General features: G+C 41.7%; 105 protein-coding genes, 1 tRNA gene and 2 pseudogenes (1 of these 108 running past the window's edge). 55 read left to right on the forward strand and 53 right to left on the reverse strand.

The features are described from left to right. Nucleotides 1-103: 103 nt before the first annotated feature. A complete protein-coding gene (locus DDV96_RS09675) occupies nucleotides 104-1630 on the reverse strand; it encodes a phage integrase SAM-like domain-containing protein (RefSeq protein WP_116694576.1) in 1527 nt (508 codons plus the stop codon). Nucleotides 1631-1769: 139 nt separating this feature from the next. On the opposite strand from DDV96_RS09675, the gene DDV96_RS09680 reads away from it, so the two are divergent. The 3 genes from DDV96_RS09680 to DDV96_RS09695 all read left to right on the forward strand — a co-directional run bounded on the left by DDV96_RS09680 (nucleotide 1770) and on the right by DDV96_RS09695 (nucleotide 4670). Further along, nucleotides 1770-1841: transfer RNA gene (locus DDV96_RS09680), tRNA-Arg, on the forward strand. 239 nt (nucleotides 1842-2080) lie between these two features. After that, nucleotides 2081-2302 (forward strand): hypothetical protein, encoded by a 222-nt coding sequence (locus DDV96_RS09685; protein WP_116694577.1) that lies wholly within the window; start codon nucleotides 2081-2083, stop codon nucleotides 2300-2302. A gap of 523 nt (nucleotides 2303-2825) precedes the next feature. Continuing rightward, nucleotides 2826-4670, forward strand: a complete 1845-nt coding sequence (locus tag DDV96_RS09695; protein ID WP_116694578.1) for a PLP-dependent aminotransferase family protein — start codon at nucleotides 2826-2828, stop codon at nucleotides 4668-4670. 68 nt (nucleotides 4671-4738) lie between these two features. Here the strand turns inward: DDV96_RS09695 and DDV96_RS09700 are convergent, their stop codons facing one another. Beyond that, on the reverse strand, nucleotides 4739-5689 hold the full coding sequence (locus tag DDV96_RS09700) for an NAD-dependent epimerase/dehydratase family protein (protein ID WP_116694579.1): 951 nt from the start codon (nucleotides 5687-5689) through the stop codon (nucleotides 4739-4741). Nucleotides 5690-5809: 120 nt separating this feature from the next. On the opposite strand from DDV96_RS09700, the gene DDV96_RS09705 reads away from it, so the two are divergent. Both DDV96_RS09705 and DDV96_RS09710 read left to right on the forward strand, forming a co-directional pair. Continuing rightward, nucleotides 5810-6403, forward strand: a complete 594-nt coding sequence (locus tag DDV96_RS09705) for a hypothetical protein (protein WP_116694580.1) — start codon at nucleotides 5810-5812, stop codon at nucleotides 6401-6403. 71 nt (nucleotides 6404-6474) lie between these two features. After that, on the forward strand, nucleotides 6475-8544 hold the full coding sequence (locus DDV96_RS09710) for a M13 family metallopeptidase (protein WP_116694581.1): 2070 nt from the start codon (nucleotides 6475-6477) through the stop codon (nucleotides 8542-8544). A gap of 276 nt (nucleotides 8545-8820) precedes the next feature. Here DDV96_RS09710 and DDV96_RS09715 read toward each other — a convergent pair whose 3' ends face one another. From DDV96_RS09715 to DDV96_RS09725, 3 genes are read right to left on the reverse strand one after another with little or no spacing between them, the layout of a single operon-like run. Further along, nucleotides 8821-9726 carry a DMT family transporter gene (locus DDV96_RS09715; protein WP_116694582.1) on the reverse strand — a complete coding sequence of 302 codons (906 nt, stop codon included), beginning with the start codon at nucleotides 9724-9726 and terminating at the stop codon, nucleotides 8821-8823. Continuing rightward, entirely contained in the window at nucleotides 9723-10082 is a 360-nt protein-coding gene (locus tag DDV96_RS09720) for an arsenate reductase family protein (RefSeq protein WP_116694583.1), read from the reverse strand. Before DDV96_RS09720 ends, DDV96_RS09715 begins: the two co-directional genes overlap by 4 nt. A 59-nt stretch (nucleotides 10083-10141) precedes the next feature. Then, nucleotides 10142-10903 (reverse strand): DUF3298 and DUF4163 domain-containing protein, encoded by a 762-nt coding sequence (locus tag DDV96_RS09725; protein ID WP_165805997.1) that lies wholly within the window; start codon nucleotides 10901-10903, stop codon nucleotides 10142-10144. Nucleotides 10904-11034: 131 nt separating this feature from the next. On the opposite strand from DDV96_RS09725, the gene DDV96_RS09730 reads away from it, so the two are divergent. Next, complete coding sequence (locus DDV96_RS09730; protein ID WP_116694585.1) at nucleotides 11035-12177, forward strand: trans-sulfuration enzyme family protein; 1143 nt, start codon at nucleotides 11035-11037, stop codon at nucleotides 12175-12177. A gap of 68 nt (nucleotides 12178-12245) precedes the next feature. Here DDV96_RS09730 and DDV96_RS09735 read toward each other — a convergent pair whose 3' ends face one another. Continuing rightward, nucleotides 12246-13046, reverse strand: a complete 801-nt coding sequence (locus DDV96_RS09735; RefSeq protein WP_165805998.1) for a THC0290_0291 family protein — start codon at nucleotides 13044-13046, stop codon at nucleotides 12246-12248. Between the two features lie 238 nt (nucleotides 13047-13284). On the opposite strand from DDV96_RS09735, the gene gdhA reads away from it, so the two are divergent. The 3 genes from gdhA (at nucleotide 13285) to recO (ending at nucleotide 17776) form a co-directional block, all read left to right on the forward strand. Continuing rightward, complete coding sequence (gdhA, locus tag DDV96_RS09740; RefSeq protein WP_116694586.1) at nucleotides 13285-14628, forward strand: NADP-specific glutamate dehydrogenase; 1344 nt, start codon at nucleotides 13285-13287, stop codon at nucleotides 14626-14628. Between the two features lie 131 nt (nucleotides 14629-14759). Continuing rightward, complete coding sequence (gene porZ, locus DDV96_RS09745; RefSeq protein ID WP_116694587.1) at nucleotides 14760-17057, forward strand: type IX secretion system anionic LPS delivery protein PorZ; 2298 nt, start codon at nucleotides 14760-14762, stop codon at nucleotides 17055-17057. Then, nucleotides 17057-17776, forward strand: coding sequence for a DNA repair protein RecO (gene recO / locus DDV96_RS09750; protein WP_116694588.1), 720 nt, complete (start codon nucleotides 17057-17059; stop codon nucleotides 17774-17776). Before porZ ends, recO begins: the two co-directional genes overlap by 1 nt. 71 nt (nucleotides 17777-17847) lie before the next feature. Here the strand turns inward: recO and DDV96_RS09755 are convergent, their stop codons facing one another. Both DDV96_RS09755 and DDV96_RS09760 read right to left on the reverse strand, forming a co-directional pair. Further along, on the reverse strand, nucleotides 17848-20070 hold the full coding sequence (locus DDV96_RS09755; protein WP_116694589.1) for a TonB-dependent receptor: 2223 nt from the start codon (nucleotides 20068-20070) through the stop codon (nucleotides 17848-17850). An 85-nt stretch (nucleotides 20071-20155) separates the two neighbouring features. Continuing rightward, nucleotides 20156-20575 (reverse strand): hypothetical protein, encoded by a 420-nt coding sequence (locus DDV96_RS09760; RefSeq protein WP_116694590.1) that lies wholly within the window; start codon nucleotides 20573-20575, stop codon nucleotides 20156-20158. Between the two features lie 134 nt (nucleotides 20576-20709). Between DDV96_RS09760 and uvrC the strand changes: the two are divergent. The 8 genes and pseudogenes from uvrC to DDV96_RS09805 form a co-directional block, all read left to right on the forward strand. Continuing rightward, a pseudogene (gene uvrC / locus DDV96_RS09765) lies at nucleotides 20710-22509 on the forward strand (excinuclease ABC subunit UvrC); the annotation flags it as partial. 334 nt (nucleotides 22510-22843) lie between these two features. After that, complete coding sequence (locus tag DDV96_RS09770) at nucleotides 22844-25078, forward strand: patatin-like phospholipase family protein (protein ID WP_116694592.1); 2235 nt, start codon at nucleotides 22844-22846, stop codon at nucleotides 25076-25078. Nucleotides 25079-25139: 61 nt separating this feature from the next. Further along, nucleotides 25140-26312 carry a homogentisate 1,2-dioxygenase gene (locus DDV96_RS09775; RefSeq protein ID WP_116694593.1) on the forward strand — a complete coding sequence of 391 codons (1173 nt, stop codon included), beginning with the start codon at nucleotides 25140-25142 and terminating at the stop codon, nucleotides 26310-26312. A 113-nt stretch (nucleotides 26313-26425) separates the two neighbouring features. Then, nucleotides 26426-27586 carry a 4-hydroxyphenylpyruvate dioxygenase gene (gene hppD, locus DDV96_RS09780; RefSeq protein ID WP_116694594.1) on the forward strand — a complete coding sequence of 387 codons (1161 nt, stop codon included), beginning with the start codon at nucleotides 26426-26428 and terminating at the stop codon, nucleotides 27584-27586. A gap of 100 nt (nucleotides 27587-27686) precedes the next feature. Beyond that, nucleotides 27687-28457, forward strand: a complete 771-nt coding sequence (locus DDV96_RS09785; protein WP_116694595.1) for a DUF3108 domain-containing protein — start codon at nucleotides 27687-27689, stop codon at nucleotides 28455-28457. A 278-nt stretch (nucleotides 28458-28735) separates the two neighbouring features. Beyond that, nucleotides 28736-29962, forward strand: a complete 1227-nt coding sequence (locus tag DDV96_RS09795; RefSeq protein ID WP_116694597.1) for a peptidoglycan DD-metalloendopeptidase family protein — start codon at nucleotides 28736-28738, stop codon at nucleotides 29960-29962. Nucleotides 29963-30149: 187 nt separating this feature from the next. Further along, a complete protein-coding gene (locus DDV96_RS09800; protein ID WP_116694598.1) occupies nucleotides 30150-32918 on the forward strand; it encodes a TonB-dependent receptor in 2769 nt (922 codons plus the stop codon). A 104-nt stretch (nucleotides 32919-33022) separates the two neighbouring features. Further along, the gene (locus tag DDV96_RS09805; protein WP_116694599.1) at nucleotides 33023-33463 is read left to right on the forward strand and encodes a COX15/CtaA family protein; all 441 of its coding nucleotides are present in this window, start codon (nucleotides 33023-33025) and stop codon (nucleotides 33461-33463) included. Between the two features lie 237 nt (nucleotides 33464-33700). Here the strand turns inward: DDV96_RS09805 and DDV96_RS09810 are convergent, their stop codons facing one another. Beyond that, on the reverse strand, nucleotides 33701-34759 hold the full coding sequence (locus DDV96_RS09810) for an endonuclease/exonuclease/phosphatase family protein (RefSeq protein ID WP_116694600.1): 1059 nt from the start codon (nucleotides 34757-34759) through the stop codon (nucleotides 33701-33703). 134 nt (nucleotides 34760-34893) lie between these two features. Between DDV96_RS09810 and DDV96_RS09815 the strand changes: the two genes are divergently transcribed. From DDV96_RS09815 to hflX, 3 genes are all read left to right on the forward strand, one after another. Further along, nucleotides 34894-37647, forward strand: a complete 2754-nt coding sequence (locus DDV96_RS09815; RefSeq protein WP_116694601.1) for a carboxypeptidase-like regulatory domain-containing protein — start codon at nucleotides 34894-34896, stop codon at nucleotides 37645-37647. 33 nt (nucleotides 37648-37680) lie between these two features. After that, nucleotides 37681-39075, forward strand: coding sequence for a DUF5689 domain-containing protein (locus tag DDV96_RS09820; protein ID WP_116694602.1), 1395 nt, complete (start codon nucleotides 37681-37683; stop codon nucleotides 39073-39075). Between the two features lie 171 nt (nucleotides 39076-39246). Continuing rightward, nucleotides 39247-40458, forward strand: coding sequence for a GTPase HflX (gene hflX, locus DDV96_RS09825; RefSeq protein WP_116694603.1), 1212 nt, complete (start codon nucleotides 39247-39249; stop codon nucleotides 40456-40458). Nucleotides 40459-40607: 149 nt separating this feature from the next. Here hflX and DDV96_RS09830 read toward each other — a convergent pair whose 3' ends face one another. From DDV96_RS09830 to DDV96_RS09900, 15 genes are all read right to left on the reverse strand, one after another. After that, on the reverse strand, nucleotides 40608-41519 hold the full coding sequence (locus DDV96_RS09830) for a DUF3078 domain-containing protein (protein WP_116694834.1): 912 nt from the start codon (nucleotides 41517-41519) through the stop codon (nucleotides 40608-40610). 111 nt (nucleotides 41520-41630) lie between these two features. Next, nucleotides 41631-42140 (reverse strand): DUF2480 family protein, encoded by a 510-nt coding sequence (locus DDV96_RS09835; protein ID WP_116694604.1) that lies wholly within the window; start codon nucleotides 42138-42140, stop codon nucleotides 41631-41633. Nucleotides 42141-42435: 295 nt separating this feature from the next. Next, nucleotides 42436-42762 carry an SUF system Fe-S cluster assembly protein gene (locus tag DDV96_RS09840; protein WP_116694605.1) on the reverse strand — a complete coding sequence of 109 codons (327 nt, stop codon included), beginning with the start codon at nucleotides 42760-42762 and terminating at the stop codon, nucleotides 42436-42438. A gap of 106 nt (nucleotides 42763-42868) precedes the next feature. Further along, the gene (locus tag DDV96_RS09845) at nucleotides 42869-43297 is read right to left on the reverse strand and encodes a SufE family protein (protein WP_116694606.1); all 429 of its coding nucleotides are present in this window, start codon (nucleotides 43295-43297) and stop codon (nucleotides 42869-42871) included. Continuing rightward, complete coding sequence (locus DDV96_RS09850) at nucleotides 43297-43734, reverse strand: META domain-containing protein (RefSeq protein ID WP_116694607.1); 438 nt, start codon at nucleotides 43732-43734, stop codon at nucleotides 43297-43299. The genes DDV96_RS09845 and DDV96_RS09850 overlap by 1 nt, the downstream gene beginning before the upstream one ends. A 12-nt stretch (nucleotides 43735-43746) precedes the next feature. Beyond that, entirely contained in the window at nucleotides 43747-44964 is a 1218-nt protein-coding gene (locus DDV96_RS09855) for an aminotransferase class V-fold PLP-dependent enzyme (RefSeq protein WP_116694608.1), read from the reverse strand. A gap of 23 nt (nucleotides 44965-44987) precedes the next feature. After that, a complete protein-coding gene (gene sufD, locus DDV96_RS09860) occupies nucleotides 44988-46307 on the reverse strand; it encodes a Fe-S cluster assembly protein SufD (protein WP_116694609.1) in 1320 nt (439 codons plus the stop codon). Between the two features lie 87 nt (nucleotides 46308-46394). Beyond that, nucleotides 46395-47144 (reverse strand): Fe-S cluster assembly ATPase SufC, encoded by a 750-nt coding sequence (gene sufC, locus DDV96_RS09865; protein WP_116694610.1) that lies wholly within the window; start codon nucleotides 47142-47144, stop codon nucleotides 46395-46397. Nucleotides 47145-47146: 2 nt separating this feature from the next. Next, nucleotides 47147-47560: a hypothetical protein gene (locus tag DDV96_RS09870; protein ID WP_116694611.1), complete on the reverse strand. Its 414-nt coding sequence runs from the start codon at nucleotides 47558-47560 to the stop codon at nucleotides 47147-47149. Nucleotides 47561-47594: 34 nt separating this feature from the next. After that, nucleotides 47595-49043, reverse strand: a complete 1449-nt coding sequence (sufB, locus tag DDV96_RS09875) for a Fe-S cluster assembly protein SufB (RefSeq protein ID WP_116694612.1) — start codon at nucleotides 49041-49043, stop codon at nucleotides 47595-47597. Between the two features lie 85 nt (nucleotides 49044-49128). Next, nucleotides 49129-49458: a HesB/IscA family protein gene (locus tag DDV96_RS09880; protein WP_116694613.1), complete on the reverse strand. Its 330-nt coding sequence runs from the start codon at nucleotides 49456-49458 to the stop codon at nucleotides 49129-49131. Between the two features lie 250 nt (nucleotides 49459-49708). Beyond that, nucleotides 49709-50812 (reverse strand): cytochrome-c peroxidase, encoded by a 1104-nt coding sequence (locus tag DDV96_RS09885; protein ID WP_240607702.1) that lies wholly within the window; start codon nucleotides 50810-50812, stop codon nucleotides 49709-49711. A 9-nt stretch (nucleotides 50813-50821) separates the two neighbouring features. After that, nucleotides 50822-51601: an MbnP family protein gene (locus tag DDV96_RS09890; RefSeq protein WP_116694614.1), complete on the reverse strand. Its 780-nt coding sequence runs from the start codon at nucleotides 51599-51601 to the stop codon at nucleotides 50822-50824. 18 nt (nucleotides 51602-51619) lie between these two features. After that, nucleotides 51620-53008, reverse strand: coding sequence for a hypothetical protein (locus DDV96_RS09895; RefSeq protein ID WP_116694615.1), 1389 nt, complete (start codon nucleotides 53006-53008; stop codon nucleotides 51620-51622). A gap of 327 nt (nucleotides 53009-53335) precedes the next feature. After that, nucleotides 53336-55252, reverse strand: coding sequence for a choice-of-anchor B family protein (locus DDV96_RS09900; RefSeq protein ID WP_116694616.1), 1917 nt, complete (start codon nucleotides 55250-55252; stop codon nucleotides 53336-53338). 210 nt (nucleotides 55253-55462) lie between these two features. Here DDV96_RS09900 and thiL point away from each other — a divergent pair, with 210 nt between their 5' ends. Then, nucleotides 55463-56515, forward strand: a complete 1053-nt coding sequence (thiL, locus tag DDV96_RS09905; RefSeq protein ID WP_116694836.1) for a thiamine-phosphate kinase — start codon at nucleotides 55463-55465, stop codon at nucleotides 56513-56515. On the opposite strand, the gene DDV96_RS09910 is transcribed toward thiL, so the two are convergent. The 3 genes from DDV96_RS09910 to DDV96_RS09920 form a co-directional block, all read right to left on the reverse strand. After that, nucleotides 56512-56754, reverse strand: coding sequence for a hypothetical protein (locus DDV96_RS09910; protein ID WP_116694617.1), 243 nt, complete (start codon nucleotides 56752-56754; stop codon nucleotides 56512-56514). The two genes, thiL and DDV96_RS09910, sit on opposite strands and share 4 nt — an antisense overlap. Before the next feature lie 63 nt (nucleotides 56755-56817). Beyond that, nucleotides 56818-57588 carry an alpha/beta fold hydrolase gene (locus tag DDV96_RS09915; protein WP_116694618.1) on the reverse strand — a complete coding sequence of 257 codons (771 nt, stop codon included), beginning with the start codon at nucleotides 57586-57588 and terminating at the stop codon, nucleotides 56818-56820. A 121-nt stretch (nucleotides 57589-57709) separates the two neighbouring features. Further along, entirely contained in the window at nucleotides 57710-59005 is a 1296-nt protein-coding gene (locus DDV96_RS09920) for an aminopeptidase P family protein (RefSeq protein WP_116694619.1), read from the reverse strand. Between the two features lie 122 nt (nucleotides 59006-59127). Between DDV96_RS09920 and DDV96_RS09925 the strand changes: the two genes are divergently transcribed. From DDV96_RS09925 to DDV96_RS09940, 4 genes are all read left to right on the forward strand, one after another. Then, nucleotides 59128-61968, forward strand: a complete 2841-nt coding sequence (locus tag DDV96_RS09925) for a WD40/YVTN/BNR-like repeat-containing protein (protein ID WP_116694620.1) — start codon at nucleotides 59128-59130, stop codon at nucleotides 61966-61968. 111 nt (nucleotides 61969-62079) lie between these two features. Further along, the gene (locus DDV96_RS09930) at nucleotides 62080-62748 is read left to right on the forward strand and encodes a succinate dehydrogenase cytochrome b subunit (RefSeq protein ID WP_116694621.1); all 669 of its coding nucleotides are present in this window, start codon (nucleotides 62080-62082) and stop codon (nucleotides 62746-62748) included. Between the two features lie 12 nt (nucleotides 62749-62760). Beyond that, nucleotides 62761-64764 (forward strand): fumarate reductase/succinate dehydrogenase flavoprotein subunit, encoded by a 2004-nt coding sequence (locus tag DDV96_RS09935; RefSeq protein ID WP_116694622.1) that lies wholly within the window; start codon nucleotides 62761-62763, stop codon nucleotides 64762-64764. A 126-nt stretch (nucleotides 64765-64890) separates the two neighbouring features. Continuing rightward, the gene (locus tag DDV96_RS09940; protein WP_116694623.1) at nucleotides 64891-65637 is read left to right on the forward strand and encodes a succinate dehydrogenase/fumarate reductase iron-sulfur subunit; all 747 of its coding nucleotides are present in this window, start codon (nucleotides 64891-64893) and stop codon (nucleotides 65635-65637) included. A gap of 432 nt (nucleotides 65638-66069) precedes the next feature. On the opposite strand, the gene DDV96_RS16100 is transcribed toward DDV96_RS09940, so the two are convergent. After that, entirely contained in the window at nucleotides 66070-66201 is a 132-nt protein-coding gene (locus tag DDV96_RS16100) for a hypothetical protein (protein ID WP_262497874.1), read from the reverse strand. 54 nt (nucleotides 66202-66255) lie between these two features. Between DDV96_RS16100 and DDV96_RS09950 the strand changes: the two genes are divergently transcribed. Next, nucleotides 66256-66726, forward strand: coding sequence for a very short patch repair endonuclease (locus DDV96_RS09950; RefSeq protein ID WP_206074018.1), 471 nt, complete (start codon nucleotides 66256-66258; stop codon nucleotides 66724-66726). A 19-nt stretch (nucleotides 66727-66745) separates the two neighbouring features. On the opposite strand, the gene DDV96_RS09955 is transcribed toward DDV96_RS09950, so the two are convergent. Next, nucleotides 66746-68983: a tetratricopeptide repeat-containing hybrid sensor histidine kinase/response regulator gene (locus tag DDV96_RS09955; protein WP_116694625.1), complete on the reverse strand. Its 2238-nt coding sequence runs from the start codon at nucleotides 68981-68983 to the stop codon at nucleotides 66746-66748. Between the two features lie 90 nt (nucleotides 68984-69073). Between DDV96_RS09955 and DDV96_RS09960 the strand changes: the two genes are divergently transcribed. Then, nucleotides 69074-70210: a methionine aminotransferase gene (locus DDV96_RS09960; RefSeq protein WP_116694626.1), complete on the forward strand. Its 1137-nt coding sequence runs from the start codon at nucleotides 69074-69076 to the stop codon at nucleotides 70208-70210. A 19-nt stretch (nucleotides 70211-70229) separates the two neighbouring features. Here the strand turns inward: DDV96_RS09960 and DDV96_RS09965 are convergent, their stop codons facing one another. Then, entirely contained in the window at nucleotides 70230-70424 is a 195-nt protein-coding gene (locus DDV96_RS09965; RefSeq protein WP_116694627.1) for a hypothetical protein, read from the reverse strand. A gap of 198 nt (nucleotides 70425-70622) precedes the next feature. On the opposite strand from DDV96_RS09965, the gene DDV96_RS09970 reads away from it, so the two are divergent. The 3 genes from DDV96_RS09970 to DDV96_RS09975 all read left to right on the forward strand — a co-directional run bounded on the left by DDV96_RS09970 (nucleotide 70623) and on the right by DDV96_RS09975 (nucleotide 72016). Further along, nucleotides 70623-70925 (forward strand): hypothetical protein, encoded by a 303-nt coding sequence (locus tag DDV96_RS09970; RefSeq protein WP_116694628.1) that lies wholly within the window; start codon nucleotides 70623-70625, stop codon nucleotides 70923-70925. A 64-nt stretch (nucleotides 70926-70989) separates the two neighbouring features. Continuing rightward, on the forward strand, nucleotides 70990-71160 hold the full coding sequence (locus DDV96_RS15850) for a hypothetical protein (RefSeq protein ID WP_165805999.1): 171 nt from the start codon (nucleotides 70990-70992) through the stop codon (nucleotides 71158-71160). Nucleotides 71161-71236: 76 nt separating this feature from the next. Further along, nucleotides 71237-72016, forward strand: coding sequence for an amidohydrolase (locus DDV96_RS09975; RefSeq protein ID WP_116694629.1), 780 nt, complete (start codon nucleotides 71237-71239; stop codon nucleotides 72014-72016). Here DDV96_RS09975 and DDV96_RS09980 read toward each other — a convergent pair. Continuing rightward, nucleotides 71961-73607: an Ig-like domain-containing protein gene (locus DDV96_RS09980; RefSeq protein ID WP_116694630.1), complete on the reverse strand. Its 1647-nt coding sequence runs from the start codon at nucleotides 73605-73607 to the stop codon at nucleotides 71961-71963. The genes DDV96_RS09975 and DDV96_RS09980 overlap by 56 nt on opposite strands. A gap of 111 nt (nucleotides 73608-73718) precedes the next feature. Next, complete coding sequence (locus DDV96_RS09985; RefSeq protein WP_116694631.1) at nucleotides 73719-74393, reverse strand: ComF family protein; 675 nt, start codon at nucleotides 74391-74393, stop codon at nucleotides 73719-73721. A 78-nt stretch (nucleotides 74394-74471) separates the two neighbouring features. Here DDV96_RS09985 and DDV96_RS09990 point away from each other — a divergent pair, with 78 nt between their 5' ends. Next, nucleotides 74472-75359 carry a hypothetical protein gene (locus DDV96_RS09990; protein ID WP_116694632.1) on the forward strand — a complete coding sequence of 296 codons (888 nt, stop codon included), beginning with the start codon at nucleotides 74472-74474 and terminating at the stop codon, nucleotides 75357-75359. A 62-nt stretch (nucleotides 75360-75421) separates the two neighbouring features. Continuing rightward, nucleotides 75422-76957: a glycine--tRNA ligase gene (locus DDV96_RS09995; protein WP_116694633.1), complete on the forward strand. Its 1536-nt coding sequence runs from the start codon at nucleotides 75422-75424 to the stop codon at nucleotides 76955-76957. Nucleotides 76958-77065: 108 nt separating this feature from the next. Here DDV96_RS09995 and DDV96_RS10000 read toward each other — a convergent pair whose 3' ends face one another. Beyond that, nucleotides 77066-77407, reverse strand: a complete 342-nt coding sequence (locus DDV96_RS10000) for a hypothetical protein (RefSeq protein ID WP_116694634.1) — start codon at nucleotides 77405-77407, stop codon at nucleotides 77066-77068. Continuing rightward, a complete protein-coding gene (locus DDV96_RS10005) occupies nucleotides 77404-78561 on the reverse strand; it encodes a sensor histidine kinase (protein WP_116694635.1) in 1158 nt (385 codons plus the stop codon). The genes DDV96_RS10000 and DDV96_RS10005 overlap by 4 nt, the downstream gene beginning before the upstream one ends. A gap of 136 nt (nucleotides 78562-78697) precedes the next feature. On the opposite strand from DDV96_RS10005, the gene DDV96_RS10010 reads away from it, so the two are divergent. Together DDV96_RS10010 and DDV96_RS10015 are read left to right on the forward strand one after the other, a co-directional pair. Next, complete coding sequence (locus DDV96_RS10010) at nucleotides 78698-79591, forward strand: flavin reductase family protein (RefSeq protein ID WP_116694636.1); 894 nt, start codon at nucleotides 78698-78700, stop codon at nucleotides 79589-79591. Between the two features lie 54 nt (nucleotides 79592-79645). Then, entirely contained in the window at nucleotides 79646-80020 is a 375-nt protein-coding gene (locus DDV96_RS10015; RefSeq protein ID WP_116694637.1) for a DUF3127 domain-containing protein, read from the forward strand. Nucleotides 80021-80075: 55 nt separating this feature from the next. On the opposite strand, the gene DDV96_RS10020 is transcribed toward DDV96_RS10015, so the two are convergent. Beyond that, nucleotides 80076-80378, reverse strand: a complete 303-nt coding sequence (locus tag DDV96_RS10020; RefSeq protein WP_165806000.1) for a DUF1493 family protein — start codon at nucleotides 80376-80378, stop codon at nucleotides 80076-80078. A gap of 81 nt (nucleotides 80379-80459) precedes the next feature. On the opposite strand from DDV96_RS10020, the pseudogene DDV96_RS10025 reads away from it, so the two are divergent. From DDV96_RS10025 to DDV96_RS10035, 3 genes and pseudogenes are all read left to right on the forward strand, one after another. Then, nucleotides 80460-81838: pseudogene (locus DDV96_RS10025) on the forward strand (short-chain fatty acid transporter). 31 nt (nucleotides 81839-81869) lie between these two features. Then, nucleotides 81870-82508 carry a leucyl/phenylalanyl-tRNA--protein transferase gene (aat, locus tag DDV96_RS10030; RefSeq protein ID WP_116694639.1) on the forward strand — a complete coding sequence of 213 codons (639 nt, stop codon included), beginning with the start codon at nucleotides 81870-81872 and terminating at the stop codon, nucleotides 82506-82508. A gap of 160 nt (nucleotides 82509-82668) precedes the next feature. Beyond that, nucleotides 82669-83028, forward strand: coding sequence for a hypothetical protein (locus tag DDV96_RS10035; RefSeq protein WP_116694640.1), 360 nt, complete (start codon nucleotides 82669-82671; stop codon nucleotides 83026-83028). Here DDV96_RS10035 and DDV96_RS10040 read toward each other — a convergent pair. From DDV96_RS10040 to DDV96_RS10075, 8 genes are read right to left on the reverse strand one after another with little or no spacing between them, the layout of a single operon-like run. After that, complete coding sequence (locus DDV96_RS10040) at nucleotides 83025-83603, reverse strand: DNA-3-methyladenine glycosylase I (RefSeq protein ID WP_116694641.1); 579 nt, start codon at nucleotides 83601-83603, stop codon at nucleotides 83025-83027. The genes DDV96_RS10035 and DDV96_RS10040 overlap by 4 nt on opposite strands. 39 nt (nucleotides 83604-83642) lie before the next feature. Next, nucleotides 83643-84359 (reverse strand): hypothetical protein, encoded by a 717-nt coding sequence (locus DDV96_RS10045; RefSeq protein ID WP_116694642.1) that lies wholly within the window; start codon nucleotides 84357-84359, stop codon nucleotides 83643-83645. A gap of 58 nt (nucleotides 84360-84417) precedes the next feature. Continuing rightward, nucleotides 84418-85131: a tRNA pseudouridine(55) synthase TruB gene (gene truB / locus DDV96_RS10050; RefSeq protein WP_116694643.1), complete on the reverse strand. Its 714-nt coding sequence runs from the start codon at nucleotides 85129-85131 to the stop codon at nucleotides 84418-84420. Continuing rightward, nucleotides 85118-85465: a HepT-like ribonuclease domain-containing protein gene (locus DDV96_RS10055; protein WP_116694644.1), complete on the reverse strand. Its 348-nt coding sequence runs from the start codon at nucleotides 85463-85465 to the stop codon at nucleotides 85118-85120. Before DDV96_RS10055 ends, truB begins: the two co-directional genes overlap by 14 nt. Next, nucleotides 85455-85760, reverse strand: a complete 306-nt coding sequence (locus tag DDV96_RS10060; RefSeq protein ID WP_165806001.1) for a nucleotidyltransferase family protein — start codon at nucleotides 85758-85760, stop codon at nucleotides 85455-85457. The genes DDV96_RS10055 and DDV96_RS10060 overlap by 11 nt, the downstream gene beginning before the upstream one ends. 11 nt (nucleotides 85761-85771) lie before the next feature. Next, a complete protein-coding gene (locus DDV96_RS10065; RefSeq protein WP_116694646.1) occupies nucleotides 85772-86566 on the reverse strand; it encodes an undecaprenyl-diphosphate phosphatase in 795 nt (264 codons plus the stop codon). A gap of 3 nt (nucleotides 86567-86569) precedes the next feature. Further along, nucleotides 86570-86830: a DUF3098 domain-containing protein gene (locus tag DDV96_RS10070; RefSeq protein ID WP_116694647.1), complete on the reverse strand. Its 261-nt coding sequence runs from the start codon at nucleotides 86828-86830 to the stop codon at nucleotides 86570-86572. A 40-nt stretch (nucleotides 86831-86870) separates the two neighbouring features. Beyond that, nucleotides 86871-87749: a cell division protein FtsX gene (locus DDV96_RS10075; protein WP_116694648.1), complete on the reverse strand. Its 879-nt coding sequence runs from the start codon at nucleotides 87747-87749 to the stop codon at nucleotides 86871-86873. Nucleotides 87750-87870: 121 nt separating this feature from the next. Between DDV96_RS10075 and DDV96_RS10080 the strand changes: the two genes are divergently transcribed. Then, nucleotides 87871-90915: a leucine--tRNA ligase gene (locus tag DDV96_RS10080; RefSeq protein WP_116694649.1), complete on the forward strand. Its 3045-nt coding sequence runs from the start codon at nucleotides 87871-87873 to the stop codon at nucleotides 90913-90915. A gap of 162 nt (nucleotides 90916-91077) precedes the next feature. Next, on the forward strand, nucleotides 91078-91776 hold the full coding sequence (locus DDV96_RS10085; protein ID WP_116694650.1) for a zinc metallopeptidase: 699 nt from the start codon (nucleotides 91078-91080) through the stop codon (nucleotides 91774-91776). 55 nt (nucleotides 91777-91831) lie between these two features. On the opposite strand, the gene DDV96_RS10090 is transcribed toward DDV96_RS10085, so the two are convergent. Further along, the gene (locus DDV96_RS10090) at nucleotides 91832-93205 is read right to left on the reverse strand and encodes a saccharopine dehydrogenase family protein (protein ID WP_116694651.1); all 1374 of its coding nucleotides are present in this window, start codon (nucleotides 93203-93205) and stop codon (nucleotides 91832-91834) included. An 84-nt stretch (nucleotides 93206-93289) separates the two neighbouring features. Between DDV96_RS10090 and DDV96_RS10095 the strand changes: the two genes are divergently transcribed. Beyond that, a complete protein-coding gene (locus DDV96_RS10095; protein WP_116694652.1) occupies nucleotides 93290-93682 on the forward strand; it encodes a DUF423 domain-containing protein in 393 nt (130 codons plus the stop codon). Nucleotides 93683-93760: 78 nt separating this feature from the next. Further along, nucleotides 93761-95362: a phosphoenolpyruvate carboxykinase (ATP) gene (gene pckA / locus DDV96_RS10100; RefSeq protein WP_116694653.1), complete on the forward strand. Its 1602-nt coding sequence runs from the start codon at nucleotides 93761-93763 to the stop codon at nucleotides 95360-95362. Nucleotides 95363-95454: 92 nt separating this feature from the next. On the opposite strand, the gene DDV96_RS10105 is transcribed toward pckA, so the two are convergent. Further along, entirely contained in the window at nucleotides 95455-96201 is a 747-nt protein-coding gene (locus DDV96_RS10105; RefSeq protein ID WP_116694654.1) for a uroporphyrinogen-III synthase, read from the reverse strand. Nucleotides 96202-96228: 27 nt separating this feature from the next. After that, nucleotides 96229-96852 (reverse strand): DUF4271 domain-containing protein, encoded by a 624-nt coding sequence (locus tag DDV96_RS10110; protein ID WP_116694655.1) that lies wholly within the window; start codon nucleotides 96850-96852, stop codon nucleotides 96229-96231. A gap of 148 nt (nucleotides 96853-97000) precedes the next feature. On the opposite strand from DDV96_RS10110, the gene DDV96_RS10115 reads away from it, so the two are divergent. From DDV96_RS10115 to DDV96_RS10125, 3 genes are read left to right on the forward strand one after another with little or no spacing between them, the layout of a single operon-like run. Continuing rightward, nucleotides 97001-97741, forward strand: coding sequence for a polyprenol monophosphomannose synthase (locus DDV96_RS10115; protein WP_116694656.1), 741 nt, complete (start codon nucleotides 97001-97003; stop codon nucleotides 97739-97741). Continuing rightward, nucleotides 97742-99082 (forward strand): dihydroorotase, encoded by a 1341-nt coding sequence (locus tag DDV96_RS10120; RefSeq protein WP_116694657.1) that lies wholly within the window; start codon nucleotides 97742-97744, stop codon nucleotides 99080-99082. Further along, on the forward strand, nucleotides 99082-99540 hold the full coding sequence (locus tag DDV96_RS10125; protein WP_116694658.1) for a DUF4296 domain-containing protein: 459 nt from the start codon (nucleotides 99082-99084) through the stop codon (nucleotides 99538-99540). Before DDV96_RS10120 ends, DDV96_RS10125 begins: the two co-directional genes overlap by 1 nt. On the opposite strand, the gene DDV96_RS10130 is transcribed toward DDV96_RS10125, so the two are convergent. Beyond that, a complete protein-coding gene (locus DDV96_RS10130; RefSeq protein WP_116694659.1) occupies nucleotides 99522-100535 on the reverse strand; it encodes an NAD-dependent epimerase/dehydratase family protein in 1014 nt (337 codons plus the stop codon). The two genes, DDV96_RS10125 and DDV96_RS10130, sit on opposite strands and share 19 nt — an antisense overlap. Before the next feature lie 91 nt (nucleotides 100536-100626). Here DDV96_RS10130 and tyrS point away from each other — a divergent pair, with 91 nt between their 5' ends. Next, the gene (gene tyrS / locus DDV96_RS10135) at nucleotides 100627-101919 is read left to right on the forward strand and encodes a tyrosine--tRNA ligase (RefSeq protein ID WP_116694660.1); all 1293 of its coding nucleotides are present in this window, start codon (nucleotides 100627-100629) and stop codon (nucleotides 101917-101919) included. 3 nt (nucleotides 101920-101922) lie between these two features. Further along, nucleotides 101923-102630, forward strand: coding sequence for a hypothetical protein (locus DDV96_RS10140; RefSeq protein WP_116694661.1), 708 nt, complete (start codon nucleotides 101923-101925; stop codon nucleotides 102628-102630). A gap of 174 nt (nucleotides 102631-102804) precedes the next feature. On the opposite strand, the gene DDV96_RS10145 is transcribed toward DDV96_RS10140, so the two are convergent. Together DDV96_RS10145 and DDV96_RS10150 are read right to left on the reverse strand one after the other, a co-directional pair. Further along, nucleotides 102805-103779 (reverse strand): LuxE/PaaK family acyltransferase, encoded by a 975-nt coding sequence (locus tag DDV96_RS10145; protein ID WP_116694837.1) that lies wholly within the window; start codon nucleotides 103777-103779, stop codon nucleotides 102805-102807. A 90-nt stretch (nucleotides 103780-103869) separates the two neighbouring features. Then, nucleotides 103870-104850, reverse strand: a complete 981-nt coding sequence (locus tag DDV96_RS10150; RefSeq protein ID WP_116694662.1) for a T9SS type A sorting domain-containing protein — start codon at nucleotides 104848-104850, stop codon at nucleotides 103870-103872. A 233-nt stretch (nucleotides 104851-105083) separates the two neighbouring features. Here DDV96_RS10150 and DDV96_RS10155 point away from each other — a divergent pair, with 233 nt between their 5' ends. Together DDV96_RS10155 and DDV96_RS10160 are read left to right on the forward strand one after the other, a co-directional pair. Further along, a complete protein-coding gene (locus tag DDV96_RS10155; RefSeq protein WP_116694663.1) occupies nucleotides 105084-105767 on the forward strand; it encodes a response regulator transcription factor in 684 nt (227 codons plus the stop codon). After that, complete coding sequence (locus DDV96_RS10160; protein WP_116694664.1) at nucleotides 105768-106811, forward strand: sensor histidine kinase; 1044 nt, start codon at nucleotides 105768-105770, stop codon at nucleotides 106809-106811. Here DDV96_RS10160 and DDV96_RS10165 read toward each other — a convergent pair. Then, complete coding sequence (locus DDV96_RS10165) at nucleotides 106776-107867, reverse strand: glycosyltransferase (RefSeq protein ID WP_116694665.1); 1092 nt, start codon at nucleotides 107865-107867, stop codon at nucleotides 106776-106778. The two genes, DDV96_RS10160 and DDV96_RS10165, sit on opposite strands and share 36 nt — an antisense overlap. 86 nt (nucleotides 107868-107953) lie before the next feature. Here DDV96_RS10165 and trmB point away from each other — a divergent pair, with 86 nt between their 5' ends. From trmB to DDV96_RS10200, 7 genes are all read left to right on the forward strand, one after another. Then, on the forward strand, nucleotides 107954-108652 hold the full coding sequence (trmB, locus tag DDV96_RS10170) for a tRNA (guanosine(46)-N7)-methyltransferase TrmB (protein WP_116694666.1): 699 nt from the start codon (nucleotides 107954-107956) through the stop codon (nucleotides 108650-108652). A gap of 34 nt (nucleotides 108653-108686) precedes the next feature. Beyond that, nucleotides 108687-109313, forward strand: a complete 627-nt coding sequence (locus DDV96_RS10175) for a lysine transporter LysE (protein WP_116694667.1) — start codon at nucleotides 108687-108689, stop codon at nucleotides 109311-109313. A 1-nt stretch (nucleotide 109314) separates the two neighbouring features. Next, complete coding sequence (locus DDV96_RS10180) at nucleotides 109315-109641, forward strand: MGMT family protein (protein ID WP_116694668.1); 327 nt, start codon at nucleotides 109315-109317, stop codon at nucleotides 109639-109641. Nucleotides 109642-109929: 288 nt separating this feature from the next. Continuing rightward, a complete protein-coding gene (locus DDV96_RS10185; protein ID WP_116694669.1) occupies nucleotides 109930-111069 on the forward strand; it encodes an Mrp/NBP35 family ATP-binding protein in 1140 nt (379 codons plus the stop codon). Nucleotide 111070: 1 nt separating this feature from the next. Continuing rightward, nucleotides 111071-111310, forward strand: coding sequence for a NifU family protein (locus tag DDV96_RS10190; RefSeq protein ID WP_116694670.1), 240 nt, complete (start codon nucleotides 111071-111073; stop codon nucleotides 111308-111310). 69 nt (nucleotides 111311-111379) lie between these two features. Continuing rightward, a complete protein-coding gene (locus DDV96_RS10195) occupies nucleotides 111380-112432 on the forward strand; it encodes an NAD(P)/FAD-dependent oxidoreductase (protein ID WP_116694671.1) in 1053 nt (350 codons plus the stop codon). Between the two features lie 67 nt (nucleotides 112433-112499). Continuing rightward, the gene (locus DDV96_RS10200; protein WP_116694672.1) at nucleotides 112500-112829 is read left to right on the forward strand and encodes a 2Fe-2S iron-sulfur cluster-binding family protein; all 330 of its coding nucleotides are present in this window, start codon (nucleotides 112500-112502) and stop codon (nucleotides 112827-112829) included. Between the two features lie 188 nt (nucleotides 112830-113017). Here the strand turns inward: DDV96_RS10200 and DDV96_RS10205 are convergent, their stop codons facing one another. From DDV96_RS10205 to DDV96_RS10215, 3 genes are all read right to left on the reverse strand, one after another. Beyond that, nucleotides 113018-113725: an SGNH/GDSL hydrolase family protein gene (locus tag DDV96_RS10205; protein WP_116694673.1), complete on the reverse strand. Its 708-nt coding sequence runs from the start codon at nucleotides 113723-113725 to the stop codon at nucleotides 113018-113020. Nucleotides 113726-113836: 111 nt separating this feature from the next. Beyond that, the gene (locus tag DDV96_RS10210; protein WP_116694674.1) at nucleotides 113837-114733 is read right to left on the reverse strand and encodes a metallophosphoesterase; all 897 of its coding nucleotides are present in this window, start codon (nucleotides 114731-114733) and stop codon (nucleotides 113837-113839) included. A 34-nt stretch (nucleotides 114734-114767) separates the two neighbouring features. Next, nucleotides 114768-115343 carry the 3' portion of a DUF3050 domain-containing protein gene (locus tag DDV96_RS10215; protein WP_116694675.1) on the reverse strand. Its footprint extends 204 nt past the window's final position, so the window shows 576 of its 780 coding nt (coding positions 205-780); its start codon lies off the right edge, out of view; it ends in the stop codon at nucleotides 114768-114770.

Raw genomic sequence — 115343 nt, forward strand, 5'->3', positions numbered from 1 at the left:
GACAATGCCTATAAGGAACTGGGGCATCATTTTAAATCAGTTCCTAACGATCTATGAAAAAAGGGTCAGACTTTAAAAAAGTCCAACCCCTGTTATTTTAAACTTACACACTTAGTGGGATAGTGTCGTTTTTTGAAATTCCCACTTCTTTTTGGAGTTTTTTCAGTTGCCTATTATAGACTATAGACTTTTTATTTATACGACTGTATTGCTTTTCGGAAATTCTTGAAAAATCGTTTTTTTGGCCAATATTGCTAAAATCTTCATTGGGTAAATAATCAAATAAAAATTGGTTTTTGGTGTGGGGGTTTGTTGCCAATTCTTCAAGTTCTTCTCGCTTCTTGTTAAAATATTTTTTTTCCAACTTATCAATTTTTGACTTTACATCCTTGATTACGTGCGGAAGGAATTTTTGAGTTTTAAAAAAAATTTCTTTGGAGATCTCGACTTTGGAATTATTTCCTATCTTACTATAGCCTCTTTCCCTTTTAAATGATTCGAGTTTTATTAGTTCATTTTTGATCTCTTCCAAATTCATGCTGCAAAGTATCTCTTGATACGAGTCGACATAATATTTGCCGTGTAAAACAGGTTTTATTTCTTCAAAAACTTCAATGTAAATTGGCGCATATTTTAAAGGATTGATTCTTTTAAAAAGCCTGTCCTGAGGCTTTCCATCCTCCCGAGGTGGGCTCCAGTCATTAAATTTATTCCTTATAGACTTATAACGTAATCTTTGCTTTTTTTCATAATTAAGGAAAACATCATCAACTTTTGTTTCAAAACATACAAATGGCTCTAATAATTCAAAATGTATGGGCAATAATTTCATAAACATACTATTTTTCGTTTTAAACATAGTATATTTCAAATGTCCGGATGTAAGATTATTGAATCGGAGTAATAGAAGATCTGAAACCCTCATGCCTTTCGAAAATAATTGAAATAAAAACATACTTCTAGTTTTTTCTATTTCCTTTTTAACTGTTTCAAAACTGATAATTTTTTGAATCTCATCTTTTGAAAGTACCTCTTTGATCTTGTTCAGTTGCTTCGGATATTTATAGTTGATAAAGTGATTTGGAACATTATAATAACCTTCTGTTTTTTGCGCCTTTCGGACAACTGAGTTAACAACTTTTAAATAATTTCGACAAGTATTTTGTTCTAGACCATTGTTTCTCATAAATTCAAAGAAAGAGCTAATCATAGCAACATTAAAGTCTTTGAACTTTATGTCACTGTAATTTTCCGAATCTCTAAAGGATTTTAACTTCTTTAGTATTGTGAAATATTTGCTTTTTGTTCCTGGATTTAAGGAAGTAGACTTTAAATAATGATTAAAAAAATGAACCAAAGAAGCTCTTTTACTAGGATCCAGGGGGCCGTGTGATGATTTTATTTCTTTTAATTTTGCTTCTATTTTATTGTTATATAATTTGTAATCAATCTGGTTTGATTTCCTTACTCTCTGAGTACTTTCATTCCAATATTTAATCTTTAATCGTGGTAATCTTAGCGATTCGTATGTCTTTTTCCTATTTTTAATTTTTCTTAAATGAATATGACCCTCATTGTTTATCTTTGAAGGTCTGATAATAAATTTGAAAGAAGTATCATTAAATTTCATTGTAGAACATTTGCAGAACAAATTAAGAAATATATTAGAAATCTAATGAAGTGGTAGTGATTTTATATAATATATTGATATTATGGCGCTGATAGCCTCTGTAAATATAGGTAATAGGCACTTAATTTAGTTGTAAATCGGCCTCGTAGTTCAATGGATAGAATAGAAGTTTCCTAAACTTTAGATCCAAGTTCGATTCTTGGCGAGGCTACGAGAAAAGAAGAGAAGTTTATGCTGAGCCTGTCGAAGTGATTCTTGGCGAGGCTACGAGAAAAGAAGAGAAGCGCTGTATTGAGCCGCTTACTTACGTTGAGCAAGCAGGTGTGGTCGAAATGTTTATGCGGAACACTTCGGGAAATTCCAAATAGGTTTAACTGTTCCCAACTATAACAGTCGGTAAAGAAATTTGTAGATAAAAAAGCTATCTTTGTTGTTATAAAAGTAGGAATTATGAATATAGAAGCCACAAAATTAGAATTAATGCATCTTTTACTGCAAACACAGAAAGAAAGCCTACTAAAAAAACTTAAAACAGTTTTTCAAGAAGAACAAGGGGATTGGTGGAATGAAATGTCTAAAAAAGAGCAAGAAGAAATCAAAACAGGTTTAAATCAAGCAGACAAAGAAGATTATATAGCTAATAAAACTGTGATGAAACGATTTGATAAATAGCACTAAAAATTGTTTGGACACCCCAAGCAGACGAAGGCTTAGATAAGGTTATTGATTTTTTAGAAGAAGAAGGACAGTAATGGAAATTCTAAATTTAGAACAGAATTTACAAGACCTTTTAAATCGTATTCGTAAATATCCAAAAATCTGTCCTCCCACCGGAAAATTTAAAAATGTCCACAAGGATTGATAGATAAAAACAATTATATAATCTACAGAATTCCACCTGAAAAGGAATTGATCGAAATAATTAATTTTAGAGGAACAAAACAAAAACCTCTGGAATAAAAATATTTAAGGTCGCTATAATTGATTTTTTCTTACTTACAAATTTCGATCTGTAAGGATTCTTATTTTTACGAATGTAGCCAAGCAAGTCCAATTTGTGTTTTTTGAATTTTGAGCTTAATCACTCAGCTAAACATAAACAAATACACACCAAACATTTTTCATTAAAAACCTACTACAACACTTTCAAAACAAAGCTAAATACCGTATGTTTCAGCTTATCTAAAAGAAAATTATGAAAGAGAATAAAATGCTACAGTATATAAAAGATGTCTTAGAAAATATGCCAACAGATTGGTTGAAACTCACCACCCATCGACTGGATATTTATAATGAAGAATTAGCTAAAACCCAGTTTTTAGAACAGTTTGAAGCCTTGTTTAATAACAATAATGCTGAAACCTCCAAACTCAGTGCATTACCCACTGCCTACGACTATATTCGGTTAGGGCATCCGTTATCGTGTATATTGGAATGGGCGATAGCCAATATGCATCAACTAAACCCAGAAAAGGTAATCAGTTTTCAATCCAAGACAATTCCTGTTTTGGCCATTCTACGGAAAAATTCATTGGATAATAAGCGTACTCAAATTGTTTACACAGGTAAATTACCTGAAGATTTTGATGCTGAGGTGATTCAGCAGGTTTACGAATATCAATTTGATTTAAGGAAGATAGAAAACGTTTCAGATATTTCAGAATACGATGGTAGTACCATTCTCATTTCAGAAGCTGATAAAATTTCTGCTGGCAACCTACCTTCACAAGTTGACTTTTCCATCAATCTGTATGGACATCTTGGAAGTATTCTTATGGTTAATGGATCGCAAAACGAAAATTACATTTCAGAAATACAGCATGTTCGGCGAAGGGAAACCATTGCCATGACACCAGATAACTGTTATGCTGCCTTACAGTCTTTAGTGGAAGACGCTTCGCTAAAACCTCAAAAAAACACGGTGGAAACCAATAAACGCAGTGTTGTGGAATCCATCCATAACATTGCCGGTACAACCACCAAGGCGCTGGTCGCTTCTTCGGGCTTGTCGATGCAGTATGCGATTATGATGGGGCTTGTGCACGATGCACTGGAAAACCATCAAGGAAAACCCATTAAATTTATTGTCCCTCCCAATTGTTATGGCGGCACAAACGATCAAGCAAGACGTGTAGCCGCCTGCCTTGATACTGTTGAGGTGGTGGATTTGCCGGTGGACGGCGATAACGATATGGTTAAAAGCCTGGATACGGTTTTAACTAAGGTCGCGAACGAAGATGCCGTGCCGTATATAATTGCAGAAATTCCTACAAACCCCAGGGTGGAGGTTCCCAACCTTCAAAAACTGAAAGACGTTTTAAATGCTGAACGCAAAACCGCAACAGGTAAAACGGCGATCGATCCCGTGTTTATTTTAGACCAAACTTTTTGCCCCAATGTTCATTTTCTGGGGAAAGGCGAAATACTCGCAACGGGACGGGCACTTTCGTATGTTAGCGGGTCGAAATTCCCGAGCGGCGGAAAATGTACAGCTGGGTATTGTGTAGGAAATACAAAAACTAATTCGCTATTAGATAAAATTGAAACACATCTAAACCTTTGTGATAACGAAGCTACCGATCTTCAATATGAAATACTCGCAAAACAAATGCCTTCCATGAACCAACGGATCAAGGATGCGTATAAAAACACCCGTGAGTTTGTAACCTTTATCCATGATGTTTTACCAAAAGCAAAGATCAACTTTGTTTCAGACGAACTAGCGCAAAAAGGATTTACACCATCGGTATTTTCGTTGGACCTCCCCACAAAAGGAAATACGGCTGAAGAAAAAGAAGCACATAAACGTGCCTTGAATTTGAAACTGATCAACTTAATGATTACCGAAATTCCTGATGAAAGCAAATTTTGCGTAAGCTACGGGCAGTTAAAAGGCTGTTATTGGACCATCCCCGCAACTTCCACGCAGGGAACGACCAAAGAAGGCGACAAGGATTATATTGTCCGGGTTTCCGTTTCCGGTAATTTAGACCTGGAACGGCATAAAAAGGTGTTTTTGGAGTTTGTTGAGCATATTTAAAGAAAAGATAGATGCAACGCAGCTGCCTTTTTATTTTACATAAAGTCCAATCTTAGATTTTGAATGCGTTACGCGTACTCCCCCTTCAAATTCTCCAACATCTCTTCCGTCATTTCATCTAAGGCGTATCGATGCTGCCAGCCCCAATCGTCGCGGGCTGCGCTGTCGTTGATGCTGCTGGGCCAAGAGTCGGCTATGTCTTGCCTAAAGTCGGGTTGGTAACTTATCTCAAAATTAGGGATGTGTTTTTTAATGCTTTCTGAAATCTCTTCAGGATTAAAGCTCATTGCAGCCAAATTGTAGGAGCTTCGTATTTTAATGTCTGCCTCATCGGCCTCCATAATGCCTACGGTAGCCCTAATGGCATCTTCCATATACATCATGGGCAATGTTGTTTCGGCATTTAAAAAACAGATGTAATTTTGGTGTTTTAAGGCTTTGTGAAAAATATCGATGGCATAATCGGTCGTGCCGCCGCCCGGAAGTGTTTTATAACTCACAATCCCGGGATACCGGATGCTCCGCACATCGACCCCAAAACGTTTGTTGTAGTATTCGCACCACCGTTCGCCGGTTTGTTTGCTAATGCCATATACGGTAGAAGGTTCCATCACGGTGCGTTGCGGGGTGTCTTGCTTTGGAGTGGTAGCGCCAAAAACCGCAATACTGGATGGCCAGAACACTTTATTTACTTTCCCTTCCTTGGCAAGGTTCAATATGTTGAAAAGCGAATCCATATTCAAGTTCCAGGCTTTCATCGGGAATTTCTCGGCAGTGGCCGAAAGCATGGCGGCCATGAGGTACACATCGGTAATTTCATAATTGATCACCACATCTTGCACGGCATCATAATCCATGGCATCCAGCACCTCAAAAGGGCCGCTTTCCATCAATTCGTCGTCTCCTTCGCGTATATCGCTGGCAATCACCTTGTGAGAGCCGTGTTTTTCTCGTAAAAAGTTGGTGAGTTCGGTTCCTATTTGTCCGCAAGCGCCAATAATGAGGATTCTTTTTTTCATACTGAAAAGTTAATGGAGTTTAAACGCTGCAAAGATACTCATTCTACAAAGGACTTCTTTTGCCCGAAACCAACTTAATTTCAACAGAACCCGTATCTTTGTCTCTTGTAGGTAATTGCAATGAATCGAATTTTATTTTTTTTAACAGCAGTTTCTTTAGGAGTGTTTCTGGTTAACTGCGGAAATGAAGAACCCCAAGAAGAACCGGATGTCTTGGAAGAACATGCCGATATCCGTTATGGGAATACCAACTATCCTTTTCCTCAACTTACCGAAAAAGCCCGCACCTTTACCAGCAAATGGGGCGGTTTCGAGGATTTTGAAACCCAAGTAAAATCCATTAACGGAGCCACGGTGGAAGCTTTAAAAAACAACAGCGAACGCTTGGTGGTTTATACCGATTCCATCGCAAAAAAATTACCCGATACCTTAGCCGTGCAGGCTATAGAATCACGGGTCATGGTCGCGAAGACCAGAGCCCATTTATTGGATCAATTGGTGCACCGAACGCGTATCGACTCGGCAACGCTTCAAACCTATATTACCGAGATGAACAATGCCGCCAGCAATTTAATGGTTCAAATCAATGATAAATTCAAAAAAGACGCCATAGACCAACAGCGCATCGATGCTGAGAAAAAAGAAATCGAAAAACAAAAAAAGATTCGCGACTCGATATTTCAGCAAGAATTAAAAGACAAAAACCAAAAATAAGTGTAACAAAACTAAATAGTTGCTACTTATACAATTCAAACTTTAAGAAGTACTAATTCAATAATCACACAATGAAAACAAATTTTGTAGCACCTGTTATTGCTATTGCTGCCCTTGCATTTGCGGTAAGCGCCTGCGATAACAAGGACAAGAAAATGGCTCAGGCCGAAGAAGAAGAGCACGGGATCATACTTGCAAATATGGATACCACCGTGGATCCTAAGGACAATTTTTACAATTACGTGAACGGCACGTGGATGAAAAACACCGAAATACCAGACGATCAAGTGCGTTGGGGCGGTTTTGGCGTGTTGAGAAAGAAAACCGACCACGATATGTTGGCCATTCTTGAAAAAGCCGAGAAAAGCGACAAATATGCCGATGATACCGACCAAGCAAAGGCCTTGATGATCTTTGAATCAAAACTGGATACGGTGGCTCGTAACGAATCTGGGGTAAAGCCATTACAGCCAGCATTAGATAAAATTGCAAGCATTTCTTCGGTAGAAGATTTGCAAAAAGTAATCACCGAAAACGCCACGCTGGTAAGCCAACCGTTTTTTGGCATTGCAGCATTTTCAAACCCAAGCAACAGCGCGATGAACGCAGCCTATATAACGCCGGGCGGGCTTGGTCTTCCAGATCGGGATTACTACACCAATACCGATGCCAAATCTGTTGAAATACGCGAAGAATATGTCAACCACATCACCCGTATGCTTCAATTTTTGGGTGATACCGAGGAAGAAGCACGCAAACAAGCTGAAACCATTTTGGCTTTCGAAACGAAACTGGCTGAACCAAGATTGGACAAGGTGGCGAGTCGTGATTTCAGAAATTTCAACAACCCGCGTTCTATGGAAGCAGTACAGAATATGGTGCCGGCCATTAACTGGGAACAGGCATTAGATGATCTAGGCGTAACCAAAGACGTTGATACTTTAATTGTGATGCAGCCTAAGTATATGGATGTGGTTCAAAAAACCCTTGCAAACGGCGATGTAGATACTTGGAAAACCCAATTACGCTGGGCAACATTAAACAACGCTGCAGGAATGCTCACTACTGAAATTGATAAGGCAAACTGGGACTTTTACAGCAAGTACCTTAACGGAAGCAAAAAGCAAAAACCCGCGGACGAACGGGCGTTGAAAACCGTAAACAATACCGTAGGTGAAGCCGTTGGTAAATTGTACGTAGATGAAATGTTCCCACCAGAAGCGAAGGAAAAAGCTGAAAACATGATAGATAATATCATTGTAGCCTTCAAAGACCGCATCAACAACTTAGAATGGATGAGCGACAGCACCAAAACCAAAGCCATTGAAAAACTGGATAAGTTTACTGTTAAAATCGCCTATCCCGACAAGTGGAAAGATTATTCGAGCATGGAAGTAAAACCGGGCAACAGCTATTATGAAAATATGACTGCTGTTGGCAAGTGGAACCTGGAAGACAACTTGAGTAAAATAAATGAACCTGTGGACCGTACCGAGTGGGGCATGTCGCCACAAACCGTGAACGCGTACTTCAATCCATTTAACAACGAAATCGTGTTCCCAGCGGCGATTTTACAACCACCTTTCTATGATTACAAAGCAGACGAAGCTGTAAATTACGGCGGAATTGGAGCGGTGATCGGTCACGAAATTTCCCATGCTTTTGATGATAGCGGCTCCCGTTTTGACGCCAACGGAAACTTGGTAAACTGGTGGACCGATAAAGACCTGGAAAATTTTACCGAAAGAGGAGATAAACTAGCCGAACAGTACAGCAATATCGAAGTATTGGACAGCGTATTTATCAACGGTAAGTTCACCTTGGGCGAAAACATTGGCGATTTAGGTGGCGTATTGGCTGCCTATGATGGTTTGCAGCGTTTTTACGAAAAGAACGGCCGTCCCGGGAAAATTGATGGCTTTACCCCAGAACAACGCTTTTTTATGAGCTGGGCCACCGTATGGCGCACAAAACAGCGGGAAGAGTCGTTGAGCGAGCAGGTAAAGACCGATCCGCACTCACCAGGACGTTACCGTGCCACACAGCCTTTACAAAATGTGGATGCTTTTTACGAAGCGTTTAATATTAAAGAAGGCGATTCTATGTGGTTAGCGCCAGAGGAGCGTGTGCGCATTTGGTAATTCACATTTTCATAATACAATATAAAAGAGCCTTTCGGGGCTCTTTTTTTTATAACTGTTGTTTACATTTTCAAATAAACACCAAGCCTATTCTCTTTCCGTGAGGAAGTGCTGTGCTCGCCTGACGGTTTGCCATGGGCGTACCCTATTTTGGCTTCTTCCCCTGTCAGGAGAACCTGCCTGAATGCACGGCAGGCAGGGGTGGCTCAAAACGGAGCGAACGGGTCGGAAGAGGTTTTAAGCCCAAAACCTTTCATTAAGTCCTTTACCCTAATTTTAAGCACGTATTTTTTTTCTCTTTTTAGGTTTCCTTGAAGATAGATAAACTCCTAAAAAGATCAATACCGCTGCCACAATTCTTATCGGTGTTAGGGTATCGGCCCCTAACAAAACAGCAAATAACACAGCGAGCACCGGCTGCAGGTAGATAAATGCACCAATGGTCGATGGGCTAAGCTGTTTTAAAGCATAAATATTGAACAAATAAGTTAAAAACGTCGTGCCCACCACTACAAAGGCCAATTTCCAAATGGCGTTAAAGGATAAATTAAACCAATCCACAGCTATAAACTCGGTAAAACCAATGGGAAGGTTGATTATGGTGGCAAGCAGGAAAAACAATTTCATCAAGGTTATGGAACTGTATTTGGCCACCAGCGGTTTCACCAATATCAAATAGACCGAATACGAAGTGGCATTTACAATAAACAACAGATTCCCCAATGGTATGTTGGGCGCATTGGGCTGTACCTTCACCCCAAAAAGAATGAGCACCAAGGCTCCAGCCAATCCCATGCCGATGCCCACGGCTTTACGCACGGTAATACGCTCCTTTAAAAACAAAGCAGAAAGGATAAGCAACAAAACCGGCGAAATAGTGATCACCACCGAGCTATTGATAGGCGTTGACAAGCTGAGGCCCTTAAAAAACATCAACATATTAATCACCATCCCAAAGCAGGCACAGGCAATAATGCGCAGCCAATCGCGCTTCGCTATTTTTTCCGAAGGATAAAAAATACTGATAGCCCAAAACAATACGGCAGCACCGCCCACCCGCAGCACGATAAACCCGTAAGGTTCAATTACGGTTGGCATCAAGCCTTTTGCAATGGTGTGGTTTAGTCCATAAATGGCACTGGCCGCGGTAGCCGCTAACAACGCCAATACCCTACTGTTCATGAGCTGCTGTGGATTGAATTTTTAGCTGCTTCTACCGTTTTTTTACTGTTGCCAATAAAGATTTCGTCATTGTTTACAATAACCGGCCGTTTTAAAAAGGTATAGTGTTCCAGCAACAGGTTTTTAAAGTCCTCTTCCAGCAGTTGCTGTTCTTTTAAATTGCGTTTTTTGTACAATTGCGCCCGCTTGCTGAACAACGCTTCATAACTACCGGCCAGATTATATAGTTCTTCCAGCTCTTTTTCGGTAAGTCCCTCCGTTTTTATGTCCTGAAGTTGAAATGATTGTGGAATTCCAATTTCATTCATAATGCGTTTGCACGTATCGCAACTGCTTAAATAATATATTTTTTTCATCGTTTCTTAAATTTAATTGATCCGCCTTTTTGGTGAACTATTGTTTTCTTCAGAATAACTTATTCAACGGAAAAATCTAAAAATTCCTTGGCTTTTTCCATCGGTATTTCCAGTTCAATAGGGCCGTCGGCATAGCTGGCAATATCGTACTGGTTATAGATTATAATCACGTTGTCTTTGGTGAACCCGATGTTTTCGGGCACGTAAAAAGTGTCGTTTTCAAACCAAAATCCCGTGGCGTTTATCGATTCGTTTTCTGAAATATTATGTTGTTTCCTAAATTCGTTTTCAGCAAATTCCTTAAAAGCTTGCCAATCTTTAAAAAGGTCTTTCTGCTGAAGCAACGCGCCGGTTTTTGGGTCAAAATTGTCAAAAGTGGTACTGCCATAACCGTGGGCGCCACCAGTAAAAGTGTACTGCTGTTCTTCGACCGATAGCAGTTGATCGTTTTCAAAAATGTTGCGCACGTTGATTTCCGAAACGTATTCCCCAACCATATCGGGGAATTGCTCCAAGTCCTTACGGTAAGTGGCCACAAAGTTTCTTGCAGCTTGCTTCATGCCTTTGGCGTTGGGGTCTTCATCGGTTGTTTTCAGCGATGCTATAATGAATTGTTCTATTTCAGCATTGATTTTTTCTGAAACACGTTCCTCGCCTTGTACCGTAAAATAATTGACGGTTATTTCAGGACAGTCGCCATTGTTGCATTCGGCAAGGTCTTTTTCAGTGAAACTTTCCGCAGAAAAAGAAAGTGGCTGTTCTTTTTCACAGCTTGCCAATACCAACAGGCAGAAACAAAAGCCTAAAAATTTGTTGTTCATAGGTTTAAATTTTAATGCATTCATCATCCCAAAGGGAAACTGCTATCTTTGTTTGTAAAAGTAGTAAGTTTTGGGGCGGATGGCACTAAAAATTATATTAAAAGAAAAAGAACAAACTTGAAATAAAGGATATGAAATTCAATACAAAAACAATACACGGGGGGCAAAAAAATACAGACCCGGCTTACGGAGCGGTCATGCCGCCAATCTATCAAACCACTACTTACGCTCAAAAATCGCCTGGCGACCACAAGGGCTTTGAATATTCTCGAAGCGGCAACCCAACGAGAAGTGCTTTGGAACGCGCCATTGCCAGCATAGAAAACGGGAATTACGGCATGGCTTTTGGCAGTGGCCTCGCTGCCATCGATGCCGTTTTGAAATTGCTAAAAGCGGGCGATGAGGTGATTTCCACCAACGACCTGTATGGAGGTTCCTACCGCTTGTTTACCTCTATTTTTGAAGATTTCGGCGTCAAATTCAAATTCATCGGGATGCAACAAGCCAATGCCATTGAAGACCATATAAACGATAAAACAAAACTCATCTGGGTAGAAAGTCCAACCAACCCTATGATGAACATTATCGATATACAAAAAGCAGCAGCGGTGGCAAAAAAGCACAATGTGCTCTTGGCGGTCGACAACACCTTTGCAACGCCATACTTACAGCGTCCGCTTGATTTAGGTGCCGATATCGTGATGCACAGCGCCACTAAATATTTGGGCGGCCACAGTGATGTGGTTTTAGGTGCTTTGGCCGTAAAAGATGAACAACTGGCCAAAAAATTATACTTCATTCAAAAGGCCAGTGGCGGTATTTGCGGGCCACAAGATAGCTTTTTGGTGCTGCGAGGCTTAAAAACATTGCATGTGCGTATGCAACGCCATTGTGAAAATGGCAAAAAAGTAGCCGAATACTTATACGATCATCCAAAAATAGAAAAAGTGTATTGGCCCGGGTTTAAAAACCATCCCAATTACGAGATAGCCAAAGCACAGATGAACGATTTCGGTGGAATGGTTTCGTTTACCACCAAAGGGAATGATTATGAAGAAGCCATTAAAATAGTGGAAAACTTAAAACTATTTACCTTGGCAGAAAGCTTGGGCGGAGTGGAAAGCCTAGCCGGTCACCCTGCAAGTATGACCCATGCCAGTATTCCAAAGAAAGAACGGGAAAAAACCGGGGTGGTCGATTCGTTGATACGGTTGAGCGTCGGCATTGAAGACGCGACCGACCTTATTGCCGATCTTAAACAGGCCATAGGTTGAAACTGTAGCACGAACATAAAAAAACCCGGAAACAGTCTCCGGGTTTTTTGTTGAAATTTTAAAAAGGGTTAATCCAAATAATAGATGTACCCAATGTTTATCCAGTAAATCCAGTCGTTGCTTTTATTTTCGGGTACCTGGCGCACTTCGTTTTGGTCAATGCCGGGATTAAGGCCATCTACCCAATCACTGAAATAGTACTGCCAACGGCTGTCGAGCATCAAGTCGCTCAACGGGCTCAATTTGTACCTTACCCCAACGCTTCCCACCACCGAAAAAGTGGAAGCTGCCTCTTGCTGAAAAGCATTGATGTATTTAACCGGTGTGGAAACAGGATCGTTCAAAGGTCCTAAACTGGATGTCGCTTCTGGGTTGAAATTTACATAATGCACGCCCAAGCTTACAAAAGGGGCAAGTTTAAATCCCCCAGCGGCAAAATCCCGTATGCTCAGTGGGAAATATTCAAGCTGCGAGCCAATATCAAAAACCGTTGTTGAACCTTTCATTGCGCGTAATTGCTGTGCAAATTCCGAATTGTCGTCGGGATCTACCCAACGGCCCATATGTTCCAAGTTGGTTTTGTGGTAATCTATTTCGTTGCGTATTTTAAAATGGTCGTTAAAATAGGTATCGCGGCTGTAACAATTACAGTCTGCTCTGTAAGAAAAGTTAATGTAATGTATTAAACCAATGCCAAAACCAACATTTCCTACATTGGTTTCAAAGTCGTTCCGTTGCCCATAATCGGAATAAAATGTAACGGGACCGGTAATTACACCTATTTCGTGAGAGAAGCCAAACTGGCTCAAAACATCCTGCTTAACAGAAATAAAGAGTAAAAATACCAACAGTAGGTTTCTGGTATTCATATGTCGATTGGGTTTGGTTTGAATGGTAACAAATATATAAAAACATATCTAACAGTGAAATATAATGTAGATATTTAGCTTATTTATAAAAAATTAACCTCCTTTTTTCTTATTACGTTTATATTTGTGAATAGATAACGTAAACTTATATTCTAAAGTATTCTTTAGAACCAATTAATTGCAAACAGGTTCCTTATCCTGTCAATACCATAAGGCACAACACAAAACCAGTTATACGATGAAACAAAGCATTCAGGATTTCATTTCTAAAGTTGAAGCGTCCAATCCCAATGAACCCGAATTTTTACAAGCGGTGACCGAAGTAGCCGAAACAGTGATTCCCTTCATTGAAAAAAATGAAAAATACCAAAACAAAATGCTACTGGAACGTATGGTCGAGCCAGAACGCACCATTCTTTTCAGGGTCCCGTGGGTGGACGACAACGGCGACATACACGTTAACAAAGGCTATAGGGTAGAGTTCAACTCGGCCATAGGCCCTTATAAGGGTGGTTTGCGCTTTCATCCTTCGGTAAATTTGAGCATCTTGAAATTTCTGGGTTTTGAGCAAGTGTTCAAAAACAGCTTGACCACGCTCCCTTTGGGCGGAGGGAAAGGCGGGTCCAATTTCAATCCAAAAGGAAAAAGCGATAATGAGATTATGAATTTCTGCCAAAGTTTTATGACGGAACTTGCCAAGCACATTGGCCCCAATACCGATGTCCCGGCAGGCGATATTGGCGTGGGTTCCCGCGAAATAGGCTTTATGTACGGTCAGTATAAGAGGCTCCGCAATGAATTTACAGGGGTGTTGACGGGCAAGGGCCTATCCTATGGAGGCTCTTTAATTAGACCGGAAGCCACAGGCTATGGGAATGTTTATTTTGCAAAAAACATGCTCGAAACCCAAGGCAAATCCTTTAAGGATAAAACAGTGGTACTATCTGGATCAGGAAACGTAGCACAATATGCCGCCCAAAAAACCATGCAATTTGGCGGTAAAGTGGTGACGTTTTCAGATTCTTCGGGTTTTATTTACGATGCTGAAGGAATAGACGAAGAAAAACTGGCCTTTGTCATGGAACTTAAAAACGAAAAACGCGGTCGCATTAAAGAATATGTAGAAAAATATGCTGCGGCCGAATATTACGAAGGAAAACGCCCTTGGGGAGTAAGTTGCGACATTGCTTTGCCGTGCGCCACCCAAAACGAATTGAACGCCGAAGAAGCCAAAACATTGGTCGATAACGGCTGTATTTGTGTGGGTGAGGGTGCCAATATGCCCTGTACGCCCGAAGCCATCGAGGTGTTTCAAAAAGCCAAGATACTGTTCTCGCCCGGAAAAGCCTCAAATGCCGGTGGCGTGGCAACCTCTGGTCTGGAAATGTCCCAAAACTCCTTGCGCTTAAGTTGGACAGAGGAAAAAGTGGACGAAAAACTGCACGGTATTATGAACGATATCCACGCTGCCTGCGTAAAATATGGAAAAGAAAGCGATGGATACGTAGATTACGTAAAAGGAGCCAATATTGCCGGATTTGTAAAAGTGGCCGATGCCATGATGGCTCAAGGTGTGGTTTAAAATAGCCATGAACACTCTTTAAATTATGCAAAGTAATGGGTAATGCCTTACTCTGTCTTTCCCTTTTTTCATTGAAATCCTGCAATAAATAGTATTTTAGCGTGTTATATTTTCTGAACAAAGCATCCCTTATGAAGTATGTTGTAACCACTGTTTTGGTTTTCTTTGCCCTTTGCAGCCGTGCCCAAACTTTTGAAGATTCCTGGACCGGGTATTTTTCATATACCGAAATCAAGGATATTTCCCAAGGGGATGATAAAATCTATGCGGCTTCAGAAAATGCGGTGTTCACTTACGATTTAAGCACCAACGAGCTACAGACTATTTCTACCATTGAAGGTCTTTCCGGAGAGTTTATTTCAACCATCCATTACAGCGAAAACCACAACCTATTGGTAATAGGATACCAAACAGGATTGATTGAGATTGTTCGTGAAGATGAAGACAAAGTGCTTACGGTGGTGGACATACTGGACAAACAGGTAATCCCGCCCAACCAGAAAAACATCAATCACTTTGATGAATATGAAGACCTGCTCTACATCGCAACCGAATATGGAATTTCCGTCTATAATTTGGCGACTTTGGAGTTTGGTGACACCTATTTTATAGGCAATGGCGGTTCGCAGATCAATATTACCCAAACCGAAATAGCCGAGCCATATATTTTTGCGGCAACAGCTTCCAACGGGATAAAAAGGGCTTTGCTGGAAAGCGATAACTTAATCGATTTTCAACAATGGACCACCGTACAAAACGGAAATTTTAAAGGCATTCAAAAATTGGGCACGGAACTTTACGTTGCCAATACCGCAAACACGGTTTTTAAACTGAATCCCAACGGTGGGATTACAACAGCCGGAAATTTTGGCAGTATGGTCGATTTCCAGGCCTTCAACGACGTATTGACCATCGCCACTTCAACTGCTATTTACGCGTACACCGAAGGGTTTCAGCAACAGGCATCGGTAACATCGGTGCCGGGGTTTGATTACCAATTGCTTTCTGGGTATGCCTTTAACGATATATTTTATATGGGGACAAAAGAAGATGGTATTTTGGCCGTTCCCTTCGCCAGCAACCAAGCCGAACAGATTTTGCCCGACGGCCCATTGTTCAATCAAAGTTTCAGCATCGATGCCTCTCCCGGTCAACTTTGGGTGAATTATGGCGAAATTACCGTTACCTTTAATCCATTTCCCCGTACATTTAGAGGCATTAGCAACTTAAGGGAAGGTACGTGGACCAATATTCCCTACGAGGACCTTGTTGCAAAATTTGGCAAAGACGTTAACGATTTGGTACAGGTAGAGATCAATCCGAATAATTTTGAAGAAGTGTTCATGACTTCTTTTGAAAGAGGACTCTTGCAAATAGAAAACCAACAACCTGTTGCGCTATACGATGAAACCAACAGCCCGTTGGAAATCGTTACCCTATCCAATGGCGACCTAGCCAACATCCGGCTGTTCGGGATGGATTATGACAACCAAGGCAATTTGTGGTTTACCCAGTCGCTCATCGACAACGGATTGATAAAACGCACCCCAGAAGGGCAGTTTCAACGAGTGGACGTGAGCTCTATCATTAACATAAACAGTCAATTGGCGTTGACCGATGTAAAAACCACCTCCCAAGGCTATGTGTTTTTCGGCAGTGCCTCCAGCGGATTGTTAGGCTACGACCCCAGCCGAAACAAGTTTAACAAGATAACCGAAGGCGAAGGCAACGGCAATTTGCCCAGCATATCGGTACGGGCTTTGGCAGTAGATAAGCAAAACAGGCTTTGGATAGGCACTTACGAAGGGCTTAGGGTGCTTTTCAACACTGGCAGTTTTTTTGAAGAAGATGCAAATGTGGAGGCCCGGGCAATAATCATTGTGGAAGACGGAGTGCCTCAAGAACTTCTTTTTGAACAAGCCATTACCCAAATCGTGGTCGATGGCTCCAACAACAAATGGATAGCAACGGGTAACTCGGGTGTTTTTTATGTGTCGTCCAACGGGCAGGAAACCCTCTTGCGTTTTACCAAAGACAACTCGCCCTTGCCCTCCAACAACATACAGGATATCGCCGTTGACAACTTTAGTGGGGAGGTATATTTTGCCACCAACAAAGGGTTGGTGTCGTACAATGGTACAGCCACGGCACCCCGTGAAAACTTGGACGAAGTTTATGCTTTTCCCAATCCCGTGCGACCAGGATTTAGTGGAAATGTTACCATCGATGGGCTTACGGCCAATGCAAACGTAAAAATTACCGATATCGAAGGCAACCTCGTTTTTGAAGAGACCAGCGAAGGCGGCAGCGTACTTTGGGACACCACGGCTTTTGGAAAATATAAAGTCGCTTCTGGGGTTTATTTGGTTTTGATAAGCACCGACGATGCCCTAGAAACCAAAGTAGCGAAAATCATGATCGTAAGGTAATGCTCGTTGCCACGAAAGCCCTCGTTATTTCTTCGTTGCGGTATTCCGAAGCCGATTTGATCGTGAGCTGTTATACCGAAACCGATGGCATGAAAAGCTACATGCTGCGAAATATTCTAAAATCTAAAAAAGGGAAGCTCCGCACCTCCTTGTTTCAACCTTTAACCCAGCTCGAGATGGTCGCCAATCACAAAAACAAAGGCGCGTTGGAATATGTTAGGGAAGCGAAAATCATCCATCCCTACCAAAGTCTGCACAGCGACGTGTACAAATCTTCGTTAGTGCTGTTTCTTTCTGAAATTTTAAAAAACACCATAAAAGAAGAAGAGGCCAATGCGCAACTGTTTCGGTTTTTAACGTATTCATTTCAGTGGTTGGATATTCATGAAACCTATGCCGATTTCCACATTCTATTCCTTCTTAAATTGTCTCGTTACTTAGGGTTTTATCCCGATGCGTCGCATGAGGAGCGACCATATTTTAATTTACAGGAGGGGACATTTCAAAATCATTTTGACAACCACTTTTCAGCAGAGGGAGATGAGGTAGAAGCCTTGAAGCGTTTTTTCAATAAAGATTTCAATAATTTAACTGAAATTAGACTCCCCAAAAAAACACGTACCGCAACATTGAATTTAATGCTTACCTATTACCAATACCATTCCCAAGGGTTTAAAACGCCTAAATCGTTGGCGGTATTACAGCAGCTTTTTAATTGATTAAAGGCGGAAATATTTAAACTTCACAGGTTTTGAAAACCTGTGAAGTTTGTTTATGCATGCAAAAATGGTTAGAAATTAACAGTAACTTTCCCGCGAATAAAAAAGGGTGTTCCCGGCGTAAAATGGATTTCCTCCACAGGTTCCACCTCATTGAACAACCGGCTTTCGGTAGCGAATTGCGTTTCGTTCCATTCGGTATCGAACAGGTTTTCGATAATTACCCCAAAAACCAGGTTTTTATAGGTGTAATTTATGTTGAAATCGGTTACAAAATAGCCTTCTGCAACGATACTGTTGTCTTCGTTTGCCGGACGGTCTTTAATGTAGCGGTAATTCAAGCCTCCGGAAAAATCGCCAATGTTGTCAAAAGCAATTCCTCCTGTTGAAGTTAAATCGGGCGCCAACGGTATATAATCTTCGCCTTCAGGTGCTTCCGTGCTTCTGGCGTAGGTGTAATTTACATCGCCAAAAAGGTACATCCAGTCGGTCGCTTCATAACGAAGTCCAAAATCAACGCCCATTCTTCGGGTTTTTCCACTGGGTTCCACAATCGCTGCATCGCCCACGTACACAAATTCTTGGTCTAAAAATAACGTCCAAAGCGCAGTGTTCACTATTAAATTGTCTGTCACCTTGTAGATTGCGCCTAAATCTGCTCCGTAAGCTGCGGGAAGGATGTCCTCACCGCTGTTTGCTGTTACCACACGGCTGTCGTTGGAGTGAAACCCAATCCCGGTTTTTGCGAACAATTGCAGTTGTCGGGTAGGGCTGTACACAAAGTTCAGCTTAGGGCTGGCAAATAGGTTGCTTTCACTTTTGTTGTCATAGGTTTCCGTCAAGAAATTTTCATAATCAAACTTAAAGTAATCCAAACGCAAGGCAGGATTGATTTTGAAATCACCAAAATCAAATTCGGTATTTACAAAACCGAAGGCGTTTATTTGATCTACATTTCCGAAGGCCAAACGCTCCAAGAGTTCGTCGCGGTTTTTGGTTCTGGAAAGTTGCACATCGTTCACATCGTCATAACGCACGCCACCACCGGCCGTGTATTCAAAATCGAAGGTATTGGCTTCCATTTTCTCTGTGTAGGCCGTTTTAAACCCGAACAGGTTCCGGTCTTCTTGTTGCATAATCTGGTCGGCATTTATCGGGTCTTCCAAAAAGAAGGTAAAGTTGGAGTACAGCTCAAAATCGTAATGTGTAACGTAAGCGGTGCTCTTCAGTTTTTGCGTTGGCGAGAGTATTTTGGTATGATTCAATATCAAGTTGGTACGGCTGGTATTGCCGCCCTCGGTATCGTCTATTGAGCCAAAACGGTCAATTAAGCCCGCATCCACGGCACGCTGCGGTATTTGCCCAGAGGCATCCCATTTGCTTTGCAGGTGCGAGGCACTTACCGATACGTGCTGATCTCCCGGAAGTTGAAAATTGAACTTCCCCATCACATTGTAGCGATTAAAATTCTGAGGCGATTCGTAAGGCCCGTCAAATGTGTTTAAAGAAGCCGCGATGTAAGCGTTGCTTTTTTCGGTTTCCAGCACCTTGAACATCCCAACGGTCCTAAACGAGCTGAAATCGCCATATTCCACCGAAATAGAACTGTTTTCCAAACGATCCTTGGTTTTAAAGTCCACATAGCCAGCCGTGGTAAAATCACCCTGCTCGGCATAATATGGGCCTTTTCCAAACTCGATGTTCTCAATGGTTTCCGGGATTAAAAAGTGCAGGTCGCTATAGCCTTGACCGTGGGCGTGCGACACCATATTGACGGGCATGCCATCTACCGAAAGGCTGATGTCGGTCCCGTGGTCAATATCGAAGCCGCGCAAAAAAATCTGTTCGGCTTTTCCGCCACCGGCGTGCTGGCCAATGATGAGCCCTGGGACCTTCCGCAGGATTTCTTGTGACGATTTTACGGGGTCGGTTTCCAAGTCCACATCTGCCATTTGGTTCAGGGCGTTCACTTGGGGCGTAATAACAATCTGCCCTAAACTTACCGAGGTTTCCTGCAAGGTAATGGTGATTTTTTCAGTAAAACTTTCAGCAGTAACGGGAATGATAGCGTTTTTATACCCCAAATGTGAAATATAAAGCATGTCGCCTTCCGTATTGCCGTTCAAGGTGAAATTTCCTTGGATATCGGTATGCGTATGCGTATTCGAATTTTTGTTGAAAACGTAAACATCTTCAAGCGGGGTGTTTTTTTGGGTAACTATTTTGCCGGTAATGCTTTGCGATTGCGCAACAACAGCGCATAATAGTAGTGCCCATAATAAAATAGGTTTCATAAATTTTAAGATTTTTGAATAAATAGTTGGTTTCAGACCTGCCCGATAGTAGGCGGGGTATTTTTCCTGAAACTTGAAAAACGGATTATGAAACCGGTGTTTTGGGAGGAGGTGTCTGTACGGAAAGCGGTGTGGAATAGGTTCCGTAGCGATACATAAAAATATGATTGATGCTCGTTGGAATTTCAGGTTTCAGCGTCAGGTATTCTTGCGTAAGGTGTTTGTCGTATTTAATTTCCTGAAACAGCACGTCTTGTTCGGTAGGGCTGTCTTTTGTAGAGAACAATTCAGAAAAAAAAGAAATCAGTTTATGTTCGTGGGTGTGGTCCCTTCCCAATTGGTGGTCTAAATCATGGTGGTGGTCGGCACTGGTGTTGGTTAGTGCATGTGATAATCTGTGAAAACCCTCGGACAACGACCGCTGCAAAGGGACCATAAGGTACAAAACAGCCAGCGATAGAATAAACCGCTTTTTTAAAACCGAAAGAAAGGCCGTGTTGAACATAGGGAAACGTTGGTTACAATAAAATACGTAAAGAAACGGAAGAATGGTTTTTTAAACCGGCCTGTTTAACCCTTTCTTAACAAAATTTCGTAGGTTGTAGGAAAGGGAAACAACAAAATACCTTATATCTTTGGTTTATGGCAGAAGCTTCGGTACAGTTACAGATTTCTACGCTCCCCAATTCGCCCGGGGTGTACCAATACTATGATAAAAATGAAAAATTGCTGTATGTAGGAAAGGCTAAAAACCTAAAAAAACGGGTGGCTTCCTATTTTACCAAACAACACGATAATGCCCGCATCCGGCTATTGGTAAAAAAAATAAAGACCGTTAAGCACATTGTGGTCGCCACCGAAACCGATGCACTGTTGCTGGAAAACAACCTCATTAAAAAATACCAGCCGCGCTATAATGTGCTGTTAAAAGACGATAAATCGTACCCGTGGATATGTATTAAAAACGAACGGTTTCCACGGGTATTTTCAACGCGGCGGTTGATAAAAGACGGCTCGGAATACTTTGGGCCATACACCAGTATGAAAACCGTACATACGTTGCTAGATTTAATTCGTGGATTGTATCAATTGCGTACGTGTAACTATGACCTAGCGGAAGAAAAAATACGCAACGACAAGTACAAAGTGTGCTTAGAATATCATTTGGGCAACTGTTTGGGCCCTTGCGAAGGCAAACAAACTGAAGCCGATTATAACGAAAACATTGAAGCGATTCGGAACATCATTAAAGGAAACTTTAAAGACTCGCTCAATCAGTTTAAAAACCAAATGAAACAATATGCGGCCGATTTAAAGTTTGAAGACGCCCAACGGGTAAAGGAAAAAATCGACGTGTTGGAAAACTACCAGGCAAAAAGTACGGTAGTAAATCCGAAAATCAATAATGTGGATGTGTTTTCCATTGTTTCAGATGAAAGTTATGGGTATGTTAATTTCCTTCAAATTTCCTTCGGAAGCATCATTCGTTCGCATACGTTGGAAATAAAAAAGAAACTGGACGAAAGCGATAAAGAGTTGTTAACGCTGGCGGTAATTGAATTGCGGCAACGGTTCAATTCGCAATCTAAAGAGCTGTATTTACCGTTTAAAATTGAAACCGAAGAAGGATTGAAAGTTCATATACCCAAAGCCGGCGATAAAAAGAAAATTCTCGACCTATCACTTCGCAACGCCAAATATTACCGGATGGAGCGGTTTAAACAAGCAAAAATAGTCGATCCCAACCGCCATGAAAACCGCATTATGGCACAGATGAAAAAAGACCTTCGGTTATCTGAAGAACCGCGGCACATAGAATGTTTTGACAACAGTAACATTCAAGGCACCAACCCGGTGGCCGCTTGCGTGGTGTTTAAAAACGGAAAACCCAGCAAGAAGGACTACCGTAAATTTAACATTAAAACCGTGGAAGGCCCGGACGATTTTGCCTCTATGGAAGAAGTGGTGTATCGAAGGTACAAAAGACTGAAAGAAGAGGAGCAACCTTTGCCGCAACTCATCATCATAGATGGAGGGAAGGGGCAGTTGTCTTCAGCTTTAAAAAGTCTCGAAAAACTGGACTTACGCGGCAAAATTGCCATTATTGGTATTGCAAAACGGCTGGAAGAACTGTTTTATCCCGATGATCCCATCCCGTTGTATTTGGACAAGAAAAGTGAAACCCTAAAAATAATCCAGCAATTGCGCAATGAAGCCCACCGGTTTGGCATTACCTTTCATCGCGATAAGCGAAGCAAAGAAGCCTTGGGGACAGTATTGGAAACCATTCCCGGCATTGGCGAAAAAACCGTTATTCAATTATTGAAACAATTTAAAAGCACCAAACGCATTAAAAAAGCCAGTTTTGACGAGTTGGCAGATGTAATAGGCACAAGCCGGGCGAAGAAAATAGTGACGCATTTACAAGAAGCAGAATGAAACTAATATAGAAGAAACTTTATTCCCTCTTTGAAGGGGGTTAGGGGGATGTTCAAAGAAGAATTTAGAAGGTATGGATTTTAATAAAAAACCAAATTAACGATGTTTGAGCCTGTCTGCCGTTCTTTAGGCAGGTGAGATTACAGACCTCATAGCGACTGTGATTTTGTATCGAAAACAAAGTGGAATGAAAAAAGCAATAAAAAATATAAACCTTCGCAGTGATTTAACCGAAATCACAGCAATGTTAGACGGATTGTACAAATCACAGCTAAAAAATTGATATATTCAATATTCATAAACTCATCGACTATTTCAAACTCATCAACATAAATTGAAAAACCTAATCTACATACTAACCCTGCTTCTTGTAACTTCAGCCTTTTCCCAAAACAAAGAACAAGAAGACTTGAAAGTCGGTCTTGTGCTCAGTGGTGGTGGCGCCAAAGGCTTGGCGCACATTGGAGCGTTGAAAGTAATTGAAGAAGCCGGTATTAGGGTAGATTATATTGGCGGCACCAGTATGGGAGCGATTATAGGCGCTTTATACGCCTCGGGTTACTCAGCAAAACAGTTGGATTCCATTTTTAATCAAGTTGAATTCAACAGTCTTATTCAAGATGATATCCCCCGCAGTTCCAAGACATTTTACGAAAAAGACGAATCGGAGAAATACGCCATTAGTTTACCGTTCGATGATTTTAAGGTGGGGTTTCCTTCGGGGCTTTCAAAAGGACAAAATGTATATAACTTATTGTCAAAACTAACCTTGCATGTGAGCGATATTGAAGATTTCAGCAAGCTTCCCATTCCTTTTTTCTGTGTTGCCACCGATGTGGAAACAGGAAAGGAAGTGATTTTGGACAAGGGTTATCTGCCTCGGGCCATTACTGCCAGTGGAGCCTTGCCATCGTTGTTTTCGCCAGTGGTAATCAACGATACGGTTTTGGTGGACGGTGGTGTAGTCAACAATTACCCAGTGGACGAAGTACGAAACAAAGGCGTTGATGTGGTAATAGGCGTAGATGTACAGGACAGCTTAAAGACCCGGAAAAAACTGAAATCGGCCTTTGATGTTTTGGTACAGATAAACAACTATCGCACCATTGAGGATATGGCCAAAAAAAGCAAGCGCACCGATATTTACATCAATCCCGACATCAAAGATTTCTCAGTGGTTTCGTTCAATGAAGGAAAAAAAATAATTGAGGCAGGCGAAGAGGAAGCGAACGAGCTAAGAAACCGCTTGGACAGTGTGGCCGCACGCCAAAAGCGACATAAAAGAAAGGAAGTGGATTTTTTCAGAAAAGATGCCATCTTTATCCAGTCAGTCGCTATCAATGGCAACGAAAATTATACCCGGGCGTACGTGTTGGGAAAACTGAAATTGAAAGTTCCTTCAAAAGTAACTTATGAACGTTTTAACGAAGGGGTGAATAACCTATCGGCAACGGGCAATTTTCAGGATATTAACTACCGGTTGGAAAAAAATGAGGAAAACACCTATGATTTGGTGTTCAATTTGCGGGAAAACGATTCGAAAATGCTGATGCGTCTGGGCGCGCATTACGACGATCTGTACGGTACCGCCGCCTTGATGAACGTAACCCGAAAGCGGCTGTTTACCAACAACGACATTGCGGCCTTCGATTTTATTGTGGGCGATAATTTACGGTACAATTTCAATTACTACATCGACAAGGGGTTTTATTGGAGCATTGGGTTCAACTCACGGTATCACTTTTTTGATAAAGATGTGGATATTGAATTTCTGTCCCCAGAATTACCTCCTGACCAAAATCCGCAACTAAACAAACTGGAACTGAAATACGGTGACTTCACCAATACAATTTACTTGGAAACCCTTTTTAGGAGAACCTTTTTATTGGGCGCGGGGATAGAACAAAAATGGCTGCGTTACCTTTCAGAAACCATTGGGATCGACGAAGACGGCGTGCCGCGAACGGTTTTTGAAAACACCAATTACGTTAGCACCTACGGTTATTTGCGTTATGACACCTTCGACAACAGTTTTTTTCCTAAAAATGGCGTGTTCTTCGATGGCGATTTTCACCTCTACCTCTTTGCCGAAGGGGATAACGAGAATTTTAAAAACTTTTCGATAGCCCAAGCCAAGGTAGGCTATGCCCATTCTTTTTCAACAAAATTTTCCGCAGTGATATCCACTGAGGGAGGGTTTAAAATTGGCGACAAAAACACCCATTCGTTGGACTTTTTCTTGGGCGGCTACGGTTATAAACCCATTAACAATATAAAACCATTTTATGGCTACGAAGGGTTGAGCCTGCGGGGCGATACGTACCTAAAATCCACCTTGACCTTCGATTATGAAATTTTCAGGAAAAACCACATCAATATAGCTGCCAATATTGCCAACGTGGGTGATGACCTTTTTACCCAAGGCAAATGGATAGATGGTATCGATTACAGTGGCTTTGCACTGGGTTATGGCATGGAAACGTTTCTCGGTCCCCTTGAAGTAAAATGGGCTTTTTCTCCAGAACGGGACGAAAGCGAATGGCATATTTCTGCGGGGTTTAGGTTTTAGCATAACCTTAAACCAAAAACCATGAATTTTTTCCGATATTTGTGTGCAAAACAAGCATATTATGCCATTCTATCATAAATTAGGAAAAATACCCCACAAGCGTCATACACAATTCCGCAAACCGGACGGCAGTCTGTATGCCGAGCAACTGTTTGGCACCATTGGTTTTGACGGCATGTACACCAACAGTTACCACGAACACCGCCCCACCCAAGTAAAGGAAATCAATAAACAATACAGCGTTGCCCCAAAAATTGCAAAACAGAACAATTTACAATCCTATAAGTTTAAAGGCCTCGACATACAACCTGAAAAAGACTATCTCGAAAGCCGCAAAACGGTATTAACCAACAGCGATTGCAGCATCATTCTCGCTGCGCCGCAAGAATCGCAAAAGGAGTATTTCTATAAAAACACCGATGCCGACGAGCTGATTTTCATTCACAAAGGCAGCGGAAAGTTACGAACCCACCTTGGAAACCTCGATTTTGAATATGGCGATTACTTGTTGGTGCCCCGCGGAATTATCTATAAAATGGATTTTGACACCAAAGACAATAGGTTGTTTATTGTAGAATCACGTCGTCCTATCTATACGCCAAAACGCTACCGCAACTGGTTTGGGCAATTATTGGAACATTCCCCGTATTGTGAACGCGATTTACGAAGGCCCCAAGAATTGGAAACCCACGACGAAAAAGGCGACTTTTTAATTAAAGTAAAAAAACAGGACGATATTTTTGAAATGACCTACGCCACCCACCCGTTTGATGTGGTAGGCTACGATGGGTATAATTACCCATATGCATTTTCCATTCACGATTTTGAACCCATTACAGGCCGCATACACCAACCGCCACCGGTACACCAAACTTTTGAAACCGATGCCTTTGTAGTATGTAGTTTTGTGCCACGGCTGTACGATTACCATCCAGAATCCATCCCGGCACCTTATAATCATAGCAATATTGACAGCGATGAGGTGTTATATTACGTAGATGGCGATTTCATGAGTCGAAACGATATTGATGCAGGTTACATATCATTGCACCCAGCGGGAATCCCCCACGGGCCGCATCCTGGAGCAACCGAGCGCAGTATCGGTAAAGTGAAAACCGATGAACTGGCCGTCATGGTCGATACCTTTAAACCGCTTCAGGTAACCGAAGACGCTTTAAAACTGGCCGATGGAACCTATTATCAATCTTGGTTAGAAGACCAACAAAAACATTAATTCTGTGAGAAAATTAGCAATTTCAGCTCAAATGCGAGCTATGTGGTAATTATTGAAGTTAAAACCTTAATCAATTACAATAAAACATAACCACATATAAAAAATATATCAAAATGAGTAAAGCAATAAAATCAGTCAATTACGGATTGGAAAAAATATTTGAAGGAGCACAAGACTTCCTTCCCCTATTAGGAACGGACTATGTGGAATTTTACGTAGGCAACGCCAAACAAGCGGCCCATTATTATAAATCGGCCTTCGGTTTTCAATCGTATGCCTACAAAGGCTTGGAAACAGGCAGCAAGAACAGCGTGTCGTACGTGCTTAAGCAGGACAAGATACGCTTGGTGTTGACCACGCCCTTAAGTTCCAAAAACCCTATAAACGACCATATTGTAAAACATGGCGATGGAGTAAAAGTGATTGCCCTTTGGGTAGAAGATGCCCGAAAAGCTTTTGAAGAAACCACCAAGCGTGGGGCAAAACCATTTATGGAGCCTACTGTTGAAGAGGATGAGCACGGCGAAATAGTTCGAGCAGGAATATATACCTACGGCGAAACCGTCCATATGTTCGTGGAGCGCAAAAACTACAACGGAACGTTTATGCCCGGCTTCAGGAAATGGAATCCAGAATACAGCCCAGAGCCAGTGGGCCTAAAATATATAGACCATATGGTTGGCAACGTAGGCTGGAACGAGATGAACACTTGGGTAAAATGGTACGAAGACGTCATGGGCTTCGTTAACTTCCTCTCGTTCGACGATAAACAAATACATACTGAATATTCGGCCTTGATGAGCAAGGTAATGAGCAACGGAAACGGAAGGATAAAATTTCCTATTAATGAACCAGCCGAAGGAAAGAAAAAATCGCAAATAGAAGAATACTTAGACTTTTATGAAGGTCCAGGAGTGCAGCACATTGCCGTAGCCACCGATGATATTATTTCAACAGTGTCAAAATTGCGCGAGCGTGGGGTCGAGTTCCTATCCACTCCTCCCGAAGAGTATTACAAAGCCGTACCCGCACGGTTGCAAAAATTTGAACATGAGCTAAAAGAAGATATCGATAGGTTAATGAAACTGGGTATCATGATCGATGCCGACGAAGAAGGCTATCTACTGCAAATTTTTACCAAACCTGTAGAAGACAGGCCTACATTGTTTTTCGAAATCATCCAGCGTATGGGTGCGAGAGGCTTTGGGGCAGGTAATTTTAAAGCCTTGTTTCAGGCCATAGAGCGCGAACAAGAATCCAGAGGCACATTGTAAAACCATGTAACATATATCAAACTCCATCGTTTCAAATGATGGAGTTTGTTTTTTTTGGAATAGAACTTGCAAAGGTTTTTATAGATTAAAACCCCAAATAATGAAACACTTAATTTTCCTCCTGTTTTTATGTACATCTTTTATGCTGTCTGCACAAAAAAAAGCCTATGGCAATGGCGAGTGGTTTAAATTCAGGGTGCATTACGGGTTTGTCACCGCAGGGTATGCAACTCTCGAGGTTGACCACGCAGTTTTGGATGGCAAACAGGTGCATCATGTAAAAGGGGAAGGCCGTACCGTGGGGCTTTCAAAATTGTTTTTCAATGTAGAAGATTATTATCAGTCTTATATTGACACAGAAAAAGATATTCCGTACCGTTTTATACGTAAAATCAATGAAGGTGGCCATACCAAGGACATTCAGATAGATTTTGACCATTCCACCGGAATTGCCCTGGTTAACAACAAAAAGCACAACAAAAAAGAAGCAGTGTCATTCCCAACAGATGCCCAGGATATGGTATCGGCTTTTTATTATCTGCGGAATAACCTGGATGTTTCCAAAATAAGAAAAGGTGAAACCATTGATATGAACATGTTTTTCGATAAGGAAAACTATAAATTCCGGTTGAAATTTCTGGGAAGGGAAATACTGGATACCAAATTTGGGCGGGTGCCTTGTTTAAAGTTTCGGCCTTATGTACAAGCTGGGCGTGTTTTCAAAGAAAAGGAAAGCTTGACCGTTTGGGTGACCGATGATGACAACAAAATGCCTATGCTCATTAAAGCAGATTTGGCGGTAGGTTCTCTAAAAGCTTCTCTTTCAGAATTCAAAGGGCTGCAACATTCGTTTAAAGTCTTGATGGATTAATGTTTGCTACGTTAATCTAGAAATAAAATTGGTTTGGTATAAGATTTTTAAAAGTTTTACGTTAACGCACTAAAAGAAATACGGATAAAAAATAAGCTTCCTTATCTTAACCAACACCTCTGTTTGTGTTATTTCTGTTAAAATAAGCCTGTTAACTTGTTTTTTTGAGAATTTAATTTCTAAAAGTTCTTTTTTTTCGTAATATTGAAACCAAATTAAAGCCCACTGTTTTGTCCCAAAAAAAGCAGTGTATGTAACCCCCAATAAAGCTACGAACATTGAAAAAAATACTTGTAATATGCTTGCCCGTCTTGCTTTTTATAGCTTGCAATTCTGGCAATAAAGACTTAGCCGAAGTTGTTGAAATAGAAACTGCCCCCGTACTCGTTAAAGAATACGGTTATATTTTAAATGATTACAATATAGTGAGGGACACTATTCGTCCAGGCGATACTTTTGGTGACATCCTTGATGCTCACGGAGTTTCGCAAGATAAAATTTTTAAGGTCGCCACGAAGTTCAGGGACAGTTTCGATGTTCGTAAAATGGTGGTAGGCAAGCCTTATGTTTTGCTAAACTCTAAAGATTCCTTAAACAGCACCCAGGTTTTTATTTACGAGAACAATAAAGTGGACTATTCGGTAGTCGATTTCAGGGATGAAATGACCAGTTATACAGGGGAAAGACCTGTAACCTATGTTGAAAAATCCGCCGGTGGCATCATTGAAAGCTCCTTGTCGCAGACCATGGAAGATCAAGAGTTGAGTCCGTATATGACCGACAGACTTTCCAATATCTATGCGTGGACCGTTAACTTTTTTCACCTTCAAAAAGGCGATCGCTTTAAGGTTATCTATACCGAAAAATATATCAACGATAGCATTCCAGCCGGTCTGGGCGAAATAAAAGCCGCTTATTTTGAACACCGCGGCACTCCGTTGTACGCTTTTAATTACGAAACGAAATTGGACAGCACCAGCGTAATGGATTTTTATGATGAAAACGCAGACAACTTGCGTCGCGCTTTCTTAAAGGCCCCGGTGAAATTCAGTAGGATTTCATCAAGGTACAATCTTAACCGAAGAATTGCGTATTATGGTTACAAATTACGCCCACATAAAGGGACCGATTTTGCAGCACCGTTGGGCACCCCTATTTTGGCCACCGCAGATGGTACGGTAATCAAATCTGAATACCGCGGCGGTAATGGCAACTACGTAAAAATTCGCCATAACAGCACTTATGATACCCAGTACCTGCACATGAAAAAACGAAACGTACGCGTGGGCGATTATGTGCGCCAAGGCGATGTAATAGGTTGGATTGGGATGACGGGGAACACTGGAGGCCCGCACGTGTGCTATCGTTTTTGGAAAAACGGCAAACAAGTAGATCCTTTTAAACAGGATTTACCCATGTCCAAACCCTTGGATGAGCAATACAAAGAAGAATACCTATCTTATATGACGCCTTTAAAGGCGCAATTGGATTGTATTGAATATTAAATTTCACAATTTTTTTCATTGTTGAAAACTTTGTTGTTAACTAACACACAGAAGTTCAAATCCTTAACGATTTCATTGTATTTTTATTGAAGTTAATTTTGTTAGCATTTTCTTAACCTTTGTATTCGATAAAAGGAAAAAGGAGGTGTATATTTGCAGAAATTTTTAAAAAACAAACTTCATTACAATGAAAAATCTATTTTTATTTACTTTCCTTTTGATAGGCTTTGCTGCCTTTTCGCAAGGGACTATTACCGGAAAAGTATTGGATGGAAATACCAATGAGCCGCTATTGGGCGCCAATGTTGTTGAAACCAACACCAACAATGGGACAACTACCGATTTTGACGGTAACTTCTCGTTGAGCGTTTCAGCAAACTCTGGAAGCGTGAACATTACGTATGTAGGGTACGATACGCAAAATATTTCGTACACCTTGAGCAATGGCACGGCTAACCTTAAAACGATTGTTTTAATGCCTGATGACAACGCACTCTCTGAAGTGGTGATTACTGCTGCCGGAGTTTTGGACATCGCAAAGGACCGAAAAACGCCTGTTGCTGTTTCCACCATTGGTGCAGAACAAATTCAAGAAAAATTAGGCTCTCAAGAGTTTCCTGAAATTTTAAGCAACACACCGTCTATATACGCCACCAAACAAGGAGGTGGATTTGGAGACGCTCGTATCAACATTCGTGGTTTTGACACACAAAACTCAGCGGTGATGATCAATGGGGTTCCGGTGAACGACATGGAAAATGGAAGCGTGTACTGGAGTAACTGGGCCGGATTGTCCGATGTTGCTTCGGCCATACAGGTACAACGTGGTTTAGGATCTTCAAAACTGGCCATTTCTTCGGTTGGAGGGACCATTAACGTGCTTACCAAATCTGCAGACCGTATGGAAGGCGGTTTCTTCTCAGGTTCTGTAGGGAACAATAATTATATAAAAAATGTAGCGTCGTACTCAACCGGTTTGAGCGAAAGTGGTTGGTCTGGTTCGTTTCTTTTCAGTAGAACAGCTGGTGACGGCTACATCAACGGTGGTAAATTTGAAGGCTACAACTATTTCGCCGCAATAGGCTATAAACCTTCCAATAACCATGCTTTGGAGTTTACCGTAACAGGAGCACCACAGTGGCACCACCAACGGTCTAGAGGTATTTCAATTGAAAACTACCTTAAATATGGAAATAATGGTGAGCCTAACATTAAATATAACGACCAATGGGGGTATAAAAATGGAAAAGAGTATTCCTTCAGAAGAAACTTCTATCACAAACCAGTGCTTAGCTTAACTTGGGATTGGGACATTAGCGAAGCAACCAAGTTAAACACCACAACCTACGCTTCTTTTGGCCGTGGCGGTGGAACCGGGGAAATAGGTGAAATAAACGGTAGAAGACAATTTCAATTGCCAACTACCGATAGGGGATTGATTCGTGTAGATGACATCGTACGCTACAACAGCGGTGGTTTTGTGCCTGACTTCAATGACCAGACAAGGGATAAAATAGATGGGCTGTATTTAAACAATAGCGACAAGAACGACAATGAAGAAAACACTAACGGAATAACCCGTAGGGCTTCCATAAACTCCCACAACTGGTACGGGATCATTGCTAACTTAAATACCGAACTGAACGAAAACCTTGTCTTAGATTTTGGTATCGATCTTAGAAATTATACTGGGTTCCACTACCGCAGGGTAAACGATCTTTTAGGCGGTGATGCGTACCAGCAGACCGATGACAGAAACAACCCGTTGGGCGAAGGCGAAACAAACATTTTTTACGAAACCTACGATGCCAACCAACCGTGGTGGGTATTTGGCGATATTGATGATGAAGAAAAAATAGATTACTACAACGTAGGTTATGTTAACTGGGCCGGTGTTTTTGGTCAGTTAGAATACACCATTGGAGACGACATCACGACCTTTGTTCAAGGATCTTTGGCCAACCAAGGATTTGCCCGGAAAGAATTTTTTGGCGAAACACCTCCAGAAAAAACCGACTACGAAAACATTTTGGGCGGAAACATTAAAGGGGGAATCAACTGGAACATAGATGAAAACCACAATGTGTTCGCAAATGGAGGTTATTACTCCAAGCAACCCTTGTTTGATGCTGTGTTCATTAACTTCTCCAATACCGTGAACCCAGATTTACAGAACGAAAAAGTAATTGGTATCGAAGCTGGATATGGCTTTAGAAGCAGAAAACTTAGAGCAAATGTAAATGTGTATCGTACCAGTTGGGCAGATAGGTTTGAGTCAGTCTCTGTTGACGTGACAGATGAAATAAGAGGAAATGCTAATCTCTATGGTATTACGCAGGTGCATATGGGGGTTGAAGCAGATTTCCGCTATAAATTGGCAAATTTCGTAACCTTGAGAGGAATGCTTTCGGTAGGCGATTGGACCTATCAAGACGATGTAACCGCTGCTTTATTTGATAATGATCAAGAGCCAATTATCGTTGACGGTCAACCACAAGTAACAACATTGGAGTTAGATGGTGTAAAAGTGGGCGATGCCGCTCAATTTACAGCCTCGCTTGGTGGTGATTTCCATATTTTGGATAACTTAAGCATAGATGCCAACTATAGATTTCACGACAATCTATATGCAGATTTTGAAGCTACATCCGTAGGACCTAAAGGAGCTTTGCAATTGCCTTCATACGGGTTGTTGGATGCAGGACTGTCTTTCGACTTTCCTTTCTTAAACGACGAACGCGTAGAGTTTAGGTTAAATATCAACAACGTGTTGGACGAAACCTATATTTCGGAATCTGATACCAATGTATTTGCAGATGATTTGATAAACTCAAGGGATCCTTCTCAGGGAACGTATGCAAGCAATGGAAAGCTATATGATGGCGTAGCAGATGGTAACCGTGTTTATTTCGGTTTTGGAAGAACATGGAATGCAAGCATTCGCTTTAACTTCTAAACCGCAAGGTTAAATTAAAAAGTCAAAAAAACCGCTTCAAAAATTTTGGAGCGGTTTTTTTATGGAATAATCGCTACCTTTGGCTTTCTAAAAAAAATGAAACTATGTACACTACTGTTCAGTTTGTCCATTCGTATTGGGCGTATCTTGTTTTAATTGTCCTTTTGGTGGCAACAGTCAATGCCTTAATTGGTTTTTTTGCCAATAAAGAATACAGTCCTCGAGATTTCAGGATCGCATTGTTTGCCTTGATCGTAACCCATATTCAGTTATTGATTGGCATCATCCTTTATTTTGTATCGCCTTTGGGCTTGCAATCCTTGACAAGCAGCGGTATGGGTACGGTCATGAAAGATTCTATGTTGCGTTTGTATGCTGTGGAACATCCGCTTATGATGATTCTTACCGTGGTTTTCGTAACAATAGGCTATTCCAAACATAAAAAGAAATTAGTTTCCAAGCCAAAATTCAAGATGTTGGCCATCTTTTATACCATTGGCTTAATTTTAATGTTAAGCCGCATTCCTTGGAGCCAGTGGTTTTAAAATAGACATTTCTATCCCGAACCTTCGGGAGAGAAATAACAATCTGCTTGTCCCGTTAAGTACTTAAAGCCTGTTCACTTTAAAGAAAATCGATTAGGCAATCCTATATTGTTCAACACAATATACTTATAGGTACGTCCGCCATATATTTTTCTGTAAGGCGGGAAACTGTCAGACAGGGTTTAAAAATCCCGAGAGACAATGTAAACACGGATTACAGCGCACTAACTACTGATTTTACTGATTTGAAACCTCTTTAATCAAATACACAAACACGGGGAAATGGTCGCTGTAACCGCCCGTAAACCCACCTACAAAACTACGGTAGGGATAGCCTTTATAGCGTCCACGCGGCGTTGCCAAATAGCTTTTGTTGAATACTCCGGCCTTGTAAAATCGATAAGAGGAGTATTCTTTTTTCAGGAATTCTTGCGAGAGAATCATTTGGTCAAATAAATTCCAGCTGTCCCTCCAGGCCAAGGTCCCTATGCCTTTGTTGTGCATGGCTTCCATAGGGTTGTACAGTTCTTTCAGTTTAACATCTTCCCTGTCTTCCTTTGCTTTTAATATTTCTTTTACGCTCGGGCTGGTGGGGTCGTCGTTAAAATCGCCCATGGTGATTATTTTTGCATACGGGTCCTCACTGAATAGCGAGTCGATAATCTGTTTGTTCAATTTTGCGGCTTTCATCCGTTTGGAACGGCTCCGGGCTTCCCCGCCACTTCGCGAAGGCCAGTGGTTCACGATAAAGTGCATTTTTTCGCCATCGAGCATTCCGCTCACCAAAAGCTGGTCTCTAGTATAAATACGTTTTGTACGGTCGTTGTTGTAGTATATTAAAAGTGGGTGCGCTTTGTAATTGGTTGGGGTAAATAGCTTTTTTTGATACAAGAGCGCTACATCGATTCCGCGCCTGTCTGGCGAATCGAACTGTACAATGCCATAATCTTTGTGCAACAAAGGTTCTTGGTTCAGCAGGTCTTCCAATACTTTTCTATTCTCAATTTCTGAAACCCCTACAATAGCAGGACTGGTACCGGTAACGTCTTTTCCTATTTCAGAAATCACTTTCGCCATATTGGCAAGTTTTTGTTTATAGACATCTTCCCTAAGGTCTTCACCCATTTCCATTATGGGGCTGGCTTCATCGTTTATGGTCGTGTCGTCCACTGGGTCGTACAGATTTTCCAGGTTATAGAATGCAATGGTATTTACTTTGTACTTTTTTTCTTCTTGTGCCCAAATGTTAAGTGCTGAAAACGTAAAGATTACGAGCAGGTAATGCTTGAATTTCATAGGAATAAATAAATTGTGTTTATGTAAATTTTTAATACAAATTCGAAGCCAAAAGTAGGTATTTCATTTAAAAAATGTAGTTTTGCTCGCAATAATATCATTAATTTAATTTTTTTAAACTAACTAACAACAGGATGAAACAGTTCATTATAACTTTATGGATTGGGTTGTTGGCCAGCTTTTCTTTAATGGCCCAAGACGCAATTGTAAAGGGAAGGGTTGTAGATACAAACTCCAGTGAGCCAATACCGGACGTGGAGGTAAGCATTCAATCCAGCAATTTCAGTGCTGAAACCACTGCTAAAGGAACCTTCAACATTGCCGCAAGCGATTTACCAGAAGGTGAACAAATACTTTTAGTGGCAAAGTCTGGTTACATTAACCAACAAATACCTATTAGCATTCAAAACGGAAAGACCGTAAACTTAGATCCCATTTTGCTCGAAGTGGACCTTACGGCAGTAGAAGCCGAAATAGGTATCATTAGCCTTTCAGACAACGAGCTGGACCAAGACGATGGCACCTCGTTCAACATTTCGGGGCTGTTGCAGGCATCCAGGGACGTGTTTCTCAATGCAGCTGCGTTCGATTTTAGTGCGACGTTTTTCCGTCCAAGGGGATTGGACAACGAAAACGGAAAAGTGCTCATTAACGGTATTGAAATGAACAAACAATACAACGGCCGGCCACAATGGAGCAATTGGGGCGGGCTCAACGATGTACAGCGAAACCGGGAGTTTTCTATGGGCATCGAAGCCAACGACTATCAATTTGGCGACCTAGCGGGTACAACCAATATTGTTATGCGTGCCTCACAATATCGTAAAGGCGGTCGTGTATCATACGCCATGGCAAACAGAAGTTATGTGGGCCGTGTAATGGGTTCATACAACAGCGGACTGTTGGAAAACGGTTGGTCTTATTCAGTATTGGCCTCAAGGCGTTTTGGGGACGAAGGCTTTAGGGAAGGAACCTTATATGATGCCAATTCGTTTTTTGGTTCAGTAGAAAAACAACTGGGGGATGACCACAGCTTAAACCTTACTGCGTTCTATACACCCAACCGAAGAGGAAAATCTTCAGCCAACACTCAAGAAGTGTACGATTTAAAAGGAATCGATTACAATTCATACTGGGGAAAACAAGATGGCGAGATACGAAACTCAAGAATTAAAGAAGTGGTAGAACCAGTGATTATGCTGAACCATTATTGGGATATTTCAGATAAAACAAGATTGAACACCAATGTTGGCTATCAATTTGGTAAAATGGGCAATAGCCGTTTAGGGTATGATAATGCACCTAACCCAGATCCTTCTTACTACCAAAAACTACCAAGTTATTTCTTGGCAGATCCTACCGGCCCTAACTTGGCAGGGGCCTATACCGCAATGACCAATTTTGTTGAAGACGGACAGATTGACTGGCAGGATATTTATGAAACCAATATTTTTTACGGCGGAACATCCCGTTATTATTTATATGAAGATAGGGTTGACGACAACCAGTTAATGGCCAATACCATTTTTAGCTCGATAATAAACGACAATATTACGCTAAATGCTTCCGTGAATTACAGAAACCTTAACTCTAAGAATTTTGCCAATATGATCGACCTATTGGGTGGTAACGGATACCTTGATGTGGACACCTTTAATACAGGTGATGAAGCACAGAGCGACCTGGACAACCCAAACCGAATTGTAGGCGAAGACGACACCTTTAAGTATAATTATGAGATAGACGCTTCTGTGTACAACGGGTTTGCACAGGCCCAGTTTAAATACAGCAGCGTAGATTTTTACTTAGCAGGAAAAATAGGACAAACCAGCTATCAAAGAACCGGGTTGTACCGAAACGGAAACTTTCCGGACAATTCAAAAGGGAAAAGCGAAAAACTGAATTTTACCACCTACGGCGCAAAAGGAGGGTTGACCTATAAAATCACAGGACGTCATTATTTAGGCGTAAATGGAGCCTATTTCGCAGATGCGCCCACCATTCGGAATTCATTTAGTAACTCACGACAAAACAACAACACGGTCACAGGGTTGACCGAAGAAAAAAGTGTGAGTGTTGATGGTAGCTACATTTACCGTTCACCCATCGTAAAAGCACGGCTCACCGGTTATTACACTAAAATTCAAGATGCGACCGATATTTCCTTTTATTACGCAGATGGAATTTCGGGGATTGGCCGTAACGTAACAACTGCTTTTGTGCAAGAGGTGCTAACAGGTCTCGACAAACGGCATGTAGGTGCCGAATTGGGCATTGAAGCACAGGTAACCCCAACCATTAAGTTAAAAGGTGCCGCTGCCTATGGACAATTTACCTATGACAACAACCCGAATTTATACCTAACATCAGATGATTTTGATGAAGAATTGAATTTTGGTGAAGCCTATTTAAAAGATTATAAAATTGCCGGTGGGCCGCAACAAGCCTATCAAATAGGATTTGAATACCGGGACCCCGATTTTTGGTGGTTTGGTGTTACTTCAAACTATTTTTCAAATGCATATATAGACATTTCACCGCTCACCAGAACCGAAAATTTCTATTTAGACACCGATGGGATTCCATTTAACGACTACGATCCAGAATTGGCAAGGGATTTATTAAAGCAAGAAAAATTCGATGATTATATCCTTGTAAATGCCGTGGGTGGAAAATCCTGGAAAATCGACGATTATTATGTTGGGTTTTTTGCCACCGTAAATAATATCTTCGATAAAGAATATAAAACAGGAGGGTTTGAACAAAGCCGAAGCGCCAACTTCCAAACGTTATCTGAAGACACCGCAAACGACAAACGGGTGTTTGGCCCTAAATACTGGTATGGATACGGCACTACCTATTACTTAAATGTATATTTTAGATTTTAAAACCGAAAAAAAGAAAGCAATAAAACTATAATTATGAAAGCGATAAAAAATTTAAGCTTACTGTTCTTGTTGGGGTTGATAGTCGTTTCTTGTGTAAAAGATGACGATTACGATATTCCAGAAATAAATGTTGATGAACCAGATGTAGATGTAAATTTTACAATTCAAAACGTTAAAGATGTATATAGAGGTTTTGAGCCGGTACTAATAGAAGCCGGAGAAGATTCAGAAACTCCTTTGTTTATTGAGGCATATGTGGTTTCAAGTGATGAATCTGGAAACTTTTACAAACAACTTATAATCCAAGATAGCCCTGAAAACCCAACAGCGGGGATATCGATTTCTACCCAAGCAACAGATTTGTACACCAAGTACGAACCGGGTAGAAAAATATATTTCCGTGTGGACGGCCTGTATAGCGGTGTTTATGCAGATTTGCCAACCTTAGGTACCCAAGACGGTGATGAAGTGGGCAGGATAGGCGTTGACGAGTTTAACAGCCGTATCTTCCGCTCTCAAGAAGTTGCAGATTTGGTACCTAAAGAGGTAAGTATTTCCCAAGCATCTTCTAGTTCTTCGTTGCTCAATACATTGGTGAAATTTTCTGAAGTTGAATTTGCAGATGAGGAATTAGGGGAGAGCTATGGAAATATCGATGATACATTTAGCGTAAACCGTTCGGTTGTTAACTGTGATAACGATGAAATTATCATGCGTACCAGTGGTTTTTCAGATTTTAAAAACCTATCCTTACCAGAAGGCAATGGCATGCTCACGGCCGTCCTTAGCACATTCAATGGAACCAATCAACTGTTTATCCGTAATCCAGACGATGTTATGTTCGACGGTGAACGTTGCGATGATGGTTCTGGCGGTGGCACTGGTGAAGGTTTTGAATGTACCACGCCAAGTGGCGGTGGAACAGCGTTTTTTAATGTAGATTTTGAAGAATTCAACGCCATAGAAGACTACGTAGATGCCGGGTGGACAAACGTAAACGTAGCCGGTGGCGGTACCGTTTGGGAAATAGGGAATTTTGAAAGCAACAACTATGCACAAATATCTGGTTTCAACTCTGGCGAAGATGAAATAGCATCTTGGTTGGTAACCCCAGAAATCGATATGGACAACACCACTGGCGAAGAATTGAGCTTTGATGTCCAAGCCAGTTTTGACAATGGTACCATCTTAAGCGTGGTGTTTTCCACCAACTTTACAGGTGATGTTACAACAGCAGATTGGCAAACCCTTAGTGCTGTAAACATCCCTACAGGTCCGGACGATGGTTTTGGCAATTTTCAATCCGTTGGTCCAGTCAATATATCGTGTATCGACGGTCCCATCCATATTGCGTTTTTATATGAAGGCTCAGACCCCGATGCGACTACACGCTATCACGTAGATAACATTAAAATTACCGGAAATTAATCCTAGAATCTTATTTTATAGGACAAAGGGCTTCATTTATTTGGAGCCCTTTTTTTATAACTGAATTTTTCCTGAAGGTTTTCACTGCTCTTTAACCACAGTCCGTTAAATGATTATAAATACAAAATTCTGAAGCAAAACCTTTTGTATCTTTGTTACATAACTAAATATATGATTGAACAAACCACAATAGAATACGAAAAAACCATACTCATTGGTTTAATAACCCAATATCAAGATGAAGATAAATCCAAGGAATATTTGGATGAGTTGGAATTCTTGGCTTATACCGCCGGGGGCGAAGTATCCAAACGTTTTACCCAAAAAATGGACGCTCCCAACCCAAAAACGTTCATTGGTTCGGGAAAAATGGATCAGGTACGCGAATATGTAGAAGAAAACGATATCGGCACCGCCATATTCGATGACGAGCTGTCGCCTGCCCAACAGAAAAACATTGAAAAAATACTGCGGTGCAAGATTATAGACCGTACCAACCTTATTCTCGATATATTCGCCCAACGCGCTAAAACCAGCTATGCCCGCACCCAAGTGGAATTGGCCCAATACGAATACCTATTGCCCCGGTTGGCGGGGATGTGGACCCACTTGGAGCGACAACGTGGAGGTATTGGCATGCGCGGTCCCGGGGAAACTGAAATCGAAACCGACCGCCGTATCGTGCGCGACCGCATTACGCTGTTAAAGAAGAAATTGGAAAAGATCGACAAGCAAATGGAGGTGCAGCGTGGCAACCGTGGTTCGTTGGTTCGGGTGGCTTTGGTTGGGTACACCAACGTAGGTAAATCCACCTTGATGAACAGCATAAGCAAAAGTGAAGTATTTGCCGAAAACAAACTCTTCGCAACCCTCGATACCACGGTGCGAAAGGTGGTAATTGGCAACCTTCCCTTTTTATTGACCGATACCGTAGGATTTATAAGAAAACTGCCCACGCAGTTGGTAGAATCGTTTAAAAGTACGTTAGATGAGGTTCGTGAAGCCGATTTATTGTTGCACGTGGTCGATATTTCGCACCCTTCTTTTGAAGATCACATCGCTTCGGTAAACAAAGTGTTGGACGAGATTGACAGTGCCGATAAACCCACTATCATGGTTTTTAATAAAATTGACCAGTACGAACCTGAAAAAATAGAAGAAGATGATCTGGAAACCGAAAAAACAACCGCACACTACACACTAAAAGACTGGAAACAAACTTGGATGAACCGAGAGGAAAACGCCATTTTCATTTCAGCACTGAACAAAGACAATTTTGAAGAGTTCAGGAAATTAGTCTATGAAAAAGTACGGGATATTCACGTCACTCGTTTCCCGTACAATAATTTCCTCTATCCAGAGAAGTATCTTTATGAAGAGTAAAAAAACCTGCTTTAAAATTGATTTTAACTGTCTGTTCGAGCGCAGTCGAGAACTATTAATTGATCTAAATCAATAAGGTTTCGACTGCGCTCAACCTGACAAAATTATTATTTTACTTTTAAAGCAGGATTTAAGTTATGTTTTGCTTACTAAAACTTATACCCAACACCTATACCAAGTGTTTCCCGTATTTGAAAAGCTTGTACGGCATTGTCGTCGTAAATGGCTTGAAAGGTGGCATTGGCCGTGATCCAGTCGTTTACTTTCATTACTAAGTTCATGGTATAATCTAAGTCCACATTTTGAGGGTCTTCCAAGTAATTGGAGTAAAGCCCCAGGATGTTTTCCATGGAGATGTTTTCCATTAAATCTACCTTGTAATAAGCATTCACAGAAGCACCAAATTCAAATCTGCTTGTCTCATTGGCTTCAACCCCAAAATAACCGCCGGCATCGTTAAAAGCTTCGGCTGCAGCAGGATCTACCGAGGTGAATTTTTCGTTCACGAAGATAAGACGGGCTGTTGCCGGGGCGATGTTTACTTTAAGGTTATCGCTTTTTTTCCACAGCATACCGGGACCAAATTGTAAATAACCGGGCGACATAAAACGGGTGGTTTCGGTGCGTATTTCGTTGCCATCACCGTCTTCGCCAAACTCATACCCTTTGGCAAATTGGGTTTTAAAATTCACAAAAAAGGAGTAATACCACTTGCTTTCTTGTATCTGGCGCCCCAAAACCGAATTCAGCTCCAAACGGTCGTTGGTTTTTCTCGTAAATTCATCGTCTTTGGTCTTGGTAATGCCGTAATCTGCCAGTATGCGGTTGTCCCAAGTCAATTTTCCTTGGCGGTAGTTAAAATCGTAAGTAAAATTCAGGTTGGCGGCGTAATTGGAAGTTCCGCCACCGGTCCATTCCTCGTTAAAGGCGGCTTGGTTAAATATCAAGGAAACATTGCCCGCTCGGGTCCAACCGTCTTTGGGCTTTTCTTTTTCTTCATTATCTTGGGCCGTAGCTAAAAACGGGGAAACCAACAGCACTGCTAATAGAATCTTTTTCATAGAATGTTTTTTAAGTTTTAGGCAAAGGTAGGTTTTCTGCCCCATTTTTTAAAAAAGGAACCTTTGGAATGCCCGCAAATTCGATATAAAGAAGATAAATTTCGGTAACCGTTACTTTTTTCGCTTAAATAATGGCACCGAAGAGCAGGCTTCGCCATACATCACACTCTTGGCCACTTCTTGAAGGCGTTGGGCAAGCAGCACATACGCATTTTCTGGAATGGGCTTATGGGCACAGCCTTTAATGATGATTGGTTTGTCTTTATATTCTGAAATATCTAGGGTGTGTAAAATTTCAGCAAACAAAATACTTTCCAATGTTTCTGAAGAGCCAACGACCGTCTTTTTGGCAAACGGCGCCAACTGAAGCGAAAGGAACGTATAGGCCCAAGCTGGGACAATGGCATCGGTAGAACAATAGAGGTTCACGAAACACCCTTCGTATTGCGACCAATCTTGTGCTTTAATGTCGTTGCGGAAGTCTTTTTCGCGCAAAACAATCCCTTCAAGCAACCATTGGGAAATATCAATGGAAACCCGTTTGCCCTCGGGATAAAAATCTTCAAGGTTAAAAGTTATTAGTTTACTGTTCGCTACGCGGTTTACTATTTGTTCTTCCATAAAGGCTTTTATTTCATTCAGGGGTTTCGATAAAATTTTTAAAATCTTGACGACTTTAAAAAATCACTCAACCACCTTAAGCTTCTTTGGGTTCATTTCCTCGGGGCTTGCCTCGTTTTATTTTTTGGGATTTGAATTTTTAATACCTCACGGGCTTATCTGCCGATAAAGACAGGCTCGCTCCAAGGTATTTTATTTTGGGCCAAAAGTAAGGTGGTTGAGTGATTTTTGAACAACGTAGTTGTCTCAAAAATCGTATCGAAACCACCGATTTACTACCAATTACCTTCTAAATCTAAAGCATCCCCAATTCCAGCTTCGCTTCTTCGCTCATCAGGTCTTGGCTCCACGGTGGGTCGAAGGTGATTTCCACTTCGGCGTCTTTAACCATTTTAATGGATTTTACTTTGTCTTCCACTTCTTGTGGCAGCGACTCGGCTACGGGGCAGTTGGGGGTCGTCAAGGTCATCAAGATTTTTACTTCGCGGTCTTCATTTACGAAAACATCGTAAATAAGTCCGAGCTCGTAAACATCTACAGGGATTTCAGGATCGTAAACGGTTTTGATCACTTTTACGATTTTATCGCCCAATTCGGTGGTGTTTATAGTTTCAGTACTCATAGTTTTGGTTATTTTCTACTTCGCGTGCCGCTTCGGCGGACGAGAAGGAATTAATGTTATAGTGCCTATAGATTTAAGGTAAAGAATAGACCTTACACTACATCTCTTAAGTGTCATTTAGTTGTGCTTGGTAGGCCACGGCATACAGTTTTAACTGTTTTACCATGGAGACCAGTCCATTTGCACGGGTAGGGGATAAATGTTCTTTTAAGCCAATTTCGTCTATAAATTGGGTGTCGGCTTCAATGATATCCTCCGGTTTTTGATTTGAAAACGCCCGTATCAATATGGCAATGATACCTTTGGTGATCACAGCATCGCTATCGGCTGTGAACACTACTTTGTCATCTTTTATTTCAGCGTTTAGCCAAACACGGGATTGGCATCCTTTAATCAGTTTGTCTTCGGTTTTTAGTTCTTCATCGATTAATGGCAGCGATTTTCCCAGTTCTATCATATATTCATAACGTTGCATCCAGTCGTCGAACATGGAGAACTCATCAATCAACTCGTTTTGAATTTCTTGTATGGTCATTACTCTTCTTCTTTGTCTTTTGTAGCGGTTATCAAGACGCTTTGGTCACTTTTTGCATATAAAGTTAACACATTGTCTTGAATGCGATAGCCGCCCACTTTGCTTAAAGTTTTTAAATAATTATCTTCAACTTCCATTACATCTTCTCCACACATTTTTTTGGTGGCGGCCAACTCGCCAAAAGTCAAGGCGTTGTTGTTAATGGTGTAATCGCCAAAATAGTTGTTGCAACCTGCATTCCCCGAAACCCTGCCGCTAAGGGCAGCAAAAGTAATGGTTGGCTGGATTGCAGTCATTGCAGTGCCTGGTACATTTGTTACGGTGTAATTGCCCGATAACTGTACGTTTCCGGCTACATCGATTACTTTTTTGGTTTCGTCACAGCTTGTAAAAACAAGAGCGAATACTAACAGGCTAAGGGTGGCAAGTGATTTCATGTTTAATAACGTTTAGGTTAACATTGTTTTTGCTTTTTTTACGGCTGCCACTAAGGCATCGACCTCTTCTTTGGTGTTGTAAAAAGCGAAAGAAGCACGAACCGTCCCGGGTATTTTATAATAATCCATAATGGGTTGCGCGCAATGATGCCCCGTACGGACCGCTATGCCCAATTTGTCAACAATAGTGCCAATATCGTACGGATGGATGCCTTCTATATTGAACGAAATCACCGATGTTTTATCAACACCTGTTCCGTAGATTTTCAAACCTTCGATTGCTGTTAACTGTTCGGTGGCGTACGTCAACAACTCGTGTTCGTGGGCTTCAATTTGGTCAAAACCGATGGTATTAAGGTAATCAATTGCAGCACCAAAAGCAATACCGCCTGCGATATTGGGTGTTCCAGCTTCAAATTTATGCGGCAGCCCGGCGTATGTTGTTTTTTCGAATGTTACTTCGGCAATCATCTCGCCTCCGCCTTGGTAGGGAGGCAGTTTGTTAAGCCACGTTTCTTTTCCGTAGAGCATGCCCACTCCTGTAGGGCCGCACATTTTATGGGCCGATGTTACATAAAAATCAACATCCAACGCTTGTAAATCAGGTTTTATGTGCGAACAGGCTTGGGCTCCGTCCACTAAAACGGCGGCACCTTGTTGATGGGCCATTTCAATAATCTTGGCAATGGGATTGATGGTTCCCAAAGCGTTCGAAATATGGTTGACGAACACCAGCTTTGTGTTTTCTGAAAGCAGCTTCTCGTATTCTGAGAGTACCAGCACCCCTTTTTCATCAATAGGGATTACTTTTAATTGGACCCCTGTGCGTTCACAGAGCATTTGCCAAGGTACGATGTTCGAATGGTGCTCTAATGCCGAAACGATAATCTCATCGCCTTCGCTTAAAAACCCAGTAAATCCATTGGCTACCAGGTTAATACCGTGAGTGGTTCCGGCAGTAAAAATAACCTCGTGGTCATGCTTTATGTTGAAATGTTCCTGAACGGATTTCCGGGCGGCCTCATAAGCATCGGTCGCTTCTTGCGAAAGCGTGTGCACGCCCCGATGGATATTGGCATTGTAGGTGGAATAATAGTCCACGATACAGTCAATAACAGCTTGCGGTTTTTGAGCCGTCGCTGCATTGTCGAGGTACACCAGGGGCTTACCATTTACTTCACGCTGAAGAATGGGGAAGTCATTTCTAATTTCCTGAACGTTGAAGGCCATGAAATTTGTTGTTTAAGGAATGATTACAACTGAAAACCCAGACTGACGCCAATTTTTTTGGCAATCAGTTTGTTGATGCGCTGTTTCAGTTCGGGAATTTTAACACTTTCCAAAACACTGTTGGCAAAAGCATACATCAACAACGCCCGTGCTTCTTTTTTGGCGATCCCGCGGGAACGCATATAGAACAATGCCTCCTCATCCAATTGTCCAATGGTACACCCGTGCGAGCATTTTACATCGTCTGCAAAAATTTCCAGTTGAGGCTTAGAGTTGATGGTAGCACGGTCGTCCACCAATATGTTGTTGTTCTGCTGAAAGGCATCGATTTTTTGGGCTATTTTATCGACCAAAACTTTTCCGTTGAAAACACCGGTCGATCGGTCTGCGTACACCCCTTTGTAATCTTGGTGGCTTTCACAGTTTGGTGCCGTGTGGTGAACCAGAGTGTTGTGGTCCACGTGCTGTTTGTCCTCAATAATGGTAATGCCGTTCAAGGTAGAATCACAACGCTCGCCGTACTGGTAAAAATGAAGGTTGTTGCGGGTCAATTTTCCACCAAACGAAAAGGTATGTACACGGCAGTGGCTTTCCTGTTGTTGTGAAACGTAGGTGCTATCTATTAAAGAGGCCGTAGGGTTATCGGTCTGTATTTTATAGTAATCCACATAAGCCCGTTTTTCGCCAAATATTTCGGTGACGCTGTTGGTGAACACCGCATTTTCCGAAAGGCTTTGGTGCCGCTCTATAATCTGTACGTGTGCATTTTCGCCCACCACGATTAAATTTCGGGGCTGTAGCATTACGGCGGCTTCGTTGCCCGTTGAGAAGTTAATGATCTCGATGGGTTTTTCCACTTCCTTGTTTTTCGGGATATGGATATACGCCCCTTCTTTGGCAAAAGCCGTGTTCAATGAGGTGATACTGTCTTTTTCGGCCACTTTGTTGAAATAAGCTTCGATTACCGGTTGGTATTTCGATTTGTTCAACGCTGCAGAAAGCAAGCACACATCAATGGAATCGTGGGTGGTTTCAGATAAAAACGAACTGTAAACACCATCGACAAACACAATTTTATAGGTGTCGATATCGTGCAAGAAATATTCCCGTACGTCTTTCAGTTCGATATGCTTTTCCTTTTGCTTCGGAAAAAGGCTATAATTGGTTTTTTCAAGGGATTTCAACGACGTGTATTTCCACGACTCTTCCTTTTTGGAAGGGAACCCTTGTTCTTCAAAAACCTTCATGGCATCGCTGCGAAGCTCATGAATAGGCGAGTCGTGCCCTAAATAATCTTCAAAAGCGATGTATGATGAAACTAACTTATCTTTTAAATTGCTCATTTTTTTTAATTCAGAATTCAAAATTCAGCATTCAACACCTAAGAAATATGAAAGGTCTTACATTTTGAAGCTTACCTTTTGAATTATTTAAACTAATTCTTCTTTAATCCAGTCGTAACCTTGTGCCTCTAGTTTATGGGCCAGTTCCTTTCCGCCAGATTTAACGATCTTACCGCCCATCAACACGTGTACGTGATCGGGTACAATGTAATCGAGCAACCGCTGGTAGTGCGTGATCACGATTACTGCATTGTCCTTGCTCTTTAGTTTGTTGACCCCATTGGCCACCACTTTTAAGGCATCGATATCCAAGCCGGAATCGGTTTCGTCCAATATGGCCAATTTGGGTTCCATCATGGCGAGCTGGAAAATCTCGTTGCGTTTTTTCTCACCTCCGGAAAAACCTTCATTTAAGGAGCGGGATAAAAACTTGCGGTCTATTTCAAGCATATCGGCCTTCTCTTTTATTTTTTTTAGCATGTCGCTGGCGGGCATATCGTCCAGCCCTTTTGCTTTTCGGGTTTCGTTGATGGCCGTTTTAATAAAGTTGGTCACCGAAACCCCTGGGATTTCTATGGGGTATTGGAAAGAAAGAAACAACCCTTTGTGGGCGCGTTCTTCAGGGTCGAGCTCAGAAATTTCAGCACCTTCAAAAACAATTTCACCTTGGTGCAGTTCAAACTCTTCTTTTCCTGCAATAACCGAAGCCAACGTACTTTTTCCGGAACCGTTTGGTCCCATAATGGCGTGGACTTCCCCGGCATTCACATCGAGGTCAATGCCTTTTAAAATATCTTTTCCTTCAACACCTGCGTGCAGATTTTTAATTTGTAGCATAATTAACTTTTCTTTTCTTCTAATTTTATATCGTTTTTAGCGGGTTTGTCGCTAACATGTAAAATATCCTTTATGGTAATTACTTCTTCCCAAACTTCTTCGGTTTCGGCTTTTGGGTTGGGTTTTACCTCGCCGCTTACAATTACCGGAACCATATCGTAAGGGTCCCTTTTTATGCTGGAAACCCTGTTGGCCAGTTCTTGGCTTTTTTCGTCTATGGTAACACCGTAGATAAAGTTGTTTCCTTTTAACACCGCTGCGTCGTCCGTGTAAATGAACTCCCCTCTATACGTTTTCACGTTTTCGTTGGCTGGGGAAACTGCTGCTTCTTCAGGATTTTTTTCAGTCTCTTTCTTTGTATTGTTACAGGAAAGAATTGTAGCCGAAAGCGCGAGCAGCAAAAGTATTTTTCTCATTATATACTGTTTTGGTTATCAATTTTTTGAAAAATTATCCTACGGATCCTTCCAAGGAAATTTCCAATAGTTTTTGTGCTTCTACGGCAAATTCCATCGGCAACTTGTTCAACACTTCTTTGCTGAAACCATTTACAATCAAGGCAATGGCTTTTTCAGTGTCGATACCGCGTTGGTTACAGTAAAAAATTTGATCTTCTCCAATTTTACTGGTGGTGGCTTCATGTTCCACTTGAGCCGTTTTGTTTTTGGCCTCAATGTAGGGGAAAGTATGCGCACCACATTCATTGCCCATCAACAACGAATCGCATTGCGAAAAGTTACGGGCGTTGGCTGCACGGCTATTGATCTGTACCAAACCACGGTAACTGTTTTGTGATTTCCCAGCCGAAATACCTTTGGAAATAATGGTGCTCTTGGTGTTTTTACCCAAGTGGATCATTTTGGTCCCGGTATCGGCCTGTTGATAGTTGTTGGTAACAGCAATAGAGTAAAACTCGCCAATGGAGTTGTCGCCCTTTAAAATGCAACTTGGATATTTCCAAGTAACGGCACTTCCGGTTTCAACTTGCGTCCACGAGATTTTGGCGTTTTTCTCGCAAAGCCCTCTTTTGGTCACAAAGTTGAATACCCCGCCTTTACCGTCTTTCCCGCCAGGGAACCAGTTTTGCACGGTGGAGTATTTAATCTCGGCACCATCCAAGGCAACCAATTCTACCACGGCGGCGTGCAATTGGTTTTCATCGCGCATGGGAGCGGTACAACCTTCTAAGTAACTCACATAGCTGTCTTCATCGGCAATGACCAATGTGCGTTCAAATTGTCCTGTTCCGGCTTGGTTGATACGGAAATAGGTAGAAAGCTCCATCGGGCAACGCACGCCCTTTGGAATGTAACAGAAAGATCCATCACTGAACACCGCACTGTTTAAGGCGGCATAAAAGTTGTCTTTTTGCGGTACTACCGAGCCAATGTATTTTTTTACCAACTCTGGATGTTCTTTTATCGCTTCGGAAATGGAACAGAAAATAATCCCTTTCTTTGCCAAAGTATCCTTAAAAGTGGTGGTTACCGAAACGGAGTCCATAACGATGTCCACGGCCACCCCAGCTAATTTTTTTTGTTCGTCCAGCGAGATGCCCAATTTGTTGAACGTATCCAACAACTCTGGGTCCACTTCGTCCAAGCTGTCGTATTTCGGTTTTTTGTTGGGAGCCGAATAATAGGAGATGTTCTGGAAATCGGGTTTGTTGTAATGAACGTTTGCCCATTCGGGCTCGATCATTTCTTTCCAGTAGCGGAAAGATTCCAAACGCCATTCGGTCATCCATTCAGGTTCTTCTTTTTTCTTCGAAATGGCACGAACAACGTCCTCGTTCAATCCCACAGGGAACGTATCAGATTCTATATCGGTATAAAACCCATATTCGTACTCTTTGGTTTCGAGCTCTTTCTTTAAATCGTCTTCGGTAAACTTAGCCATGTTTAGCTTCTATTTTTGTTTTGCCGTGTTTTGCTCGTTTCAGGAACAAAACAGGCAAATTGGTGTTATACTTAAATTAGTTGAGTTATAGCGAGAAACTTTCGCCACAACCGCAGGTACGGTTAGCATTGGGGTTGTTAAAGACAAACCCTTTGCCGTTCAATCCACCGCTGTACTCCAGCGTGGTCCCTACCAAATAGAGAAAACTTTTTTTGTCAATTGCTATCTTAACCTGTTCATCTTCAAAAAGCTTGTCGTTTTCCCCTATGGCATTGTCAAATTTCAGGTCATAAGAAAGGCCGGAGCACCCTCCGCTTTTAACGCCAACCCGAACAAAATCGTTTGCTATATTAAAGCCTTCTTCAGCCATCAACTGCTCCAGCTTTGATTTTGCGTTTGCACTTACTTTTATCATAAGATAGAATTATTCTAAATTAGGGTACAAATATAAGGTAAATACAACTGTTTACCATAGTAAGCCGTCAATTAAAACTTATGGCGTTATAGTTTTAGATAATAATTAACAAATTGGCTTGTAAAGGGTTAAAATTGAAGGAGGAAGCCGATGCTTAAGCTTCAAAACAATTTTTGAAATAAGACACAAAGACCTCCAAGGATTCCAAAATCTTTGGGGGCTGATTTTTTTCTGATTTATAGGCTTATGGCTATTTGTTTTGAAAGTCCGGGTTATTGATGAAGCTTTCGTCCGATAGTGCCAAGAGGAATGCTTTAAGGTCTTGTTTGTCCTGTTCTGAAAGTTGCACGCCACCTTCGCCCACGGCTTTCATAAGTGGATCGATGGTTTCGGAATAGACCAGACCTTCGCTGTAATGATCGATTACTTCTTCCAGCGTTTCAAAACGGCCATCGTGCATATAAGGAGCGGTATAGGCCAAGTTTCGAAGCGAAGGGGTTTTAAAAAGCCCAAACTCCCTAGGATCGCCGGTTATGGCGCCACGGCCTAAATCGTCAAAGGTTTTGTCCAAGCCATTGTTGTGAAAGTCATTATCGGTCCACAATAAGTTATTGGGCGGTGTGCCGTGGCAATGGAAGCAATCGCCCCGTTCTTCGTCTTTATAGACATTGAGTCCGTTCTGTTCGGCTTGGGTAAGCTCGATCTCACCCCGCAAGTATTGATCATATCGCGAATTGCCCGAAATAAGCGTGCGCACAAACTGTGCAATGGCTTTTGACACCAGGGTGGAATCGATGGTGGACGTGCCAAAGGCTTTCGCAAAAAGTTCGGGATATTCCGGTGCAGCTTGTAGGCTCGAAACCGCATTGGGCCAAGTGTTGTGCATTTCAACAGGGTCTATAACAGGTTCTAAGGCTTGGTTTTCAAGCGAAATGGCCCGCCCGTCCCAAAAAAAGGTTTCCTTATGGTTCCACGCCAAGTTAAAAAGCGGCATGGAGTTCCGTCTACCTTCAACGCCATCAATCCCCGGACTGAATTGCCGTGAATCTGAAAATCCCTCTTCCTGAATGTGGCAACCGGCACAGGCCAAAGTGTTGTTACCCGAAAGAATAGGATCGAAAAATAATTTTTTGCCCAAAGCCACTCCTTCTACGGTTTGGGGGTTATCTGCCGGGATGACCGGTGAATCTAATTTTTCCTGAAATAAAACAGGGGTTTGCAATGCCAATGGCGTGGGCTCGTAGCCCTCTTCTGCTTGTTCAGTTTTATTAGTTTCTTCTTTGGCACAAGAGCTTATTAACAGTGCGCATGCTACTGTTAAAACAAAGGTCGGTATGTTTTTGAAAACGGTCAAATGAATTGTTTATTCCTCTACAATGGTCGTTTCTCCCAAGCTAAAAACAGTGCGTCCATTTTCCGACATTTTGAGCTGGGCGCCAAAATTGCCCATTAAATTGCTGTTCAGTTCGTTCAAATCCCATTCGTTTGGGTTTTTGAACCATTCGGCCACGTCCATTTTAATTTCATAAACAACGCCTTCTTTAACCGTTACGGTGCCTAAATCTACTTCAAAAGAGGTGTCTTGCAGTTCCAAAGCATCATCGGTTTTGTTGGCTGCCCGTATGGTGTGGTACAAATATGGGGCGACTGTACCGGTATTGTCGATAAACGTACCTTCCAATTGCATAAAATGATACCCGCCGCCAAGGTCTTCGGGCACGTTCCAGTCGGCACTGGTTAAATCGGGGTATGCGCCGTCGATATTGTCTTCTTTTTCAAACCCAAAAGTAAAACTCAAGGTGTAGGTGCCTTCCTGTATTTTTTTGGCGGGTTTGTATTGGGTGTTGGTTGCTTCCCGGGCGTTAACCAAGTTATAGCCTTTTATAATGGTGCTGTCGCCGTTTTCATCGGTAAACGCGATGTCTGAAATCAAGTACCGTAACTTTGAAATAGTCATTGTTTCGCCGTGTGCATTGGTGTATTCGGTGGTTTGATAATCGGCGTTGGTAATTTCATCGCCCTCCCAGTTTTGGGTGAAGTTGAAGGTAACATTTCGGTTTGGGTTTAAAACCGCTGCTTCATCTACATCTTTACAGGCCACTAAAACGAGTGCCGCAACGACTAACAAAATATGCTTTTTCATATTAAAAATGATTTAGGGTTATTTAAGTTTTATCAATAATATATCTTCCACGCCACGGTTTTGCGGGATGTCTTTGTCATTGCTTTGAGTGCTTCCCACAATAACATAGGAGCTTTTTTCTGCTTCAACGGCGCTTTGGGCAAAATCGAATGTTGAACCGCCGATTGTTATTTGAAATTGCATGCTTTGCTTATCGTCAATAACCATTGCCAGCGCATCATTGTCTCCTTTATCTCCATTGAAATCACCGTCTGTACTTCTGGTGTTCCCGGTTATTATGAAGTTTCCGTTAGACAGTTGGGTGATGCCCCTGGCGCTTTCAAATTCACTGCCCCCATAGGATTGTTGTGACAACAGGGTCCCTTCGGCATCGATTTTCACGCCCCAAATGTCTGCTTTCCCAAAATTACCGCTAACATCTTCATCGTTACTGCGGGTATCGCCAAACATCATAAAGTTTCCGTCAGCAGTTGTTGTAGCGGCATATAAATTTTCTATTTGGGTGCCACCATAGTTTTTTCCCCATACCAATTCTCCATTTGCTGAAACCTTTACCACCCAAAAGTCGTAGGTGCCAATGTTTTCTGAAATGTCCACATCAAAGCTGTCTGACGTCCCAAAAACGAGGTATGACCCGTCAGCGGTTTGTTGAACATCGTAAGCAGTATCGGTAAACGTGCCGCCAAAATAGTTTCTCCATTGCAGTTCTCCTGTTGAAGAGAGCTTGATGGCCCAGTAATCACCTCCTGCATGTTGTGGAGACCTACTTGTTTTTCCTCCAGGCCGTTTGGAACCCAGCCCTCCTTCGCCATTGCTTGCTGAAACATCCAACACGCCTACCGCTATATAACCACCATCTTTTGTTTGTCTGGCTTTATAAGCTTTGTCGCTACCTGGAAAACCGAAACTTTTTTCCCATTGAAGATCGCCTGAAGCATTAAACTTTACAATCCAAAAGTCGTGAAACCCTTCGTTATTGCTCACATCACCGCCAGCACCTCTGCTATAACCAGATGCAATATATCCTCCATCGTTTGTTTTTTCTAAGCCAGTGGCAGTATCGTCTTCGGGACCACCATAGGTTTTGCTCCAGATTATTTCGCCATCGGGTTTTATTTTTAAGAGCCAGAAATCTTCATCGGTCGTGGTTTTATCGGTAATATCGCCATCGGTGCTTTGGGTCGTGCCGAGAACTACGTAGTTTCCGTCATTGGCCAAGACAACACTTACCGCTTTGTCCAACTCGCTGCCGCCATAGGTTTTTATATAATCTATTTCGCCTTGAAACTCTGGTGTTGTTTCTATTTCCTCTTCTTCTTCTCTTGGGGAATCTGGGTCTTTACAGGAAACAATACCAACGACTAAAAAAATTATGAGTATTTTGTAGGTTAAGCTATTCTTTTTCATAGTGTTGTTTTACCTTGCCAGTTTGCAGAGCGACAATGTTTATCTTTCTTGTTTAATTTTCTTTTGAAAACCTAATTTATAATACGTTACCCTAAAACGGAAAACACTTCAATTTGTTTTATGTCAGAATATTTTTCTGAGTGTACGGGGCTTTTTCTCTTGTTCCTTGTTCGACTTGAAAACAGTACAAAATCGATTGCGTTTGATTTATGCACTCTAATTATAAAGTATCGTTTTAAAGCTTTAAATGTTAGCTTAAAAGATTAAAAATCAGTATGCTATTAATACTCTGTGTGTTTTGTTTGGCGTCGATGCATTTCAAAAAAGCTATTTTTTCACAATTTTCTTAGTTGCCCTTTTATTAATTGTTATAAAATACATTCCTTTTGAAAAGCTCGAGATATTTATTGACTTTGCCATAGCGTTGATGTTTTTTTCAGTGTACACCTTTTTTCCCAATATGTCATAAACCTCAATAAGTTCTATTGTGGTGTTTTCTGAAGTGACGGTAACTTTATCCGAAGCCGGTACTGGGAATATTTTAATACTATTTTCAAAAGAAATGTCGTTAATGGCTAATTCTTCCATTACCGTTAATTGAAAGGAACAGTTTCCTGTGTTTCCAGAAGCGTCTTCAGCTTCAAAACTTATGGTGTAAGTTCCTTCGGTAAGCTGTGTTCCTGGAGCTGGCGTTTGTGTAACGGTGGGGGTTTGGGTACAGTTATCTATTGTAAGCACCAATCCTTCTGCCTCATAATCAGGTAATGTATAAAAATTGGCTCCAGAATCATATTCGACAGTGGTGTCTGCAGTACAGGTTATTGCTGGAGCTGTGTTATCTTCTATCGTGATTATTGCTGTGCAGGTATCGGTATTCCCGGAGGGGTCTGTTACGGTTAAGGTAACAGTGTTCTCTCCTATGTGGGTGCAGTTAAACTCATTTTGGCTCAACGATAAAGTGAAAAAACCACTATTGTCGCTAGACCCTCCGTCCACTAATGCAGGATCTACTACTGTTGTTTCATCTGGGTTTAATGAAACGGTAATGTTCTGGCAAACTGCCACAGGATCTTCATTATCTGCGATTGATGATTTCACCAAAAAGAAACCTTCGCTAATATCGCTCATAACAATATTTCCACTTGCAAAATAAGGGTACACATTCCATACACTTGAGGTGCTGGCGTTGTCGTTACTGGGGTATGTGTCAAAAAAAGCTTCTTCCACAAAATTTTCCCCTGCTATATCGCTTATGTCAATAATGCGTAAACCAGCTCTATAATTGGCTAAGTAAAATTTTTGCCCCAACACATATCCATTATGGTCTGTTGCCGAAGTAGGTCCTGAATATTCAAAGTGCAATTGTGGATTATCAAGGTCGTTTAAATCGAATATTAAGGTACGTGTGTTGAAGCCGTAATCGATTTCGTCGATTTCGTCCCCTGCTATAAAATAGCGTTCGTCTTCTGTAAACCAACCTTGATGCGTATAAGAAACGTTGGAATAACTTATGGTCGAAATACTCTGTGGGTTTGCTTTATCGGTTATATCTACAATAACAATTTCGTTTTCATTACTGCCAACATATATTTCTCTTCCTGTATAATCTGTATCAGGGCCATTATAAATAACTACTTGTGCATCGTGGCTATAATAATCGTTGGAATATCCACCTTCCCCAACAGGATTTAAAGGGTCTTGAATGTTTACAAAATGAGGGCCGCCGTTAAATGTGCCTGTCCCTACGCCATAAGCGTATCCAGAGTCTTCATTAATAACTAAATTGTGAGCGTTTCCAAAACCATCGTAATGGGCATCTTCGGTGAAAGTTACTGGGGGAGAAGTTACGTTTCTTAAACGGGTTAAGTCAAAAACCTGCATGCCGTGCCCCGAAGCTTCACTTACTACAAAAGCATAGTTGTTATATACTTTAATATCGCGCCAGCTACTTGACGAAGTATGTGTTGGCAATTTCCCCAAATATATAGGGTTTATAGGGTCCGAAATATCAATAAAAGCAGTACCATTGTCCAGTCCCATAAGTGCGTATTCGGTGCCGTCTTGTGGATCTGTCCAGCCCCAGGAATCATTCCCGCTTCCTGCGTTCATTTCACTTAATGAAATATGGGATTGTAGGTCAATCCCGTCGCAAGGATAGGGGCCAGCCATGCCATTATTACAAGGGGTCTGTGCATGTAATTGTGTACATGCCAAAATTAAAAGCGTAAGTAGAATATTCTTCATTATTGAGGTATTAAATTATTGAAAGGGAAACTATGTTTTTCTTATTAAAAGGGTAAAGTTAATAAGGGTTTCCTAATCATGTGCTGCGAAACTACAAAAATTATTCGTTTAGCCAACTTACAATCAAATTATTATCATTATGGTGTTTTCAGGATGAAACATTCATTTTTTAATGGGTAACCCGTATTTTTGCACATTAAAGCACAACTTATGTTCGAAAACAAAGACACTTCCAGAACCAGTATTTCACAATTGGGCGAATTTGGCCTTATAGACCACCTTACCAAAAATTTCAAAATAAAACATGAAACCACGGTTAAAGGCATTGGCGACGATGCGGCGGTCATTGCTTCAGAAAAAGACCAGCAATTGGTGGTAACGACCGATATGTTGGTAGAAGGCGTGCATTTCGACTTAAGCTACATGCCCTTAAAACATTTGGGCTATAAAGCCGTGGTGGTAAACCTTTCCGATGTGTATGCCATGAACGCCAAAGCCTCGCAAATAACGGTGTCGATAGCCGTTTCCAACCGGTTCCCGGTGGAAGCCTTAGAAGAGTTGTATGCCGGAATCGAAACTGCGGCAAGCATCTACAACATTGATGTGGTGGGCGGCGATACCACTTCCTCTACAACAGGATTGGTAATCAGTATTACGGCTTTGGGGCAAGCTAAAAAAGATAATATAGTGTACCGTTCTGGTGCCAAAGCCAACGATTTGCTGGTGTTAACGGGCGATGTGGGCGCTGCCTACCTTGGGCTTCAGGTCTTGGAACGCGAAAAGCAAGTGTTTAAGGTCAATCCAAAATCGCAACCCGATCTTGATAAATATACCTACATTATTGAACGGCAATTAAAACCCGAAGCCCGTCAAGGCATTGCGGCCTTGTTGAACGAGCTGGAAGTGCAACCCACCTCCATGATCGATGTTAGCGACGGACTTTCTTCTGAAATAATCCACATCTGCAAAAACTCGAAAGTAGGCTGTAATCTATATGAAGACAAAATCCCGCTGGACCCGCAGGTTATTGCCACCTGTGAAGAATTTGAACTGGACAGCACCACCGTTGCGTTAAGTGGCGGGGAAGATTATGAACTGCTGTTTACCGTTTCAACCGAAGATTTTCCCAAAATAAAGGGCAATCCGCATTTAACGGTCATTGGGCACATGACGCAAGAAAGTGAAGGCATGCACTTGATAACCCGCGCCAATACCAAAATACCTTTGGTGGCCCGGGGCTGGAACGCGATGAAGGAAGACTAAACGGTCAATCTTCTGCTTCTTTTTTCAAAATAGGCGGCTACGTTGTTGTTTACTTCTTTTACCTTATGGGTGAGCAATTCAATTTTTCCTGCCGGGTTTTCAGTCACTTCACGGCCACAGTTCTTGCATTTGTATTCATGAATGTGGTTGGTGATTTTTCGTGTTTTAACGTATTTGTGTCCTACGGTGTGGCAAACGATACGCAGTATCGAAAACGATGGGGAAGTGGGATTATGCATGCTTCAGTTTTTTTGTTAGGATAAATATAGGAAAAACTTTTAAAAAAACGTTAAAATGCAAATTTATTCGATGAAATGCAATATATTATAAATTTCGTAACTGTTTTCCAACCAGCTCATGTGTCCTCCCTCCAATTCGATAAAGCGGGTATTTGTCTTTTCTGAAATAGCCTTCGATTCTGCAATGGGCATAAGGGGATCTTCCTTACCACAGACCATTGTTTTCTTTTTGCTGAAATGCGCCAATATATCGGTTCGGTCTTTTCTATCGATCATTCCACGAATAGCTGCTTGTATTCCTGCTACTGGAAATTGTAGCGCTGCGTTTTTCAGTGCTTCAATATCAGAAACAAAATGCTGCCTCGATTTTTCAGGAAACAAATTGGTGATCGCCATGCTAATAAACGCCTCCGCATTATAATCCATTACCTTAAGTGCCCTTTTTCGGTTTTGCTTGCGTGCTTCGGAATCTGCAAGCGGGGTGGAATTCAGCAAAATCAGTTTTTCAACTTCAGCTTCAAATAGCTCGGTATAGGCCAAGGCCACATAGCCGCCCATGGAATGTCCTACCAAGGTTGCCGATGCAATACCTGCTTCATTTAAAACGCTTTTTACAACTTTAGCCATAAGCTCCATAGTATGTGTTCCTGAAATGACCCCGCTTTTTCCGTGTCCGGGAAAATCGATGGTGATCACGGTGAATTTTTCTGAAAGAGAAGGAACATACCGGTCCCACATCGTTGAGCGTTCCAAAAAACCGTGCAGCAATACCATCGTCGGACCGGTTCCGGTTACATTATAATGTATAGGAGTGTTTTTATAAGTATGCGTCATTGTTTTTTTAATAGAATCCTGATACAGAGTGATAAAAAAGCTGTAACAGGATTTTGGGTCTTTTTAATGAAGAAAACTTGCAGAACAGTTTGATTTCTCAGTCGTGCCTTTTTCGAGATGACTATTTGTTCATGAGTTCTTCGATCTCGTCTGCTTCGATTGGGATGTTGCGCATCAGGTTGTGGGGCGCTCCGTTTTCCTGTATCACCACATCGTCTTCCAAACGGATACCGAACCCTTCGTCCGGCAGGTAAATGCCCGGCTCTACGGTAAACACTTGGTTGGCTTGCACGGGTTCCCATAAAATACCGTAATCGTGGGGGTCCAGACCAATGTTATGGCTGGTGCCGTGCATAAAGTATTTTTTATAGGCCGGCCAATCTGGGTTTTCGTTTTTCACATCGGTTTTGTCGAGTATCCCCAGCCCCAATAATTCCGAAGTCATCAATTTCCCTACCTCTTTGTGAAACTCTTTCCAGATGGTTCCGGGAACGAGCATTTTTGTGGCCTCGTTTTTTACCCGGTTTACGGCATTATAGACCTCTTTTTGCCGCTTGGTAAACTTTCCGCCCACCGGGATGGTACGCGACATATCGCTGCTGTAGTTGGCGTACTCGGCGCCCACATCCAATAAAATTAATTCGCCATCCTTGCATTGCTGGTTGTTTTCTACATAATGAAGGACACAAGCGTTTTTTCCGCTGGCAATAATGGGGGTGTAGGCAAAGCCGCGGGACCTGTTTCGTAAAAACTCATGCATCAGCTCAGCTTCGATTTCATATTCCCAAACGCCCGGTTTTACAAAATCTAAAAGCCGTTTAAAGCCTTTTTCGGTAATGTTGCAGGCTTGTTGCATGAGCTCCAGCTCTATAGGGTTTTTTACCGAACGCAAGCGTTGTAAAATAGGGTTGCTTTTCGCCCAATTGTGGGCCGGATATTGCTGTTTGGTTTTTTTGATAAAGCGGTCTTCACGGGTTTCGGTCACCACGTTGGTGGCGCGGTAGTGTTCGTTGGTGTTAAAATAAATGGTGTTGGCCTGCGACATCAGTTCAAAGAAAATTTTATCAAATTCTTGAAGCCAATACACGGTTGTAACGCCGGAGGTTTCGGTTGCCTTCTCCTTGGTGAGCTTTTCGCCCTCCCAAACGGCTATATGGTCGTTGGTTTCGGTTAAAAACAGGATTTCCCGGTGTTTTTCTTCCACGGCATCGGGAAATAACAACAAGATGCTCTCGTCCTGGTCCACGCCACTTAGGTAAAACAAGTCACGGGATTGCTGAAACGGCATCGTGCTGTCTGCCCCGATGGGGTACACATCGTTGCTGTTGAACACAGCAAGGCTTTTTGGCTTCATTTGGGCCATGAAATCCTTGCGGTTTTTAATAAATAATGCGTTGTCTATTGGGTGGTACTTCATGATAGGTTTTTCTGGGATTTCCACAAAATTATAGGAATTAAAAGCAACGACTGTTAATGATAGAATAAAATTTTGGGAAGCCGAGACATTTCAGTAATTTCAACAGCTTAAAACCCATTTTCATGAAGCAGTCCATACTTTTTCTATGTTCCCTCTTTTTTATTGCAGCGTTTTCCCAACAACCGGCCACCTCCAAAGCCGACCTTAAAAAAGCGCTTGAGCAGCGGCAACAGCTCTCGCAACAATCGCTTGTAAAAAACCTGCCGTTTAAAAACATTGGCCCAACGGTAATGAGCGGCCGGGTGGTTGATTTGGCCGTAAACCCCAACGACCCCACCGAGTTTTACGCAGCTTACGCCACGGGCGGTGTTTGGCACACCAACAATAACGGGACGTCTTTTACCCCGGTGTTGGACAACAGCCTAACCCAAAACGTAGGCAGCCTGGCCGTAGATTGGCAAAACGGCACTATCTGGGTAGGGACGGGCGAAGTGAACGCCTCCCGTTCTTCTTACGCCGGAATCGGCTTGCTGAAATCTACCGACGACGGGAAAACCTGGCAAAACATGGGGCTGGAAGACAGCCATCACATTAGCAAAATATTGATTAACCCCAACAACCCCGATGAGGTGGTGGTAAGTGCTGTGGGGCATTTGTATTCTACCAATAACGAGCGTGGCGTCTATAAAACCATGGACGGCGGAGAAACGTGGAACCAAACTCTTTTTGTGAACGATAAAAGCGGCATCATCGAGATGGACCGCGACCCGAACAATTTTAACTTGATCTATGCTTCCTCTTGGGAAAAGGACCGAAAGGCCTGGAACTTTACCGGAAGCGGCGAAGGCAGCGCCATTTACAAAAGCACCGATGGCGGGAATACGTGGAAAAAAATGACCGTTTCCGGCAGTGGGTTTCCTACCGGCAAAGATGCCGGCCGTATTGGTTTGGCAGTGGTTGATGAAAACACGGTCTATGCCATAATCGACAATCAAGACCATCGCGAAAAGGAAAAGATGGATGCCGATAGCGATGCCTTGACCAAAGATGTGTTTAAAGGTATGAGCGTTTCAGAGTTTTTATCACTGGACAACGATAAACTGAAAAAATTCCTGCGAGCCAATGGTTTTCAGGAAAAATACAAAACCGAAAACGTAAAAAATATGGTGCGCAGCGGCACGATAACCCCAGCCGATTTGACCAAATACTTAGAAGACGCCAATTCACAACTATTTGATACCCCGGTTATTGGCGCTGAGGTCTATAAGAGCTCCAATGCCGGAAAAACGTGGCAAAAAACCCACGATGGCTATTTAAATGATTTGTATTATTCCTACGGATATTACTTCGGAAAAATCCATGTGGACCCTTCCAATTCAGAAAAAATATATATTTATGGGGTGCCTATTTTAAAATCTTCCGATGGCGGGAAAACGTTTGAATCCATCAATGCCGAAAACGTGCACGTGGACCACCACGCCCTGTGGATCAACCCCAACAAGCCCGGACATTTAATTGATGGCAACGACGGCGGGATCAACATTAGCTACGACGATGGCGAAACATGGATTAAAAACAATGCACCAGCCGTTGGTCAATTTTATACGGTGAACGTTGACAACGAAAAGCCTTATAACGTGTATGGTGGTTTGCAGGACAATGGCGTTTGGGTAGGGCCGCACAATGCCAAGATAGATTACGGTTGGCAACAATCTGGACACAACCCCTACGAAAGCATTATGGGCGGCGATGGCATGCAGGTGCAAATCGATAGCCGAAATAGCAATATCGTTTATACCGGATTTCAATTCGGAAATTATTTCAGGCTTAATCGTGAAACTGAAGAACAAACTTATGTGCAACCGAAACATGAACTGGGTGAGAGCCCGTATCGTTTCAACTGGCAAACCCCTATTTTATTGAGTTCGCACAATCAAGATATTCTTTATTTGGGCGGCAATAAGCTCATGAGGAGCATGAACCAAGGTGGCGACTGGGAAGCGATCTCTGGCGACCTCACCAAAGGCGGAAAACCCGGAAATGTCGCTTATGGAACCTTGACAAGCATCAGCGAATCGCCGTTTCAGTTTGGGTTGTTGTATGCCGGAAGTGATGATGGCATGCTGCATGTTTCAAACAATGTGGGTGGCAATTGGACGGAAATTTCAAAAACGTTTCCGAAAGATTTGTGGGTAAGCAGGGTGATTGCTTCGGCACATAAAAAAGAACGGGTTTACGTTACCTTGAACGGGTACCGCTGGGACGATTTTAACCTGTATGTATATGTAAGCGACAATTATGGGCAAACGTGGAAGGACATTAGCAGTAATTTGCCGGCGTCGCCCATAAACGTTATAAAAGAAGATCCTGAAAATGAAAACGTCCTGTACTTGGGCACCGACAATGGCGCGTATGTTTCGTTAAACCGCGGTGCAAGTTGGGAAGCATTTTACGAGGGGTTGCCTAATGTGGCGGTGCATGACCTCGTGATACAAGAACGTGAAAAAGACCTGATTTTGGGCACGCACGGCCGTTCGTTTTACTTGGCCGATGTTGAATTGCTACAGAAATTGGAAGCATCAAAAATGGATGACCTTGTTCTTGCTGAAATAGCGCCCATAAAATCTTCCGGCCGATGGGGCAGTAAATACGGCGAATGGTACGAGGTGTACGAGCCTTCGGTAACCCTTCAGTTTTACAATCCTTCCGAAGGGAATGCGACCATATCCATTGAAACCGAAGATGGGGCAAAATTACAGCAATTTACCACCGATGCTGTAAGAGGCGTAAATGTGGTTGCGTATGATGTTAGCGTTTCAGAAAAAGGAAAAAAAGCGTTGAAAAAAGCCGATATCGAAATCAAGAAAGCCGATAATGAAAGCTATTATTTGCCAAAAGGCAAATATAAAGTGGTGGTTTCTGTTCAAGGGATTGCTGCCGAACAATCCCTTGAGGTTGAATAGCGTTTATATTTAAAACAATTCTAAATAGACGGGAAAACAATTGATACTTTTTGTTTAAAGCTTTTTCAGTGGTATTTTTGCGTATCTTAATTTTTCAAAAGTTAAACCATAATGGGAAAATTATCCGCTTCGATCGCCAAAAAGGTGGCGATGGCCCTTTCAGGTCTATTTCTTGTATTGTTTCTTGCACAGCATTTTACCATCAACTTTACTTCGGTTTTTTCTGAAGAAACGTTTAACAGCTGGTCGCATTTTATGGGGCACAACTATATTGTGCAGTTTATTTTCCAGCCTATTTTAATTTTTGGGGTTGTATTTCACTTTGTGATGGGCATTGTGTTGGAGCTTAAAAACAACAAAGCCCGAAAAATAAGTTACAAATCATACAAAGGAAACTCCAACTCTACTTGGGCCTCTCGGAATATGATTATTTCCGGTGCTGTGATCTTGGCTTTTTTAGGATTGCATTTTTACGATTTCTGGGTGCCGGAGATCGTTCATAAATATGTAGAGTCCAACCCTGAAGATGCATTTAGGTATTATACTGAATTGGTCCAAAAGTTTGAAAGCCCTGTGCGCACCGGTATTTACGTGTTGGCGTTCGTGCTGTTGATGTTCCATTTATGGCACGGCTTTGCCTCCTCCTTCCAGACGATGGGATGGAACAATAAATACTCGAAAGCCGTAAAAGGATTCACAAAACTGTATGCTATTATAATACCATTAGGTTTTATCGTGATTGCCTTGTACCATCATTTTTTTAATCAAATTCCCCACTAAACCGCAACAGCTATGTCGATATTAGATTCCAAAATACCAGAAGGGCCTTTAGCCGAAAAGTGGACAAACCATAAAAACAATATTAATCTGGTAAACCCAGCCAATAAACGAAACATCGATGTCATCGTTGTGGGCACAGGTTTGGCAGGAGGAAGCGCCGCGGCAACTTTGGCCGAATTGGGCTACAACGTAAAAACGTTCTGTTATCAAGATTCGCCTCGCAGGGCACACTCCATTGCCGCACAGGGAGGGATCAACGCTTCCAAGAATTACCAAGGTGATGGCGACTCTGACTACCGCTTGTTTTACGATACCGTAAAAGGCGGCGACTACCGTTCGCGCGAAGGCAACGTATATCGTCTTGCCGAGGTGTCGGCCAACATCATCGACCAGTGTGTGGCACAAGGGGTCCCCTTTGCCCGTGAGTACGGTGGGCTGTTGGACAACCGATCGTTTGGTGGTGTATTGGTATCGCGTACCTTTTATGCGAAAGGACAAACAGGCCAACAATTGCTGTTAGGAGCATATGCCGCTATGAACCGCCAAATTAACCGTGGTAAAATCGAAGCGTTTAACCGCCACGAAATGTTGGATTTGGTCCTTATTGACGGAAAAGCTCGTGGCATTATCGCCCGTGATTTGGTTACAGGCGAGTTGGAAAGGCATTCTGCACATGCGGTAGTGATTGCTTCAGGAGGCTACGGAAACGTGTTTTTCCTTTCTACCAATGCAATGGGGAGCAATGTAACGGCATCTTGGAAAATACATAAAAAAGGGGCTTACTTTGCCAACCCGTGTTACACGCAGATACATCCTACCTGTATTCCGGTTTCTGGCGATCACCAGTCCAAATTAACGTTGATGTCCGAATCGCTCCGTAATGATGGCCGTATATGGGTTCCGAAGAAAAAAGAAGATGCCGAGGCCATTCGCCAAGGTAAACTAAAACCTACCGAACTTTCAGAAGACGAGCGCGATTATTACTTAGAACGCCGTTACCCATCTTTTGGTAACTTGGTGCCTCGTGATGTGGCTTCCCGTGCGGCAAAAGAGCGTTGCGATGCCGGATTTGGCGTGAACAAAACCGGTGAGGCCGTATTCTTGGATTTTGCATCGGCCATTAAACGCTACGGAAAAGAACAAGCCGTGATGCACGGAAACCACAACCCTAGTGAAGAAGAAGTAACAAAACTTGGAAAAGAAGTTGTCGCGAATAAATACGGCAACTTATTTGAAATGTACGAGAAAATCGTGGATGCAAACCCGTACGAAACCCCCATGATGATTTATCCTGCAGTACATTACACTATGGGCGGCATTTGGGTAGATTATAACCTGCAATCTACTATTCCGGGCTGTTATGTGACCGGCGAAGCCAATTTCAGCGATCACGGAGCCAACCGCTTGGGAGCTTCGGCATTGATGCAAGGTTTGGCCGATGGTTATTTTATTTTGCCTTATACCATTGGCGACTATCTCGCCGACGACATTAGGACTGGCAAAATCGCAACCGACCAACCTGAATTTGAAGAAGCTGAAAAGAACGTACGTGAACGTTTAGAGAAATTAATCAATAACAAAGGCAGCAAATCTGTCGATGACATCCACAAGCGTTTGGGTAAAATTATGTGGAATAAATGCGGAATGTCCCGAAACGCAAAAGGCTTGAAAGAAGCCATAACGGAAATAAGGGAATTGCGCGAACAATTTTGGAACGAAGTAAAAGTGCCCGGCTCCATGGATGAGATGAACCCGGAACTGGAAAAAGCCGGCCGTGTGGCAGATTTCCTTGAGCTAGGTGAATTATTTGCTAAAGATGCCCTGCACCGGGAAGAATCCTGTGGCGGTCACTTTAGGGAAGAATACCAAACCGATGAAGGAGAAGCCATGCGCGATGACGAAAACTTTATGTACGTAGCCGCTTGGGAGTACAACGGAGAACCCAGCGAAGCGGTATTGCACAAAGAACAGCTGGAATACGACTATATTGAAGTGAAAACGCGGAGTTATAAGTAAGTTAATGAAGTTCACGGATATATTAAGTATTTGAAAAGTTAAAGAAATAAATGTGCTTAGTAACTGAATAGTATAGTAACCTATAATCTAAAAGCTCAGTAACCAAGTACCCAAATTAGCGAAGCTATGAAACTTACACTAAAAATATGGCGTCAAAAAAACGCTGACACTAAAGGAAGTTTGCAAACCTACCCGATCGACGGAATAGACGGTGATATGTCCTTTTTGGAAATGCTGGACGTGTTAAACGAAGAACTTATCGAAAAAGGCGAAGAGCCTGTGGTGTTCGATCACGATTGCCGTGAAGGAATTTGCGGTTCCTGTTCTTTGCAAATTGATGGTAGGCCGCACGGTCCCGAACGCCATACTACTACTTGCCAATTGCACATGCGCCATTTTAACGATGGCGATACGGTGATTGTAGAGCCGTTCAGGGCGACTGCTTTCCCCGTTATTAAGGATCTAATGGTAGATCGTAGTTCTTTTGACCGCATTCAACAGGCCGGTGGGTATGTTTCGGTTAACACCTCGGGAAACACCATCGATGCCAACGCCACACCAGTAGAGAAAGACAATGCAGACGAAGCTTTCAACTCGGCTACGTGTATTGGTTGTGGTGCTTGTGTAGCCGCGTGTGTAAATGCCAGTGCGATGTTGTTCACTTCGGCTAAAGTGAGCCAGTTTGCTTTGTTGCCACAAGGTGAAGTAGAAGCGACACGGCGTGTTTTGAATATGGTAGAGCAAATGGACAAAGAAGGTTTTGGTGCGTGCAGCAATACCGGGGCCTGCTTTATTGAGTGTCCAAAAGATATTTCGCTGGAAAACATTGCCCGTATCAACCGGGAGTACTTAAAGGCGAGTGCCGAAGGGTAAACGAAAAAAAAATTTACTGTTTATAAAAACCCAGATCTTTTTTAGGTTTGGGTTTTTATTAATACCCTATGATTAAAATACCTTTTAAAGGAAGTTTTAGCCTGTTGCTTATGTAAAGTGTTTCTAAAAAGGAATAGATTTTGGAAAAGTCATCTCCTCCTCTATAATTGTTTCGAACAGCGATGATAAGATATTCCACTTCAAACATCATGCAGGCTTGAAAAATATTTTTTAAAAACTGATTGTTAGCTACCGCTCTTCCTGCTTCAACTTCAAGTACTATCTTTCCATCGTTGCTTATTGCATCGGCATGAAAGCTTTTATCTATTTGATTGTTTTGACCAAAAAGAACCGGTACGGGTATTTTCTCCTTCTTTCTTTTACCGGTTTCTACTTTAAAATCAAGTTCTTCCAGAAAAGGCCTCAGTTTTTCTAAACATGATTGCTATTGTGTTGGTGGTCTTCCGAAGAAATTTCAGCAGTAACAGTGTTAAAACAGTTGATTACGGCCTGTATTTCTGAAGTAATGCCATTGGAACGTGGAAAAAACTGAAAACGAATCATAAGAAGCAGGATATAACGTTTTAAATTATAAGTTTTATGCTTACCTTAAAACAAATGTCCTACGAAGATAATAAAATAAAAGTACCACGGTTTAACGAGGAGTCTGGGTTTTACACCACTAAAAAACGTTCCAAGATCATGAGCAGGATAGGTGGCAAGAACACCAAGCCCGAAATGCTGTTCCGAAGGGCACTGTGGGCAAAAGGGATTCGGTATCGGGTTCATTCAAAACAGTTGCCGGGCAAGCCCGATGTTTCCATTAAAAAATACAAATTGGCAATTTTTATCGATGGCGAATTTTGGCACGGCTATAATTGGAACGAGAAAAAGGAGACCATTAAAAGCAACCGTGGTTTTTGGATTCCCAAAATTGAGCGGAACATGCAACGCGACCGCGAAGTAAACCAACAATTGCAAGAAATGGGCTATACCGTTTTCAGGTTTTGGGAACGGGAAGTGAAAAACCAGCTCAAAAAATGCATAAACGACGTTATGGTCTATATTCAAACAGGCTACACTACCTAACGTATAACCGGATTATAATTTAGAAAAACTGGGGCGCCATTTTACCAGAGTAAAAAACCGTGAGGTTGCGTAAGATAACCTGTAGAAACTTGTTCATATCGTAGGGTTTTACAATGATGTCGTTCATCCCGCTGTTGTAGATTTCAAACCGCATATCTTCCACTTCAACGGCTGTCAAGGCGATAATGGGGATGGTAGTGTTGAAACTCCGTATTTTTTTGGTCGCCTCCAGCCCATCCATAACGGGCATATTGATGTCCATAAGCACCAAATCGAAATTGTTTTGCTTTACTTGCTCCACAGCTTCCTTGCCGTTTTCGGCAATGGTACACAGTACTTGGTTCTTGGTCAAAATCTTCTTGGTCACCGCTTGGTTGATTCGGTTATCTTCAACAATGAGAATGCGTTTGTCCACCAACAGTTTTTTGTTCAACAAATTGTCTTCTGGTTTATTTTCGGCTTTGTCCACTACTTCAAAGCTTAAATCGAACCAAAAGCTGGATCCTCCTTTCTTTTTGCTTTCCACGTTTATTTCTGAATTGGAGCGTTTCAACAGTTTTTTTACAATGGTCAGCCCCAGTCCAGTGCCTTGATAGCTGTAGTTTTCGTTATCCACTTGCGAAAATGCATTGAAGATGCGCTCTTGGTCTTTTTCTGAAATACCAATGCCCGTATCGGTTACTTTAAAACACAGTACCGCATTGGTGGCGCTTACTTTCACAGGATTTACCGAAATGGTTATTTGCCCGTTTTCGGTAAATTTACACGCATTGCCCACCAAGTTCATTAAAATCTGGGAGAGGGCAATTGCGTTGCCCCGAAGCACTTTTGGCACTTTATCTGAAATGTGCACCGACAGCTTATTTTTGTTTTGAAGCCGCATATACTCAAAAGATGAAGCTATTTTGTCCAATAAATTATCAATATTGAAATTGGTAATGTGCGCTTCCATTTTATTGGCGTCTATTTTATTGATCTGCAGCACATTGTTGATCAAGGCCAATAAGTAATCTGCCGAGAATTTTAACGACTTTAGGTCTTCTTCGTGGTTTTTCAGCGACGGGTCTTCCAATAAAATAGAGCTCAGCCCTATTACGCCGTACAGCGGTGTTCGCAGTTCGTGGCTTACGGTAGAGAAAAACTCGGTCTTGGAACGCGACATTTTTTCGGCGTGTTGTTTGGCTTCCAAAAACTCCCGGTTGCGCCTCCTGAGCTTTCGTACCAGTTGTTTACGTCTGCGGAAGGCTAGCAAGAAAATGATGAACAGCAACAAAAGTATTCCAGATATAACATACAGTATGGTATTCAAGTTGCTTTTGTTCTTTACGATTTCGGCCTGCAATTGGTTTTTAAGTTCGGCGGCTTCAATGTCCTTTCGGTATTCTGAAACCTGAAATTTTGCCGATACCGTTTCGGTCTGTGCATTGTTTACGTTGCGCATGTTTTGTTCCAGGTATTTATCAAACTCTGCGCGCATTTTATAGGCTTCTTTATACTTTTCTTGTGCAAAGAGGCTTTTACTGAGCCCTAAGTAAGCAGATTCCAGCTCTAAACTGAGGTTTTTCTTTTTTGCTTCTTCTATGGCTTTGTTAAAATAACTGTCTGCCAATTCGTAATTCCCTTTTTCAAGGTGGTATTCGCCCGTTAAAACGTCAATACCTATGTAATTGAAGTGTTCCTTGTTAAAATCATTGAATTTTCTGGCTTTCAATAAATGTACATAAGCTTTATTGAGCTCGTTGGCATCCATGGCCGTTAAAACAGTGTTGTAATGGGCATCTGCTATGCCTGCAGAGTCTTTCAGCTTTTCAAAAAGGGCAATGGATTTGTCGTGGTACTGAAATGCCTTTTCATAATTCTGTTCCAGTTCGGCATACACATTGGCCAAGTCCATGTATGAAAGTGCGGTCGCCGTATCGTTTTTGGCAAGTTTAGCATAGCGTTCAGACTTCTCAAAGCTTTCTTTGGCCTGAAGGGTGTCGTTGAGGCCTAAATAATCATAGCCTAAATTTCGGTAACCTTGATGTATGTGGTAGTTGTTTTGGTTTTTTAAGCCTTTTTTAAGTAATTCGATGTTCAATTTAAGCGACTCTTCATAATCGCCCTTGTTGTAATAGATGTCAGCAGCTTTGTCCAGCTCCTTAAAGGAATAGTGTTCATAGAATGGCAGGCTGTCCTGTGGCTGGTTTTCAGTTTGAGCAGCTGTAAACTGAATAACGTGCCAAAAGCAACAGAGCAGGAGTATTTTTTTGTTCATATAAAAAAGCCAATAAAAAAAACAAGGTACGTAATTTCTTAAAAAAATCGACTTTTTGGAAGAGTTAATATATACCCTTACATTTACAGTATGATCTCAAAACTGCCCAATACCACTACGTCTATTTTCAGCATTATGAGCCAATTGGCCGCTGACCACCATGCTATCAATTTAGCCCAAGGCTTCCCTGGGTTTGAAAGTGATTCCGTTTTGATCGATCTTGTGAACAAAGCGATGAAAGACGGGTATAACCAATATGCCCCGATGCCGGGCGACAAAAAACTGCGGGAAGTGATTTCAAAAAAAATTGAAAGCCTTTACCACAAAAAATACCAAGCCGATAGGGAAATTACCATTACAGCAGGAGCCACACAGGCCATTTTTACCGCAATTGCAGCTACGATCCACAAAGACGATGAGGTGCTGCTCTTTACCCCGGCCTATGACTGCTATAAGCCTTCGGTAGAATTGTTTGGCGGAAAAACGGTTGAAATTCAGTTAGAAGCTCCAGATTATCAACCTAATTGGGAGAAAGTTTCAGAAAAAATAACGCCAAAAACCAAAATGATCATCATCAATACCCCGCACAATCCCAGTGGTATGTTGTTTGCTGAAGCTGATATGCTGCAATTGCAGAAAATTGCCGAAGAAAACGATTTGCTGGTATTGAGCGATGAGGTGTACGAGCACATCGTGTTTGATGACGCCGAGCACCAAAGCGCCGCCAAGTTCCCACAGTTGGCCAAGCGCACGTTTATAACCGCTTCTTTTGGAAAGACCTTTCACAACACCGGATGGAAAATGGGCTATTGCGCAGCACCCGAATATTTAATGAAGGAGTTTCAAAAAGTGCATCAATTCAATGTGTTTTCGGTAAACCACCCTGTTCAAAAAGCATTGGCAACTTATTTGCAGAACGAAGCAAACTATACATCGCTGCCTTCCTTTTATCAAGAAAAACGGGACTTCTTTTTAGAAGCAATTAAAGATTCCCGTTTTAAATTCACACCTTCTAAAGGAACGTATTTTCAATTGCTCGATTTTTCTGAAATAAGCGATGAACGCGATATCGACTTTGCAGACCGATTGACCCGGGAACACAAAATAGCCACCATCCCCACTTCGGTATTCAATAAAGACAATCAGGATTTTAAACAATTACGGGTGTGTTTTGCCAAGACGGAAGAGGAACTGAAAAAAGCTGCAGCCATTTTAAATGGAATATAACAACTTGAGAAGTGCGGCCTTAACCTTTTCTTTTCTTTCTCCGCTTTAAGTAGGGGTGTTTTCGGGAAAGTTCTTCCCAAATCATTTTTAAGATGTAGAATATAACCGCTGCCAAGAACACCAAATGGAACAACACGCCAAAATCGAAAAAAAGCACGCCAACCAGCCAAGTGGCGCCAAACACGATTGATAGGATCAAGAAAAATGTTTTCATTGGTTTGGTATTTAAATGGATGTACGCCCTATAAATATAGTGTTTTTTTAGCTATTAATACGCCGAATTTACAATACAGCCAACAACACACTTTGCTCAAATAGCGATTGCACGTAAGATGTCTTTTAACGTTTTAGTAGGAATAAAAGGGCGGTCTTTTTACTACCTTTAAAAATGACGACCATAACCTTAAGTATCATGAACACAGAAGAAAAACAAAACCCCAAGTATGTAGCGGGAAGCGATGAAGCACAACAGGAGAAATACACTGGAAAAACTGGGAAAGCTGACAAAGAAGAAGCAAAATTTCGAAGGGGCGATGATAACCGGCTGGAAATGTTGGGGAAAAAATGGAAACAGATACGCGATCCCTTTCTAGAAAAGCATAACCTGTCCTTTTCAGAAGATGAAAGCAGGGATTTTAGCGAAACGGTATCCTGTATAGCAGAACAAACAGGAATGAATAGGAAAGAAGTGCTGCAAAAAATAGAAGATTGGTGAGAATAATTTGATGTTATGCCTAAAATGCATAACTTTTTGAAGTTGAACCCTATAAAATTGAATTATGAACCGTTTTTTATTAATACTTGGCGTTTTATGCCTTCTCGCTTGGGGAGTATTGTACTTTTCAACCACGGTGAGCTGGTTGCACCCGCTTACTTTTTTTGGTGTGGCTTTTGTTATTTTAGGCTTTATTTGGAAACGCTCGCCAGATTATCACATTGGCCATAATTAAAGGTATTTTTGGATACCAGTTACTATATCCTGCGAGATGATGCCGAAGGCTTCCTTGTAAGTGTTAAAACGCGACTATGATTAAAAATTTAAAAACAACCCTCATTCAATCTAAACTGCATTGGGAAGATGCAGCCGCGAATAGACGCATGTTTTCAGAAAAAATGAATTCCATTTCTGAAGAAACCGATTTAATTATCCTTCCTGAAATGTTCACCACGGGCTTTTCCATGAACGCTTCAAACCTTGCCGAAGAAACCAACGGCAAAAGCCTAAATTGGATGATTTCCGAAGCCAAAAAACAAGACGCGGCCATAACGGGAAGTGTTATTATTAAAGAGGAAAGCAACTACTATAACCGGTTGTTCTTTGTTTTTCCCGATGGCAGTTACAAAACCTACGATAAAAAACACACGTTTACCTTTGCCGGGGAACACAAAACCTACAGCAAAGGAACCGAACGGCTTATCGTGGAGTACAAGGGCTGGAAAATTTGCCCGTTGGTTTGCTACGACCTGCGTTTTCCGGTTTGGTCCAGAAATACGGAAGATTATGATCTATTGCTGTATGTTGCGTGCTGGCCCAAAAAACGCACCTTTGCCTGGGACGCCCTGTTACGGGCCCGTGCCATAGAAAATATGAGTTACTGCATTGGGGTAAACCGGGTTGGGGTTGATGGCAACGGCCACGAATACAACGGTCATTCTGCAGTGTACAATGTGTTGGGAAAACAAGTTTCCAGAAAAGATTTTGAGACAGAGTTTGTTGAGACCCTAACCTTGACCAAAGGGCATATTGCAACTACTCGGGAGCATCTAAAGTTTCTGCAGGACCGCGATCGGTTTCGGTTAATATAAAGGTTTCGTTTAAGCTCCAATTGGCCCGTACCTCCAATTGCGACGGGTAATACAAAACCCGTTCGGGTTGTTGGCGGGTTAAAAAACGGCCGGTGTCCCATTTTTTGTTGCTGTTTTCGTCAAAAACAACGCGCACGTAATACGTTCCAGGGTTGATATTTTTAAATAACACGGGTTGTAGTTCGGTGATGTACTCTTCTGCAATGACCTTGAACTTACTATCCACCAACTGGACGATTACAGGAAACTGCCGTAAATTTTCAAACGTTATGTTCAACGTGCCGTAATCTGAAACGGCCTTGGTTCGCAAGGTATAGGTGAGTGTATCGTTGGTTGCTTCGTAAAAGTCGGTCAATGCGCCGGGCAACAGCTGTACTTGGTAGGTTTTGTCCTCTGTTTTTGGAAAAAACACGTTGGCCACATTGTGTTTTTTATCGATGGCCATAATTGGCGGAATTGCGATGGAATCGTTATCCAAAACAGTTATCTTTTCATCATCAATCGCTTCCAATGGCGTGTTGGCCAGCAATTTCAAGGTGTCACTGGGCAGCATGATACCCGTTTGTAAAGGCTCTATTTTTAAGGAATCCCGGTACAGGTTCCGCATTTTTACGTTTAGGGTATCGATAATGCCGCTGTTTCTAGCCAAGAACAACAGCGAATCGTTCTCCACCTCAGGCTTAAACCAATAGTGCAGCGTGTCTTTTTTAAGGTCTTTGTAGGTTTTTTCTTCAAAGTTTGATGGAACTTGCGAAAGCAGTTCCAGTTGCAAGCTGTCGGCAATGCCTTGATAACCAAATATAATGTGGTTTTTCGATTCGTGCTTGGGTCGGGCAACTTGGTATGCTGGGGTTTCTTTAAAAAGGGTAAGGGTGAAAGTGCTGTCTGTTGGTAAACTAATAATTTCCGAAGCGACCCCAATCTTGTCGTTTTCGGGCTGAAAAGTGTAATCGTTGTTATTTTCTTTTAAGGCCATCAGCAGGTAATTGCCTTCTTTCACATTGGTGATTTCAAAAATACCCGTGCTGTCTTTGGTAGTGGTAATGTACTTCGGTTTTTCGGAATAAACTAAAGAATCCACGAAGGTTTCGTCCACTTCATACAGCATGACGGTGGTAGGGATTTCTGGATTGGGCAACAAGGCATCCTGTACGCGGCCCTTCACGTTAAGGCTGTCGATATAGCTTCCGGTAGAGAATACGTATTTGTAATATTCAAACGGATTTTCCTCATTATTATCGACAATGCTCTGTCCAAAGTTTATGGAATAGGTCGTGTTTTCCTTTAAAGTGTCTTCTATTTGAATGCGCAAGCGTTTTGAGGTGCTCAAGGGCGTGATATTGGGCGGATACTTGAGTGGTGGGGAAATGATAAGTTTTTTCTGAAGGTCTTTCAGCTTAATATATTCATCAAAATAAATGCTTATTTCATTCCCTGTAAAGTTCGTGGTATAGTTTTCGGGCACGCTTCTTACGATCACGGGCGGAATGCTGTCGCGTTCGCCTCCAGATGGTGAGCCCTTTTTGGCGCATTCTACAAACGAAAGTAGAAAAAGCAATACGATGGGAATGTATAACAATCGGCTTTTCATCAAGGCAAAAATAAGGATTCTTTGGTTCTAAGGTATTTTAGCAGGATGTAAATTTAATCTTTTCGATTTTTGCGACCTGCTTGCCGGCCGGCCGGTTTGTTATTTTGATTATTACGCAATAGCAATGGTTGCCAAGCTAAGTTTTATCCCTTTGGCCTTCAGCAATTGCTGGGCACAGGTTTCGAGCGTGGCTCCGGTGGTAACGATGTCGTCCACCAGTAATATGTGCTTTCCTTCAATGATTTCTTTTTTCTGAAGGGAAAATACGCCTTCTTCTTTCCACAAGGGGTTAAACCGGGAAAACCGTTCTTTAAACACCTGCGAATTTGTTTTTGAAATTTTAAGCAGCACATCGTCGCGGTATGGAACGTTCAGGGCGTTGGCAATAGCCTTTCCGAAACCTTCCACTTGGTTGTATCCCCGTTTTTTCAGCTTCTGTTTATGGAGCGGCACGGGAATCACCAAATCGATGGTGCTGTAGCTTTTTGTTTCTGAAAGTTCGCCGCCCAGCCATTTTCCGAAGAACCCGCTAATGTGCTCTTGGTTCCTGTACTTTAGGTTATGAAGAATGTTCTGGGTAATCCCCCTTTTCTGAAACTGAAGCAGGGCAGTGGCCTGTTCAACGGGAAAGCGACCATAAAAAACGGTAGCGAAGGTGGGGTCGTCGTTTCTGTGATGACAGGCCAAGGGCAAGTTAAACCTACACGTGGCGCAGAGCACTTTTTCGTCCCGCAAAAGCAGTTCGTTGCAACCGGCACATACCTTCGGGAACAAAAGATTTAACATAATTTAAAATTTTTTACCATTTCGTAAACGTTTCGGTTACTGCCCCGTTCGTATTTTAGCATTTAAAACCATCTTGATATGCCAGATTCAGAAACCAGCGGGACCAAGTTTAAAATACTCATAGGAGTATTGTCTGTATTGTTGATCGCCCTTGCCGTTTACACCGTTTCTCTTTATAACGATAGTAAAGATAAGGTAACTGGGCTGGAGCAACAAAAACAAACGATTGAAAATGAACTGGAAGAGTTGATTGCCAACTACGATGAAGTGATCCAAGACAACGAACTTAAGGACAAAGACCTCCTTGCTGCCCGTGAGCGTATTGAAGTTTTGTTGGATTCGGTAAAAGACGCTGAGGCCAATGTACTGTTGATAGAGCGTTATAAAAATGAAATAGGCAGGCTGAAACGCGAACGCACCATGCTCTTTAAACGGGCGGATAGTTTGATCGCTGCCAACAAACGCATCGCCATGGAGCGCGACAGCACCACAACCGTGCTTAACGAAACCATAAAAGTGGTCGATTCGGTCAACCAAGAAAATACTTCTATGGCCGAAACCATTGAAAAAGGGTCTATTGTCAACGCAACCGATTTAAGGGGCGAGGCCGTCATTATCCGTAACAGTGGTAAAGTGGTCGATACCCGCCGTGCTAGCAGGGCAGATAAAATAAGGGCTTGCTTTACCTTGGCACCTAACGTTATTGCCAAAAGTGGAGACCGTGATCTGTATGTACAGGTCATTAATCCCAAAAATAACTTGTTGGGCGTTAAAGAAACCATTGGTTTTGATAATGGCGAATTTTTAAATTACAGTGCAAAATCCACCGTGTTTTATGAAAATGAAGAATTGGACGTTTGTGTACTGGTAGATGCAACCGAAAACAACCTAATTGAAGGGCGTTATGTGGTCAATGTTTTTGACGGCAAAAACCAAGTGGCCAGCACCACCATGGAATTAAAGTAACAACCACAATAAATTTATGAAACCGCTATGTGTTATCGTAGCGGTTTTTTTATTTTTGCGCTATGGCAAACAACGAAGATCATTTTAAAAAGGTAGTCTCCCACGCAAAAGAATATGGATATGTTTTTGCGTCCAGTGAAATCTATGACGGGCTCAGCGCCGTGTACGATTATGCCCAAAACGGGGTGGAGCTTAAAAACAACATCCGCAACTACTGGTGGCGCAGTATGGTTCATATGCACCAGAACATTGTGGGCATCGATGCCGCTATATTGATGCATCCCACCACGTGGAAAGCCTCTGGCCACGTCGACGCCTTTACCGATCCTTTGATAGACAACAAGGACTCCAAAAAACGCTACCGCGCCGATGTATTGATCGAAGATTATGCCGAAAAATTAGAGCAGAAAGCACAGAAAGAAATAAAGAAAGCCAAAAAACGCTTTGGGGACGCTTTTGACGAAACCCAGTTTGTGAGTACGCACCCCCGGGTGGTTCGCTATAGGGAGGAACAAAAAGAAATCTTGGGCCGTATGGCAAAATCGCTTGCTGCCGAAGATTTAAAAGATGTTAAGACCCTTATTGAAGAACTGGGCATAGCTTGTCCTGAAACCGGAAGTAAAAACTGGACCGAAGTACGGCAATTCAACTTAATGTTCGGTACCAAATTGGGTGCCTCGGCAGAACATGCGACCGATTTATACTTGCGTCCCGAAACGGCGCAAGGGATTTTCGTGAACTTCTTAAACGTACAGAAAACCGGCCGGATGAAAATCCCTTTTGGTATCGCTCAAACGGGAAAGGCCTTTAGAAACGAAATCGTGGCACGGCAGTTCATTTTCCGTATGCGGGAGTTCGAGCAAATGGAAATGCAGTTTTTTGTGCGTCCTGGTGAAGAATTGAAATGGTACGAATACTGGAAAGAAACCCGCTTAAAATGGCATCTGTCGTTAGGGATGGGCGAAGAGAATTATCGTTTTCATGACCATGAGAAACTGGCACATTACGCCAATGCCGCAGCCGATATAGAGTTTAACTTTCCGTTTGGTTTTAAGGAGCTGGAAGGCATCCACTCCCGGACTGATTTCGACTTAAAGGCACATGAAGAATACAGTGGTAAAAAACTGCAATTCTTTGATCCTGAACTGAACAAAAACTACGTTCCTTATGTTGTAGAGACGTCCATTGGTCTAGACAGGATGTTTTTGGCCGTTTTAAGCAATGCTTTGGAAGAAGAGGAGTTGGAAGATGGCAAAACCAGAACGGTCTTAAAAATACCGGCTATCTTGGCCCCAACAAAGGCGGCCATTTTACCATTGGTGAAAAAAGACGGCCTACCAGAAATAGCCGAAAAAATAATCGAAGACTTGCAGTGGGACTACAACGTGGTTTATGACGAAAAAGATGCCGTTGGGCGTCGCTACCGCCGTCAAGATGCCGCTGGAACCCCTTTTTGTATCACCATAGACCACCAAACAAAAGAAGACAACACGGTGACCATTCGCGACCGCGACAGTATGGAGCAAGAACGCATTGATATTTCAGAAATTTCAGAAAAACTGAAAAAGAGCGTATCGTTCAAAACGTGGTTGCAATAAGTGTTTTGCAATAAACTAAACGAACGTCCCAAAACGCCCAATGTGTCAATTTACATTGGGCGTTTTTTTTTTGGAAAAGACTTGACTCGGCTTAAAACTTCAATATTCTTAAAACGTAATCAACATATAAACCATTGCTCCCACAGCAACAATGCCTAAGAGTATTAAACCATAGGCTAAGGGTTTTAATCGCAAATAGGTTGCTTTAGGATGCGCTTGTTTTTTATGGTATTGGTACACGCGTTCAATATCTTCGGTCCAGTTAACGGGGTATATGGTATTGTTGCAAGTATGGCAATACAGCTTTTCATCGATTTGTTTGTTAGCCTTATGGTAAAACGCTGTATGTTTCTCTTGTTGTGTGAAAGTAAATTCCAATCCGCTGGTATCGTAGCATTCTGGGCAGTTGTTGTTGAGGCGGGCGGTATGTAAAACGTGTTTGGTTATCATGAACTTTGCTGTAAGCGCAACGTTAATTGCATGGTGGTTCCTTTTCCGGGTGTGCTGTTTAAAACGTGTATTTTTCCGTTATGGTATGTTTCAATAATACGTTTTGCCAGCGACAATCCAAGGCCCCATCCCCTTTTTTTAGTGGTATAACCGGGCACGAACACGGCTTTGTGCTTTCTTTTTGAAATCCCTTTTCCGGTATCAGTAATGCGCAAATGTGCCTTTTTACTGTTCTTTTCTATGGAAATGGTAATGGTTCCTTTCCCTTTCATGGCATCGATACCGTTTTTTACCAAATTTTCGATGGTCCATCCAAAAAGTTGTGGGTTCAGCATAACGGGTACGGGTTCGTTGGGTACATTCAGTTTAAACTGAATCAATTTAGAGCTTCGGCTTTTCAAATAATCAAAAGCGGCTTGTGTTTCTACCACTAAATCTGCTTCTTGGAGTTTTGGTACCGAACCTATTTTTGAAAACCGCTCGGTAATGGTTTTTAAGCGGTCCACGTCCTTTTCAATTTCAGAAACATATTCCGGATTGACGGTTTCTTCTTTTAAAATTTCGGTCCAACCTACCAATGAAGAAAGCGGCGTGCCTATTTGGTGTGCTGTTTCTTTGGCCATTCCAGCCCAAAGCTTGTTCTGTTCGGCCGATTTGGATGTTTGGTAAAATAGGTAGATGGCCAAAAAGATGAGCAGGATAATTAAGATCAATACCGCTGGATAATATTTCAACTTATTGATAAGAGGGGAGTTTCCGTAATAAATTACCTGAAATAGTTCGTCTTCAAAATAGACTTTTATGGGTTTGTATTCCGAAGAAAACTGCTCAATGAGTTTTTTTCTTTTTTCGGGGGTATTGAATTTATTTTCGGGGATGTTCCGTTCGTTGTAGGTGTCGGCCTCTGGGTTGTAGAGGATCATGGGCGTGGTGTTGTTGCTCTGTATCACTACTGTTGCCGTTTCACTCACATTGTTTTCTGTAATACTTATTTTTTGCAGTTCTTCTTGAGCTGCAGCCCAAACCTGCATTTTATTACGCTCGTCATCTTTCAACTGATTGAAAAACACCAGCGTGTTCCATAAAATAAGGCCAATGATAATAACGGAGGCAGCAATAAAAAACCAACGGGTAAAAGCTGTTTTGTTGAACATAAAATAATTTTAAAAGCAATTTTCGCGCCTCATGATTTTTTAAAGGAAAGGCGGGAATAAATATAAAGCAAATATGTTGATATTATTGTACCATCAAATTTTTACAACTTTTTAAGTTTGGGTACCTTTGTGCCTTATGATTAGTATTGATCCACAAGAAATTACCACAAAAAAACTGCACGGTTACTTGGTAGGGGCCGTAGCACCGCGCCCTATCTGTTTTGCCAGCACGGTAGATGCAGAAGGAAATGTTAATTTATCGCCCTTTAGCTTTTTCAATGTTTTTGGGGCCAATCCGCCCACCATGGTTTTTTCGCCAGCCCGTCGGGTACGGGGTAACACCACCAAACACACCCTGGAAAACGTGTTGGAAACCAAAGAAGTGGTGATCAACATTGTTAATCATGCGATGGTGCAGCAAATGAGCCTATCTTCTACCGAATACGATAAAGGCGTCAACGAATTTGTAAAAGCCGGCTTTACCGAAATGCCTTCCGATGTGGTAACACCTCCGCGTGTAGCCGAATCACCCGTTCAATTTGAATGTAAGGTAAAAGAAGTCATCATAACTGGCGAAGAAGGCGGCGCCGGGAATCTTGTAATTTGCGAAGTGGTAAAGGTTCATGTAAATGAAAATATTTTAGATGAAAAAGGAAGCATTGATCCAGACAAAATAGACACTGTGGCCCGTATGGGTGGCAATTGGTACACCCGTGCCAAAACGGGGATGTTTGAAGTGCCAAAACCCCTAAGAACTTTAGGCATGGGTGTCGATGCTCTGCCAGAACCAATTAGAACAAGTAGCATACTTACCGGAAACGACTTGGGAATGCTGGGCAATGTAGAGCAGCTGCCCACCCAACAGCAGATAAAAACATATATTGAAGATGCTTCGGAAACAGAACAATATTTAATAGCATCGGGGACCGAAGAAGAAATCCATACTAGGGCACAAGAGTTGCTTTGCGATGGAAAAATAACAGAAGCCTGGAACTTATTGTTAGCGCGATCTGCTTCTGAAAAAAAATAGAAAAGAAAATTAAACCTGGACAACAAATAAATCAATAACACAATAACGAACACGATGGAAGTACAAGGAAAAATTAAGATGATCGATGAGACGAAGACCTATGGAAGCAACGGTTTTCAAAAACGTGAGATGGTCGTCACCACCGAAGAACAATACCCACAGCATATATTAATCGAGTTTACGCAGGACAAAACCAGCATGCTAGATCCTTTTAAAGTAGGGCAAAACGTAAAAGTGAGCGTTAACCTGCGCGGCAGGGAATGGATCAATCCGCAGGGCGAGGCAAAATACTTTCTTTCCCTAAATGGATGGCGCATAGAGAACTTAGACCAAGCCGCATCACAGGATATGCCACCCATGCCACCGGAAGATGCTTTTGAGCCGGCCAACGATTTAAACGAAGAAGATCACGACGATTTGCCGTTTTAATTGAAAACCTTAAATTAAATTGTAGAAAACAGCTTCGAGGTTCGGGGCTGTTTTTTTATGTTAGTGTACCTTTTTCGGCCGCTTTTATTAAATCGAGAACTGTGAAGCTTTTATATTTTTTCTTTTTTCTGAAAAGGTCTGTCCAACTAGGTTCCGGTGCAAAGTAATCATCAAATTTAAAATCTTTAGGTTTACAATTGAATTCCTCACAAAATTTTGTCAAAAAATCAGTAGCGTCGTCTCCGTAAATCTTCAAATCATCTTGAAGGGAAGTACTCTCCTTAATTACAAAGTCGTATTCCCATCTTTCTCTTATTATAAGCTCTCTTATCTTTTTAAAAATAGTATCTCTTTTCATATTCATTTTAAAACTACTATTTTCAAATGAATCTTACATATTATTTGAACCAAGATTCAGGCTTTTCCCTATTTTTGGGAAATGAACATCACCCAAACCATCGAGAACCTTTTTAAACGGTTTTTACCTTCCCCTTTTGCCATTGCGGTTATATTGACGGTGGTGACCATGCTCATGGCTTATTTTTTGACCGATGCCCCCACCAAGGAACCACACTTTTTAACCATTCTTTCGTACTGGGAAAGCGGTATTTGGAACAACGCCTTGCTGGTGTTTGGCTACCAAATGATGCTTATTTTGGTCTTGGGCCATATTTTGGTCCTCAGCAAACCCATGAACGCATTGATAACCAAACTTACCAATTTGGTCACCAATACGTCGAATGCCGTGTTGTTGGTTTCTATCAGTACTATGTTGGTGTCGTTTTTAATTGGGGACTGGGGCTCATTTTTGGCGCTATCATGGCACGTAAAGTCGCAGAAGCTGCCCAAAGCCGAAATTTTAAAATCAATTATCCATTAATTGGCGCTGCAGGCTATGTAGGTTTAATGGTCTGGCACGGTGGTATCAGTGGATCGGCACCGCTCAAGGTTTCAGAAGCCGGACATTTGAGCAGTTTAATGACAGGGGTTGGCAATCCGCAATTGGCCAGTCAATTGCCCGAGTTAATTACCTTTAAGGACACTGTTTTCAGTGGGTATAATTTGGTGTTGTTTGGGGTTCTGTTGGTTGTCATCCCGCTGGTCTTATACGGTATTGGAAAAAACACCAAAAGCAGTTACGTAACCCTTCCGGTGTATAAAGGAAATGAAACAGAAAAACCTGAAAACCTCCGCGGAGCAGAAAAAATCAACCATTCAAGAATAGTAGGGATCGGCTTTGGAGTTTTGATTTTAGTCGCCCTGTTTTATCAATACTCCGGTGCCATTAAAAATTTGGCCATTAGCCCAAATTTATTGAACTTTTTTATGTTGGGTTTGGGGCTGATTTTGCATGGCACGTTCGCCAACTTTCTAAAAGCCTTGAGCGTAGCGATATCTGATGCTGCAGGGATTCTCATCCAGTTTCCTTTGTATTTTGGTATAATGGGGATTATGCGCGACAGTGGGATGATCGTGCTGATTTCAGATTTCTTTGCTTCTATCGCCACGACCACGACTTTGCCTATTTTCACTTTTTTCAGTGCGGGGGTGGTCAATATTTTCGTGCCCAGCGGTGGCGGGCAATGGGCGGTGCAAGGCCCCATCGTGGTGGAGTCAGCTTTAAAATTGGGTGTGCCCTTGCCCAAAATGATCATGGCCTTGGCGTATGGCGATCAAATAACCAATATGCTGCAACCGTTTTGGGCATTGCCATTATTGGCCATAACACGTTTAAAAGCTCGTGAAATTTTACCGTACACCCTCCTTATGATGGTCGCTGCAGTCGTGGTGTACATTGTAGGATTGCTGTTGTGGTAATTTTTTCTGAATTAAAAAATCAAAACCGTTTATGCACTTTTTAACCGAACAACTTTGGTTTCCATCCGTCACCGCTGCCGATGAAGATGGCTTATTGGCCGTTGGGGGCGATTTATCTTCAGAACGATTGCTGTTAGCCTACCAATCGGGGATTTTTCCTTGGTATTCAGACGGGCAACCTATATTATGGTGGAGCCCCGATCCACGGATGGTCTTGTTTCCAAAGGATTTAAAGGTGTCGAAAAGTTTCCGGAAAAGTATCGTTTCCGAAAAATTCAGGGTAACGTTCAATTCATCTTTTTCCGAAGTGATTGAAAATTGCGCTACCATAAAACGCGAGGGACAGCCCAGCACATGGATCACGCCCGAGATGCAACGGGCATATTTAAAGTTACATCAACAAGGCCATGCGGTTTCGGTAGAAGTATGGCAGGATAACAAATTAGTGGGCGGATTGTACGGTATCGATTTACCGGAAAAAAAAGTGTTTTGCGGCGAAAGTATGTTCACAAAAGTTAGCGATGCATCAAAAGTGGGCTTTTATCACCTCGTCCAGTCATTGAAGGAAAAACAGTATAAATTAATTGATTGTCAAGTGCATTCTTATCATTTACAGCGCTTGGACGCGGTACAACTTCCGCGGGAACGCTTTATGAAATACCTTGACTAAACGAGGTTGAAACTTTAACATAACCGATGCAATATTTTGTGGATGGTTTTGTTTTATTTGCAGTCTAATTTAACAACAAACCGTATTTAGTCGAAAAATTTTGGTTATAAAATAGTTTTTAATCATATTTGACTGAGTAATTTCTTACAATCCCCAATTTATGAAACGACTTCCCCACGTCTTGTTTCTGCTGTTGTGCTGCACTTCATTTGCAGTTATGGCACAATCGAACGATGCAAAAAAAACCGTAAATGTCAATACCGATATTGATATCATTAAAGTGTACGAACAGGTGGTAGATGAAGGCTACGGCACGCCTTTCATCTATAAAAAACTGGCGAACGCCCATTATTTTAAAAGTAATTACGAGGCTGCCAAACTTTGGTTTGAAAAGCTTTTTTCAATGGAAAAACCAACCGATGCCACGTTGATGTACCGCTATAAACAATCATTAAAAGCTTTGAGCTTGGATTTTACAAGCAATAAATACCTTTCGGTTGTTGCCCCAAAATATCCCTAAAAGGTTCCATCTTTAATTTCTTGGTGTCTAAAACATGAGGTAACATGGTCATTGACCATGCCTGTTGCCTGCATATGTGCATACACAACTGTGGAGCCCACAAACTTAAACCCTCTTTTCTTTAGACCTTTGCTTATTTTGTCGCTCAACGGCGTGTTGGCAGGGGCGTTTTCCAAGGTTTTCAAATTATTTTGAATAGGTTTTCCGTCCACAAACCCCCAAATATAGTTGCTGAAACTGCCAAATTCTTCTTGTACTTTCATAAAAGCTTGGGCATTGGTAACGGCCGAATTCACTTTCAACTTATTACGGATAATTCCTGCATTTTGTAACAGCGAATCGATCTTTTTTTGGTCGTATTGGGCAATTTTTTTATAATCGAACCCATCAAACGCTTTTCTGAAGTTTTCCCGTTTTCGTAAAATGGTAATCCAGCTCAAGCCAGCTTGAAAAGTTTCCAGCAATAAAAACTCAAAAAGTGTTTTGTCGTCACGTACCGGCACACCCCATTCGGTATCGTGATAGGCTATATATAAAGGGTCGTCTCCACACCAAGAACAACGTTGTTTGTTCATAAAAGAAAATTTTAGGGAAGGTACAATTATTTTAAATAATCAATATTGCCCAGGAAAATTATAGGTAATGGTGCCCAGTTGTCTTTTTTTACTCGTTTTTTTGGTAAACCGTGCTTGCTTTGCATATTCTATGGCGCTATCGATCAAGCAGCCGTTTGCAGTGGTGGAGGCCGTTTCGCTATAATTTGTTTTAATAACATTCCCTAAAGAATCGACCACAATGTTAATGACCACTTTGCCACTGCCTTCGCAGGTATAAACCGGGTTGGGTAGGTCAAGGTCGCTGCGGTTTACCAATCGGTAACTTATGGTGGTTCGGCGGTTGACAGATTTTTTGCCTTTCGCTTCTTCTGTTTTCGCTGTATTGGATTTTTTGTTTTTTTCTGAAGTTTTTTCCGCGGCACGCATCCCATTTCCGTTTGTGGAAGCGTTTGAACTTTCGATGGCCGCATCTATCTCTGCCATTTTTCTTTGTAAAGCTTCGGAAGTTTCCTGCTCTTCTTGGCTCATTTCGGCAATCCAGTCTTGGGCTTCATTATAGGCACGGTTGGTTTCTATGGCCGTTGTTTTGGGATTGGTTTGCTCCAGTTCTTTTTCAATGGCGGGAAGTTCTTCGATGGTGGCGTATTCAATATCGTACACCGGTTCTTCAGGTTGTTTTATCTTGCCCAATTTAACGCTGTACAGCAATAAAAAGAATATCCCAAAAAGCAGGGAGGTAACAAGCAGGGATCGGTATGAATGGTTTAGGTTCATTACTTCAGGGGAAAAAGTAAGCAAAAATACGCAAAACCCATTGATAATTAATAGATTATTATGAGTCGGGTTTTTTTAAGGATTGTTCAAAATGGTCAATACTGATGGCGTCCTCTACCGAGAAATCACCTATTTTGGTACGTCGCAGTGCCGAAAGGTGCGCACCGTTGTCGAGTGCTTTCCCAAAATCGTGCGCTAACGAGCGAATATAGGTCCCTTTGCTGCACGCCACCTTAAAATCGATTTCAGGGAGGTTGATGCGGGTGATTTCAAAAGCCGAAATGTGTACCGTTCGTGAAGCGATTTTAACTTCCTCGCCGGCCCTGGCGTATTCATAGAGGCGCTTTCCTTCTTTTTTTAAAGCTGAAAAAACTGGCGGTTGCTGTTGTATGTCACCTATAAATTGTTTTGTAGCTTCATTAATTTTTTCCGAAGTGATTTCTGAAATATCAAACCTTTGGTCTATTTCGGTTTCCAGATCGTAACTGGGCGTGGTGGCGCCAAGCGTAAAGGTACCGGTGTATTCTTTTTCTTGCGCTTGAAACGTTTCAATCTTTTTGGTAAATTTCCCGGTACATAAAATAAGCAGTCCAGTAGCCAAAGGATCTAATGTTCCCGCGTGGCCTACTTTAATTTTCTTTAATCCAAAGCGTTGTTTAATAAGCCAACGCACTTTGTTAACCACCTGAAACGAAGTCCAGTTAAGGGGTTTGTCTATTAAAAGTACTTGTCCGTCTTTATAGTCTTGTTCTGTAAGCTTAGTTAGGGGCATTATTGAGGATTTTTTCAATTTCGGTCTTTAATTTAGGGAGGTCATTTTTTGCAAATTGAAAAACACGGTAAGGTTCTATCGCTTCGTAATGGTGGGCTATTATATTTCTAAGACCGATGATCTTTTTATATTCAATGTTGGGATACTTGTTTTTTAAACCTTTGGAAACTTTCTTTAAGGTTTCTCCAATATTCAAGAGATTTAATACACAGGCATCATAGGTTATTTGGCTCTCAGAAAATTCTTCCAGCGTTAACCCATCCGTAAATTCAATTATTCTATCAATGTACTTCGATATTAATAATATTAGCGGTTTGTCTTTTTTAATCGGCATGGTAAATTTCTATCAAGTCCTTTTCAATAAAAGGTTTAAAAAGAGGGTTGAGTCCATCTTTTGTTACCAGGTCTATTTTACGGTTCAGTTTCTCAACAAGGTCCATATATAAACCTCCTAAATCTAAGAGGGTAACGTTTTTATCGACATCTAAAAGTATATCAATATCGCTATCCTCTTTCATATCACCACGGGCATAGCTGCCAAAAACGCAAATTTGTTTTGGTTTAAAGGGCAAAATAGTATTGATAATGGTTTTGTTTATCTCAGCATCCATAACAAAGTAAAGATACATAAAAACAGCTGTTATGCGAAGAAACTTACAACGATGGCAAGCAACCCAACAATGACACAATACACAGAAAAATAGCGAAGTTTGCTCTTTTTTACCAATGCAATCATCCATGTACAGGCGATGAGCCCGCAGATAAAGGCAGCAATAAAGCCCAAGCCGAGTGTTGTAAAGTTGGTGCTTTCAGAAGAGAGGTCTCCGCTTAATACATCTTTAGCAATTTTACCGAATATTAATGGCACAACCATTAAAAAAGAAAAACGTGCCGCTTTACTTTTATCATTTCCAAGTAAAACAGAAGTGGAAATAGTCGCCCCACTTCGGGAAATACCGGGAAGCATAGCAATTGCTTGCGAAATGCCGATTATAAACGAATCTTTAAACGTAACGGGTTTTCCCGTGTTTTTAGCCCGATCGGCCAGCCAAAGCAACACCGCCGTTACAATAAGCATAGCGCCTACAAAAGCGATGCTTCCGCCAAAAAAGGCTTCTAATTGTTCTTCAAATAACAGCCCGATAACAACGGCGGGCAACATAGAAACGCCAATTTTTATAATGAACTGTGTTTCTTCATTCCATTGAAATTTCAGTAAAGCACTTATAATTTCAATTATATCTTTCCTGAAAACCACGATGGTACTCAAGGCTGTGGCAAAGTGTAAAACGACAGTAAATAAGAGGCTTTCTTCGGCAACCATGGTGTCGCCAAGAATGGCTTTTCCTAATTCAAGGTGACCGCTGGAAGAAACAGGTAAAAACTCGGTAAACCCTTGGATAATGCCCAAGAGAATGGCATCCCAACTATTCATGGATTATTTTTTCTTGTGAGGATTTAGTAAAATAGCGTACACTTCAATACCAAAACCAATAAGGATCAAGGCAGGTGCCAAGCGAATGCGGCGCCAACTGTAAATTTCAGGATTAAATACATTGGGGTCGTCGCTGCCGCCACCGGACATTAAAATGAAGCCGAGGGCAATAAATGCAATACCAATAAGCATAAACTGATAGTTTTTACGCTCGAATATAAAGTAGCGTTTTTGGGCTTCTTCTTTTCTTTTCTGTTCTCCCATGGTATTATTTGTTTCCTGATTTCGGGTGCAAAGGTACGGTTTAATAATATAATTCGTCTGTGCGTAAATTTAAGAATCGTTGCGTCGCAAAAAAGGTGCTTAGCCAACTGATGAAAACGCCAATTAAAAAGACCCCTACAAACAGCCCGGCTAGCAATAACCTGTCTTCCAGCAATTGCAGTTCGGGAAAGCTTTTGTTAAGGTAATACAGTACGAGCCCCATCCCTATCAACGCCAAAACGGCTCCAATCATACCTAAACGGACACTCTTCCAAATAAAAGGCCGTCTAATAAACCGTTTGGTGGCACCTACCATTTGCATGGTTTTAATGGTAAACCGCTTGGCATAGACCGAAAGCCTAATGGAACTATTAATAAGCAATACGGCAATAAAGAGAAAAATACCGCTGACTACCAACACCCAGAAACTTATTTTTTTCACATTGTCGTTCAACAAAGCAATCAACGGTTTGTCATAAATCACTTCATCGATAAAATCTTTGGTCAACAGTTCATTTGTGATTTCTTCCAATTGTGCCGGCGAAACATAATCGGCCAATAAATACACATCAATGCTGTTTTGCAGCGGATTATAGCCTAAAAAGTCCATGAAATTTTCGCCTATTGTGGCGCTATGGGCTTCGGCGGCTTGCTCTTTGCTTATGTATTCAGCTGTTTTGGTGTATTCGGCTAAAGCTAAACTTTGTTTTAATTGCGTGATTTCAACTTCTTTGGCAGTGTCTTTTAAATAGACGGTCAAGGCGATTTGCTCCTTAAAGTGGTCGGCCACCTTCTTAGTGTTCAGTACCAACAGCCCTAACAAACCCAATAAAAACAACACAAGCGAAATACTAATTACTACTGAAAAGTAAGAAGAAATCAACCTGCGTTTTTGATATTTTTCAAAAGATGAAGCCATACATATGCTGAATTAGTGTTGTAAAAATACAAGGAATTTTAAAGCTACGAGTAACTAACGTTTAAACTTTTGTCTTTCGTACAATAGCCGTAAATTTGCTCCCTATTTTCAAACGGTAGCGATGAGCAAATACGATTTCAATAAAATTGAAGAGAAATGGCAGAAATATTGGGCCAAAAACCAAACCTTCCAAGCTAAAAATAATAGCGATAAACCTAAATATTACGTACTGGATATGTTTCCGTATCCTTCTGGTGCCGGGCTGCACGTTGGGCATCCGCTGGGGTATATTGCCAGTGATATTTATGCGCGTTACAAACGCCATAAAGGATTTAACGTGTTGCATCCGCAAGGGTATGATAGTTTTGGGTTACCGGCAGAACAGTATGCGATTCAAACCGGGCAACATCCTAAAAAGACTACCAAAGAAAATATTGCACGGTATCGTGAGCAATTGGATAAAATTGGTTTTTCATTTGATTGGAGCCGTGAAGTTCGAACTTCAGATCCCGACTATTACAAATGGACACAGTGGATTTTTATGCAGCTTTTTGAAAGTTGGTACGATTATGAAGCGGATAAAGCGAAGCCGATTTCAAAATTAGAAGAACTATTCACTTCCGAAGGAAACACCAAAGTTAATGCAGCCTGCGATAGCAATGTGGAACCTTTTTCTGCGGAAGATTGGAACGCTTTCTCTTCTGAAAAACAACAAAAAATATTATTACAATACCGATTAACCTATCTTGCCGAAACCGAAGTAAACTGGTGTCCGCAATTAGGGACCGTGTTAGCGAACGATGAAATAGTAAACGGAGTTTCTGAACGTGGTGGCTATCCGGTGGTTCGTAAAAAAATGAAGCAATGGAGTATGCGCATCACTGCGTATGCACAGCGGTTGCTGGATGGGTTGGATGGCATCGATTGGCCACAGCCGCTTAAAGACTCACAGATCAACTGGATTGGTAGAAGTGAAGGAGCGAGCGTTACCTTTGATGTAAAAGATCACGACGAAACCATTGAGGTGTTTACCACACGACCCGACACCATCTTCGGTGTTAGCTTTATGACGTTGGCGCCAGAACACGATTTGGTTTCAAAAATAACAACCGATGCCCAAAAAGCTGATGTAGAAGCCTACATTGAAGCGACCGCAAAACGTAGCGAACGCGAACGTATGGCCGATGTAAAAACCATTTCGGGCGTGTTTACTGGAGCGTATGCTGAGCACCCATTTAGTGGCGAATCCATTCCTATTTGGATTGGTGATTATGTGTTGGCAGGCTACGGAACTGGTGCCGTGATGAGCGTTCCATGTGGCGACCAACGTGATTACGATTTTGCACGTCATTTTGATATCCCAATCCCGAATATTTTTGAAGGGATTGACATCTCTGAAGGCGCTTTTGCAGATAAAGACAAAACAGTTATCACCAATAGTGATTTCTTAAACGGATTACAATATAAAGCCGCCACCAATAAGGTAATTGAAGCACTGGAGCAAAAAGGTGCGGGAAAAGGAAAAATAAATTACCGATTGCGCGATGCGGTTTTTAGTCGTCAGCGGTATTGGGGCGAGCCATTCCCGGTGTATTACAAAAACGGATTGCCACAATTAATTGATGAAGCTCACTTACCATTAACCTTACCCGAAGTGTCCGCATATTTACCTACCGAAGACGGCGAGCCGCCTTTAGGCCGTGCCGATGTTTGGGCGTGGGACATACAGAATAATGAAGTGGTTGCCAACGATAATGTGGATAACGAAACCGTGTTTCCGTTAGAATTAAACACCATGCCAGGTTGGGCAGGAAGTAGTTGTTATATGTTCCGATATATGGATCCAAAAAATGACGATGCTTTGGCCAGCCAAGAAGCGATGGATTATTGGCAAAACGTTGATTTATACGTAGGCGGAAGCGAACACGCAACCGGGCACTTATTATACAGCCGTTTCTGGGTGAAGTTTTTATACGATCGCGGGGTTTTACCAGTTGAAGAACCGTTTAAAAAGCTGATTAACCAAGGGATGATTTTGGGGGAGAGTGCTTTTGTCGCTAGGTTTTCAAAAAAAGTGTCTTTTGCTGAAAAAGATAAAATTTCTGAGTCTGTTCTTAAATCTAGATCAGATGCGAAAAGTTGGTTTAATAACATAAAAAATTCTATTGAAAAAGTAATTGAGTTTGATAACCCTATCTTGCTAAGTCAATCTTATTCTCTCGATTTCAAAAATATTGAATGGTTAAAACATTATTTAAAGGAAGAGGACTATAAATATTTAAATAAAGAAAAATATGTTGCATATTATTCTGTAGATAATGTTCCTGCTCACGTAGATGACGTAAACATTTCGAACGAACTAGACTTAGAGTCTTTCAAAGATTTTAGACCAGAATTTAAAGAAGCTGAATATATTAAAGAAGAGGATGGAACCTTTAAAGTCTCTCGCGAAGTCGAAAAAATGTCCAAATCCAAATACAACGTAGTCAATCCCGATGATATTTGCGAAGACTATGGCGCCGATACCTTACGAATGTACGAAATGTTCTTAGGACCATTAGAGCAAGCCAAACCCTGGAACACTGCTGGAATTAGCGGGGTGCACAACTTCCTGAAAAAACTATGGAAACTGTACCATCAGGGCAATTCCCCCCTCGAGGGGGGCAAGGGGGGTGTTTTCCAAGTCACCGACGATGCTGCTTCCAAAGACAGCTTAAAAACGCTGCATAAAACCATCAAAAAAGTAGAAGAAGATATTGAAAACTTCAGTTTTAATACCTCGGTTTCTACCTTTATGATTGCGGTAAATGAATTGACAACTCAAAAATGTACTAGCCGGGAAGTATTAGAGCCATTGGCGGTGTTGATTTCACCGTATGCACCACATATTTCAGAAGAACTGTGGAGTTTGATGGGGCATACCGAAAGTATTGCTACAGCACCATTTCCGAAGTTTGAAGAAAGACACTTGGTAGAAAGCAGTAAAGAATACCCAATTTCCTTTAACGGAAAAATGCGATTTACGTTAGAGCTGCCGTTAGATATGAGCAAAGATGAAATAGAATCTGCCGTAATGGCACACGAGAAAACCACCCACTACCTCGACGGCCGTACACCTAAAAAGGTAATTGTGGTGCCGGGTAAAATAGTGAATATCGTGGGATAAATTTCTGTACCTCGGCTATGCTCAGCATAAACTTTGGCGGGAATGGGTAAGAGTTGCATCACCTTTTTGTCAGAAGATATTTTTTGCACAGTATTTGCTATATTTAATTTAGAATTTAGGTTTAACAATTAAAAAAGATACCCGCTTTTGCGGGTAATGAATATGATAGGATATTATATATTAGCAGGAGCCATCTTTTTGGTGAGTATGTACGTAAGCAACAAGCTGAAAAGCAAGTTTAAAAAGTATTCTAAAGTACACTTGCAAAACGGTATGAGCGGTAAGGAAATCGCCGAAAAAATGTTAGCGGATAATGGGATTACCGATGTTCAAGTAATCTCAACTCCGGGACAATTGACCGACCATTACCATCCCGGAAAAAAGACCGTAAATTTAAGCGAACCGGTATATATGCAACGAAACGCTGCTGCCGCTGCGGTTGCGGCTCACGAATGTGGTCACGCTGTACAGCACGCTAGGGCCTACAGTTGGTTAAAAATGCGATCGGCTATTGTGCCGGCGGTAAGTGTAGCCAGTAAATTGTCCAATTTTGTAATTATGGCGGGATTGGTATTGACTTTTGCAACTTCCATGACGGGGTTAGGAAATACGCTTTTCTTAGTCGGAATTATTTTGTTTGCAGCAACAACGGTATTCGCTTTTATCACCTTACCGGTAGAATTTGATGCTAGTAAACGTGCTTTAGCTTGGTTAGAAAACGAAAACATGCTTACGCCTCAAGAACACGATGGCGCCAAAGATGCATTAAAATGGGCTGCTAGAACGTATGTAGTAGCCGCATTAGGATCGTTAGCTACGTTATTATACTTTATAAGTATGTTTTTAGGCGGAAGGGATTAATTTCTGAAATAATTATAACCAAAAAGCCCGATTCAAGCGAATCGGGCTTTTTAATTTAATATCCTTGAACATTATCAGGATTATACCCTAAATATTCGGTAAAGTTTTCTTTAAAGGTAATCCCGTGGTTTTTCAATTCTTCCAAGATGGGTTCGTACACCTCTTTGCTTATTGGACGTTGTACACCTGGGGTGGTTATTTCTTTATTTAAAATCTTAATGGCGGCCATGGCCACTGGCAATCCCACGGTTTTGGCCATGGCGGTGTGGGTTTGGTCTTCGCCGGTCAATACCATATGGCTGTCAATTTGTTTCTTTTCGCCGTTTAGCTCATACCCAAACTTGTGGTACATAATGATCATGTCTTTATCTTCGGGTTTCAGTGTCCATTTTTCTTCCAATATTTTCTGAAGGGCCTGCGCCGGGGTGACATTTTTAATTCCAATTTTCTTTTTAGCATTGAAAATATCGAGTTCTTCCAGTTTGCCCCACATTAAATCGTCTTGGTCAATTTTTAAGTTATGGCGCAATTTCAGCTCTACCGAATCGGTTGGGGAATACGGCAAAAAAAGATTTACAAAATCGCGATACGACAAATTCTCAGAATCGGGTATGGTATAACTATCATCGGTCATCCCCAATTGCACGAACATATTCCAAGCTTTACTGAAGCCAACGCGGCGAATAGTCCCTCGATATAAAGTAAGTACATCTTCCAGGCCGTACACGCTTCGGTATTTAAGGGAGTTTCGGTTGGCAAGTCCTTCAAAACGGCCGTGGCCTTCAATGTTTAAAAATTCGGTTCTTCGGAATAAACGATGATACGGAATGTACTTGTAAGTACCTTCTTGTATAAATTCGGCAGCGCCACCTTGACCAGCAACCACGACGTTTCTTGGGTTCCAGGTAAATTTATAGTGCCACAGGTTGTCATCGCTTTCAGGGGCTACCAAGCCGCCGGTAAACGATTCAAACAACAGCATCTTGCCGCCGTTGTCCCGAATACGGTCAATCACTTGCATCGCACTCATATGGTCAATACCGGGATCGAGGCCTATTTCGTTCATAAAAACCAAACCTTTAGATTTCACTTTCGTGTCCAAGGTTTGCATTTCGTCACTTACATACGAAGCCGTAACCATGTGTTTGCCAAATTCCAAGCAGTCTTTTGCCACTTCAATATGAAAACGGGCAGGCAGCATAGAAATAACGAGATCGGCAGCTTCTACCGCTTTTCTTCGTTCGGGTTGGTTAAAAATATCGAGCATAATGGCGCGGGCATTTGGGTGGTCGCCGGCCAGTTTTTGCGCATTTTGAATAGACAGGTCGCCAATGGTAAGGGAAAGCTCCTCGGCTTCGCTTTTGTCTAGTAAATATTGAATTAAACTCGTTGCAGATCGGCCAGCGCCAATAATTAAAATGTTTCGCATCGGTAGGTTTTTTCGTATTTTTGTCCCGAAAAGAATCGGGTTCATTATTCAGAATGACGAATGTACTAAAATCCATTTGGACAAATGCGGGAATACAATAAAAAAATCGTGGTTACGGCATCTATTTTGGCCGCAATTACCATCGCCATTGGGGCGTTTGGTGCCCATGGGTTAAAACAATTGGTTGATGCCGAGGCCATTGCCACTTTTGAAACTGGTGTGCGCTATCAAATGTACCACTGCTTGGCACTTTTGCTTGTTGGTTTTGCAAAGCCCATTTCAGAAACCACCCAAAAATGGGTTTTTCGGTTTTTTATCTTCGGAATCATTTTCTTCTCCGGTTCCATTTACGTTTTGGCCTTAAAAGACACCCTGTCTTTTTCCGTCTCTTTTTTAGGCCCCGTAACGCCTTTGGGCGGATTGCTTTTTATAATAGGTTGGTTGCGATTGGCATACGGGTTGTTTTCGTTAAAGTAATGACAATTCCATTGTTAAATTTCCGTTATCTGTTTCATAATTATTACTTTTGTAGCCCACAACAATTCTAAATAAGTGATGGTCGATAAACACCAAACTACGAAAACGATTTCGCTGAAAAAATACGGAATCAACAACGCAACAGTCTATTATCAACTCCCTTCGGAAGAACTCCACAACGAAACATTGCAAAAAGGTCAGGGCAAGGAAGCATCTAGCGGTGCCCTCGCAGTGAACACCGGTGAATTTACCGGCCGTTCGCCCCAAGACCGATTTATTGTGAGAGATGAAGTTACTGAAGACAGGGTGTGGTGGGGAAACATCAACATCCCTTTTGACAGTGATAAATTTGACGCTCTATACGATAGGGTAACAGCGTATCTTTCTGAAAATGAAGTGTACGTTAGGGACAGTTATGCTTGTGCCCACGAGGATTACCGGTTAAACATCCGGGTGATAAATGAATATCCTTGGTCCAATATGTTCGCGCATAATATGTTTCTACGCCCAACCGAAGACGAACTTGAAAACTTCGACCCCGAATGGCTCATTGTAAATGCACCGGGCTTTATGGCCGATTCTGAACGCGACGGGACCCGGCAACATAACTTTGCCATTTTGAACTTTGGCAAAAAAATAGCATTGATCGGTGGTACAGGCTATACCGGCGAAATAAAAAAAGGTATTTTCTCTGCCCTCAACTTTATTTTGCCCGTGTTTAAAAACACCTTGCCCATGCATTGCTCTGCCAATGTTGGCGAAGATGGGGAGACGGCTATTTTCTTCGGTCTTTCCGGAACGGGGAAAACCACCCTTTCGGCAGATCCCGAAAGAAAATTGATCGGCGATGACGAACACGGCTGGACAGCAAACAACGAAGTGTTTAACTTTGAAGGCGGTTGCTATGCCAAGGTAATCGACCTATCGCCCAAAAAAGAACCGGATATCTTCAAAGCGATCAAACCTGGCGCCATTTTGGAAAATGTAGCTATGGACAGCGAAGGCCACGTAGATTTCAAGGATACCTCCATTACGCAAAACACGCGGGTAAGCTATCCTATTTACCATATTGACAACATACAGCAACCTTCCATAGGGCAAAACCCAAAAAACATATTCTTCCTTACGGCCGATGCTTTTGGCGTGTTGCCTCCAATTTCAAAGCTAACACCTGGACAGGCTGCATACCATTTTATTAGTGGTTATACAGCAAAAGTTGCGGGTACCGAAGCAGGTATCGATGAGCCGTTGCCAAGTTTTTCAGCTTGTTTTGGTGCACCTTTTATGCCATTGCACCCAACCAAGTATGCCGAAATGTTAAGCGCCAAGATGAAAACCTCTGGGGTTAACGTTTGGCTTGTAAATACAGGTTGGACAGGTGGCCCTTATGGAACTGGCCGACGGATGAAACTGAAATACACCCGTGCCATGATCACGGCAGCGCTCAAAGGGCAATTGAAGGATGTGGACTACGAGATGCACCCTATCTTTGGCCTCGATATGCCCAAAGAATGCCCCAATGTGCCAAGCGAAGTGTTAAATCCACGGGAAACTTGGGAAGACAAGGAAGCGTATGATGCCAAAGCAGAAGCCTTGGCAAAATCGTTCAAGAAAAATTTTGAAAAGTTTGAATCTTATGCCAACAAAGAAATCCTTTCGGGAGCGCCCATAAAAGGGTAGGGCTTTTCATAACACAAAAGGTTAAACAACAAAAAACGCACTGAAATTCGATTTCAGTGCGTTTTTTTTATTGAACCGGTATAAGCAATTGCTTACTTTTTGTTTACTTCTTTAATATATTTTTCCAATGCCATGGTCATCGAAGGGGTTTCAGGGGTTGGTGCCTTTATATCTACGCGCAGGCCATTATCGGTCACTGCTTTTACCGTAGTATTTCCAAAAACGGCGATACGGGTGTCTTTTTGTTCAAAATCGGGGAAATTCTCCAAGAGGGAGACAATGCCGCTTGGGCTGAAAAACACCAAGATGTCGTAGTACACGTCCCGTAAATCAGAAAGGTCGCTTACCACTGTTCTGTAAAAAACGGCCTGTTTCCATTTTACGCCAAGCTCGTCCAGGACTTCAGGAACCATAGGTTTCAATTTGTCGGAAGAAGGAAGCAAAAAGGTTTCGTTTTTGTACTTCTTAATGAGCGGTGCAAGCTCAGGAAAGGTGCGCTTACCTACATAGATTTTCCTTTTTCGGTAAACCACATATTTTTGTAAATAGTAGGCAACGGCCTCGCTCTGGCAGAAATATTTCATGGTGTCTGGCACCTTAAAGCGCATTTCTTCAGCTATCCTAAAAAAGTGATCTACCGCATTCCTGCTTGTTAAAATAATTGCTGTATATTGCGAGAGGTCCACCTTCTGGGCTCTTACTTCTTTGCTGGGAACTCCTTCAACGTGGATAAAAGGTCTGAAATCTATTTTTACTTTTTGTCTGTCAATAAGATCAAAATAGGGGGAGTTTTCAACCTTGGGCTCAGGCTGCGAAACCAAAATAGTTTTCACTTTCATAAATTAAGTTTTTTAATTTTTTGCTATCTAAACCAACGTTTTATACAAGATAAAATAGGGCGAGATTTCAAGTGCGCAAAGATACAAAATAAAATAAAAGAAATTACCAAATATGATATTTCTGTTTGTTTTATAACTGTAAAACAGCGCAATACCGTTGAACAGTACGATTATGGCGGCAAAGATTAAAAGTATCTTGCCCGTGGGCTCCACAATGAAAAACAATAGAAGGTTGAAAACGAACACCAAAAGCGAAATCAAGTTACGGTACGTCAATTTTTGAAACAAATAGGTGTTTATAACGGTATCCAATGAAAAAGCCGTACCGATGATTTTTTCTATGCAGAATTTCATAAAAACAAATACCAGGTATCCTGTGCAAATTTGAACAAACAAATAAGGATTGGTTTTTGTTGTTTCTGGTTGAAAAACCATAAAAAACATATAAATGAACAACGAAACCGATAACACTTGGCCCAAAAACAGCAAAATGTTGAAAGGATGTACAATTTGAGCCGCCTTTCCTTGAACTAAAAAATACTTATCGCTTATAGGCAAGGATATAAACTGCTGAAATTGCCGGGGATACAACTGCTTTGCCAGAGTGATTGCCAAAAGGCAGGCAACCAAGGTGACGGTGGCCCAGTCCATAGAATCAATATGTCTTTCAATATACTGCAACAGTTGAAGTTTGGCGTTAAAGGTACATTAAAATAGAAGCGGCAAAAAGCAATTCAATTAGAATTTCCTTCACGTTTAATTGTTTAAAAAAGGGTACATTTGCCATTAAAAGAAGGCGATGTCCAAAGCCCTTGTGGTGATACCAACATACAACGAAATTGAAAACATTGAGCGGTTGTTGCGCAATGTTTTTTCGTTGCGGATGGATTTTCATATCCTCGTGGTCGATGACAACTCGCCCGATGGCACGGCCCAAGCTGTAGCATCGCTCTTTGCCGAATACCCTGAACATCTTTTTATGCTGAAACGTGAAAAAAAATCGGGATTGGGCACCGCTTATATCGCGGGTTTTAAATGGGCGTTGCAACGCGATTACGAGTACATTTTTGAAATGGACGCCGATTTTTCGCACAACCCCAACGATTTGATACGGCTTTACAATGCTTGCCGTAAAAACGGTGCTGATGTCGCCATTGGATCGCGATATGTAAAAGGGGTAAACGTCGTAAACTGGCCTATGTCTCGGGTACTGCTCTCTTGGGGCGCTTCAAAATACGTGCGGTTCATAACCGGCATGGATATTTACGACACCACGGCAGGGTTTGTGTGCTACCGAAGAAAAGTACTGGAAAAAATAAACTTGAACAAAATACAGTTTGTGGGCTATGCCTTTCAAATAGAAATGAAATTTAAAGCCTATCTGGCCAAGTTCAAGATAGAAGAAGTGCCTGTTATTTTTACCGATAGAACCCGGGGCGAATCCAAAATGGACACCAGGATTATTTCTGAAGCGATTTTTGGCGTGATAAAAATGAAATTCAACAGTCTGTTTGGCAACACTAATTTTAATGAAATTTAAATGAACACCATTTTAATAAAAAACGCAAACATTGTTAACGAAGGAAGCATTTTTCAAGGCGACGTGCTTATTGAAAACGATCGAATATCGGAGGTTTCCAATAGCATCAGCGCTAAATCTTCCGAAACTAAAATCATCGATGCAGACGGGCAATACTTATTGCCGGGAATGATAGACGATCAGGTTCATTTCAGGGAACCCGGCCTTACCCACAAAGCCGATATTGAAACCGAATCCAAAGCTGCGGTTGCCGGTGGGATCACTACCTTTATTGAAATGCCCAATACCATTCCGCAGGCAACGACCATCGACCTGCTGGAAGAAAAGTTTGCCATCGCCAAAAAAACCTCTTGGGCCAATTACAGCTTCATGTTTGGCGGGACGAATGACAACTTGGACGAAATTTTGAAAGTAGACCCAAAAAAGGTGGCGGGGCTGAAACTGTTTCTGGGTTCTTCAACCGGGAATATGTTGGTGGACGATCTGGAAACCATCGAAAATATTTTCAGTAAAACAAAGTTGTTGATTTCCACGCATTGTGAAGACGAGGCTACCATCAAGAAAAACTTAGAAGCACATATTAAAGAATATGGCGACGATATTCCTATAGAAAAACATCCGGTCATCAGGAGCGAGGAGGCCTGTTACCTTTCTTCTTCAAAAGCCATAGAACTGGCCAAGAAAACTGGCGCACGCTTGCATGTGTTCCATCTTTCAACTGCAAAAGAAACCAAACTCTTCAGCAATAAAAAACCACTTTCAGAAAAGAAAATAACAGCTGAGGTGTGCATTCATCATTTATGGTTTAGCGACGAAGATTATAAAACCAAAGGCACCAAAATTAAATGGAATCCGGCCGTTAAAACCGCAAAAGACCGCGATGGGCTGCTCAAAGCCTTAAAAAACGATCGTATCGATGTAATTGCAACCGACCACGCCCCGCATACCAAAGAAGAAAAAAACAACGTGTATACCAAAGCGCCATCTGGAGGGCCCTTAGTGCAGCACGCCCTTGCTGCTTTAATGGAACTGTACCATAAAGGACTTATCTCTTTGGAAAAAATAGTGGAAAAAACCGCGCACAATCCGGCCATTTTATTTCAAATTAAAGACCGGGGCTATATTAGGCGTGGTTACAAAGCAGATTTGGTGTTGATGGACCTGCAATCGCCCTGGACGGTGAACAAAGAGAACATTCTCTACAAATGCGGTTGGTCACCTTTTGAGGGCACTACCTTTAAATCGCGTGTAACACACACTTTTGTAAATGGGACGTTGGCCTATGAAAATTTAAAATTTCCCAACAGAAGCCACGGCGAACGCATAACTTTTGACCGGTGATGAAATACATATTTCCCATACTGCTGTGTATTTTTTTGGGTTGTCAAAGTGTGGAAAAGCCCGAAAAGCCGGATAACCTCATCCCAAAGGAAAAAATGGTCGATATGATGTTGGAATCGTATTTGAGCAATGCTGCCCGCAGTGTGAACAACCGTAAAATACGCTCCTACGGTCTTAAGCTCGACTCGTTGCTTTACGCGAAATACAGAGTGGACAGCCTGCAGTTTGCCAAAAGCAATACCTACTACGCCGCCGATTTGGAAACCTATCAAGAAATGTTCACAACCATAGAGGAGCGATTGAAGGCTCTAAAAAAAGAAGCCGATAGCATTCAAAAGGTCAAGGAGGCAAAAAAAGAGAACCAAAAAACCGAGGAAGAAAAAGAAAAGGACTCCATTCTTAAAAAATCGGGTTTGGGGCCGGCCCTACAATCGGCTTCTCAAGACTCGCTTGAATAGCGGTCTGTTACACGGTTCAAGGTTTGAACGATTGGCGTAAACTTAAAATCCAGTTCCGCTTCAATTTTCGAACTGTCGTAATTGGAAGTAGTGTATAACGAGTTCACGGTGGCTTTCAAGAGCTTTCGTTTGGTTCCAAAGATTTTGGACACCAGCCAGTCCAGTTTGCTAAAGAACAGCAACACCCATTTAGGAGCTCTTTTTTTAGGCGGTTTGGCACCAAATCTTTGTGCGATTGCAGTAAGCAGTTCTTTGTACTCTAAATTGTTGCCTACCACTATATAGGAAGTGTTTTTTAAGCCAGCCCGCATTCCATCGATCATCGCTTTTACAACGTCTTGCACATCGACCACGCCCATACTGCCATCGGTATAAAAAGGAATTCCTTTTGAAGCGGTTTTAATGATAACCCCACTCCCCGAATTCCAAAATCCTTCGCCAATGATCACGCCTGGTTTTATGATAACGGCATCCAAGCCCTCTTGTGTGCCGCGCCAAATCTCCATTTCGGCGCCGTATTTTGTAATGGCATAGACGTTGTTTTTTTCTTCTGGGTTCCAGTGGGTTTCTTCGGTAATGGGCCGTCCGTTTAGAGGAGTGCCCAAAGTGGCGACCGAGCTTACGTAACACATTTTTTTTACCGAATGGGCCAAACAGAGGTTCACGACATTTGCCGTGCCTTCCACATTGGCCTTTTTCAGTTTTTTGTAGTGTTTGGGATCAAAACTGATGTAGGCGGCGGCGTGATAGACGTGGGTTATGCCTTTAAATGCATCGGTCAAGGCAGGGATGTCGGTTATATTGGCTACCTGCCATTCAATTTTGTTGAAAAGCGTTTCGGCTTCATCAGCAGCTGCATAATACCTGAAAATCTTTTTCACAGCTTGCAAATCGCTCGATTTTCTGTGAATGGCACGCACTTTTTTGTTTTCCTTCAGAAGAAAATACAACAAATGCGACCCTACCAATCCTGTGCCTCCAGTAACTAAAATCATGTTGTAAAAATAGGCTTTTTTAAACTATTCTTTTCTGTTACGGGCATTGGGTTTATCTTTGCCGAAATAGTATAAATTAAAATTTTAAAAAGTGAAGAATTTCGTTGAAGAATTGCAATGGCGCGGTATGGTGCACGATGTAATGCCCGGTACCGAGAAACATTTAAAGGAACAAATGCGTGCCGCTTATGTGGGTTTTGACCCAACGGCCGATTCCTTGCACATTGGGAACTTGGTCCCCATTATGCTGTTGTCCTTCTATCAACGCTGCGGTCATAAGCCGTTTGCCCTGGTAGGCGGTGCAACTGGGATGATTGGCGATCCTTCCGGCAAATCGAACGAACGCAATTTATTGGACGAACAGACCTTGCAGCACAATCAAAATTGTGTAAAAAAGCAACTGTCGCAGTTTTTGGACTTTTCTTCGGGCGCCGAAAACCAAGCTGTTCTGGTCAACAACTACGACTGGATGAAAGAATTTTCTTTTTTGGGTTTTATCCGCGATGTGGGCAAGCACATAACCGTTAATTATATGATGGCGAAAGACTCGGTTAAAAAACGTTTGACCGGTGAAGCTGCCGATGGCATGTCCTTTACCGAATTTACCTACCAAATGGTACAGGGATATGATTTTTACCATTTGTACAAAAACCACAACTGCACCCTGCAAATGGGCGGCAGCGACCAATGGGGCAATATCACTACGGGAACTGAGATGATTCGACGTATCTGTGGCGGAAAAGGCTATGCGCTAACTTGCCCGTTGATTACCAAAAGCGATGGCAGTAAATTTGGGAAAAGCGAAGGCGGCAATGTTTGGTTGGATGCCAAAAAAACGTCTCCCTATAAGTTTTACCAATACTGGTTGAATACAAGCGACGAAGATGCCGAAAAGTACATCAAGATATTCACTTTCTTGGATAAAGAAACCATCGAAACCTTGATTGCCGAACATAAGGAAGCCCCACATGCCCGTTTGTTGCAAAAGCGCTTGGCAAAAGAAGTAACCGTTACGGTACATAATGAAGAGGAATATGAAAAAGCGGTACAAGCTTCGGAAATATTATTTGGGAAATCCACTTCGGCCGATTTAAAAAACTTGGACGAGCAGACCTTTTTAGACGTGTTTGAAGGTGTGCCACAAGCTGAAATAAGCAAAACCGAATTGGAAAACGGACTGGACATCATTGCGGCACTGGCCTCAGAAACCGATTTTTTGAAATCGAATGGCGAAGCCCGGCGGGCATTGAAACAGAACTCCATTTCGGTAAATAAAGAGAAAGTAGCGGAGGGTTATTCAATCACCGCGGATGATTTGATCAACAATCAATTTGTGCTGTTGCAACGTGGTAAAAAGAATTACTTTATCATTAAAGCTATATAACCTATGAAAAAATTTCTCTTCACAACCTTTATATTTTCAGTTGTTATTTTAGCGTTTTGTAGCTGTAATCAAAAAGAAAATATTTATGAGGAAGAGTTTGAACAAGCTGTATTTTATGAATTATTTCCTGCAATATTGGATTCACTTCATTATGATAAACGTTTAATGCCTCCAGCTCCACCACCATCTTCTTTTGTTAATTCAAATGGAATTAGAATTGAATATGACTCCATTAACTATAAACAAGTTATGGAAAATTGGAAGATACATAAACAAAAGATTTTGAAAGATACAGCTTCAGTTTATTTAATAGTTTCGGATTCCATAGAAAACATAGAACGCAACGACCTTTATAAATTAAAAAATCATTTTGACAAACAAAATATAACAATAGAAACTAATGATCTTAAACTTAAAGAAGGATATAGAGTCGATTTGAAAAAATTAAAAGCTAAGGATAAAAAAATCAAGTTTAAGTATAGATCAGAATTTCCAAAAGGTCGTGACTTTTGGAAAAATAATTATAATATTTATATAGCTGCGTCAATAAGTTTTGATCATATTTTATTCGATAAAACAAAAAACTTTGGTGTTTTAAATGCTGGGTATACTTTGGGAATTTTGAGTGGAAATGGCGTCCGAATTTTTATTAAGAAAGAAGCAAACGGAAAATGGGTTATCGATGATATTGTTGGAACTTGGGTTTCATGAATAAGAAAACCCCGTTTCCTAAGCAGGAGCGGGGCTTTCCCAATTAACTAACCAACCAATTATGAACTGAGCCCGAAAGCTCAAGACATCTTTGCACTAGGGTAGTCGTATATCTTTTGATTGCTTACAGATAAATATATAAATTTAGTATTTAATTAACTTTATAACAGGAAGTTACAAGACCATAAGGTTGCAGCCACGTATATCACTGTCGTCAAATCGGCCCAGGACTTCAAAACTTCCGTTTGAGTGGGTTTTTCCTAAATCTTGTGTCGCTATAAAACTGCAAGAATACAAATTTGCCAAATCGATTACGTTTATGCCTCCGGTTTTACCATTGACATAGGTAAAGGGATCTTCGGTATCCCGGGTCAGGATTTTCAGCCAAGGCGGGCAGGAAAACATCCCGTTTCCGGTGGAATAGGCTTGCGAGAGCAGTTCAGTCATACCGTATTCGCTGTGGATTTCAGCAACACCAAAACCTTGCTGAAGCACTACGTGCAGCTCTTCTTTTATCATTTCTTTTCTGCGACCTTTCATGCCTCCCGTTTCCATAACAATCGTGTTTTTTAACTCAAACGGGTGTGTTTCCATTAAATCCAACAAGGCATACGATACACCCAACAACAACGTTTTTTTTCCTTCGGCTTCTAAGTAGGTGAGTTTTTCGATCAAGGCATCCATGTCGTGCAAATAAAAACCGCTGTCAGGGTTGTTGCTTTGCTGTATCAGCGAATTGACCATATAAATCAACGAAGAGCCTTCGCGTTCCAAATAGGATGGCAATAGCGCTAAAATGGTATAATCAGCAGGGTTTCCATATTGTTTTTGAAAAGCTTGGTTAAAACTGGCTTCATACAGGTTTGTGCTGGCTACATAGTGTTTGCTGGTTATGCTCCCGGTGGTACCGCTGCTGGTAAAAACAGTTTGTTCTTGGCGGTCTTGGGCAATAATCCGGTGGCTTTTGAAAAATTGGATAGGCAGAAAGGGGATTTCAGAAATTTCGGTTACCTGTTTCGGGGCAACTTGCAGCGCGAGGCAAAATTGGCGGTACACTTCTACATTTTCATATTGATAGCGAAACACCGATAGCGCCACTTTTTTAAAGTCTTCTGGTGTCTGTATGTTAAAGATTTTTTCGTGCGGCATGGGTTTCAGAATGGACAGTTCAAAAATAAGAAAATAAAAAAGCCCCTGCCTAAACAGAAGCTTTTTAAAAAAATAAGTTTGCAATATAAATTACTTCACGACCAGTTTTTTGGCAACGGAAGCATCTCCTTGGCTTATTTTCATAATATATACACCGCTTGTAAGGTTTGCAATGTTCAATCGCTCGCCGTTTAAGGTGGTGTTGATCACTTGTTTTCCAAGAACATCAAAAACAGCAACTTGCTTTTCACCATCAGTTTTTGAAACGATGTTCACAAAGCCGTTGGATGCTGGGTTGGGATATATGGAAAATTGGCTGTCGTTATTGGTGTTTACATTAAGTGTGCCACCAACTTGAACGTTGTCGAAAAAGAAAGCTTCGCTAGAAGAATTCATACGACCTTCAATAACCAGTTGGATTTCTGTATCGGTCAACAAAGTGGCCGAACCGTTTTGCCAAGCTAATTGGTATTCTCCAGTCCCTGCATCAAAAGGTACTAAGTCGTCAATGTCGCTTCCGGTTGTGTCTATAATGTCTATTTCGGTACCATTGGTTAGGTCGCGAACATAAATACGCAGTCTATCGGACCCAGATTCGTTTACGGTACCGTCGCCTTCGTAGTTTCCGTTGGTAGGATCGCTGTTGATAGAAAAAAGATAATCTATCGTTAAATTAGGATCGGTTACGCCAGTTAGGTCAACCGTATCAAACTCCAAAATAAAGTTACCGTCTGCATCGCTTATTTGGTATCCTTTGTCACCATCGGTGTAAAGCACTTCAGAAGAAGGCGTAAAATCGGTAACGCCAACAAAGTCGCCATCGCTTAAACCATCGCTTGGAGTGTCGTAAGGCTCATAACGGGCATCGAAACCCAACTCGCCACCTATAGATGTGTAATCTACCAAAGGTTCGTTTGCGTTGTTAACAAGGTCGTGGGCCGTTGCAGGATCATCTGTATCGGTGTATTTGCCGCTAAAAACTTCGGGTTCTTCAAAACTGGTTCCGGCAATTTGGGCAAAAGAAGCAACGCTTGCAAAAAGCGCAACCATTAAAGTAATTTTTTTCATCATATATAAATTGTTTGATTATGTTACAAATATACACAAATCTATTTTAGATGTAACTATTCTTGCTCGGTTTATAGATTGCTTAACGTTAAGGTAATACACCCAAAGATAATAGCTCTCAACAACACATAGATGTTACAATATCGTTAAGAATACCGGCAACGAACAATCCAAAAAAACAATATATGCTATCTTTAACCTTTTTGAAACACCTACGGTGATCATTCTAACGTATTATGAAGAAAAAAGACATTAAAATCCTCTTGGTTGACGACGAACCGGACATCTTGGAAATAGTTGGCTATAACCTCGCTACCGAAGGATACCAAGTTATTACTGCCGAAAACGGGAGGAAAGCAATAAAAAAAGCCAAAGAAGAACTGCCGCACCTTATCATCCTCGATGTTATGATGCCCGAAATGGACGGAATGGAAGCCTGCGAAAAAATGCGCAATATCCCCCAATTGGCCGATACCATTATCACTTTTCTAACGGCCCGTGGCGAAGATTACTCCCAATTGGCCGGTTTTGATGCCGGTGCAGACGATTACATCACCAAACCCATTAAGCCAAAAGTGCTGGTAAGCAAAGTAAAAGCTTTGTTGCGAAGGTATAAGGAGACCAAAGAAGAACCAGGTAAAATAAAATTGGGCGATTTAACCATTAATAGGGAAGAGTATAAAATTTTTTTGGGAAAAGAAGAGATGCTGTTGCCCAGAAAAGAGTTTGAGCTTTTGGCGTTACTGGCCTCAAAACCCGGAAAAGTGTTTAAGCGGGAAGTGATTTTAGATCGCGTTTGGGGCAATGACGTAGTCGTGGGTGGGAGGACCATCGATGTTCACATTAGAAAACTCCGTGAAAAGCTCGGGGATAAAAAATTCAAGACCGTTAAAGGTGTAGGGTATAAATTTGTAGTATAAATGGCAAAAGAATTTAAAAGAACATACAAGTTTGCTGCCTATACATCGACTTTTTTGACGTTTTTCCTAACACTCGTCGTGGGTGTTTTTTTTTATTTTTCTGAAATTGAAATGTATTGGTTTTTGGTCTTATTCTCCATTGTATGCTTTTCCTTTTCCTTCTTTTTCATACAATACAGGGTAGAAAAATTCATTTACCGAAGGGTGAAAAAAATATACGACGACGTCCGCTTGTTAGATGCTTCTACTTTTGACAAAAAACAAATCACGACCGATATGGCCACCCTTACACGGGAAGTGGAGCGTTTTGCCGAAACCAAGAAAATAGAAATAGAAACCCTGAAAGGACGAGAAAATTACCGGAAAGAATTTATGGGCAACGTTTCCCACGAATTGAAAACACCGCTGTTTACCGTTCAAGGCTATATTTTAACCTTGCTCGATGGTGCCCTGGAAGACAAAGCCGTGCGTAAAAAATACCTGCAACGTGCCAATAAAGGGGTGGAGCGGCTTATTTATATCGTGAAAGACCTAGACATGATCACCAAACTCGAAGTAGGCGATCTCAACCTAAATAAAGAACGTTTTAACATTATCGAACTCATACAAGGGGTTTTCGACCTGCTTGAAATGAAAGCAGCCAAAAAAAACATTACGCTAACCTTCGATAAAGAGTATAGCAAACGTGTTATTGTAGAGGCAGATCGCGACCGCATACAGCAGGTGTTGACCAATTTAATAGTAAATTCCCTTAAATACGGAAAAAAAGACGGCACCACCGAAATAAGTATTGAGGACCTCATTAAAAATAAAGTGATTGTAAGGGTCACCGATAATGGCGAAGGAATACCGAAGGACAAGATCCCCCGTTTGTTCGAGCGTTTTTTTAGGGTCGATCAAAGTGGTTCGCGCAAAGAAGGGGGCAGTGGCCTAGGGCTCTCCATCGTAAAGCACATTTTGGAAGCCCATGGTGAAAAAATCTACTTGGAAAGCCAGCTTGGGGTGGGCTCAGAGTTTTCCTTCACTCTCGAAAAAGCGAAATAGTTTTTTAAAATCTGGCGGGCTGTTAACGCTCTTCAACCCCTTGTAGTCCCCAATTTGATTTAGCTGTCCTTCTTGAAAATCTTTTTGGTTGCAACTGGGCACAATTCCTGCCTTTTTAAGCCGTTTGGCCAGATATTCCTGTTCAAACTGTCCGGGCGTCGGGATAAAAAAAGCTTGTTTTTCCATAGCTGTCAAATCCATGATCGTTGTGTAACCCGAACGGGAAACCACGCAAATACTTTCATTAATAGCCTTTTCCAGCTCATCGCTTTGCAAAAAGTTCACGAGTTCAACAGTGCCAATTTGGGTTGTCTTTTTTTCTGTTTCAACGACACCTCGAACGAGTAAAACCTTTTTTTCCTGCTTGCCGGCAGGCAGGTCTGAATTATTAAAAACCGAGACCAACCGCTGTTCCAATCGCGTTCGTTGCGGTTCAGGGCCCGAAAGCAAACACAGCACATCATATACTTTAGGAACTTTCCGTTTTTTCATGCGACTTAACACACCAATATAATTAACGGGAAAAGAGCCGCTTTTGAGATGCCCCAGTTTGCCGCTTAAATTTTCGGGGCCTGCTACATCGGGAACCCAGCACGCATCAAATTTTTTAATGAGTTTTTGGTGTATTTTGCTACTTAAATACGAAGTGCCGCCCGACAAAACGTTCAATTGGTGGGTAAGAAAAACCGAAGGTACTTTTGTACTGCGCACGCCCCAACGGTTATCACTTATTATTCCGTGGATTTTCCCTTCGGAAATGAGCTGTTCAACCACTTTTTTTTCTGAATGCATCGTTTTTCTGAAAAAAGGGAGTTTCAAGAGCAATTTCAGTTTTAAAAAAGCGCCATTTTCAGGATAGGTTATGTTGTAGGAAGGCAATGAAACGTAGGGCAATGCGGGAAATTCTTTCCGAAGCAATAACAACGCCGCCCCATCTGAAGCCAACATCACCTTGTAATCAGTGCCCAACAACGCTTGGATAATGGGGATGCAGCGGGTGGCATGTCCCAAGCCCCAATGTAGGGGCGCAACCAAAATGGTTTTTGTACCGTTCACAAAAACAAAGGTACAGAAACTTACCTCTTGTCAATATTTCCTTACTTTTACCAAATAATCATAAAACTCGTACAAATTAGGCAACAGTGGGCAGTAAAAATAAATTAAAACGGTTTAAGGAAAACGAAACGTTTGAAAACGTGATCCAACCAACGCGCGAGGAGGTATTTTCAAACAGCTTAAAGCTTAAAGGGAATTGGAAGAAAAATTTCTTTAAAAACAACAAACCTTTGATGTTAGAGCTGGGCTGTGGCAAAGGCGAATATTCGGTAAATTTGGCGCGCAACTATCCTGACCATAATTTTTTGGGCATCGATATAAAAGGCGCCCGTTTTTGGCGTGGTGCGAAAACCGCTTTAGAAGAAAACCTGGACAATGTGGGGTTTCTGCGGACCCAAATTGAATTAATAGACCTGCTTTTTGAAGAAAATGAAGTAGATGAAATATGGATCACCTTTCCCGATCCGCAGATAAAATACAAACGAACCAAACACCGCCTAACCAACGAAGAGTTTTTGAACAAATACCGAAAAATACTAAAACCGGGCGGATTGGTGCATTTAAAAACCGACAGCGAATTTATGCACGGCTATACCTTAGGTCTTTTGCACGGCCTGGGTGAAGAAATAGACTATGCCCATCACGATGTATATGGCAACCCCCATTCGCCTAAGGAAGTTACCAGCATCCAAACCTTTTACGAACAGCAATATTTAGAACAAAACAAAAAGATCACCTACATCAGGTTTAGGTTCAAGCCTTCAGGCGAACGTGCAGGTAGATAATTTTGCTTATATTCACAGCACAAACAGGGCTTTTATGACCGTACTTGTAAATTTTGCCATTGGCTTTATAGCAGCTTTTGTAGGGGTGGTCCCTCCCGGTTTGCTAAATATGTACGCGGCAAAAGTGAGTATGAAAGAAGGCCGTAAAAAAGGCATCTTGTTTTCTGCCGGCGTCTGCTTTACGGTTATGCTGCAAACCTTGGTCGCCTTGTTCTTTGCCCGGTTTTTGGACCAGCACCCAGAGTATGTTTCCATGCTTCAAAAAGTGGCGCTGGGCATTTTTATATGCATTACCATTTACTTTTTCTTTATAGCAAAAGACACCCGGAGGCAGTTGCCAGACGATGTACAGCATTCTAAAACCAACCGATTGATTTCAGGAATGCTGCTGGCTTTAGTCAATCTACTGCCATTGCCGTATTGGGTCTATATTAGCATTACTTTTGCAGGTTTTGGATGGTTCAGTTTTGCGCAACCAGGACTGTGGAGCACGGTAGTGGGTTCCGGTTTGGGCACTTTTGCCGTTTTGGCGATATATGTTTGGTTTTTTAGGCAAAAAGACGACCAAAAAAAGCTGAACGTGAATATGAACTTCATTATAGGCATTATAACCGCGGCTATTTCGGTAATTACCTTATTGAAAATATTACAGGAAATTTAGGATGGCTTCAACAGGTTTTTTTGAAAAGGTTTATGAGGTTACCAAGCAAATTCCCTACGGAAGGGTAACCAGTTATGGGGCGATTGCCCGATATTTGGGTTCATCGGGAAGCGCCCGGATGGTAGGTTGGGCGCTGAACGGCAGCAACGAAAATCCTGACATTCCCGCTCACCGTGTCGTCAACAGAAACGGCATGCTCACCGGAAAACACCATTTTCAAGGTACCAATTTAATGCAACAGTTATTGGAGAGCGAAGGGATAGAAGTGATCGAAAATCAAATTCAAAATTTTGAAAAGTTTTTTTGGGATCCTACGAAAGAGCTTTAAGGGTTGTGTGTGCTATATAATTGACAATTTGATAAAACAAATAATTTACCTTAATAAGCCGTTCGCTTTCAACTTGGAGGCCTTCAGCTTCTGGCCTTCGTCATAATCTATCCACACATAAATCATTTCAATCCAAGGGCTTTAAAATCCGAACTAATACCTTTATATTTGTACTTTAGAATAAATCTAAATTAGTGAAATTCAATTTGGAAACGTGAAATCCACGCATTTGCTCGGGTTGCACCAATCGCGATGTAAATTGGGTTCCAGAAAAATGTATTGACGATAATGAAATTGAACAAAAAAGACATACTTAAGGCACTGGAAACCATATCCGTTGCCGGTGAAGGAAAAAACATGGTGGAAAGCGGGGCCGTTAAAAACGTCGTAACATTTGCCGATGAGGTGATTGTTGACATTACCCTTTCAACCCCAGCGTTGCACATTAAAAAAAGAGCCGAAGCCGATATTGTTAAAACCATTCAGGAAAAAATCAATGCCGATGCTAAGGTTCAGGTTAACATAAAAGTAGAAGCCCCTGCCCAAAAACAAAATCCAAACTTGATAAAAGGGAAACCCATTCCGGGAATCCAGAATATCGTAGCGGTGGCTTCTGGTAAAGGCGGCGTAGGTAAATCTACCGTCACGGCAAACTTGGCGGTCACGCTTTCAAAAATGGGCTTTAAGGTAGGTATTCTGGATGCCGATATTTATGGGCCGTCTATCCCCATTATGTTCGATGTGGCCATGGAAAAACCGCTTTCGGTAAAAGTGGATGGTAAAAGTAAAATGAAACCCATAGAAAACTATGGCGTTAAAATACTTTCCATCGGGTTTTTCACAAAACCAGACCAAGCCGTTATTTGGCGAGGGCCAATGGCAGCCAAAGCCTTGAACCAACTTATTTTTGATGCCGATTGGGGCGAACTGGATTTCTTGTTGGTCGATCTGCCCCCAGGAACGGGCGATATCCACTTGAGCATCATGCAATCCCTGCCATTAACAGGTTCAGTTGTGGTAAGTACCCCGCAAAATGTGGCTTTGGCCGACGCGCGTAAAGGTGTCGCTATGTTCCAACAGGAAAATATACAAGTGCCCGTATTGGGAATAATAGAAAATATGGCGTATTTTACCCCCGAAGAGCTACCGGAAAACAAGTATTACATCTTCGGAAAAGAAGGCGCCAAAAACCTTGCAGAAGATTTGGACATTCCTTTCTTGGGAGGTGTGCCTTTGGTACAGAGCATCCGGGAATCTGGCGATGTAGGCCGTCCGGCAGCTTTACAAACAGCCACCCCTACCGAGGAGGCTTTTGAGCAAGTAACCAAAAACGTGGTGGAGCAAACGGTACGCCGTAACGAAAATCTCCCCCCAACCGAAGCCATTAAAATTACGACTATGGCCGGTTGCAGTGCCGTTAAAAAATAATATGAAAGAACAAGAATTAAAATTGAAAGTAGAAGATGCTTTAGAAGAAATACGACCATTTCTTCAAAGCGATGGTGGGGATATTTCCCTTGTTTCCATAGACGATGGCAAAAAAGTCGTGGTTCGCCTAGAAGGTGCCTGCGTAGGCTGTACCGTAAACCAAATGACCTTGAAAAGCGGTGTGGAAATGACCATTAAAAAACATGCCCCGCAAATTGAACAAGTGATAAATGTGGAATAAATTGATTTTTGTCAGTTTATAAAACCTAAATCAGCTCTACTTTTACAGAATTAAAGACGAAATGGATTCATGATAAAAACAGATATTTTGATTATCGGTGCTGGCCCTACGGGGCTTTTCACTGTGTTTGAGGCCGGATTGTTGAAACTGAAATGCCATTTAATCGATGCGTTGCCGCAACCCGGCGGGCAGTGTGCCGAAATCTATCCCAAAAAGCCCATTTACGATATCCCTGCTTTCCCTGAAATATTGGCCGGCGATTTGGTAGATAACTTAATGAAACAAATTGAACCGTTTCAACCCGGTTTTACCTTAGGCGAAAGAGCACAAACCATAGAAAAACAAGACGATGACACCTTTATCGTCACTACAAATAAAGGAACGAAACACCACGCCCCCGTTGTGGCCATTGCTGGCGGATTGGGAAGCTTTGAACCGCGAAAACCGCCTATCACGGGTATTTCAGACTATGAAGATAAAGGGGTGGAATACATTATACGTGATCCTGAAATGTACCGCGATAAAAACGTCGTCATCGCCGGAGGGGGCGATTCCGCATTGGACTGGAGCATCTTCTTGACCGATGTCGCATCCAGTGTAACTTTGGTGCATCGTAGAAATGAGTTCCGTGGTGCCTTGGACAGTGTAGAAAAAGTGCAAGAGCTGAAAAACCTGGGCAAAATAGAGTTGATAACCCCAGCCGAAGTCATAGATGTGCATGGAAAAGAACACGTGGAGGGCGTTTCCATAAAACGGGGAGCCGATGTGTTCAATAGGGAATGTGATCACTTTATTCCGTTGTTTGGTTTGGCACCAAAACTTGGTCCTATCGCAGATTGGGGATTGGAAATTGAAAAAAACGCCATTAAAGTAGATAACACGCTAGATTACCAGACCAATATTCCAGGCATTTACGCTATTGGGGATGTCAATACCTATCCTGGAAAGTTAAAATTGATTCTCTGTGGTTTCCACGAAGCAACACTGATGTGCCAAAGTGCGTACCAACGTATTTTCCCAGACAAACGCTATGTTATGAAATATACCACCGTAGGAGGCGTGGAAGGATTTGACGGAAGTAAAAAACAAGCCCCCAAAGCTGTTGTAAAAGCAATAAATTAAAAGAATTAATTGTCTATCCTGCAAGGTTTTTAAAACCTTGTTGGTATATGCTATTTTCATATAAAGAATGCAAGACATAAAAATAACCATAATCGACCGCGAAGGCAAAACCCATATTGTTGACGCGCCAACCGATATGAACATGAACCTTATGGAAGTGATACGGTCGTATGAGTTGGCTCCTGAAGGAACCATCGGTGTCTGCGGCGGCATGGCGATGTGCGCTTCGTGCCAGTGTTACGTGCAAAGCGATCACGAACTGCCCGAAATGAGCTACGATGAAGACTTAATGCTCGCCGAGGCCTTTCACGTTAAGGATAACAGTCGTTTGGGCTGTCAAATACACATTCATTCAGAATTGGACGGTTTAAAGGTGGAATTGGCCCCGGAAAGTTAGTCTCAGTCATCTCGACCCGAGGGAGCGATCACATCCCAGTTGTAACGCACTACTTGTCATTTTGATCCCGAAGTTTCGGGAGAGAAATCGCACCTGCTATTCACACTCTACTTTTCAATTGCTTCTTTTTAATTATCATTTTGGTTGAATGAGGTGTGTGATTCCTTGTCGTGCCTCAGTCGGAATAACTAATCTTTTAAAATATTAATTGCTTTTGCATGCAGTAATTTCACAAACTGCTCATACGCTTCTTTTGACGGGTGCAATCCATCTGAAGCGACCAAACTTTCATCGGCCAATCCTTTTCTTGTAATTGGGGTAATATTTACAAAAGCAACACCTTTTTGTTCTGAAATTTTTTCCGCAAAAGCATTGTACCGGTTTAATTCTTCTGAAATTTTAGGTGTATTATCCTTTGTCTGTCCGAATGGGGTAAACGCATAATCGGGAATGGAAACCACAATCACATGGTCTTTATTACCGCTAGCTAACTGAATGGCTTTGTCTAATAGTTCAGGAAATTCTTTTTCGTAAACTGAAAACGGCATCCCTTGATATTGATTATTAACGCCAATCAATAGCGTTACTAAATCGTAATTGCTTGCTGGTTCTTGTGGGGCAATTGCGTTTAACAAATCGGTGGTGGTCCAGCCGGTTTTGGCAATTATTTTCAAATTACCATTTTTATTTAACCTCCCGTCAAGCCCTTTTTTTAACTGCTCTGGAAATCTACAGGTGTCACAAACACTTTCGCCAATGGTGTAACTATCACCAAGAGCTAAGTACTTATAGTTCGAATTGATGTTATTGTTTTGAATAGTTTTATTTTGTGCGGAACAACTCAGAAATAGAAAAGAAATTGCCGATAAAGTAAAAATCAAAATTGTTTTCTTCATAATGTTTTGTTTACATGTTTTTAAAATTTCCCAGCATCCAGCACTTCGACCAGAACAGGCATCTCTCTTTTTTGATATTTGTGATTTTTAAATTTGTAAATTCCACTTGGGTTATTCAGTACTATAATTAGCTATTTTTTTAGGTCCTTCCAGCAGCAGACGGACTACTTTTAGCGTTCCGTCTTCGGTGGTTGAAATGTTCCATTTTATCAATGCAATCTTGCCGTTTTCTATTTCCAAACCAGTGATGCTTCGGGGGTGTACGCAACTACCGTCATTAAAATAGGCAATGTCGCCCGGTTCGGGAAAACGCGGACGGTGGGTGTGGCCGGTTATAGTAAATAAGTTATCGTGGTCAATAATCCACTTTTTGGTACGTCGTTCTACTTTTATGAGTTCTTTATAGTTTCGGGCCGGGCTTGTGGGATCACCAATGCCAAAAACCTGCAAGGGCCGCCAAATAGCGCGTACCAAAAACCGATTGAGTTTCCATCCGTGATAATTCAACCAATCGGCTTGGTGGCCGTGGAGCATGAAAATCTCTTGCTTGGTTTCTTCGTGTTCTAGAATGAGCCCTTCGGTAAAGGTTATTTCAGGAAAAAGCGGATCGTCGTTTCCCGTAACTTTATTGAAATAACTGAAGAGGTTTTTCTCCACATATTTTTGGTTTTTATACACCATATCGTGGTTGCCAATTAGGCGGTACAATCTATTTTCGGCATAAAATTTCCGAAGCAGTTCAAATACGTTTTGGTGGGCTTCAAATACAGATTGAAACGTGCGGTTTTCCCACAGTTCGTCTCCATCGCCCAATTCGCAGTAGGTAAAACCTTCTTTATAATAATGTTTTAAGGCGTGAAAGTAAATATTTCGATTGTTGGCAAATTCATCGGCAAAACTGTTGTCGCCCCGGTGGCAATCACTAAAGATGATAAATTTTGAATCGTCGTTAAAAGAAATACGCCGCGCGGTTTTGTAGGCTTTCGTAATTCTTTTTTGAGAGGACATTCGTTATTTCTTTTTCTAAAGATACAATTAGCAATTAATGTTGCGCGAATTTGTCGTTTAAAATTTCAGACAGCACCCCTTCCCACAACTGTTCTCTTGCCTGTAGGGACTGTACGATGGTTCGTTCGGCTTCGCGCCATTTTTTGCCGTCCTTACCACAGAGGCTTTTAAGTACTTGCAAGGGCATAGCCCCGTATTTGCTTTTTTCCAATTCAATATTGCGGTCAAAATAATAGTCCAACCCCCTTAAATCTTCCTCTGGAATGTTTTGCTGAATTTTTTTGATAGTTTCAGAAAACTGCTCCGGAATAATATTTTTTCTTCCAAAGGTAAAAGCGGCTGCTGTTTTATGGGGCTCGTTTTCTTCAAGTATCATAAAAGTGTATCTCAAGAATTCTTTAACGGCTTTAGGCACATCAGATTGTTTAATCGCTTCGGAAATAGAAGTGTATTCCAACCGCTCTAAAAAATCAATAATTGGACGTGTGTTGGCCTTTGCTTTTTTCATAGCGTCGAGGTACATTTCAAAATGGCTTTGGCAATCGCCCTGAATATTGATATCGGTTTCTTTAACTAACACTATTTCATTGATTAAATAACGCGTTTCGGG

Source organism: Marixanthomonas spongiae (genome assembly GCF_003095375.1).
GTDB lineage: Bacteria > Bacteroidota > Bacteroidia > Flavobacteriales > Flavobacteriaceae > Marixanthomonas > Marixanthomonas spongiae.

Coding starts and splice junctions, on each gene's coding strand:
- DDV96_RS09675 (WP_116694576.1), bottom strand. CDS start 1,630: ATGAAATTTAATGATACTTCTTTCAAATTTATTATCAGACCTTCAAAG.
- DDV96_RS09685 (WP_116694577.1), top strand. CDS start 2,081: ATGAATATAGAAGCCACAAAATTAGAATTAATGCATCTTTTACTGCAA.
- DDV96_RS09695 (WP_116694578.1), top strand. CDS start 2,826: ATGAAAGAGAATAAAATGCTACAGTATATAAAAGATGTCTTAGAAAAT.
- DDV96_RS09700 (WP_116694579.1), bottom strand. CDS start 5,689: ATGAAAAAAAGAATCCTCATTATTGGCGCTTGCGGACAAATAGGAACC.
- DDV96_RS09705 (WP_116694580.1), top strand. CDS start 5,810: ATGAATCGAATTTTATTTTTTTTAACAGCAGTTTCTTTAGGAGTGTTT.
- DDV96_RS09710 (WP_116694581.1), top strand. CDS start 6,475: ATGAAAACAAATTTTGTAGCACCTGTTATTGCTATTGCTGCCCTTGCA.
- DDV96_RS09715 (WP_116694582.1), bottom strand. CDS start 9,726: ATGAACAGTAGGGTATTGGCGTTGTTAGCGGCTACCGCGGCCAGTGCC.
- DDV96_RS09720 (WP_116694583.1), bottom strand. CDS start 10,082: ATGAAAAAAATATATTATTTAAGCAGTTGCGATACGTGCAAACGCATT.
- DDV96_RS09725 (WP_165805997.1), bottom strand. CDS start 10,903: ATGAACAACAAATTTTTAGGCTTTTGTTTCTGCCTGTTGGTATTGGCA.
- DDV96_RS09730 (WP_116694585.1), top strand. CDS start 11,035: ATGAAATTCAATACAAAAACAATACACGGGGGGCAAAAAAATACAGAC.
- DDV96_RS09735 (WP_165805998.1), bottom strand. CDS start 13,046: ATGAATACCAGAAACCTACTGTTGGTATTTTTACTCTTTATTTCTGTT.
- gdhA (WP_116694586.1), top strand. CDS start 13,285: ATGAAACAAAGCATTCAGGATTTCATTTCTAAAGTTGAAGCGTCCAAT.
- porZ (WP_116694587.1), top strand. CDS start 14,760: ATGAAGTATGTTGTAACCACTGTTTTGGTTTTCTTTGCCCTTTGCAGC.
- recO (WP_116694588.1), top strand. CDS start 17,057: ATGCTCGTTGCCACGAAAGCCCTCGTTATTTCTTCGTTGCGGTATTCC.
- DDV96_RS09755 (WP_116694589.1), bottom strand. CDS start 20,070: ATGAAACCTATTTTATTATGGGCACTACTATTATGCGCTGTTGTTGCG.
- DDV96_RS09760 (WP_116694590.1), bottom strand. CDS start 20,575: ATGTTCAACACGGCCTTTCTTTCGGTTTTAAAAAAGCGGTTTATTCTA.
- DDV96_RS09775 (WP_116694593.1), top strand. CDS start 25,140: ATGCCATTCTATCATAAATTAGGAAAAATACCCCACAAGCGTCATACA.
- hppD (WP_116694594.1), top strand. CDS start 26,426: ATGAGTAAAGCAATAAAATCAGTCAATTACGGATTGGAAAAAATATTT.
- DDV96_RS09785 (WP_116694595.1), top strand. CDS start 27,687: ATGAAACACTTAATTTTCCTCCTGTTTTTATGTACATCTTTTATGCTG.
- DDV96_RS09800 (WP_116694598.1), top strand. CDS start 30,150: ATGAAAAATCTATTTTTATTTACTTTCCTTTTGATAGGCTTTGCTGCC.
- DDV96_RS09805 (WP_116694599.1), top strand. CDS start 33,023: ATGTACACTACTGTTCAGTTTGTCCATTCGTATTGGGCGTATCTTGTT.
- DDV96_RS09810 (WP_116694600.1), bottom strand. CDS start 34,759: ATGAAATTCAAGCATTACCTGCTCGTAATCTTTACGTTTTCAGCACTT.
- DDV96_RS09815 (WP_116694601.1), top strand. CDS start 34,894: ATGAAACAGTTCATTATAACTTTATGGATTGGGTTGTTGGCCAGCTTT.
- DDV96_RS09820 (WP_116694602.1), top strand. CDS start 37,681: ATGAAAGCGATAAAAAATTTAAGCTTACTGTTCTTGTTGGGGTTGATA.
- hflX (WP_116694603.1), top strand. CDS start 39,247: ATGATTGAACAAACCACAATAGAATACGAAAAAACCATACTCATTGGT.
- DDV96_RS09830 (WP_116694834.1), bottom strand. CDS start 41,519: ATGAAAAAGATTCTATTAGCAGTGCTGTTGGTTTCCCCGTTTTTAGCT.
- DDV96_RS09835 (WP_116694604.1), bottom strand. CDS start 42,140: ATGGAAGAACAAATAGTAAACCGCGTAGCGAACAGTAAACTAATAACT.
- DDV96_RS09840 (WP_116694605.1), bottom strand. CDS start 42,762: ATGAGTACTGAAACTATAAACACCACCGAATTGGGCGATAAAATCGTA.
- DDV96_RS09845 (WP_116694606.1), bottom strand. CDS start 43,297: ATGACCATACAAGAAATTCAAAACGAGTTGATTGATGAGTTCTCCATG.
- DDV96_RS09850 (WP_116694607.1), bottom strand. CDS start 43,734: ATGAAATCACTTGCCACCCTTAGCCTGTTAGTATTCGCTCTTGTTTTT.
- DDV96_RS09855 (WP_116694608.1), bottom strand. CDS start 44,964: ATGGCCTTCAACGTTCAGGAAATTAGAAATGACTTCCCCATTCTTCAG.
- sufD (WP_116694609.1), bottom strand. CDS start 46,307: ATGAGCAATTTAAAAGATAAGTTAGTTTCATCATACATCGCTTTTGAA.
- sufC (WP_116694610.1), bottom strand. CDS start 47,144: ATGCTACAAATTAAAAATCTGCACGCAGGTGTTGAAGGAAAAGATATT.
- DDV96_RS09870 (WP_116694611.1), bottom strand. CDS start 47,560: ATGAGAAAAATACTTTTGCTGCTCGCGCTTTCGGCTACAATTCTTTCC.
- sufB (WP_116694612.1), bottom strand. CDS start 49,043: ATGGCTAAGTTTACCGAAGACGATTTAAAGAAAGAGCTCGAAACCAAA.
- DDV96_RS09880 (WP_116694613.1), bottom strand. CDS start 49,458: ATGATAAAAGTAAGTGCAAACGCAAAATCAAAGCTGGAGCAGTTGATG.
- DDV96_RS09890 (WP_116694614.1), bottom strand. CDS start 51,601: ATGAAAAAGCATATTTTGTTAGTCGTTGCGGCACTCGTTTTAGTGGCC.
- DDV96_RS09895 (WP_116694615.1), bottom strand. CDS start 53,008: ATGAAAAAGAATAGCTTAACCTACAAAATACTCATAATTTTTTTAGTC.
- DDV96_RS09900 (WP_116694616.1), bottom strand. CDS start 55,252: ATGAAGAATATTCTACTTACGCTTTTAATTTTGGCATGTACACAATTA.
- thiL (WP_116694836.1), top strand. CDS start 55,463: ATGTTCGAAAACAAAGACACTTCCAGAACCAGTATTTCACAATTGGGC.
- DDV96_RS09910 (WP_116694617.1), bottom strand. CDS start 56,754: ATGCATAATCCCACTTCCCCATCGTTTTCGATACTGCGTATCGTTTGC.
- DDV96_RS09915 (WP_116694618.1), bottom strand. CDS start 57,588: ATGACGCATACTTATAAAAACACTCCTATACATTATAATGTAACCGGA.
- DDV96_RS09920 (WP_116694619.1), bottom strand. CDS start 59,005: ATGAAGTACCACCCAATAGACAACGCATTATTTATTAAAAACCGCAAG.
- DDV96_RS09925 (WP_116694620.1), top strand. CDS start 59,128: ATGAAGCAGTCCATACTTTTTCTATGTTCCCTCTTTTTTATTGCAGCG.
- DDV96_RS09930 (WP_116694621.1), top strand. CDS start 62,080: ATGGGAAAATTATCCGCTTCGATCGCCAAAAAGGTGGCGATGGCCCTT.
- DDV96_RS09935 (WP_116694622.1), top strand. CDS start 62,761: ATGTCGATATTAGATTCCAAAATACCAGAAGGGCCTTTAGCCGAAAAG.
- DDV96_RS09940 (WP_116694623.1), top strand. CDS start 64,891: ATGAAACTTACACTAAAAATATGGCGTCAAAAAAACGCTGACACTAAA.
- DDV96_RS16100 (WP_262497874.1), bottom strand. CDS start 66,201: ATGATTCGTTTTCAGTTTTTTCCACGTTCCAATGGCATTACTTCAGAA.
- DDV96_RS09950 (WP_206074018.1), top strand. CDS start 66,256: ATGTCCTACGAAGATAATAAAATAAAAGTACCACGGTTTAACGAGGAG.
- DDV96_RS09955 (WP_116694625.1), bottom strand. CDS start 68,983: ATGAACAAAAAAATACTCCTGCTCTGTTGCTTTTGGCACGTTATTCAG.
- DDV96_RS09960 (WP_116694626.1), top strand. CDS start 69,074: ATGATCTCAAAACTGCCCAATACCACTACGTCTATTTTCAGCATTATG.
- DDV96_RS09965 (WP_116694627.1), bottom strand. CDS start 70,424: ATGAAAACATTTTTCTTGATCCTATCAATCGTGTTTGGCGCCACTTGG.
- DDV96_RS09970 (WP_116694628.1), top strand. CDS start 70,623: ATGAACACAGAAGAAAAACAAAACCCCAAGTATGTAGCGGGAAGCGAT.
- DDV96_RS15850 (WP_165805999.1), top strand. CDS start 70,990: ATGAACCGTTTTTTATTAATACTTGGCGTTTTATGCCTTCTCGCTTGG.
- DDV96_RS09975 (WP_116694629.1), top strand. CDS start 71,237: ATGATTAAAAATTTAAAAACAACCCTCATTCAATCTAAACTGCATTGG.
- DDV96_RS09980 (WP_116694630.1), bottom strand. CDS start 73,607: ATGAAAAGCCGATTGTTATACATTCCCATCGTATTGCTTTTTCTACTT.
- DDV96_RS09985 (WP_116694631.1), bottom strand. CDS start 74,393: ATGTTAAATCTTTTGTTCCCGAAGGTATGTGCCGGTTGCAACGAACTG.
- DDV96_RS09990 (WP_116694632.1), top strand. CDS start 74,472: ATGCCAGATTCAGAAACCAGCGGGACCAAGTTTAAAATACTCATAGGA.
- DDV96_RS09995 (WP_116694633.1), top strand. CDS start 75,422: ATGGCAAACAACGAAGATCATTTTAAAAAGGTAGTCTCCCACGCAAAA.
- DDV96_RS10000 (WP_116694634.1), bottom strand. CDS start 77,407: ATGATAACCAAACACGTTTTACATACCGCCCGCCTCAACAACAACTGC.
- DDV96_RS10005 (WP_116694635.1), bottom strand. CDS start 78,561: ATGTTCAACAAAACAGCTTTTACCCGTTGGTTTTTTATTGCTGCCTCC.
- DDV96_RS10010 (WP_116694636.1), top strand. CDS start 78,698: ATGATTAGTATTGATCCACAAGAAATTACCACAAAAAAACTGCACGGT.
- DDV96_RS10015 (WP_116694637.1), top strand. CDS start 79,646: ATGGAAGTACAAGGAAAAATTAAGATGATCGATGAGACGAAGACCTAT.
- DDV96_RS10020 (WP_165806000.1), bottom strand. CDS start 80,378: ATGAAAAGAGATACTATTTTTAAAAAGATAAGAGAGCTTATAATAAGA.
- aat (WP_116694639.1), top strand. CDS start 81,870: ATGCACTTTTTAACCGAACAACTTTGGTTTCCATCCGTCACCGCTGCC.
- DDV96_RS10035 (WP_116694640.1), top strand. CDS start 82,669: ATGAAACGACTTCCCCACGTCTTGTTTCTGCTGTTGTGCTGCACTTCA.
- DDV96_RS10040 (WP_116694641.1), bottom strand. CDS start 83,603: ATGAACAAACAACGTTGTTCTTGGTGTGGAGACGACCCTTTATATATA.
- DDV96_RS10045 (WP_116694642.1), bottom strand. CDS start 84,359: ATGAACCTAAACCATTCATACCGATCCCTGCTTGTTACCTCCCTGCTT.
- truB (WP_116694643.1), bottom strand. CDS start 85,131: ATGCCCCTAACTAAGCTTACAGAACAAGACTATAAAGACGGACAAGTA.
- DDV96_RS10055 (WP_116694644.1), bottom strand. CDS start 85,465: ATGCCGATTAAAAAAGACAAACCGCTAATATTATTAATATCGAAGTAC.
- DDV96_RS10060 (WP_165806001.1), bottom strand. CDS start 85,760: ATGTATCTTTACTTTGTTATGGATGCTGAGATAAACAAAACCATTATC.
- DDV96_RS10065 (WP_116694646.1), bottom strand. CDS start 86,566: ATGAATAGTTGGGATGCCATTCTCTTGGGCATTATCCAAGGGTTTACC.
- DDV96_RS10070 (WP_116694647.1), bottom strand. CDS start 86,830: ATGGGAGAACAGAAAAGAAAAGAAGAAGCCCAAAAACGCTACTTTATA.
- DDV96_RS10075 (WP_116694648.1), bottom strand. CDS start 87,749: ATGGCTTCATCTTTTGAAAAATATCAAAAACGCAGGTTGATTTCTTCT.
- DDV96_RS10080 (WP_116694649.1), top strand. CDS start 87,871: ATGAGCAAATACGATTTCAATAAAATTGAAGAGAAATGGCAGAAATAT.
- DDV96_RS10085 (WP_116694650.1), top strand. CDS start 91,078: ATGATAGGATATTATATATTAGCAGGAGCCATCTTTTTGGTGAGTATG.
- DDV96_RS10090 (WP_116694651.1), bottom strand. CDS start 93,205: ATGCGAAACATTTTAATTATTGGCGCTGGCCGATCTGCAACGAGTTTA.
- DDV96_RS10095 (WP_116694652.1), top strand. CDS start 93,290: ATGCGGGAATACAATAAAAAAATCGTGGTTACGGCATCTATTTTGGCC.
- pckA (WP_116694653.1), top strand. CDS start 93,761: ATGGTCGATAAACACCAAACTACGAAAACGATTTCGCTGAAAAAATAC.
- DDV96_RS10105 (WP_116694654.1), bottom strand. CDS start 96,201: ATGAAAGTGAAAACTATTTTGGTTTCGCAGCCTGAGCCCAAGGTTGAA.
- DDV96_RS10110 (WP_116694655.1), bottom strand. CDS start 96,852: ATGGACTGGGCCACCGTCACCTTGGTTGCCTGCCTTTTGGCAATCACT.
- DDV96_RS10115 (WP_116694656.1), top strand. CDS start 97,001: ATGTCCAAAGCCCTTGTGGTGATACCAACATACAACGAAATTGAAAAC.
- DDV96_RS10120 (WP_116694657.1), top strand. CDS start 97,742: ATGAACACCATTTTAATAAAAAACGCAAACATTGTTAACGAAGGAAGC.
- DDV96_RS10125 (WP_116694658.1), top strand. CDS start 99,082: ATGAAATACATATTTCCCATACTGCTGTGTATTTTTTTGGGTTGTCAA.
- DDV96_RS10130 (WP_116694659.1), bottom strand. CDS start 100,535: ATGATTTTAGTTACTGGAGGCACAGGATTGGTAGGGTCGCATTTGTTG.
- DDV96_RS10140 (WP_116694661.1), top strand. CDS start 101,923: ATGAAAAAATTTCTCTTCACAACCTTTATATTTTCAGTTGTTATTTTA.
- DDV96_RS10145 (WP_116694837.1), bottom strand. CDS start 103,779: ATGCCGCACGAAAAAATCTTTAACATACAGACACCAGAAGACTTTAAA.
- DDV96_RS10150 (WP_116694662.1), bottom strand. CDS start 104,850: ATGATGAAAAAAATTACTTTAATGGTTGCGCTTTTTGCAAGCGTTGCT.
- DDV96_RS10155 (WP_116694663.1), top strand. CDS start 105,084: ATGAAGAAAAAAGACATTAAAATCCTCTTGGTTGACGACGAACCGGAC.
- DDV96_RS10160 (WP_116694664.1), top strand. CDS start 105,768: ATGGCAAAAGAATTTAAAAGAACATACAAGTTTGCTGCCTATACATCG.
- DDV96_RS10175 (WP_116694667.1), top strand. CDS start 108,687: ATGACCGTACTTGTAAATTTTGCCATTGGCTTTATAGCAGCTTTTGTA.
- DDV96_RS10180 (WP_116694668.1), top strand. CDS start 109,315: ATGGCTTCAACAGGTTTTTTTGAAAAGGTTTATGAGGTTACCAAGCAA.
- DDV96_RS10185 (WP_116694669.1), top strand. CDS start 109,930: ATGAAATTGAACAAAAAAGACATACTTAAGGCACTGGAAACCATATCC.
- DDV96_RS10190 (WP_116694670.1), top strand. CDS start 111,071: ATGAAAGAACAAGAATTAAAATTGAAAGTAGAAGATGCTTTAGAAGAA.
- DDV96_RS10195 (WP_116694671.1), top strand. CDS start 111,380: ATGATAAAAACAGATATTTTGATTATCGGTGCTGGCCCTACGGGGCTT.
- DDV96_RS10200 (WP_116694672.1), top strand. CDS start 112,500: ATGCAAGACATAAAAATAACCATAATCGACCGCGAAGGCAAAACCCAT.
- DDV96_RS10205 (WP_116694673.1), bottom strand. CDS start 113,725: ATGAAGAAAACAATTTTGATTTTTACTTTATCGGCAATTTCTTTTCTA.
- DDV96_RS10210 (WP_116694674.1), bottom strand. CDS start 114,733: ATGTCCTCTCAAAAAAGAATTACGAAAGCCTACAAAACCGCGCGGCGT.